The 115,343-nt window shown below is 60.6% G+C and carries 110 protein-coding genes, 6 tRNA genes and 1 pseudogene (2 of these 117 running past the window's edge); 96 read left to right on the top strand and 21 right to left on the bottom strand.

Features of this window, described 5'->3' with window-relative positions; genetic code table 11:
• The 12 genes from ACUIAF_RS07845 to ACUIAF_RS07900 form a co-directional block, all read left to right on the top strand.
• Positions 1–514: the 3' portion of an ABC transporter substrate-binding protein gene (locus tag ACUIAF_RS07845; RefSeq protein ID WP_181415649.1), read on the top strand. Its footprint begins 839 nt before the window's first position; 514 of the gene's 1,353 nt are visible here — the last part of the coding sequence; the start codon falls outside the window, past its left edge; it ends in the stop codon at positions 512–514.
• Between the two features lie 129 nt (positions 515–643).
• Positions 644–1,633, top strand: a complete 990-nt coding sequence (locus tag ACUIAF_RS07850) for a carbohydrate ABC transporter permease (protein WP_015022408.1) — start codon at positions 644–646, stop codon at positions 1,631–1,633.
• A 4-nt stretch (positions 1,634–1,637) separates the two neighbouring features.
• On the top strand, positions 1,638–2,537 hold the full coding sequence (locus ACUIAF_RS07855) for a carbohydrate ABC transporter permease (protein WP_015022407.1): 900 nt from the start codon (positions 1,638–1,640) through the stop codon (positions 2,535–2,537).
• Between the two features lie 3 nt (positions 2,538–2,540).
• A complete protein-coding gene (locus tag ACUIAF_RS07860; RefSeq protein WP_445338493.1) occupies positions 2,541–3,434 on the top strand; it encodes a hypothetical protein in 894 nt (297 codons plus the stop codon).
• A gap of 102 nt (positions 3,435–3,536) precedes the next feature.
• Positions 3,537–6,194, top strand: coding sequence for an alpha-L-rhamnosidase-related protein (locus ACUIAF_RS07865; protein ID WP_445338494.1), 2,658 nt, complete (start codon positions 3,537–3,539; stop codon positions 6,192–6,194).
• 224 nt (positions 6,195–6,418) lie between these two features.
• A complete protein-coding gene (gene rplJ, locus ACUIAF_RS07870) occupies positions 6,419–6,940 on the top strand; it encodes a 50S ribosomal protein L10 (protein ID WP_015022404.1) in 522 nt (173 codons plus the stop codon).
• A gap of 101 nt (positions 6,941–7,041) precedes the next feature.
• Complete coding sequence (gene rplL, locus ACUIAF_RS07875; RefSeq protein ID WP_015022403.1) at positions 7,042–7,422, top strand: 50S ribosomal protein L7/L12; 381 nt, start codon at positions 7,042–7,044, stop codon at positions 7,420–7,422.
• Positions 7,423–7,753: 331 nt separating this feature from the next.
• Positions 7,754–9,295, top strand: a complete 1,542-nt coding sequence (locus tag ACUIAF_RS07880; protein ID WP_445338496.1) for a glycoside hydrolase family 30 protein — start codon at positions 7,754–7,756, stop codon at positions 9,293–9,295.
• 52 nt (positions 9,296–9,347) lie between these two features.
• Positions 9,348–10,883, top strand: a complete 1,536-nt coding sequence (locus ACUIAF_RS07885; protein ID WP_445338498.1) for a glycoside hydrolase family 30 protein — start codon at positions 9,348–9,350, stop codon at positions 10,881–10,883.
• A gap of 248 nt (positions 10,884–11,131) precedes the next feature.
• Positions 11,132–12,736: a variant leucine-rich repeat-containing protein gene (locus tag ACUIAF_RS07890; protein WP_445338500.1), complete on the top strand. Its 1,605-nt coding sequence runs from the start codon at positions 11,132–11,134 to the stop codon at positions 12,734–12,736.
• Between the two features lie 8 nt (positions 12,737–12,744).
• On the top strand, positions 12,745–16,455 hold the full coding sequence (locus ACUIAF_RS07895) for a helicase (RefSeq protein ID WP_445338502.1): 3,711 nt from the start codon (positions 12,745–12,747) through the stop codon (positions 16,453–16,455).
• On the top strand, positions 16,455–16,688 hold the full coding sequence (locus tag ACUIAF_RS07900) for a hypothetical protein (protein WP_445338504.1): 234 nt from the start codon (positions 16,455–16,457) through the stop codon (positions 16,686–16,688). Before ACUIAF_RS07895 ends, ACUIAF_RS07900 begins: the two co-directional genes overlap by 1 nt.
• 9 nt (positions 16,689–16,697) lie before the next feature.
• Here ACUIAF_RS07900 and mscL read toward each other — a convergent pair whose 3' ends face one another.
• The 4 genes and pseudogenes from mscL to ACUIAF_RS07920 all read right to left on the bottom strand — a co-directional run bounded on the left by mscL (position 16,698) and on the right by ACUIAF_RS07920 (position 19,151).
• On the bottom strand, positions 16,698–17,225 hold the full coding sequence (gene mscL / locus ACUIAF_RS07905; protein WP_015022398.1) for a large conductance mechanosensitive channel protein MscL: 528 nt from the start codon (positions 17,223–17,225) through the stop codon (positions 16,698–16,700).
• 568 nt (positions 17,226–17,793) lie between these two features.
• Positions 17,794–18,084 (bottom strand): annotated as a pseudogene (locus ACUIAF_RS07910) (hypothetical protein); the annotation flags it as partial.
• A 72-nt stretch (positions 18,085–18,156) separates the two neighbouring features.
• Entirely contained in the window at positions 18,157–18,372 is a 216-nt protein-coding gene (locus tag ACUIAF_RS07915; protein WP_015022397.1) for an FmdB family zinc ribbon protein, read from the bottom strand.
• A gap of 101 nt (positions 18,373–18,473) precedes the next feature.
• Positions 18,474–19,151, bottom strand: a complete 678-nt coding sequence (locus tag ACUIAF_RS07920) for a 5-formyltetrahydrofolate cyclo-ligase (protein WP_445338506.1) — start codon at positions 19,149–19,151, stop codon at positions 18,474–18,476.
• A 79-nt stretch (positions 19,152–19,230) separates the two neighbouring features.
• Here ACUIAF_RS07920 and ACUIAF_RS07925 point away from each other — a divergent pair, with 79 nt between their 5' ends.
• The 13 genes from ACUIAF_RS07925 to rpmG all read left to right on the top strand — a co-directional run bounded on the left by ACUIAF_RS07925 (position 19,231) and on the right by rpmG (position 29,473).
• Positions 19,231–19,884, top strand: a complete 654-nt coding sequence (locus tag ACUIAF_RS07925) for a GNAT family N-acetyltransferase (protein WP_110417630.1) — start codon at positions 19,231–19,233, stop codon at positions 19,882–19,884.
• Between the two features lie 75 nt (positions 19,885–19,959).
• On the top strand, positions 19,960–21,402 hold the full coding sequence (locus ACUIAF_RS07930; protein WP_445338507.1) for a hypothetical protein: 1,443 nt from the start codon (positions 19,960–19,962) through the stop codon (positions 21,400–21,402).
• 177 nt (positions 21,403–21,579) lie between these two features.
• Entirely contained in the window at positions 21,580–21,873 is a 294-nt protein-coding gene (gene groES / locus ACUIAF_RS07935) for a co-chaperone GroES (protein WP_015022393.1), read from the top strand.
• A gap of 120 nt (positions 21,874–21,993) precedes the next feature.
• Entirely contained in the window at positions 21,994–23,094 is a 1,101-nt protein-coding gene (locus tag ACUIAF_RS07940) for a histidinol-phosphate transaminase (protein ID WP_198216361.1), read from the top strand.
• Between the two features lie 180 nt (positions 23,095–23,274).
• Positions 23,275–23,763: a class Ib ribonucleoside-diphosphate reductase assembly flavoprotein NrdI gene (gene nrdI, locus ACUIAF_RS07945; RefSeq protein ID WP_445338509.1), complete on the top strand. Its 489-nt coding sequence runs from the start codon at positions 23,275–23,277 to the stop codon at positions 23,761–23,763.
• Between the two features lie 65 nt (positions 23,764–23,828).
• A complete protein-coding gene (gene nrdF, locus ACUIAF_RS07950; RefSeq protein ID WP_044091112.1) occupies positions 23,829–24,824 on the top strand; it encodes a class 1b ribonucleoside-diphosphate reductase subunit beta in 996 nt (331 codons plus the stop codon).
• Between the two features lie 175 nt (positions 24,825–24,999).
• Complete coding sequence (gene nrdI / locus ACUIAF_RS07955) at positions 25,000–25,497, top strand: class Ib ribonucleoside-diphosphate reductase assembly flavoprotein NrdI (protein ID WP_015022389.1); 498 nt, start codon at positions 25,000–25,002, stop codon at positions 25,495–25,497.
• A gap of 51 nt (positions 25,498–25,548) precedes the next feature.
• Positions 25,549–27,744 carry a class 1b ribonucleoside-diphosphate reductase subunit alpha gene (nrdE, locus tag ACUIAF_RS07960; RefSeq protein ID WP_445338511.1) on the top strand — a complete coding sequence of 732 codons (2,196 nt, stop codon included), beginning with the start codon at positions 25,549–25,551 and terminating at the stop codon, positions 27,742–27,744.
• Between the two features lie 170 nt (positions 27,745–27,914).
• The gene (gene nrdF, locus ACUIAF_RS07965; protein WP_015022387.1) at positions 27,915–28,910 is read left to right on the top strand and encodes a class 1b ribonucleoside-diphosphate reductase subunit beta; all 996 of its coding nucleotides are present in this window, start codon (positions 27,915–27,917) and stop codon (positions 28,908–28,910) included.
• A gap of 116 nt (positions 28,911–29,026) precedes the next feature.
• Positions 29,027–29,108: transfer RNA gene (locus ACUIAF_RS07970), tRNA-Tyr, on the top strand.
• Between the two features lies 1 nt (position 29,109).
• Positions 29,110–29,181: transfer RNA gene (locus tag ACUIAF_RS07975), tRNA-Thr, on the top strand.
• 4 nt (positions 29,182–29,185) lie between these two features.
• A tRNA-Met gene (locus ACUIAF_RS07980) sits at positions 29,186–29,259 on the top strand.
• A gap of 46 nt (positions 29,260–29,305) precedes the next feature.
• Positions 29,306–29,473, top strand: a complete 168-nt coding sequence (rpmG, locus tag ACUIAF_RS07985) for a 50S ribosomal protein L33 (protein ID WP_015022386.1) — start codon at positions 29,306–29,308, stop codon at positions 29,471–29,473.
• Between the two features lie 58 nt (positions 29,474–29,531).
• Here rpmG and ACUIAF_RS07990 read toward each other — a convergent pair whose 3' ends face one another.
• Entirely contained in the window at positions 29,532–30,863 is a 1,332-nt protein-coding gene (locus tag ACUIAF_RS07990; protein WP_445338513.1) for an O-acetylhomoserine aminocarboxypropyltransferase/cysteine synthase family protein, read from the bottom strand.
• Between the two features lie 360 nt (positions 30,864–31,223).
• Here ACUIAF_RS07990 and ACUIAF_RS07995 point away from each other — a divergent pair, with 360 nt between their 5' ends.
• Positions 31,224–32,456, top strand: coding sequence for an FAD-binding protein (locus ACUIAF_RS07995; RefSeq protein WP_445338515.1), 1,233 nt, complete (start codon positions 31,224–31,226; stop codon positions 32,454–32,456).
• Between the two features lie 62 nt (positions 32,457–32,518).
• On the opposite strand, the gene ACUIAF_RS08000 is transcribed toward ACUIAF_RS07995, so the two are convergent.
• The gene (locus tag ACUIAF_RS08000; RefSeq protein ID WP_445338517.1) at positions 32,519–32,686 is read right to left on the bottom strand and encodes a hypothetical protein; all 168 of its coding nucleotides are present in this window, start codon (positions 32,684–32,686) and stop codon (positions 32,519–32,521) included.
• Between the two features lie 12 nt (positions 32,687–32,698).
• On the opposite strand from ACUIAF_RS08000, the gene ACUIAF_RS08005 reads away from it, so the two are divergent.
• From ACUIAF_RS08005 to ACUIAF_RS08015, 3 genes are all read left to right on the top strand, one after another.
• Positions 32,699–33,703 (top strand): sugar kinase, encoded by a 1,005-nt coding sequence (locus ACUIAF_RS08005; RefSeq protein WP_198216245.1) that lies wholly within the window; start codon positions 32,699–32,701, stop codon positions 33,701–33,703.
• Positions 33,704–33,795: 92 nt separating this feature from the next.
• Complete coding sequence (gene eda / locus ACUIAF_RS08010; RefSeq protein ID WP_110417623.1) at positions 33,796–34,461, top strand: bifunctional 4-hydroxy-2-oxoglutarate aldolase/2-dehydro-3-deoxy-phosphogluconate aldolase; 666 nt, start codon at positions 33,796–33,798, stop codon at positions 34,459–34,461.
• 96 nt (positions 34,462–34,557) lie between these two features.
• Complete coding sequence (locus ACUIAF_RS08015; protein WP_445338519.1) at positions 34,558–36,003, top strand: tagaturonate reductase; 1,446 nt, start codon at positions 34,558–34,560, stop codon at positions 36,001–36,003.
• A 353-nt stretch (positions 36,004–36,356) separates the two neighbouring features.
• Here ACUIAF_RS08015 and ACUIAF_RS08020 read toward each other — a convergent pair whose 3' ends face one another.
• Positions 36,357–37,484, bottom strand: a complete 1,128-nt coding sequence (locus tag ACUIAF_RS08020) for a mannonate dehydratase (protein ID WP_198203299.1) — start codon at positions 37,482–37,484, stop codon at positions 36,357–36,359.
• 75 nt (positions 37,485–37,559) lie between these two features.
• Positions 37,560–39,203: a mannitol dehydrogenase family protein gene (locus ACUIAF_RS08025; RefSeq protein WP_445338520.1), complete on the bottom strand. Its 1,644-nt coding sequence runs from the start codon at positions 39,201–39,203 to the stop codon at positions 37,560–37,562.
• 245 nt (positions 39,204–39,448) lie between these two features.
• Between ACUIAF_RS08025 and ACUIAF_RS08030 the strand changes: the two genes are divergently transcribed.
• The 3 genes from ACUIAF_RS08030 (at position 39,449) to uxaC (ending at position 43,120) form a co-directional block, all read left to right on the top strand.
• Positions 39,449–40,516 (top strand): LacI family DNA-binding transcriptional regulator, encoded by a 1,068-nt coding sequence (locus ACUIAF_RS08030; protein ID WP_198203301.1) that lies wholly within the window; start codon positions 39,449–39,451, stop codon positions 40,514–40,516.
• The gene (locus ACUIAF_RS08035) at positions 40,513–41,523 is read left to right on the top strand and encodes a LacI family DNA-binding transcriptional regulator (protein ID WP_015022377.1); all 1,011 of its coding nucleotides are present in this window, start codon (positions 40,513–40,515) and stop codon (positions 41,521–41,523) included. Before ACUIAF_RS08030 ends, ACUIAF_RS08035 begins: the two co-directional genes overlap by 4 nt.
• A 190-nt stretch (positions 41,524–41,713) precedes the next feature.
• Positions 41,714–43,120, top strand: a complete 1,407-nt coding sequence (gene uxaC, locus ACUIAF_RS08040; RefSeq protein ID WP_110417856.1) for a glucuronate isomerase — start codon at positions 41,714–41,716, stop codon at positions 43,118–43,120.
• A 30-nt stretch (positions 43,121–43,150) separates the two neighbouring features.
• On the opposite strand, the gene ACUIAF_RS08045 is transcribed toward uxaC, so the two are convergent.
• On the bottom strand, positions 43,151–44,122 hold the full coding sequence (locus ACUIAF_RS08045) for a LacI family DNA-binding transcriptional regulator (protein WP_445338521.1): 972 nt from the start codon (positions 44,120–44,122) through the stop codon (positions 43,151–43,153).
• A 473-nt stretch (positions 44,123–44,595) separates the two neighbouring features.
• On the opposite strand from ACUIAF_RS08045, the gene ACUIAF_RS08050 reads away from it, so the two are divergent.
• The 10 genes from ACUIAF_RS08050 to dapC all read left to right on the top strand — a co-directional run bounded on the left by ACUIAF_RS08050 (position 44,596) and on the right by dapC (position 55,470).
• Entirely contained in the window at positions 44,596–45,864 is a 1,269-nt protein-coding gene (locus ACUIAF_RS08050; protein ID WP_157930023.1) for an ABC transporter substrate-binding protein, read from the top strand.
• A gap of 72 nt (positions 45,865–45,936) precedes the next feature.
• Positions 45,937–46,857, top strand: coding sequence for a carbohydrate ABC transporter permease (locus tag ACUIAF_RS08055; protein WP_110417617.1), 921 nt, complete (start codon positions 45,937–45,939; stop codon positions 46,855–46,857).
• A gap of 3 nt (positions 46,858–46,860) precedes the next feature.
• On the top strand, positions 46,861–47,862 hold the full coding sequence (locus ACUIAF_RS08060; RefSeq protein ID WP_015022372.1) for a carbohydrate ABC transporter permease: 1,002 nt from the start codon (positions 46,861–46,863) through the stop codon (positions 47,860–47,862).
• A gap of 8 nt (positions 47,863–47,870) precedes the next feature.
• Complete coding sequence (locus tag ACUIAF_RS08065) at positions 47,871–49,496, top strand: glycoside hydrolase family 43 protein (RefSeq protein WP_110417616.1); 1,626 nt, start codon at positions 47,871–47,873, stop codon at positions 49,494–49,496.
• 180 nt (positions 49,497–49,676) lie between these two features.
• Positions 49,677–49,895, top strand: a complete 219-nt coding sequence (locus ACUIAF_RS08070; RefSeq protein WP_445338524.1) for a hypothetical protein — start codon at positions 49,677–49,679, stop codon at positions 49,893–49,895.
• Positions 49,873–50,394 carry an Ig-like domain-containing protein gene (locus ACUIAF_RS08075; RefSeq protein ID WP_445338526.1) on the top strand — a complete coding sequence of 174 codons (522 nt, stop codon included), beginning with the start codon at positions 49,873–49,875 and terminating at the stop codon, positions 50,392–50,394. The genes ACUIAF_RS08070 and ACUIAF_RS08075 overlap by 23 nt, the downstream gene beginning before the upstream one ends.
• A gap of 110 nt (positions 50,395–50,504) precedes the next feature.
• Positions 50,505–52,121, top strand: coding sequence for a UxaA family hydrolase (locus ACUIAF_RS08080; protein WP_445338528.1), 1,617 nt, complete (start codon positions 50,505–50,507; stop codon positions 52,119–52,121).
• 224 nt (positions 52,122–52,345) lie between these two features.
• Positions 52,346–53,869, top strand: a complete 1,524-nt coding sequence (locus tag ACUIAF_RS08085; protein ID WP_110417613.1) for an amino acid permease — start codon at positions 52,346–52,348, stop codon at positions 53,867–53,869.
• A 57-nt stretch (positions 53,870–53,926) separates the two neighbouring features.
• Entirely contained in the window at positions 53,927–54,244 is a 318-nt protein-coding gene (fdxA, locus tag ACUIAF_RS08090) for a ferredoxin (RefSeq protein ID WP_015022367.1), read from the top strand.
• Between the two features lie 71 nt (positions 54,245–54,315).
• Entirely contained in the window at positions 54,316–55,470 is a 1,155-nt protein-coding gene (dapC, locus tag ACUIAF_RS08095; RefSeq protein ID WP_445338530.1) for a succinyldiaminopimelate transaminase, read from the top strand.
• On the opposite strand, the gene dinB is transcribed toward dapC, so the two are convergent.
• Positions 55,467–56,738: a DNA polymerase IV gene (gene dinB, locus ACUIAF_RS08100; protein ID WP_445338531.1), complete on the bottom strand. Its 1,272-nt coding sequence runs from the start codon at positions 56,736–56,738 to the stop codon at positions 55,467–55,469. The genes dapC and dinB overlap by 4 nt on opposite strands.
• Positions 56,739–56,963: 225 nt before the next feature.
• Between dinB and ACUIAF_RS08105 the strand changes: the two genes are divergently transcribed.
• Positions 56,964–57,050: transfer RNA gene (locus ACUIAF_RS08105), tRNA-Ser, on the top strand.
• A 220-nt stretch (positions 57,051–57,270) separates the two neighbouring features.
• Here the strand turns inward: ACUIAF_RS08105 and ACUIAF_RS08110 are convergent.
• Positions 57,271–57,933, bottom strand: a complete 663-nt coding sequence (locus ACUIAF_RS08110) for an IMPACT family protein (RefSeq protein ID WP_110417610.1) — start codon at positions 57,931–57,933, stop codon at positions 57,271–57,273.
• 108 nt (positions 57,934–58,041) lie between these two features.
• Here ACUIAF_RS08110 and ACUIAF_RS08115 point away from each other — a divergent pair, with 108 nt between their 5' ends.
• From ACUIAF_RS08115 to ACUIAF_RS08265, 31 genes are all read left to right on the top strand, one after another.
• Positions 58,042–58,674 (top strand): AbrB family transcriptional regulator, encoded by a 633-nt coding sequence (locus ACUIAF_RS08115; RefSeq protein WP_015022363.1) that lies wholly within the window; start codon positions 58,042–58,044, stop codon positions 58,672–58,674.
• Between the two features lie 202 nt (positions 58,675–58,876).
• Positions 58,877–59,326 (top strand): 50S ribosomal protein L13, encoded by a 450-nt coding sequence (rplM, locus tag ACUIAF_RS08120; protein ID WP_045935716.1) that lies wholly within the window; start codon positions 58,877–58,879, stop codon positions 59,324–59,326.
• A gap of 20 nt (positions 59,327–59,346) precedes the next feature.
• Positions 59,347–59,838 (top strand): 30S ribosomal protein S9, encoded by a 492-nt coding sequence (gene rpsI / locus ACUIAF_RS08125; protein ID WP_015022361.1) that lies wholly within the window; start codon positions 59,347–59,349, stop codon positions 59,836–59,838.
• A gap of 320 nt (positions 59,839–60,158) precedes the next feature.
• On the top strand, positions 60,159–62,888 hold the full coding sequence (gene adhE, locus ACUIAF_RS08130; RefSeq protein ID WP_445339192.1) for a bifunctional acetaldehyde-CoA/alcohol dehydrogenase: 2,730 nt from the start codon (positions 60,159–60,161) through the stop codon (positions 62,886–62,888).
• A 284-nt stretch (positions 62,889–63,172) separates the two neighbouring features.
• Complete coding sequence (rpsJ, locus tag ACUIAF_RS08135) at positions 63,173–63,481, top strand: 30S ribosomal protein S10 (protein WP_006295278.1); 309 nt, start codon at positions 63,173–63,175, stop codon at positions 63,479–63,481.
• Between the two features lie 16 nt (positions 63,482–63,497).
• Positions 63,498–64,151 (top strand): 50S ribosomal protein L3, encoded by a 654-nt coding sequence (rplC, locus tag ACUIAF_RS08140; RefSeq protein WP_110417607.1) that lies wholly within the window; start codon positions 63,498–63,500, stop codon positions 64,149–64,151.
• Positions 64,152–64,155: 4 nt separating this feature from the next.
• Positions 64,156–64,830 (top strand): 50S ribosomal protein L4, encoded by a 675-nt coding sequence (rplD, locus tag ACUIAF_RS08145; protein WP_015022358.1) that lies wholly within the window; start codon positions 64,156–64,158, stop codon positions 64,828–64,830.
• Positions 64,831–64,835: 5 nt separating this feature from the next.
• On the top strand, positions 64,836–65,138 hold the full coding sequence (gene rplW / locus ACUIAF_RS08150) for a 50S ribosomal protein L23 (protein ID WP_015022357.1): 303 nt from the start codon (positions 64,836–64,838) through the stop codon (positions 65,136–65,138).
• Between the two features lie 35 nt (positions 65,139–65,173).
• Positions 65,174–66,004 carry a 50S ribosomal protein L2 gene (gene rplB / locus ACUIAF_RS08155; protein ID WP_015022356.1) on the top strand — a complete coding sequence of 277 codons (831 nt, stop codon included), beginning with the start codon at positions 65,174–65,176 and terminating at the stop codon, positions 66,002–66,004.
• A gap of 15 nt (positions 66,005–66,019) precedes the next feature.
• Positions 66,020–66,298, top strand: coding sequence for a 30S ribosomal protein S19 (gene rpsS / locus ACUIAF_RS08160; RefSeq protein ID WP_015022355.1), 279 nt, complete (start codon positions 66,020–66,022; stop codon positions 66,296–66,298).
• A 21-nt stretch (positions 66,299–66,319) separates the two neighbouring features.
• On the top strand, positions 66,320–66,679 hold the full coding sequence (gene rplV, locus ACUIAF_RS08165; RefSeq protein ID WP_015022354.1) for a 50S ribosomal protein L22: 360 nt from the start codon (positions 66,320–66,322) through the stop codon (positions 66,677–66,679).
• Complete coding sequence (gene rpsC, locus ACUIAF_RS08170; protein ID WP_445338534.1) at positions 66,679–67,524, top strand: 30S ribosomal protein S3; 846 nt, start codon at positions 66,679–66,681, stop codon at positions 67,522–67,524. The genes rplV and rpsC overlap by 1 nt, the downstream gene beginning before the upstream one ends.
• A 3-nt stretch (positions 67,525–67,527) precedes the next feature.
• A complete protein-coding gene (gene rplP, locus ACUIAF_RS08175) occupies positions 67,528–67,947 on the top strand; it encodes a 50S ribosomal protein L16 (protein ID WP_015022352.1) in 420 nt (139 codons plus the stop codon).
• Positions 67,947–68,210: a 50S ribosomal protein L29 gene (gene rpmC / locus ACUIAF_RS08180; RefSeq protein WP_015022351.1), complete on the top strand. Its 264-nt coding sequence runs from the start codon at positions 67,947–67,949 to the stop codon at positions 68,208–68,210. The genes rplP and rpmC overlap by 1 nt, the downstream gene beginning before the upstream one ends.
• A gap of 2 nt (positions 68,211–68,212) precedes the next feature.
• Positions 68,213–68,479, top strand: coding sequence for a 30S ribosomal protein S17 (gene rpsQ, locus ACUIAF_RS08185; RefSeq protein WP_015022350.1), 267 nt, complete (start codon positions 68,213–68,215; stop codon positions 68,477–68,479).
• Between the two features lie 79 nt (positions 68,480–68,558).
• On the top strand, positions 68,559–68,927 hold the full coding sequence (gene rplN / locus ACUIAF_RS08190) for a 50S ribosomal protein L14 (RefSeq protein WP_015022349.1): 369 nt from the start codon (positions 68,559–68,561) through the stop codon (positions 68,925–68,927).
• 1 nt (position 68,928) lies between these two features.
• Positions 68,929–69,264 carry a 50S ribosomal protein L24 gene (rplX, locus tag ACUIAF_RS08195; RefSeq protein ID WP_015022348.1) on the top strand — a complete coding sequence of 112 codons (336 nt, stop codon included), beginning with the start codon at positions 68,929–68,931 and terminating at the stop codon, positions 69,262–69,264.
• Positions 69,261–69,833: a 50S ribosomal protein L5 gene (gene rplE / locus ACUIAF_RS08200; protein ID WP_015022347.1), complete on the top strand. Its 573-nt coding sequence runs from the start codon at positions 69,261–69,263 to the stop codon at positions 69,831–69,833. The genes rplX and rplE overlap by 4 nt, the downstream gene beginning before the upstream one ends.
• A 1-nt stretch (position 69,834) precedes the next feature.
• Positions 69,835–70,020 carry a type Z 30S ribosomal protein S14 gene (locus ACUIAF_RS08205; RefSeq protein WP_015022346.1) on the top strand — a complete coding sequence of 62 codons (186 nt, stop codon included), beginning with the start codon at positions 69,835–69,837 and terminating at the stop codon, positions 70,018–70,020.
• An 80-nt stretch (positions 70,021–70,100) separates the two neighbouring features.
• Entirely contained in the window at positions 70,101–70,499 is a 399-nt protein-coding gene (gene rpsH / locus ACUIAF_RS08210; protein WP_024626787.1) for a 30S ribosomal protein S8, read from the top strand.
• A gap of 16 nt (positions 70,500–70,515) precedes the next feature.
• Complete coding sequence (gene rplF / locus ACUIAF_RS08215; protein ID WP_015022344.1) at positions 70,516–71,055, top strand: 50S ribosomal protein L6; 540 nt, start codon at positions 70,516–70,518, stop codon at positions 71,053–71,055.
• Position 71,056: 1 nt separating this feature from the next.
• Positions 71,057–71,428, top strand: coding sequence for a 50S ribosomal protein L18 (rplR, locus tag ACUIAF_RS08220; protein ID WP_015022343.1), 372 nt, complete (start codon positions 71,057–71,059; stop codon positions 71,426–71,428).
• On the top strand, positions 71,425–72,186 hold the full coding sequence (rpsE, locus tag ACUIAF_RS08225) for a 30S ribosomal protein S5 (protein WP_015022342.1): 762 nt from the start codon (positions 71,425–71,427) through the stop codon (positions 72,184–72,186). The genes rplR and rpsE overlap by 4 nt, the downstream gene beginning before the upstream one ends.
• On the top strand, positions 72,186–72,371 hold the full coding sequence (gene rpmD, locus ACUIAF_RS08230; RefSeq protein ID WP_015022341.1) for a 50S ribosomal protein L30: 186 nt from the start codon (positions 72,186–72,188) through the stop codon (positions 72,369–72,371). The genes rpsE and rpmD overlap by 1 nt, the downstream gene beginning before the upstream one ends.
• Before the next feature lie 2 nt (positions 72,372–72,373).
• Positions 72,374–72,838: a 50S ribosomal protein L15 gene (rplO, locus tag ACUIAF_RS08235; protein WP_198217147.1), complete on the top strand. Its 465-nt coding sequence runs from the start codon at positions 72,374–72,376 to the stop codon at positions 72,836–72,838.
• Positions 72,839–73,024: 186 nt separating this feature from the next.
• A complete protein-coding gene (secY, locus tag ACUIAF_RS08240; protein WP_015022339.1) occupies positions 73,025–74,353 on the top strand; it encodes a preprotein translocase subunit SecY in 1,329 nt (442 codons plus the stop codon).
• Positions 74,354–74,601: 248 nt separating this feature from the next.
• Positions 74,602–75,174 (top strand): adenylate kinase, encoded by a 573-nt coding sequence (locus ACUIAF_RS08245; protein ID WP_015022338.1) that lies wholly within the window; start codon positions 74,602–74,604, stop codon positions 75,172–75,174.
• 323 nt (positions 75,175–75,497) lie between these two features.
• Complete coding sequence (locus tag ACUIAF_RS08250; protein ID WP_445338539.1) at positions 75,498–77,303, top strand: ABC transporter ATP-binding protein; 1,806 nt, start codon at positions 75,498–75,500, stop codon at positions 77,301–77,303.
• Positions 77,296–79,308, top strand: a complete 2,013-nt coding sequence (locus ACUIAF_RS08255) for an ABC transporter ATP-binding protein (RefSeq protein ID WP_445338541.1) — start codon at positions 77,296–77,298, stop codon at positions 79,306–79,308. The genes ACUIAF_RS08250 and ACUIAF_RS08255 overlap by 8 nt, the downstream gene beginning before the upstream one ends.
• Before the next feature lie 289 nt (positions 79,309–79,597).
• Complete coding sequence (locus ACUIAF_RS08260) at positions 79,598–82,957, top strand: DUF5107 domain-containing protein (protein ID WP_445338542.1); 3,360 nt, start codon at positions 79,598–79,600, stop codon at positions 82,955–82,957.
• Positions 82,954–85,632 carry a hypothetical protein gene (locus ACUIAF_RS08265; protein WP_445338544.1) on the top strand — a complete coding sequence of 893 codons (2,679 nt, stop codon included), beginning with the start codon at positions 82,954–82,956 and terminating at the stop codon, positions 85,630–85,632. Before ACUIAF_RS08260 ends, ACUIAF_RS08265 begins: the two co-directional genes overlap by 4 nt.
• Before the next feature lie 86 nt (positions 85,633–85,718).
• On the opposite strand, the gene gdhA is transcribed toward ACUIAF_RS08265, so the two are convergent.
• Complete coding sequence (gene gdhA, locus ACUIAF_RS08270) at positions 85,719–87,065, bottom strand: NADP-specific glutamate dehydrogenase (RefSeq protein WP_024626778.1); 1,347 nt, start codon at positions 87,063–87,065, stop codon at positions 85,719–85,721.
• A 383-nt stretch (positions 87,066–87,448) separates the two neighbouring features.
• Between gdhA and ACUIAF_RS08275 the strand changes: the two genes are divergently transcribed.
• The 9 genes from ACUIAF_RS08275 (at position 87,449) to ACUIAF_RS08315 (ending at position 92,528) form a co-directional block, all read left to right on the top strand.
• Positions 87,449–87,910, top strand: coding sequence for an Hsp20/alpha crystallin family protein (locus tag ACUIAF_RS08275; protein ID WP_015022332.1), 462 nt, complete (start codon positions 87,449–87,451; stop codon positions 87,908–87,910).
• A 184-nt stretch (positions 87,911–88,094) separates the two neighbouring features.
• Positions 88,095–88,313: a translation initiation factor IF-1 gene (infA, locus tag ACUIAF_RS08280; RefSeq protein WP_015022331.1), complete on the top strand. Its 219-nt coding sequence runs from the start codon at positions 88,095–88,097 to the stop codon at positions 88,311–88,313.
• Between the two features lie 26 nt (positions 88,314–88,339).
• Positions 88,340–88,453: a 50S ribosomal protein L36 gene (rpmJ, locus tag ACUIAF_RS08285; protein WP_015022330.1), complete on the top strand. Its 114-nt coding sequence runs from the start codon at positions 88,340–88,342 to the stop codon at positions 88,451–88,453.
• Between the two features lie 132 nt (positions 88,454–88,585).
• Positions 88,586–88,963: a 30S ribosomal protein S13 gene (rpsM, locus tag ACUIAF_RS08290; protein ID WP_015022329.1), complete on the top strand. Its 378-nt coding sequence runs from the start codon at positions 88,586–88,588 to the stop codon at positions 88,961–88,963.
• An 87-nt stretch (positions 88,964–89,050) separates the two neighbouring features.
• Positions 89,051–89,449, top strand: a complete 399-nt coding sequence (gene rpsK / locus ACUIAF_RS08295; protein ID WP_015022328.1) for a 30S ribosomal protein S11 — start codon at positions 89,051–89,053, stop codon at positions 89,447–89,449.
• 75 nt (positions 89,450–89,524) lie between these two features.
• Entirely contained in the window at positions 89,525–90,520 is a 996-nt protein-coding gene (locus ACUIAF_RS08300) for a DNA-directed RNA polymerase subunit alpha (protein ID WP_015022327.1), read from the top strand.
• Between the two features lie 126 nt (positions 90,521–90,646).
• Positions 90,647–91,291 (top strand): 50S ribosomal protein L17, encoded by a 645-nt coding sequence (gene rplQ, locus ACUIAF_RS08305; RefSeq protein WP_198216228.1) that lies wholly within the window; start codon positions 90,647–90,649, stop codon positions 91,289–91,291.
• 77 nt (positions 91,292–91,368) lie between these two features.
• Complete coding sequence (locus ACUIAF_RS08310) at positions 91,369–92,331, top strand: tRNA pseudouridine synthase A (RefSeq protein ID WP_445338547.1); 963 nt, start codon at positions 91,369–91,371, stop codon at positions 92,329–92,331.
• 108 nt (positions 92,332–92,439) lie between these two features.
• Positions 92,440–92,528: transfer RNA gene (locus ACUIAF_RS08315), tRNA-Ser, on the top strand.
• A 564-nt stretch (positions 92,529–93,092) separates the two neighbouring features.
• Here ACUIAF_RS08315 and ACUIAF_RS08320 read toward each other — a convergent pair.
• Positions 93,093–93,905, bottom strand: coding sequence for a hypothetical protein (locus ACUIAF_RS08320; protein WP_445338548.1), 813 nt, complete (start codon positions 93,903–93,905; stop codon positions 93,093–93,095).
• 140 nt (positions 93,906–94,045) lie between these two features.
• On the opposite strand from ACUIAF_RS08320, the gene nusA reads away from it, so the two are divergent.
• The 5 genes from nusA to ribF all read left to right on the top strand — a co-directional run bounded on the left by nusA (position 94,046) and on the right by ribF (position 101,026).
• Complete coding sequence (nusA, locus tag ACUIAF_RS08325; RefSeq protein WP_198203314.1) at positions 94,046–95,104, top strand: transcription termination factor NusA; 1,059 nt, start codon at positions 94,046–94,048, stop codon at positions 95,102–95,104.
• A gap of 183 nt (positions 95,105–95,287) precedes the next feature.
• Positions 95,288–98,062: a translation initiation factor IF-2 gene (gene infB / locus ACUIAF_RS08330; protein ID WP_445338549.1), complete on the top strand. Its 2,775-nt coding sequence runs from the start codon at positions 95,288–95,290 to the stop codon at positions 98,060–98,062.
• Positions 98,063–98,188: 126 nt separating this feature from the next.
• Entirely contained in the window at positions 98,189–98,695 is a 507-nt protein-coding gene (rbfA, locus tag ACUIAF_RS08335) for a 30S ribosome-binding factor RbfA (protein ID WP_033510894.1), read from the top strand.
• Between the two features lie 40 nt (positions 98,696–98,735).
• Complete coding sequence (truB, locus tag ACUIAF_RS08340; RefSeq protein ID WP_445339193.1) at positions 98,736–99,764, top strand: tRNA pseudouridine(55) synthase TruB; 1,029 nt, start codon at positions 98,736–98,738, stop codon at positions 99,762–99,764.
• Positions 99,765–99,883: 119 nt separating this feature from the next.
• The gene (gene ribF, locus ACUIAF_RS08345; protein WP_445338551.1) at positions 99,884–101,026 is read left to right on the top strand and encodes a bifunctional riboflavin kinase/FMN adenylyltransferase; all 1,143 of its coding nucleotides are present in this window, start codon (positions 99,884–99,886) and stop codon (positions 101,024–101,026) included.
• Between the two features lie 12 nt (positions 101,027–101,038).
• On the opposite strand, the gene ACUIAF_RS08350 is transcribed toward ribF, so the two are convergent.
• The 4 genes from ACUIAF_RS08350 to radA form a co-directional block, all read right to left on the bottom strand.
• Positions 101,039–101,806: an amino acid ABC transporter ATP-binding protein gene (locus ACUIAF_RS08350; RefSeq protein ID WP_445338553.1), complete on the bottom strand. Its 768-nt coding sequence runs from the start codon at positions 101,804–101,806 to the stop codon at positions 101,039–101,041.
• Positions 101,803–102,660, bottom strand: a complete 858-nt coding sequence (locus ACUIAF_RS08355; protein WP_110417588.1) for an amino acid ABC transporter permease — start codon at positions 102,658–102,660, stop codon at positions 101,803–101,805. The genes ACUIAF_RS08350 and ACUIAF_RS08355 overlap by 4 nt, the downstream gene beginning before the upstream one ends.
• 25 nt (positions 102,661–102,685) lie before the next feature.
• Positions 102,686–103,549, bottom strand: coding sequence for an ABC transporter substrate-binding protein (locus ACUIAF_RS08360; RefSeq protein WP_445338555.1), 864 nt, complete (start codon positions 103,547–103,549; stop codon positions 102,686–102,688).
• A gap of 124 nt (positions 103,550–103,673) precedes the next feature.
• On the bottom strand, positions 103,674–105,083 hold the full coding sequence (gene radA, locus ACUIAF_RS08365) for a DNA repair protein RadA (protein WP_015022315.1): 1,410 nt from the start codon (positions 105,081–105,083) through the stop codon (positions 103,674–103,676).
• Positions 105,084–105,173: 90 nt separating this feature from the next.
• On the opposite strand from radA, the gene ACUIAF_RS08370 reads away from it, so the two are divergent.
• Both ACUIAF_RS08370 and ACUIAF_RS08375 read left to right on the top strand, forming a co-directional pair.
• Complete coding sequence (locus tag ACUIAF_RS08370; protein WP_198203319.1) at positions 105,174–105,827, top strand: hypothetical protein; 654 nt, start codon at positions 105,174–105,176, stop codon at positions 105,825–105,827.
• A 67-nt stretch (positions 105,828–105,894) separates the two neighbouring features.
• Positions 105,895–105,984, top strand: a complete 90-nt coding sequence (locus tag ACUIAF_RS08375; protein WP_004268639.1) for a 30S ribosomal protein bS22 — start codon at positions 105,895–105,897, stop codon at positions 105,982–105,984.
• A 135-nt stretch (positions 105,985–106,119) separates the two neighbouring features.
• Here ACUIAF_RS08375 and rpiA read toward each other — a convergent pair whose 3' ends face one another.
• From rpiA to ACUIAF_RS08395, 4 genes are all read right to left on the bottom strand, one after another.
• Positions 106,120–106,818 (bottom strand): ribose-5-phosphate isomerase RpiA, encoded by a 699-nt coding sequence (rpiA, locus tag ACUIAF_RS08380; protein ID WP_015022313.1) that lies wholly within the window; start codon positions 106,816–106,818, stop codon positions 106,120–106,122.
• Positions 106,819–106,924: 106 nt separating this feature from the next.
• On the bottom strand, positions 106,925–107,920 hold the full coding sequence (locus ACUIAF_RS08385) for a ribonuclease H family protein (RefSeq protein WP_445338557.1): 996 nt from the start codon (positions 107,918–107,920) through the stop codon (positions 106,925–106,927).
• Between the two features lie 83 nt (positions 107,921–108,003).
• Complete coding sequence (gene pgm / locus ACUIAF_RS08390; protein ID WP_445338559.1) at positions 108,004–109,677, bottom strand: phosphoglucomutase (alpha-D-glucose-1,6-bisphosphate-dependent); 1,674 nt, start codon at positions 109,675–109,677, stop codon at positions 108,004–108,006.
• A gap of 62 nt (positions 109,678–109,739) precedes the next feature.
• Positions 109,740–110,834 (bottom strand): diacylglycerol/lipid kinase family protein, encoded by a 1,095-nt coding sequence (locus tag ACUIAF_RS08395; protein ID WP_445338560.1) that lies wholly within the window; start codon positions 110,832–110,834, stop codon positions 109,740–109,742.
• 220 nt (positions 110,835–111,054) lie between these two features.
• Here ACUIAF_RS08395 and ACUIAF_RS08400 point away from each other — a divergent pair, with 220 nt between their 5' ends.
• The 6 genes from ACUIAF_RS08400 to ACUIAF_RS08425 form a co-directional block, all read left to right on the top strand.
• Positions 111,055–111,732: a serine dehydratase beta chain gene (locus ACUIAF_RS08400; RefSeq protein ID WP_110417582.1), complete on the top strand. Its 678-nt coding sequence runs from the start codon at positions 111,055–111,057 to the stop codon at positions 111,730–111,732.
• Between the two features lie 12 nt (positions 111,733–111,744).
• Positions 111,745–112,620, top strand: coding sequence for an L-serine ammonia-lyase, iron-sulfur-dependent, subunit alpha (gene sdaAA / locus ACUIAF_RS08405; protein WP_445338562.1), 876 nt, complete (start codon positions 111,745–111,747; stop codon positions 112,618–112,620).
• Between the two features lie 174 nt (positions 112,621–112,794).
• The gene (serS, locus tag ACUIAF_RS08410) at positions 112,795–114,081 is read left to right on the top strand and encodes a serine--tRNA ligase (protein WP_110417580.1); all 1,287 of its coding nucleotides are present in this window, start codon (positions 112,795–112,797) and stop codon (positions 114,079–114,081) included.
• 90 nt (positions 114,082–114,171) lie between these two features.
• Positions 114,172–114,259: transfer RNA gene (locus ACUIAF_RS08415), tRNA-Ser, on the top strand.
• Between the two features lie 166 nt (positions 114,260–114,425).
• Positions 114,426–114,923: a hypothetical protein gene (locus tag ACUIAF_RS08420; protein WP_045935686.1), complete on the top strand. Its 498-nt coding sequence runs from the start codon at positions 114,426–114,428 to the stop codon at positions 114,921–114,923.
• A 115-nt stretch (positions 114,924–115,038) separates the two neighbouring features.
• Positions 115,039–115,343: the 5' portion of a YbaK/EbsC family protein gene (locus tag ACUIAF_RS08425; RefSeq protein WP_445338564.1), read on the top strand. 190 nt of this gene lie beyond the right edge of the window; the window shows 305 of its 495 coding nt (coding positions 1–305); its start codon is at positions 115,039–115,041; its stop codon lies beyond the right edge, outside the window.

The raw sequence follows: 115,343 nt of genomic DNA on the forward strand, positions 1-115,343 counted from the left end.
GATGCCCATGGGCACTTGGTACGCCGCCACCCTTGTCAGCCAGCAACAGTCTGGTGAAGCCGAGAAATTCAGCTGGGGCATGGCTCCGGCTCCCCAGAACCCCGACAAGAAGCTGCCCAAGACCCCGATCACCTTCGGCAGCCCCACCAGCCTGGCAGTCTCTTCCAAGGCCACCGGCCAGAAACTGGCTGCTGCCAAGGAGTTCGTGAAGTGGGCCACCGGGCAAGGCGGCGCTCTTGAGTTGGCCAAGCTCTCCACCACCCCCGCTTACATCGACGACAAGGTGACCGAGATTTTCTTCTCTCCTGAGGGCATGGCCTCCGACCAGGCCTCTAAGGATGCATGGAGCAAGCACGACATGAAGATGGAAGCCCCCGTGGCCACGGCCACGGACACCATCAACTCCCTCCTCAAGGACACCCACTCTTCGATTATGACGGGTGCCAAGTCTCCATCCGATGGGCTCAAGGAAGCAACCCAGAACGTTAAGGATCAAGGCGTACTGGACGAATAGTCCCAGGTGACGCAAGGGAGGCTTCAGGATGCACATGTGTCCTGAAGCCTCCCACTGAGCCAGTTGGAGTAAAAGTGGCGAGGGGCTTCCCAAACCCATGACACGTGATGGCAGTAAGGAGAGGCACAGATGTCAGAAGAAATCGGCGTGATTGACGACCGACAGGCGGCCGCTGATCACAAAACGGGGTCTCATGGGCCCGGCGGCGGGCGGCGGGCCCCGAGGATTAAGCAGGGCAAGTTCAATGCCAAGGCGATTTCACGAAGGAACCTGCGCAATGGTCTGATATTCATATCGCCGAATTTCATAGGTTTTATCTGCCTGACCCTCCTGCCCACCCTGACGCTCTTTTATATAGCTTTTACCAAGTGGTCGGCTTTCGGCAACCCTGTCTTGAACGGCGTGAAGAACTGGGTCAGGCTATCCCACGACAAGATCTTCATGACCTCGGTGTGGAACACCATCTACTATTCGATAGTCCACATCCCCCTGACTCTGGTTCTGGCCTTCGCCCTGGCCGTCCTGCTCAATTCCAAGCTGCGCGGACGTGCCTTCTTCAGAACGGTGGCCTTCTTCCCCTACATCACCTCCATAGTGGCTGCGGCTCAGGTTTGGGGCATGCTCTTCGACCCCAAGTCCGGTCCTATAAACTCCTTCCTGCGGCTTTTCATCAGCAATCCCCCCGGGTGGCTGGGCTCGACGGCCTGGGCCATGCCCGCTGTGATCGTCGTGGGTACCTGGCGTGAGGTCGGCTACTATATGATTCTGCTCCTGGCAGGTCTGCAGACCATCCCCTCCGAGCTCTATGAGGCCGCTGAGCTTGATGGCGCAAACGGATGGCAGCGTTTCTGGCATGTGACCGTACCCATGATGCGCCCCACACTCTTCTTCGTCATGGTCACCCTGACCATCGGATCCTTCAAGATTCTTGATCTGACACTGGTCATGACCGATGGCGGCCCCGGCACCAGCACCCTGGTTCTGGCGCAGTACATCTACCGTGTGGCCTTCGAACGTGGCGACTTCGGCTATGCTTCGACCGTCTCCCTGGTTCTTCTGGCCATCTGCATGGTGGTCACGCTGTTCCAGTTCTGGTACAACAATCTGAAGGAGGACTGAGATCATGTCCACCAACACAGTCTCCGCAGCTGTTCCCTCACCCGCCGGTGAGGAGGTTCCCTGGAACAAGAAGCCAGTCTCTCCGGCCAAGATTGCAGGCACAGTCATCGGGTATCTGGCCATGATCGTCGTCTCCGCCTTCGTGCTCCTGCCCTTCTTCTGGATGTTCCTATCCTCCCTCAAACCCAACAATGAGGTCTACGCCATCCCCATCAAGTGGTTCCCATCGGTCTGGCACTGGGAGAACTATATTGCCATCTGGACCAAGTCCGATATGACGACCTGGTTGCTCAACACCATCTTCTTCGCTGTGATCGTGACACTCCTGCAGGTCTTTACCGGATCCTTCGCAGCCTATGGCTTCTCGAAGATCCCCTTCAGGGGGCGCACCACCCTCTTCCTGATCTATATCGCCACCATGGCCGTGCCCTGGCAGGCCTACATGATTCCGCAGTTCAAGCTGGTCTCCGCCGTCGGTCTATCCGATACGCGATGGTCCATCATCCTTCTGCAAGCCTTTGGAGCCTTTGGCGTCTTTATGATGAAACAGTTCTATGACACCATACCTGAGGATTTGTCTGAGGCGGGCCGATTGGATGGGCTCAGTGAGTTCGGCATCTACTGGCGCATCATGCTTCCCCTGTCGGGACCGTCACTTGCAGCCTTGGCCATCATTACCTTCACTAATACGTGGAACGACTACATGGGTCCGTTGATCTACTTGCGTTCCCAGAAGCTCTACACGATCCAGCTGGGCCTCAAGCTCTTCATTTCCCAGTACAATGCTGATTTTGCCATGATCATGACTGGCTCGGTTCTTTCGGTCCTGCCCATCCTGATCGTCTTCCTCATCGGTCAGAAGCAATTCATCGCCGGCATTGCGACATCCGGTATGAAAGGCTGAGTTTTGGCTGGAAGTGATGGCGACCAGGGGCGTCCCGCCAAGGGCTACGCCATGCGGGCCCTCTTGGGGATCACCAACTCCATTGCTGTGGTGCTGGGTGCTGGGTGTTGCTCCCTGCTGGGGATGCTGCCCTTGGCTGCTGTATTGATTTTTCTGAAAGATCCGCAGTACTTCCCGACCTATCTGCTGGCAGCCGTGCTGTCCGCACCTGGTCTGGCGGCACTCTTTGCCATATATCGCGATCATCCAGGCCTGTCGTCGGCCTCTGCCCGGGCCAGGCGGCAGGCCATGGATTCCATGACAGAGAGTGGGCAGTCTCTGCCGGATTGGATAGCGAAACCCTATGTGAATTCGGGGACGGTCTATGGATTCTTCCGTGCATACTGGCGGGCCTACAAGGTTCTGGCCCTGAGGTCATGGGCGACCTGCCTGCCTCTGGGGCTCATTGCTTTCGCGCTGATTTATGATCTGCAGATCATGTCACAGCTCCCATGGGGCCAGATTATGTTTTTCCCAATCCTGGTATGCCTGCTTCTCCTGGTGCAGACCGCCTTGGTCTCTCTGGTGCTATTGGTGGAATATCCTCGGGCGCGCATCCGCAAGGTCTTGGTCAATGGCCTCCTCCTGTCGGTGCGCCGCTGGTACATGTTGGTTCTGTCGCTGGCGGTCCTGGCCGGGTATGTCTGGGGGCTGATGCGCTCGCCCATCCTGGTGGCCCTTCTGGCCACTGGCCTGATCTGGTATCTGGTCTGGGCAGCTGTGCGGTGGCAGGCTGATCCCTTCTTCCGCCAGATGGCCCGTGAGAGCGAGGATCCAGGCGTACAGGTCATGTATGGACTGCCGGATGCTGGACCCAAGGGCTCTTCCTTCACTGCGATTCAGGACTACCGGCAATAGCGGTTCATGAAGAAAAGTTGTATTTGTGGGCAGGCTCAAGGAGGATTTGCTGGAATGGGCTGTGAGCCTTTGCAGGTGTTGATTGAGGATCGGGATCGTCCTGTGGATATCGAACCGGAAACCAGGCCCACGGTCAGGTGGAGGCTGGATCCCTTGCCGTCCTGGGCGGATAGGGTCCGTTTGGCCAGGGTGCGAGTCTTCGAACAGCCGAAGGGAAGGATACTTGTAGACACCGGCAACCAACCTGTGGACGAGCTCAATGGCAGCCGTCTGCCTGGACCTGATATGGATCCTTCGCGACGGTATTGGCTGACCGTTCTTCTGCTGGACGCACAGGGCCGTCGGTTGATAGGTTCTGAACCCAACACCTTTGGCACGGGTCCTGGCCTGGCCTGGCACGCTCAAGCCATTTGGTCCGCAGAGGATGAAAAGAACCCCTCAGGTTCTCAGGGCAATGCCAAAGGCTGGGCGCTGATGCGTGGTGTGGTTCGGCTGCCCCCTGGGCCGATACTCTGGGCGAGTCTGTATGCGACCGCTGACAGCACTGTGCCCGCGCGTCAATTTGTCTATCGGCTATGGCTCAACGGGCGATTTCTAGGCTGTGGTCCGGTGTTCCCCCTGGATGGAGAGGATCGCTACAGGGGCTATGAGGTCACCGGCCTCTTGCATCCGGGGGCGGAGAATGTTCTGGGCGTGGTGGCCTATGCCATGGAAGGCCGACGCTTCCAGGCACAGTTGGATCTGGGTCGCCCTGATGGCAGGGTGGAGCACTATGGCACGGATGCCGAATGGAAGGCTATCAGCGGCGCTGAGGCCTTTCCTGACAGCGCCTCCATCGGTACAACCTACTATCAGGCTCCGGCCGAGGACATCGATCTGTCCAGATACCCCTGGGGTTTTTCCAACACGGGCTTTGACGACTCTGCCTGGCCCAAGGTACGGATTCGGCCTCCATTCTCCAAGTGCCTGGCAGCTCCTGCAGACGGCACCAGACTAACCCGGGTGGAAGTTCATCGGGTTCTGGAGGCCACCCCTGGCCATCTTCTGCTGGACTTCGGCTCCGTGCGGTTGGGCGGCATCGGTCTGCGGGTGGATCTGTCGCAAAATTTGGACTTGACCGTCCGCTACGGGGAGGTTCTGGACGGCCAGGGAGGCGTTCGTTACCGTCTGGCCACCTCCAACGTCTATGAGGATCACTGGCGGCTGCAGGCTGGCAGCAACCGGGCCCAGACCTGGGGGATTCGGGTCTTTCGATATCTGGAGCTGATATGGCCTGCGGGATCCGACCCCGATGGGCTATTGGCGAGCCTGACTGAAGGAAGCCTGTGGGCGGAGTGCCTTGAGGCTCCCGTATATGACGAGCACGCCAGTTTTCATTGCGACAGGCCTCTGCTCGATGAGGTCTGGCAGCTGGGGCGTAACACCATCAGGGGACTCAACGCTGACATCTACGTCGATTCCTGGACCAGGGAGCGGGCTCCCTATGAGGCTGATGCCTGGATCCAGCAGCGGGCTCATATGGTGCTGGATGATGCGCCCGCCCTGGGCCGTTACAGCCTGGACTATCTGATTGCCAACAGAACCTGGCCCACCGAGTGGCCCCTCTACAGCATTTTGGCCGTGCACGATGCCTGGATGCACACAGGGGATCTGACACAGGCGGCGGCCCAGTACGAACGACTGATGGGACTGCTGCCGGACAGGTACCTGGACCAGGACAGCGGGCTGATCGTCAAGGACCCTGGCGCTTCCAGCCGGATGGATGGAGACCTGGTCGACTGGCCGCCCGTTGAACGCGATGGATATGTCTTCGGTCGTATCAACACGGTCATCAACGCACTGGCCAGTGCCGCCTATAAAGCCATGGCTCGTCTGTCGCGGGCTTTGGGCCATCGTAGCCGAGCCGCCCGTCTGGCAGAGGTGTCCCGAAAAATGCAGGAGGCGCTGGATGAGCGTCTCTACGATCCAGCGGTCGGCGCCTACCGGGATGGTCTGCTAGACGGTCCCGACGGCCCGGCCATCGATCACTGTGCCATGCATGCTTCGGCCTTTGTTTTGGCTTTTGCGCCCCCTTCGGATCCCGCTCGTCTGGACACGGTCGGTGCCTATCTGCGTCGTAGGGGGATGGCCTGCAGCGCCTACGCGGCCGCCGTGCTTTTGGATGGACTTTATCGATCAGGCCTAGGGGCTGATGCTCTGGCTCTGCTCTCGGCAGGGGACGGCATGCGCACCTGGAAGCATATGTTGGATCAGGGTGCCGGAGGCACCATGGAGGCCTGGGACCCATCGATCAAATCCAACACCACCTATTCGCACCCCTGGGGGGCCTCGCCTGTCTGGCTGATTTCCAGCGGGCTGATGGGGTTGCGGCCTTTGAAGCCCGGGTACCGTGAATTTGTAGCCGCTCCTCAGCCTGGAGGTTTGGGCCGGGCCGAGCTGACCATGCCCGTGCCCACGGGGGACATCCATATGTCATATAGGTTCAAGGGGAGTGCGGATGCCAGGCCCGGGTATGTTCTCCTGCCGGACATCGATCTGGAATTGACGGTGCCCCAAGGCTGCCGGGGTCGCTTGGTTCTTCCTCCCCTGCTCGACCTCGGACCAGGGGGTCAGGTCGAGGCCTTACTGGACGGGTCGCCGATCATGCTGAAGGCCTTGGATGCCGAGAGCCGGGTGGCCGGCGTTCGTTGCAGAGCAGGATCCCTGGTTACGGATGCGCTGCCCTGTGGCAATCACCATCTGATGGTGCCGCATCTATAGACTTGACGGTCCTTGTTGATCTGTGTACTATTAGCGCTTGCACACCAAAGACCGTTGGTCGGGACCCTTGGGTCTCCTAAGTTCGGTTGATCGAGCCAGCACAGGTTGAGTTTCAAATCGGTCCTCGTGACCTGTTTTTGCTCTGCCTGTCGGCAGGGCTTTCTTTTTGCCTGTCATGCTCGGTCGTCCGGCTCCCTCCAGAGGTCTGTCTAGGAAGGAACGCCATGAAAAGGCCCGAAAAGGAAGAGGCTGTCGCCAGGCTGACGGACAAGTTCCGTGACGCCGATGCCATCATCCTCACCGAGTACCGCGGGCTCAGTGTTCCGCAGGTCGCCGATCTGCGAAACAAGCTAGGCCGCGATACTTCCTACAACGTGGCGAAGAACACGTTAGCCCGGATTGCGGCCAAAGAGGCTGGAATCGAGGGTCTCGATGAGATGCTTGCCGGCCCCTGCGCCATCACCTTCGTCAAGGGTGATTACGTCAATGCCGCCAAGACGCTACGTGATTTCGCCAAGGACAATCCGGCACTGATCGTCAAGGGCGGCTTCATTGATGGAGCTGTCGCTGACGCGGATGCCATGGAGAAAATCGCGGATCTGGAATCCCGCGATGTACTGCTCTCCCGGATGGCCGGCGCGCTCAAGGGCACCATGTCCAAGGCCGCCAACCTGTTCGTCGCTGTGCCTACCAAGGCCGTGCGTACGTTCGATGCACTGCGCGAGAAGCAGGAAAAGGCCGCCTGAGTCCACGGCCATTGGCCCGGATCCATACGGCAAATACAAGAAGATGTTCGGTGATCGGTCTACCAGTCAATGCCGGTCGCCACAAATGAAAGGAAGCCATTATGGCCAAGCTCTCCGCTGACGAGCTCATCGACGCGTTCAAGGAAATGACTCTGGTCGAGCTGTCCGACTTCGTCAAGAAGTTCGAGGACGAGTTCGACGTCGAGGCCTCCGCCCCTGTGGCCGTGGCCGCTGCCGCCCCCGGCGCCGCTGCTCCTGCTGAGGAGGAGAAGACCGAGTTCGATGTCGTGCTCTCCGCCATCGGCGACAAGAAGATCCAGGTCATCAAGGCCGTCAAGGCCATCACCAACCTGGGCCTGGCCGATGCCAAGGCTCTGGTTGACGGTGCCCCCAAGACCGTCCTGGAAGGCGCCAAGAAGGAAGATGCCGACAAGGCCAAGGCCCAGCTGGAAGAGGCCGGCGCCACCGTCGAGCTCAAGTAGTCATCGGCTCTTCTGAGCCTTTGTATCTTGAAAAGCCCCGCACTGCCACTGATGGTGCGGGGCTTTTCCTGTAACCCAGCCAACCGTGCGCGCAGGGGTGACTATGCTTGCCTGAGCCGATCTGCATAGGTGTAATCGGTATATACAGACAGGTCGGCGCCTGCCGCTGTGTTCGCTACTTCGGCAACTTCGGAGCTGAGGGTTGACCGTTCAATCGTGATGATCGAAGTTGATCGAAACAGTTTGTTCATGATTGTAATCGCTGCTATGCTAAGGCCCTGTCCTATCGACCGTGACGCCGATGCCCAGATATGACAACGAGAGAGTAATCATGACCATCACCTTCACCAACCAGTTCTGGACAGTGACCTCCGGAGACCTGACCGATCGCCGCCGGCCCCTGCAAGCCCCTCCGATGGGGGAGAGGCCCAAGGATGCCAAGCCCATCGTCATCGACCCCTGCCAACGGCATCAGCCCTGGCTCGGGGCTGGAGCCGCCATCACCGATGCCGCGGCTTCGCTGATCTGGGGCAGCCAATCCGCCCAGCAAAGGCATGCCCTGCTGGATGACATGTTCAATCCTGACAAGGGCGGCTTTTCGGTCATCCGCATCCCGCTGGGCTCCTGCGAGCCGTCTTCCCAGCCCTATTACACCTACGACGACATTCCCTATGGCGAGCATGACAAGGATCTGACCAGGTTCTCCCTGGGCGAGGGCGAGCCGGGCGCTCCGGACGCCAGCAAGGACTACAAGTACATCATCCCCGTTGTTCAGGAGATTCTGTCCATCAATCCTGCGGTAAAGATCATCGCCTCGCCTTGGAGCGCCCCGGCTTGGATGAAGAACACCGGCCACCTGTGCATGGGCGGCCACCTGCGCTTCGACGAGTGGACCGGCAACGGCTATGATCCGCTTGAGGATTCCATAGAGGGCGTCTATGCCCGGTACTTCGCCCGCTACATCGACGAGATGGAAGCCATAGGCATCCCTATCTGGGCGGTCACCGTGCAGAACGAACCCTCCAACGCCGCCCCTTGGCCGGCCATGACCTGGACCCTGGCCCAGCAGGCCGACTTCGCCCACCGATTCCTGCGTCCTGCGCTGGACCGTCGGCACCCCCAGGTGCGCATCTTCATCAACGACGACTCGGCACATTGCCTGACCGGACCGGTAGATAAGGATGTCACCGCCGAGCAGGCCCGTTCCATCAGCGGCTTGACCCTGCACACCTATGACAACGACTATCCGCAACTGGACTATGCCAACCGGGTCTATCCGCAGTGGATCTATGGCATGACCGAACGTCGCTGCATGTTGGACCAGACCCCCGAGGATGCCGCTCACATCATGTCCGGGGTCATCGGCAACTGGCTGGTCCGCCATGGCTCTTCCTTTATCACCCTGTGGAACATGGCCCTGGACGAGCGTGGGCTGCCCAACCAGATCGGTGCCGACGGCAGACGCGGTGTGGTCACCATCGATCATGGCAGCGGCAAGGTTCGCAGAAACCTTGAGTATTTCATGCTCCGCAGCTTCGGCCAGGACGTGGAACCCGGTTCGGTAGTGATTGACTCCAGCAACTACACTCCGGACGGCTGGAGCGGCTCTTTGGGATCCGTGGCCTTCCTGGCACCGGACGGATCCATCGCCGCCCATATCTACAACCCCACGGGCGAGCCTATCAAGGCGGCTGTCACCATCAACGGCTGGGGGGACCGCTGGCAGAGTGTGACCGTGCCAGCCTGGGGGACCGTGACCATGCACGCGACGACGGGCGAGCGGATCAATGATTCGGCCGTACCCGAGGATGAGGACTTTGCTTTGCAACTGCCTGCGTACACCGTGGATGACAAGGCTCCCGGACAGGACTAAGGACCGGAATGGCGATGCCGGGAAAGAGCCCGGCGGAAGGAGACATACGAACATGAAGGAGATTTGGACCGCAACGGCAGGGGACCTGTCCCAGCGGCGAGAACCTATAGCGACCCCGGAGACGACAACTGGGCCCGGCGCGGCCGTCCCCATCGTCATTGATCCAACCAGACGCTATCAGTACTGGGAGGGGGCCGGCGCTGCTCTGACGGACTCCAGTGCCTACCTGTTCATGACGGCCATGGATGCTGACCAACGTCATCGGATTCTTACTGAGCTCTTCGATCCGGCTCAGGCGGGCCTATCCACCTTGAGGATCTCCATCGGGTCCTGCGATTTCTCCAGCCAGCGTTACTACTCCTATGATGAGCTGCCCGAGGGCGTGATGTCGGATTCGGATATGACATACTTCTCCATTGGGCAGGGGAAGCCGGGCTCGCCCGAGGCCACCAAGGACATGAAGTACGTGGTCCCCGTCCTTCAGGAGATCATGGCCATCAACCCGGGCGTACGGATTATGGCTTCGCCCTGGAGCGCGCCTGCCTGGATGAAGGACAGCGGTCAGCTGGAGGGTGCTGGGCGTCTACGGTTGGGGCAATACTGTGGCAACGGCTACCGCCCGCGGGATACGGTAGACGCTGCCTATGCCCGCTATTTCATCCGGTTTATCCAGGCCTACCAGGAGCTCGGCATTCCCATTGCGTCCGTCACCATGCAGAACGAGCCCTCCAACAATCCTTCCTGGCCTATGACGACCTGGACCCCCGAAGAGCTGGTGCGCTGGGGGGTGGACTACCTGCGTCCGGCACTCGATCGCAGCTTCCCTGAGGTGGAGATCTTCTTCGGCGATGACGGCCTGAGATTCTTCAGCCGTCCGGTCAGCGACTATATGACCCCTGCCGAGGCCCAGAGCTTCGCCGGGACGGCCATGCATACATATTCCGGCCTGCCCAAATGGGTCGTGAACGCCACCAGGCAGTTCCCCGGATGGCGTTCGGTCATGAGTGAGCGGCGCTGCATGCTGGACGAGCAGGTGGACGAGGCCAGCCATGTCATGTTCGGGGAGATAGGCATCGGACTTGTCCGTCAGGGCGTGGGCATGATCGACCTGTGGAATCTGGCCCTGGATGAGCGGGGTCTGCCCAGCTGGGCGCGAACCATGGGCCGGCGCGGGGTCATCACCGTCGATTCCCAAACTGGCGGAGTCAAGCGCAACCTGGAATATTTCATGCTCCGTAATTTCGGACAGGATGTGCCGGTCGGCGCTCGCAGGGTGGCCTCCACCAGCCATACCGGTGACGGTCGGACCGGTGGTCTGGGATCGGTCGCCTTCATCCGCGACGACGGCGAGCTCAGCGTTATCCTCTATAATCCGACCAAAGAACCCATCCGTGCGGCCCTGACCGTCAATGGCTGGGGTGCAAGCTGGCGACCGGTAAGCGTACCTGCTTTCGGGACGGTCTCCTGCCATATGTCAGGCTCCGATCGCCTCAACTGCAGCACGGTGCCCGAGGATGACCAATTCGTCGTCCATATGACTCCGCACCCAGCTGACGACCATTACGAGGGGGAGGACGACCAGGCCTGATCCGATGACGGCGGCCGCTGATTGACTCTGATGGTTTTCAGGAGCAAGGGCGGCCGCCGTTTTATGTCCTTCACTTCGATGCCAAAGCCCTGCCTGCAGGGAGGGCCCACTGCGCCGGCATGTCTGTGGGTCTTTCATGTGTCCTTTATCAGTTAATTCGGCACGCAATCAATCCTATCTCTGGGTTTCATGACAGAATAGGCGGTAGTACCGAGTGAAGGCGGCTGCAGATTTGGGAGGTCGAAAACGTGAGTGACGATCGGCGACCGGGGCAGGTGTGGATAATCAAGTTCAATGGGGCGGAAGAGACCCGGCTCAAGCCTGGCGAGACCGTAGAGATCGGTCGTAAGCCTCTGCGTCCGCTGCCCGATGACGGTCGGCGTCGTCTGGAGGTGCCCGATCAGACTAAATCCATGTCCAAAAGGCATGCCATTTTCGCCGTCGATCAGGACGGTCTGGCCACCCTGCGCGACATGGGTTCCACCAACGGGTCTTATCTGATCCAGTCCGACGGATCGCTGGTCAGGCTGCCTGTGGATGCCGACTTCCCGCTGTCCAGCAGCTCAGCTCGTTTCCAATTCGGTGATGTTCCCGTCGACTTCGTGCGCATCAGCAATCCCGAAGAGGATAAGACCGATCCTTCGACCCGGGTGCCTGACCTCTTCTCATACTCCACACAGCCCCGGGGCATGGTGGAGCCTGATGCAGCTGAAATGTCGGTCGACGACATTCTGGATATGCGTGCCGGCGAGCCTACTGGCATCTTCAAGGCCGATGGGGTCCGCAACCGGGTCACTGCCCTTCACGATATGGCCCTGGGTGCTGCCAAGACAGCCGATTCTTCCCAAGAGGCCGACAGTGCTTCACGGAATCGTCCCAGGTCTGCCACAGTTGCTCGCAACTCACAGGACAATTCGGTGCAGCCTTTCCCTGATGGAGCCGCGTCCTCGGATTCGCGAGGCTCGCAGGCCCGGTATCCTGAAGATTCCGATTCAGCCGAGCATGGCCGGGCTGATAGGGAGCCGACCGAAGCCGGCTCAGCGGATGGTCAGGAATCGGACCGCCGCAGGATCTATGCCAACCAGTCGGATGACAGGGCATTCGAAGACCGCCAGGGTGACCGGCTTGGAGGTGCTGACTTCCAGGCCCAGGACGCTCGTGGCGAGGCCCGACGGCATCTGCCATGGCAGGAGCACGAATCCGAGCAGGGTCTGCCGCTGGTCGGCACCCAGGAGGAGGAGAGCCAGCCTGTCGACCGTGACCTTTTCGCAGATGCCCGCCGTTCCCGTTCCGCTGAATCCGCTTCTGGTCAGGACCGTTACGACCAGGATGCCCGTGATGCTCATGACGAACGTGGACATCGTGATGATCGTGCGGCTTCCGGCCGCAGTGGCTATGCAAATGGCCAGACTCAGCAAGGTCGGAGGGACGAAGCGAATACGGCCCAGGAGTTCACCCCGCTGGGAGCTGTAGAGCTGGCCCGCCTGTCCAAGAAGGAATCGGATCAGGTCCGGCGTCCCCAGTCAGTGGATAATTCGGATGACGACCAGCGTTATCAGCCCGCCTTTGAGCCCGGATCCGTCTTCGAGCGGGTTTCCAAGGGTGACTATGACCGTGGCCAGGAGGCCATCGTGGTGGACGGGATGAGTTCCGATGATGCCAAACGCACCGGGGACTTCGCCCTTCAGTTCGCCATGGCCAAGCATCGGCAGCTGCTGCCTTTCCTGGCGATGAACCCGGCCCTCTATGATGATTTGTACGCCTGGTTGGAGGCTCAGGGCGACCAGGACATCGACGCGGCCCTGCGCAACAATGACGGGTATCACGAATATCTGAACGCCGTGCGGAAGTGAGTGGACGGATGAGCGAGACGGTAATGAGCACCGGGGGATCGGAAGAGGACAAACGGGCTGAAGATGCACAGGCATCAACGGCTGGCTCCTCCTCCGACCGTGCGGCTGAAGAGGTCAAGGCCCCGTTGACTCCCCTGGAGCGAATTCGGGGATGGCGCCAGGATTACCAGAACCAGGTGGGCTTGACCCCCTTGGAGAATGTGTCGCAACTGGCGGCTCAGATGGACCTGACGCATGCGCATCCTTCAGGCATTGCCCAGCTCTTCGCCAGCGGCCAGGTCCATCTGGATGCGCTCTTCCGGGACCGTGGCATGCTGCGCGCGGCCCACCGGCGCATGGAGCGGGTTCTGGACGATCAGGCCGCCAAGGAGCATGCCAGCGGTTTCGCCCAGCTCTCCATGGTGGTGGGGGTGGCTGCCTGGCAGGGGCGTGACATGCCTGTACTGCTCTATCCCGTGCGTATCGACGAGAGCACGCAGGGAGCATCCAGAGCCTCCATCAGGTTCACTGGCAAGGTGGATCTTAATCCTGCGTTGATTTCGGCCATGCGCGAGCGGGGCATCACCCTGGATCCGGACCGCCTGTTTTCCGCCTCCCACTACCAGGGCGGCACCCCCGAAACTTCTTCGCTGTTCAAGGACATGACGGCCCTGATCACGCCGCATATCAGCGACTTCACTATCGAACGAAAAATCGTTCTGGGATGCTTCATCGAGCCATCGGCCCAGCTGCTGGGCGAAAGCCTTCGGATCCTGGATCGGATGACAGCCGGGTCCACCGGCAACGACCTGCTGGATGTCTTGACTGGCGACCAGGCAGCCTCCGAGCGGCTCAAGGGCGGGCCTGTGCCCGACTACAGCCCCTTCGATGCTGACCCTCACAGCGAGTTTGAGGCCGGGGATGTGGACAACCGGGTCCGTTATGCCGCCCAGCTGGTGGCGACCGGGCACAGCGTGCTTGTGGATGAGCAGACCGGCCGTCACAGCGCCGACGATGCCTTGGCCATTGCTTCGCGCTGCGTCACTGCTGGAAGAACCGTGCTCTATGTGCCCTGCGTAGTGGAGGAGAAGCGGCGCTTCCAGCATCGTCTGGATGCTGCCGGGATGGCTGACATGGCCCTTGACCTGACTGACGATCAGCTGGGTCGGGTCCTGGATCAGCGGTTGATTGATGCGGTGGGGTTCAAACCCGGCAAGGCCAGTGAGCACTTCGACCAGGTGGCTGACGAGCTTGTGGGTGTCCGTTCCCGTCTGACCCGCTACCTGGGCGATCTGCATGGGGTGGACTCCAGCTGGGGGGTTTCGGCCTATCAGACCATTCAGAATCTGGCCAACATTGCCAATATGCCCACGCATCCCGCCACCCGCGTCCGTCTGGGCGCGGCCACGGCCCACAACCTGCAGCCCGAGCTGGATGCCTGGGCGGACAAGCTGGAGAGGGCCGCCGAGCTGGGCGAATTCGTCATCGGCCCCAAGGACACCCCTTGGTACGGCGCAACCCTGGTCAGCGAGAACGAGGCTGTGGATGCATACTCCCGCGTGGTTCGTCTTCTGCAGAGGCTTCTGCCAGATACCCGAGAGCAGGTCAAATCCACTGTAGAGACCTGCGGATTTCCCGTGCCGGCCACCGTCAAGGATTGGGGGCGGCAGGTGGTGGTCCTTAAGAATCTGCGCCGGGTCCTGGATGTCTTCCAGCCTTCCATCTTCGAACGCGACATCCCCGCCATGATTGAGGCCACCAAGTCCAAGGCCGATCGCAAGGCCAATGGAACCAATCTGGGATTCTGGGAACGTCGACGTCTGGTCAAGGAGGCCAAGAGCCTGCTCAGACCCGGCGCCCAGGTCGAGGATTTGCATGAGTCGCTGGTGGTGGTCTCCAAGCAGGCCGAGCAATGGCGGACCTTCGTCCCCCATGGCGGCTGGCCGGTCCTTCCGCCCAAGCTGGACGTCATCATTGACACTCAGGAATCCCTGATTCGTGACATGACAGCTCTGGACACCGTGCTGGACTCGACTCCGGCTGGCGGTGATTTGGAGACCATGGACTTCAACAAGGTGGAGGAGCGGCTCAAGGCCCTCTTTGACGACCATACAGCCCTGGATACCCTGCCTGAGCGATGCGCCCTGGAGGGCGAATTCAGCAAGGCGGGGCTGCAGGACCTGGTTCAGGACCTGCGCAACCGCCAGGTTGAAGGCAAGGCTGTACGGGCCGAACTGCAGCTGGCCTGGTGGACCACGGTCTTTGACGACATCATGCGTTCCTCGCAGATCATCTCCAATCAGGACGGTTCCGCCCTGTCCAATGCAGCCGACCGCTTCAGCCAGGTGGATGCCCAGCATGTGGCCAGCGTAGGGCCCATGGTTGCCCAGGAGAGCGAAAAGCGCCTGTCCGAGCTGCTCTTCTCACGTACCCAGGAGGCCAATCAGCTGCATACCATGCTGGCCGGCAGCCCCGGCGCCTCCCTTACGGTCTTCCAACAGGCTCACCCTGGCATACTGTCAGCGGCCAAGCCCATCATTATCGCAACTCCGGCCACGCTGGCGACCAGGACCAATCCGACACAGCTGGCCGATACGGTCATCATCGATGCCGGGGCCCATATGCCTTCCATCCAGGTGCTTACCGTGCTGGCTCGGGCCCGGCAGGTGGCGGTCATAGCCCACCGGCCTACCATTACCTCGGATGGCCTCTTGCAGCTGGTTGACCATCTGGTACCGGTCTCCGTCAAGGCTCGTCCCTCGCGTCGTTCCATTCGGCTGGACGCCTTCCTGAAAGACCATGGCTACGGGGATCTGTCGGCACCTGTGCCCGACTGCCGGCAGCCTGGAAGAGTGACCCTGACCAGGGTGGAGGGCGCTGGCGTCCCAGTCATGGCCACCGGCCTGGTCGAGTCCAGCCAACAGGAGGTTGCTGCCGTTGTCGACATGCTTAAACGCAAGGCTGGATCCTTCTCCCTGGTGCCGAACAGCTATCTGCTGACTGTGGTCACCTTGTCGGCTACCCACCGCTCCCGGTTGGGTGCAGAACTCAAGTCGGCGGCAGCCAAGGACAGGGTCTTCGCCAAGTTCCTGCGGCATGTACGCATCGTCGGCATTGACGAGGTCTGCGGTGCTCGGGCCACGGACGTGATCCTGACTCTGGGCTTTGCCAAGACCACCCATGGCCGTCTCTTACAGCAATTCGGCGATCTGGAGGGCGAAGGGGGCAAGGGCATGCTGTTGGATGCTCTGGTCCTGCCGGATCGGAATCTGGACATCGTCGCGGCGTTCTCCGCTGATGATCTGGAGGACGACCGCATTCACCAGCCCGGACCGCGTCTGCTCAAGGAGCTGTTGACCTGGGTTGAGCATCCCGACGCGGAACCGGCCCGGCCTGGGCAGGCCGGGCAGTCCACTAATGTGCTCTTCCGGGATCTGGCCCAGCGGCTGCGGACCCGGGGGCTGGATGTAGCTCTGGATTACGGGTACGACCAGGCGCCCCGAATTCCGCTGGTGGTGGGGCTCAAGAACAAGCCCTATGCTTTGGCCGTGCTGACAGATGACGCCGAGTTCATGCACACTCAGTCCACTCGGGAACGTCACCGGTTCACCACCGAGGACCTGCAGTATCTTGGCTGGTCGGTCATGACCGTCTGGAGTGTTTCGGCCTTTGTCAACCCCGACAAGGAAGCCGACAGGATCGTCGCCATCCTGGCCGATATCTACCAACAGGCGCGTTGATGGCGGATAATCAGCTAGATCGGGGAAACCGGGCTGGTGAGTCTGCAGCCCCGCATCGGCGTCGCCATCGGCGGGTTGTTCGTCCAGGCACAGAACGGTTCGATGTTGATGGCACCGAGGAGGATCCCCAGGACCGTGTCTGTGCGCAGGATCGTCTTGATGGGGATGATCGGCGGATCCTGGGCGAGTTGCCGCCTCACTGGGGGCTCTTCCCCAATGAGCGCGGCGATTGACGGCCGGTCCTAGTCCTGGCTCTTGGGCAGTTCGGTTCCAGCCTTTTGACTGTCTGCGCTCGTTGACTGGTGAATGTCGTCGGCGATTTGACGGAGCAGCTGAAGGGTCTGGTCCTGGGGGCTGGGTGCGTTGGGCTGATCCTTGATACCCGAGGCTGCCCGGCTCAGCTGCCGCAGCTTGTTGATGGGCATGATGATGCAGAAGTAGACGGCGATCGCGATCAAGAGGAAGTTGAGCAGGGCCGTCAGAATGGCGCCGAAGGAGATGGTGGCGTTCCGGTAGGTGATGGTCAGGAGCCCTGACAGGTCCGGTTTGCCGAAGATCATGGCGATCAGGGGGCTGATCAGATTGTTGACGATGGCGTTGACCACGCTGGTCACCGCCGAACCCATAACCACACCTACGGCCATATCCACCATGGAACCGCGGGAGATGAACTGCTTGAACTCGCCCAGGACGCCCTTGTTGCTGATTTGCGAGATTTTGTGGACTGCTTCGGCGGTATCCTTGGCCGCCACCTGATTGATTGAGGCCATTGTCCATCCTTCCGTAGCTGATGTGAGGCATAGAGAGCCCATGCCTGCTTCTTACTCCATTATCGCGGGCCCAGGATGGTTTCAGTTTTCCGACATGATTGGAGGGTGTCGGTACAGAGACTCTGTCTGGGCGGATCGCAATGACGGGTGTAGATGGATCCAGCGATAACAAAAGCAGAGCCTGACTGGCATCCAGGGCGAAGACGGCCTGGGACGATTGTCGGACTTGGTCACCCTCCCGACCTTCCAGACCGGATCGATCTTTGGCGATGGTCTGTGCCGGCTGTAGAGCCAGTGCCTGCTCGGCTATCATGCAGCGCCCGCCGCCTGAGGCCTGCCCAGAGGCCGGTGGCAGGGAACCCGTCTGGGCATGATGCGGACCGGCACCAGCTGGGCAGTCTCCGGAAGCAAGCAGGCTCGCCTGGTCGCCGGCCTGCAGGTCTCCCGGGTCGTCGGCCAGGCGGACGGTCACCGGAGTGGTCCCGGGTGGTTGTGCCGGTCTGCTGCTGATCATGGCCGTTGTCAGCGGTTGCCCTGTATGGATGCTTATCATCAGTCGACGCCCACGTACTTGCCCAAATGAGGAGATCAGGCCAGGCAACCGTTCCCTGCCATGCAGAATCCGCGTTTCAACCATGCCAGGCTCGATGGTTGATCCGCGTGCAATAGGCCGCGCTGCGACCAGTACAGACAGGCGGCCCTGGGCCTGGAGCAGGATCTGTAGGGTGCAGAAGACCGCCAGCCCCAATGCCAGGGCGGCCCCTGTGCGCCGCAGCCGGAAAAGCCGACGTCGGCGGGTCAGGAATCCCGCGGTGGCTGAGGGCTTGTCCTTATTGCTGAAGATGGAAAAATCGACCATGCCCCCAGCCTGCCAGAATCCTGGCCGACGTATGGGTCCGCATGGTCGATGTGGTCGAATGTGCCTCTCGGTCTACTTGCTGCTTGTGGAGCTTGAAGAGGAGGAAGATGAGGCTCCGTCGGTCCGGTAGAAACCATGGCCCTTGAACTCGATGGGCACTGCGGAGAAGACCTTGCGGACCTGTTGCTGCCCGCACTTGGGGCAGATGGTGATGGGTTCGTCGCTGAAGGACTGCTCCTTGGTAAAGTCGTATCCACAGTTCTTGCAACGATAATGATAGGTGGGCACCGTTCTTTCCCTCCGCTGATGGTCGGTTCGCGCGACGATTGGTTCAACACCCAATATCCTAGTGGTGGCTTCGACCAGAAGAATCGGCATCGGGCCCCTCGTCAGTCTTGTTCATCACCATTATGGTCCGCTCCGGGCATTCGTGACAGACCTGTGGCTGTGGGCGTGAAACCTTCGGGTGTCAGGACCGCATCCACAGGAAGATCATGGTCCAGATGGGGCAGAGGATCTTCCACGAATTCGCTGGGCCAGCAGATGCCCACTACTGGAGTCTGTTCGGCACGCAGGGCAAGGGTCCGGTCATACCAGCCGCCGCCCCGACCCAGACGAATGCCGTCATGGTCGATGGCCAGCGCCGGCACCATGATCAGATCAGCCTGATTCAAGGCCTGCGCCGGCAAGGCCGACATATCGGGTTCGTCAGGCCGCCAGCCGGGAATCCGCCTCATGCCTTCCAGATCCTGCTCTGATCGTAGGCGCCCCCAACCGACCTGGGTGCCCGTGCCCAGCATGGGAATGAGCACCTGGCAGCCCCGGCCCAGCAGGAGATCCAGGCTGGAATCCATGGCTATCTCCCCCCGAATGGAGGCAAAGGCAGCCACGGTCAGGCTCTGTTCGCTTCGGAAGCGTTCGACCTTGGCAATTACCTGGTCGGCCAGCAGATCAGCCAGCTTGCGGCCCGCATCCTGGCATTGAGCCCGGTCGATACGCCGTCGGGCCTCAAGCAGTAGGCCGCGCCGATTCTGCTTATCCATATCGATGCGATCCTGCTCGTTCATATCCTCAGTTCTACCAGCAGGGGCTCTCCTTGGTGGACGCATGTCTGCCTCGGCTGCCGTTCGGTGAGAATATGGAGTCATGTCGGTTCTGCATACCTTCCGCCAGGTCTGGCAGGGTTCCCGAGCCCGTTCGGACCATGCTCTGAATCTGCCTGATCGTCTGACTCCGCCCCCAGGCCATGGGGACTTTCTACTGAGGCCCATTCGTGAGGGTGACCAGGCAGCCTGGAACGCAGTCCGATGGAGGAATCGTGATTGGCTGGCTCCATGGGAATCAGGCGATCCCCGCCACGGGCCTGGCATGACATATGCCCAGTGGATGCAGGAGTTGGAGCGTTCCCGGCAGGACGGCACTTCAGCGGTCTTCCTGATGGAGTTTCATCAGAGCATCGTGGGGCAGATTTCCCTAGGCGCCATCCGCTACGGGTCCATGTGCACGGCGGTAGCGGGTTACTGGGTGGACCAGGATTGGATCGGCCACGGATTTGCGCCCCTGGCCCTGGCCATGTTGGCGAATTGGGCCTTCAGGGACAGGAGGGGGCCTCATCTGCACCGTCTGGAGGTGGCGATTCTGCCTGAAAACCAGCGGTCCCTGCGTGTCGTCCAAAAGCTGGGCATGGAGCCGGAAGGGCTGCGCCATAGCTACATGTACGTAAACGGACGGTGGCGGGACCACCTGACCTTTGCTTGGGTCAGCGACCAATTCGATCCCAATCTGCTGGCTCGTCTATGAATCCCTGGGTGGATATGGTCGACACGCTGGGTTTGACTTGCCGCTTGGGGCATACCGTCAACTAACGTAGTACTTATGGCTTATGGATCACTCAGCAGCATCGTGGTTTTGGTGATTGCGGTGATTCTGGTGCTGGGTTGGCTGCCGTTTCGCACCATCAAGGGCATGAAGCGGGCCTCGGAGCATCGCCAGGACAGGCTTTCCACCTCCCTGCACATGGTGGGTCGGGAAGACGGGATGAGGTTCTGCGACAGGCAGTCGAGGACGGTGAAAGGGTTGGTCATGCAGCAAGGGCAGCAGGATGGCAACCGGCGGAGTCAGGCCCAGCGCATCAAGCAGATCAGACAGTTGCGTCGCGCGGCCATACGCCGTCGTCGCATTCTGGTCCTTGTCCTCTTGGTCGTCACCCTGCTGGTGGCTGGGCTCTCTTTCGCTTTGGATTATAGCCCATGGTTCACTCTGATTCCTCTGGCCCTGGTGATAGTGGTGCTTGCTGCCGGAGCACATGCTTCAGCCCAGGCTCGGGCCTGGGAGCGCAATTTGGCCCAGCGGCGTGCCCGGCAACGTCGTCAGCAGGCGGCCAGTCTGACCAGGACCAAGACCTCCGGCAAGTCTGGGCAGACCAAGAATGAGGGCCGCTCGGAAACGGCCACGGATGTGCTTGACCAGAGTGAGATTCGTCGAACGCTGGCCCAGGCCAAGGCTGATCAGCAGGCAGCCCTCAAGGCCAGGCAGCACAATTCGATCAAGCCTGTAAAGTCGCCAGCCAGCAGCAAGGCTAAGGGTCCGGCCGGGTCCGTCAAGCCGCCCGAAAAGACCGCTGCGCAGACCGGGCATACGTCCAGCCGTCCGTCCGACGACAGGAAGACCTCTGAAAGGACCCCAGCCAAACAAGCAGCCTCTGGGCCGACGGCTTCCAAACCGGCAACCACCCAATCTTCAAAGGCCCAGAAGACCGCCTCCAAGCCTGCAGCGCCCAAGTCTTCAGTGGACAAGTCCGCGGCCTCCGAATCTGTAGCTCGGTCGACTTCGCCAGGATCGGTGTCTGTCCAATCCGCCGCCCATTCAGGCAAATCCGGATCGGTCTCTGCATCTGTTGGCAAAGATCACCCGTCTTCGTCGTCCCCGGCTAAGGCCCAGGACGACGCCACCAATGAGCTCAAGCGCATCAATCCCTCTCCGGCCTTGGACGCCTTCGGCATGGCGGCGGGCCAGGATCTGATCTCCTTCTCCCTGGGATCGGCCCGTGGCGAGGGCTCAGAGGACGGCAAGAAGAACGAAGACGAGGGTCCCCACAGCCTGGAGATCAAGTCCACACGGCAGGTCTCCGTGGCCCGTCCCCCCGAAAAGAAGCAACCGGATCAGAAGCAGGCTCAGAAGAAGGCTGATGGCCGGCCCGACGACTTTCACAAGCGGGAGATGCGGGCCCAGGTCGAGGTGCCCGATCGCAGCGAGGACTCCCTGTCCATCGGCGTGGAGGCCATTTTGGCCCGGCGTCGTCCGGCGGCCAAGTCCTGAGGACAACTCGGCAATTCATCTTTCACCACCAGCGTTAGCACTCAAGTTGGCAGAGTGCTAATTTCGCGCTACTATGACTTGTAGCGCAAAGGAATGCGTGGTGAGTGTTCGTCAGCCTCTCATCGACGTTCCGGCGTGGGTTCATTGGCTGTTCTCACAAGATGTAGGAGGTCCACAGTGTCGATTTCACTCACACCGTTGGAAGACAAGATCGTCATCAAGCAGGCTGAGGCGGAGACCAAGACCGCTTCCGGGCTGGTCATCCCTGATACCGCCAAGGAGAAGCCCCAGCAGGGCGAGGTGCTGGCGGCAGGCCCCGGCCGTCGTGACGACAAGGGCGAGCGCATCCCCATGGATGTCAAGGTGGGCGACAAGGTTCTGTACTCCAAGTACGGCGGCACCGAGGTCAACTACGGCGGCGAGGACTATCTGATTGTGTCCGCGCGCGACGTTCTGGCCATCCTCAAGTAAAGAGGCGGTGATTAGTGGCCCCTGGTCCTGTGGAAGGACCGGGGGCCACTTTCGTCTTGTCAGGACCGTGCAGCGGAACAGATACCGCAGGGACACATGGCGACCGCTAGCATGGTGCCCATGTACTATCGTCATCGCGCCAGTATTGATTCCCTTCCCGGATACCGACAGGGCAGCCCGGCACCAGCCGTTCCCGGTTTGACCAGCTACAAGATCTCCAGCAACGAGAACCCATACCCGCCCCTGCCGGGCGTGCTTCAAACCGTTTCCGAACAGGCCCTGGGCCATCTGAACCGCTATCCGGACATGCGTGGCACCCGTCTGGTGGAGCGGCTGGCCAGGCTTCACGGCGTGGATCCAGCATGCATTCAGCTGGGATGCGGATCCACTGAGGTCATCACCCAGCTGGTTGACCTGGTGGCCGGTCACGGCGACCAGGTGGTCTACCCCTGGCGCAGTTTCGAGGCCTATCCCATCATCATCACCATGGCCGGCGCCACCGGGGTGCCCGTGCCCCTGGATAGGCGGGGGCGGCATGACATCGAGGCCATGATCGCAGCGGTCAACGAGCACACCAGATTGGTCATTGTCAACAACCCCAACAATCCGACCGCGACCAACGTCGACCGCGATCAGGCCGAACGTCTGCTTCAAGCCCTGCCTTCGGATCTACCGGTGCTCTTTGATGAGGCCTATATACAGTTCAACGACGACCCTGATCGAGCCGACGGATTGTCGTTCATGCGCGAGCATCCCAATGTGATAGTGGCACGGACCTTCTCCAAGGCCTATGGACTTGCTGGTCTGCGAATCGGATACGCTGTGGCTGCCGAACCGATCATTGCCGGCATGAACAAGGTGGCCCTGCCCTTCGGAGTCACCGATGTGGCCCAGAGCGCGGCAATGGCAAGCCTGGACGCACAGGATCGTCTGGCCGAACGGGTCCAGGCACTCAAGCAGGAACGGACCAGAATCCTGGCTGGTTTGAAGGGGCAGGGGTGGAAGATCCCTGAACCTCGGGCCAACTACTACTGGCTTCCTTTGGGACCGGCCGCCGCGCGGGCTGATCGGCGTTTCCGCGACGCAGGCCTGTCGGTCAGAACCTTCCCAGGCGAGGGCATCCGCATCACTGTGGGGGAGCGGGAGGCCAACGACCGGGTCCTGGAAGTTTGCGCTGATCTGCGTCGACAGGGTTTACCGCAGGATTCCATTTCTGACTGAAGGTCGTGCACTGGCGCGAGCGTAAACCTAAATCATTGCCGTCTCCATCCTTGTATGGAATGTCACAGCAAAGGCAATTCTGCTCCTGCGAACTTGTGTCGTCTTGGATAAACCTATATATTGTGGTTGACTAGCCAAGTCTATCCAATATTTAGTGTTTACCAAGGAGCAGCATTCACTATGTCCTCAGCAGATGTGGGTCGGCACGATCCTCCCGATGGTGCCTCCAGGCTGGTGTACTTCTCCAGCGTCTCCAACAACACCCACCGCTTTGTGCAGCGGCTGGGCGTGGAGGAGCCCATCCGCATTCCTCTGTACGAGCGGCGCCAGCCCATGCCCGTTATGGATGCGCCCTACCTTCTGCTGGTGCCCACCTATGGCGGTGGGTCAGCCAAGGGAGCCGTGCCCAAGCAGGTCATCCAATTCCTGAACAATCCGGTCAACCGCGGACTGATCCGCGGAGTCGTCACCTCGGGCAACCGGAACTTCGGCAGCGCATATTGCGCGGCCGGCCCGTTGATAGCCCGCCGATGCGGCGTCCCTGAGCTCTATCGCTTTGAGCTGCTGGGCACCTCGGAGGATGTTCAGGCGGTCAGGGCCATCCTGGCCGGAATGGGAGTTCAGCTCCAGCAGCAGTCGACTGATTCACGAAAGGCGGTTTTGTCATGAGCCAGCAGGAAAACACCGAAGAGAGCATCAAGTCCGAGGCCGGCGTCTATGCCGACGACGAGATGATGCGCAAGTCCATCACCCCACCCCAGTACCGGGTCACCCCTGAGGCCAGGATTCGCCCGGTCAACTGGAACAACATCACCGACGAGAAGGATCTGGAGGTCTGGAACCGCCTGGTCTCCAACTTCTGGCTGCCCGAGAAGGTGCCCCTGTCCAACGACATCCCATCCTGGAACACCCTGACCGACCACGAGCGCCAGACCACGGTCCGTGTCTTCACCGGACTGACCATGCTGGATACCACCCAGGCCACCATTGGCGAGCTGGTGCAGATCGATCACGCTCGCACCGAGCAGGAGCAGGCCATCTACACCAATATCGCTTTCATGCAGTCGGTTCATGCCCGCTCCTACTCCTCGGTCTTCTCCACCCTCTGCTCCAGCGAGGAGATCGACAAGGCCTACCGCTGGGCCGTGGCCAACGACGTCCTCCAGGAGCGCGTCCACACGGTCCTGCACGAGTATGTCAGTGAGGATCCCCTGAAGCGCAAGGTGGCCTCCACCATGCTCTCTTCGCTCATGCTCTATGCCGGCTTCTACCTGCCCCTCTACTTCTCCAGCCATGCCAAGCTGATGAACACGGCCGACATGATCCGGCTGATCCTACGCGACAAGGCCATCCATGGCTATTACTCGGGCTACAAGTATCAGCGTGGTCTGGAGGAGAGGACCAAGGCCGACCAGGCCATGCTGGAGAAGTTCACCAACGATTTGCTGGACAAGCTCTACGACCTTGAGATGGTCTACTCGGGGCAGATCTATGAGGGCTTCCCCTTCGTCGAGGACGTCTTCGCCTTCGTTCGTTACAATGCCAACAAGGCGCTGATGAACCTGGGCTATCCGGCCCGGTTCGCGGCCGACCAGACCGATGTCAGTTCGGAGATCCTGGCGGCCCTGTCGCCATCGGCCAACGAGAACCATGATTTCTTCTCGGGTTCGGGCTCCTCCTACGTCATGGGGCACTCCGAGTCCACGGACGACGACGACTGGGACTTCTAGGAGAGTTGGAACCGGTGTGATATTGGGCACATAAAACCCTATATATGCTCACCGTTTTCAATATCGATAGCACATATAGTAGTTCAGGCTCGCGCTGGGCGGGTTCTGATCGGTCCGTCTTCAGGACGGGCATCACCGTCAAGACAGGCTCTGGATGGCCTGATCAGGAGGAAGCATGGAGCAACAGCAGACCGCCGGAACTGATTCGGAGCTCAGCGCTCCCGAGTTCGCCGCCCAGGGTCAGCGCCTGGGGGCCGTGGTCTACTTCTCGTCGGCCTCGCGCAACACCGCCCGGTTCATCGCCAACTGCCATTTGGATGACGAGGGGATTGACGTCTTCCGCATCCCTCTGAGGCCCAAGGATCCGCCCCTCAACATTCGACAGCCCTACATTCTGATCGTCCCCACCTATGGTGGAGGATCGGCCAAGAAGGCTGTCATGCCGCAGATCAAGCGCTTCCTGAACGACCCGGCCAATCGGGCCGGCATCCGCGGGGTCATCGCCTCGGGCAACACCAACTTTGGGGAGGCCTTCTGCATGGCGGGGGACATCATCTCCCGCAAGTGCAATGTGCCCTTCCTCTATTATTTCGAGCTCATGGGCACCAAGGAGGACCAGGAGAAGGTCCGCCGCGGGGTTGTGGATTTCTTCCGCAACCACCCCGAGTCCTGAGCCAATTTCATTACACACATCATCACCGCAATACTCATGAAAGGACACCCGATGGGAGCAAACGAGGACACGTCCCTGGCCCTGGACAGGACCGCATCCGAGGATGAGGAGACCTTCGATCCGGCTCACGACTACCATGCCCTGAATGCCATGCTGAACCTGTACGACAAGGACGGCAGGATTCAGTTCGACAAGGACCGCGAGGCCGAGCGCCAGTACATGGACCGGCACGTGGGGCCCAACACCATGGCCTTCCCCTCCACCGCCGAGAGGATCACCTACCTCCTGGATCACGAGTACTACGACCGGAAGGTCTTCGAGCGCTACACACCTGAGTTCCTGGACAGGATCTATCAGCATGCGGCCGAGAGCGGCTTCGAATTCGAGACCTTCCTGGGCGCCTTCAAGTTCTACACCTCCTATGCGCTGAAGACCTTCGACGGCAAGCGCTACCTGGAGGACTTCCCCCAGCGCTGTGTGGCCGTGGCCCTGGAGCTGGCCGACGGGGACGAGCAGGCCGCCATGAAGTACACGGACGAGATCATCTCCGGACGCTTCCAGCCGGCCACCCCCACCTTCCTGAACCTGGGCAAGGCTCAGCGCGGCGAACCGGTCTCCTGCTTCCTGGTGCGCATCGAAGACAACATGGAGTCCATCTCCCGCGGCGTCAACGCTGCCCTGCAGCTGTCCAAGAGGGGCGGCGGCGTGGCCCTGCTGCTGAGCAACCTGCGCGAGATGGGCGCGCCCATCAAGCACATCGAGAACCAGTCCAGTGGCGTGGTCCCGGTCATGAAGCTCCTGGAGGATTCCTTCTCCTACGCCAACCAGCTGGGTGCCCGCCAGGGTGCGGGCGCCGTCTACCTGTCGGCCCACCACCCTGACATCATGCGCTTCCTGGACACCAAGCGGGAGAACGCGGATGAGAAGATCCGCATCAAGTCCCTGGCCCTGGGCGTGGTCATCCCCGACATCACCTTCGAGCTGGCCAAGCGCAAGGAGCCCATGGCCCTCTTTTCGCCCTACGACGTGGAGCGGGTCTATGGCAAGCCCTTCGCCGACATCTCCATCACCGAGCACTATGAGGAGATGGTCAAGGACAAGCGGATCCACAAGAAGTACATCGACGCCCGCGACTTCTTTATGACCCTGGCCGAGATCCAGTTCGAGTCCGGCTACCCTTACATCCTCTTCGAGGACACGGTCAACAAGGCCAACCCCATCGACGGCCGGATCACCATGTCCAACCTCTGCTCGGAGATCCTGCAGGTCCAGGAGCCCAGCACCTACTCCGAGAACCTGAACTATGAGCATATCGGTCGGGACATCTCATGCAACCTGGGATCCCTCAACATCGCCAAGGCCATGGACGGCGGCCTGGCCGATACAGTCGAAACCTCGGTCCGTGCCCTGACCTCCGTCTCTGACCACACCAACATCGAGGCCGTCCCCTCCATCAAGCGGGGCAACGACGAGGGCCACGCCATCGGCCTGGGTCAGATGAACCTCCATGGATTCCTGGCCCGCGAGGGCATTCACTACGGATCCGAGGAGGGGCTGGACTTCACCGACATGTACTTCATGACCGTGGCCTACCACGCCTACAGGGCCTCCCATGCCCTGGCCGTGGAGCGGGGGAAGGCCTTCGCCTCCTTCGCCAAGTCCGACTATGCCAAGTCGGCAGGGCAGGGGAACTACTTCGACAAGTACACCGAGGGCAGCCGTTCCCTGGAGCCCAGGACCCAGCGGATCAAGGACCTCTTCGACCAGTACAAGGTCCACATTCCCACAGTGGAGGACTGGAAGGAACTCCAGGCGGCCATCCTCAAGGACGGCATCTACAACCAGAACCTCCAGGCCGTCCCGCCGACCGGGTCCATCTCCTACATCAACCACTCCACCAGCTCCATCCATCCGATCGCCTCCAAAATCGAGATCCGCAAGGAGGGCAAGATCGGGCGCGTCTACTACCCGGCTCCCTACATGACCAACGAGAACCTGGACTACTTCGAGGACGCCTACGAGATCGGCTGGAAGAAGATTGTGGACACCTATGCCGAGGCCACCCAGCATGTGGATCAGGGACTCTCTCTGACCCTCTTCTTCCCCGACACGGCCACCACCCGCGATCTGAACAAGGCTCAGATCTATGCCTGGCGCAAGGGAATCAAGACCCTCTACTACATCAGGATCCGCCAGCAGGCACTGGAGGGCACCGAGGTCGAGGGCTGCGTCAGCTGCATGCTCTGAGACACGTGTCCTAAGGCATATGCAATCCCTGGTCGGTGCCGTCTTCGGGGGCGGCGCCGGCCCTTTGGTATCCACGTCCACAGGCCGGGTCCGCCCATGCGGTAGACTGGCGGTCCGGTCATGATCCGCATCGCAGTGTCGAACACCTATCCAACAAGGAGCAATCAACCATGGTCCCACCCATTTCCATTCCCCGGCAGCCGCTGAAGCTGATCGACCGGGTCTCCGCCATCAACTGGAACCGTCTGGAGGACGAGAAGGACCTGGAGGTCTGGGACCGTCTGACCGGTAACTTCTGGCTGCCCGAGAAGGTTCCCGTCAGCAATGATCTGCCCTCCTGGCAGGCCATGAGCGAGGAGGAGCACACCCTGACCATGCGGGTCTTCACCGGTCTGACCCTTCTGGACACCATCCAGGGGACCGTGGGCGCCGTCAGCCTGATCCCGGATGCGCTGACCCCCCATGAGGAGGCGGTCTATACCAATATCGCCTTCATGGAGTCGGTCCACGCCAAGTCCTACTCCTCCATCTTCTCCACACTGGCCTCCACGCCTCAGATCGACGCCGCCTTTGAGTGGAGCGAGCATAACGAGTTCCTCCAGCGCAAGGCCCAGATCGTCCTGGACTACTATGAGGGCGACAACCCCCTGAAGCGCAAGGTGGCCTCCACCCTGCTGGAGTCCTTCCTTTTCTACTCGGGCTTCTATCTGCCCATGTACTTCTCCAGCCATGCCAAGCTGACCAACACAGCCGACCTGATCCGCCTGATCATCCGGGACGAGGCCGTGCACGGCTACTACATCGGCTACAAGTACCAGAAGGGGTTGGCCAAGGTCTCCGACTCCGAGCGTCAGGCCATGAGCGACTACACCTACGAGCTCCTGGGAGACCTGTACGACAACGAGGTGGAATACACCGAGAGCCTGTACTCCGGGGTGGGCCTGGTTGAGGATGTCACCAAGTTCCTGCGTTACAACGGCAACAAGGCGCTGATGAACCTGGGTTATCCGGCCCTCTTCCCTTCGGACAGCACCGACGTGAATCCCGCCATCATCGCCTCGCTGAGCCCCAATGCCGACGAGAACCACGACTTCTTCTCCGGCTCAGGCTCCTCCTATGTCATGGGAAAGGCCGTGGAGACGGACGACGACGACTGGGATTTCTGAGCTGCCCGTTCCGTTCCGACGCGGAAGACACGACGTTGGAGCGGGACTTGCGGAAAATGGAAAAACATGTCATTATAGGCAAGTTGCCGTACGGAGCTCCGGTTCTAGTGCGGCATGGCGGATTTCCCAAGCGGTCAAAGGGAGCTGACTGTAAATCAGCCGCGTAATGCTTCAGAGGTTCGAATCCTCTATCCGCCACGCCTCGGTAGCTCAGTGGCAGAGCACTTCCTTGGTAAGGAAGAGGTCGTGAGTCCGATTCTCACCCGAGGCTCTCTGGCGGGGTAGCTCAGCTGGCTAGAGCGTACGACTCATAATCGTAAGGTCAAGAGTTCGAGTCTCTTCCTCGCTACTGTGGCCGACATACGTCGGTCGTGCAACGACTATAGAGGTGAACCATGGCAAAAGCCGCAGATATCCGTCCTGGCATTACGCTGGCGTGCACCGTGTGCAAGGAGCGTAATTACATTACGACCAAGAACCGTCGTAACACTCCTGACCGTCTGGAGCTCAAGAAGTTCTGCCCCCGTTGCGGCAAGCATACCCTGCACCGGGAGACCCGCTGATTTCTTCCCGTCTTTTGGCTTCATCGGAACCCGACCGTTCGGCCGGGTTCTTTTTTGTTCAAAGATTGCTCCGGTAGGCGATCGCGAATGCCTGATCCAGGTCGGCGATCAGATCGCCCGGGTTCTCCAGCCCTACGGAGATTCGAATCAGATCGTCGCCTACCCCTGTGCTGAGGCGGTAGGGGCCTGGAACCTCCCTGTGGGTGATTCTGGCCGGATCCACGATCAGGGTGCGGCAGTCGCCGATGTTGGGCATATAGCTCATGAGACGCACCGAGTCCACGATGCGCTTGACCTGCTCGTAGCCTCCCTGGACCTTGAAGGAGAGGATCGTGCCGACTCCCTTGGGCAGCAGGGTCGAGGCCAGGCGGTCCTGCTGGTCTGCATCGCCCTGGTGCCGACCCTCGGGAATGCCCGAATAGTTTACCTGTTCCACCTGGGGGATGGTCAGCAGGTGGCGGGCCAGGGTTGCTGCGGTCTTCACCTCGGTGTCGACCCGCTGGGCCAGGGTCTCAAGGCCGGTCAGCTGCAGGTAGGCTGTAAAGGGGCTCATGACCGCCCCGAAGGTATGCAGGTACTTGGTATGGACCCTGTGAAGGAAGGCCATCCTGCCGAAGGCATCCAGAAAGCTGATCATGGATCCGTGCCGCTCGTCGCTGATGATCAGTTCGGGCTGGCTCATTTGCGGGAAGCGGCCGTTGCCCCAATCAAACCGTCCGGCATCCACGATGACCCCGCCCAGGGCGTTGCCGTGGCCGCTGATCCCCTTGGTGGTCGAATGGACGACGATGTCGGCACCGAAGTCGATCGGGTTGAGCAGGTATGGCGTGGGCACCGTATTGTCGATGATCAGTGCCAGCCCATGCCGGTGGGCCAGATCGGCCAGACCGGGGATGTCGGCGATTGCTGTGGACGGGTTGGCCACGGATTCGGCGAAAATGGCCCTGGTGTTGTCCTGGATCAGGGACTCCACCGCGTCAAGGTCGTTGATGTCATCCACAAAATCCGTTTCTATGCCGAAGTTTGGAAAGAAGGTCTTCATGGCATCCACCGAGGTTCCATAAAGATCGACAGGAGAGATCAGCCGTCCGCCACCTTCGGCTGCACACATGAGGGCTGACGACACGGCTGCCATCCCTGAGGCCATGGCCACGGCCCCCTTGCCACCCTCCAGGCTTGCCAGGCGGTCCTCCAGGACCTTGACCGTGGGGTTGGCCAGGCGGGAGTATGAGAATCCTTGAATTTCGCCGGCGGCCAGGGCGTCTCCCCGGTCTGCGGTGACCATGTCAAAGGCTGCCGACTGGTAAATGGGGACGCTGGCCGCGCCTGGACCCAGGCCTTGACAGTCATAGCCCTCATGGACGGCTTTTGTTGCGAATCCTTCGCTCATGTGGTGTGTTCCTCTGATTGTGGTCTAGACGCTCGCGTGCTTCAGGGATCATCAAACCCGTTTTTAGATACTTCGACAACAGTGCCTCTATAGGCATTCCTTATAGGAGGTTATTCAGCCTCAGCCGTCCTTATGGGTAAGCATCGGTTGACAGGGGGTAAAACCAGAGAGCCGACCAATGTGTGTCCATATTTTGCTTTTGTCTGCCATGCGCAGGCCAAGGACATACGGCGTGCCTGCCTTAATTCACCTGATTGAGCCAATGGATTGAGAAAGCGAATCAGGGCAACAGATCCGATGACAGGCGGAGAAGCGGGGCTCCGGGCCAACCCAGTCACCTGCGATGATACAGTGAAAGACATGCCAGAAGCAGTCACTGTCAACACCTCAACCCCGACCTTTGCCGATATCACCACTGTGGGTGTGGGCGGGAGCATGGCCGCTTTCGTTCAGCCCCGAAGCCGTGTGGGCATGATCGAGGCTGTGGAGGGTGCGGATTCCAAGGGGCTGCCCCTCTGCTTGATCGGTGGGGGTTCCAACCTGCTTGCCTCAGACCAGGACTTTCCTGGCGTGGTTGTCCGTGATACCCGTCAGGACATCAGCGTTCCCGACGAGGTGGCCCCGCCTGAGGGCGGCCTTCCCATCGTTCATATCAACGCCACGGCCGGGACCAACTGGGATGACCTGGTTTCCTACTGCGTGCGCATGCACCTGATCGGGGTGGAGGGTCTATCCGGCATCCCAGGTACTGTCGGGGCCTCGGTGGTCCAGAACATCGGCGCCTACGGCCAGGAGGTCGGACGTCTGGTCGACTCGGTTGAGGTCTGGGATCGCCAGGACAAAGTCACCGCTTATCTGCAGGCCTCGGATTTGGATTTCGGATACAGGACCTCCCTGCTCAAGCAGACCATGTACCAGGCGCCGGCTGTACCCGACGCACGGTTCTTCCCCACCCCGCGCTACGTGGTTCTTTCGGTCACCCTGGTCCTGCGACACGGATCGGAAGCCCGTGTGGGTTCGGTCCAGCTGGCCAAGGCCCTGGGAGTGGAGCCCGGAGCAACCCTCCCCTTGGAGCGGATTCGGCAGGCGGTCCTGACCGTCAGAGCCGGCAAGGGGATGCTGGAGGATCCTTACAGGTACCTGACCGAGTGGATGGGATCATGCCGTCGAACCTCCGACCTGGAAGAGGCTCTGGAGGCGGTCCAGGATGACCTTCACGGCCCCAGGGGCGAACGGGCGCTGCTTGACCGCCACAGCTGCGGGAGTTTCTTCACCAATCCGATCATCAGTCGTGAGACCGCGGATGCCCTCCCGGCGGATGCCCCTCGTTACCCTGTCGGAGACTCGGCCTTGGTCAAGACCTCAGCAGCCTGGCTGATCGATCGTTCAGGTTTCCACAAGGGATTCGCCTTGGAGCAGGGGTCGGCTGCCGCCCTGTCCGACGTGCACACACTGGCCTTGACCAACCGGGGAGGTGCCGGCTCAGACGACATGGTGGCACTGGCCCGTGCCATCCAGAAAGGCGTGGATTCCACCTTCGGCATCCACCTGATTCCCGAACCTGTCACCCCGGGTATTGATTTGGCCTGGTAGCCACTGCTTCACACCCCGTTTCTTCCGACCCTCAGATCGACGCAAGGATCTGAGGGTCTTTTTTAAAAAAACGAGCGTCCACCAAAAATGCCGGGATAAGCAACAGCTGGCAACATATTCCTCCGCCACCGCTCCATCACATAGCTTGAAAACATCAATGGACGAATCGGACCGTCACCTGCGTTGTCGCTGGTTGAGACAGACCTGTCGGATCCATCGGTCCTGGTCATGGAAGGAATGGTATGGCGGTTTCCCACGACATAACGGTCAGCGGCGTCCGTCCCGGCAAGGTCCTCCTGGTCGGCGAGGGTATGGGACTCTTCGCTGCAGGCGAGGAGGGGCCCTGTAGCGAGGTAGGATCTTTCAGCGCCTCGGTGGCAGGTGCGGAGCTCAACGTGGCCATTGGCCTGGAACGATTGGGCCAGCATCCGGTCTATATGACTCGCATAGGCCAGGATCCGATAGGCGAACGGATTCTGTACTTCATGCGGCAGAACGACCTGGACACCTCCTTGGTCGGCAAGGATGCCACTCGTTCCACTGGCTTTATGATGAAGTCCAAGGTAGAGCAGGGAGACCCCAAGACTTATTACTTTCGAAAGGGATCGGCGGCTTCGGCCTTGGGTCCGGCCGATGTCAAGGCCATCGACTGCAGCGGAATCTCGCTGATGCATATGACGGGAATCCTTCCGGCGCTTTCGGAAAGTGCCCTGGAAGCCAGCAAAGCGCTGGTTGAGCTGTCACGGGCCAATCAGATTTTCGTTTCCTTTGATCCCAACGAACGTCCGGCTCTCTGGAAGAGCGACAAGCAAATGAAGCAGACGCTCCTGTCCCTGAGCGCCAAGGCTGATCTGGTCCTTCCAGGTATTTCCGAGGGCAGGCATCTGTTCGGGCTGGACAATGTCCGCGATATCGGTCAGGCCTTCATTGACAATGGCGCCCGTTATGCGGTGGTCAAGGACGGGCCCGATGGAGCCTACGCGACGGACGGTCACGATGGTGTCTACGTTCCTGGTTTCAAGGTTGATGCGGTGGTGGACACAGTCGGTGCCGGCGACGGTTTCGCAGCCGGTGTCTTGTCGGCCCTGCTTGAAGGCCGACGCATGTCCGAAGCGTTGGAGCGCGGGTGTGCCGTTGGCGCCATGCAGACCCAGGTGGTATCCGACAACGAAGGCTTGCCCGACAAGGCCCGGTTAAATGACTTTATTGTCGGGCACCAGCGGGCGACGGTCAGGCAGGTTGGCTGAGCCGGTTTATCCGGGCGACGATCAGAAGCCCTCCATGGACAGGCGATGGATTCGATTCAACAAGTTCAATTCCACAAGAGAAGGAAGCAGGCATGAGCGAGTTTGACAAGAAGGACGTACCGGAGGGCCGGATCGGATTGATCGATCTGATAAGAACAATCAAAGTGGTCCCCCTGGTGACCCTGCATTCACCCGAGGAAGCGGTTCCTCTGGCCAGGGCCCTGGCTTCCGGTGGAGTACCCATTGCAGAGGTCACTTTCCGATCGGCTGCCGCCCTGGACGGGATGCGGGCTATTCACGATCAGGTGCCCGAGGTGACCCTGGTGGCAGGAACCGTGCACACGGTTGACCAGGCACGCCAGGCAGTGGAGGCAGGTTGCAAGGGTATCGTCTCCCCGGCCTTCAGCGATGCTGTGGTCGACTGGTGCCTGGGCTCCCGGATACCGGTCTTGCCCGGAACGGCGACTCCCAGCGACATTGAGAAAGCCTATGATCTTGGCCTGCGTTTCACTAAGTTCTTCCCAGCCGAGGCTTACGGCGGCATCAAGACCTTGAAGGCGCTCTCCGGTCCCTTTGCCGAGATGAACTTCTTGCCCACAGGGGGAGTCGGGTTCGGGAACGCCCGGGAATACATGGACCTGCCCAACGTCTTTGCTGTGGGCGGGAGTTTCCCCGTACCATCCCAGGCCCAGCGCCAAGGCGACTGGAAGGCCGTTGCTGATGCCTGTGCTCAGGCCAGGCAGGTGGTGCAAGGCTGAGTGTCTGGGTTCCGGGCTGGTCATCGGTCGCCAAGTTCGATGGTCTGACCGGATCTCCCGTATGGGCGGGATGCAAGCGGACGGAAAGGAAGCATTGTGGAAAGACTACAGGAAGCAGTGGCCGTGCATCTGGGGCTGACTGGTACACAGGCAGCTCAACGACCCATCAAGATCATCCAGTTCGGTGAGGGAAATTTCCTCAGAGCATTCGTTGATTGGATAGTCCAGCAGCTCAACAACAAGGGCTTGTTCGGGGGGAACGTAGCAGTTGTCCAACCCCTTGAAAACGGCAGGGTCCATTTCTTGGAGGACCAGGAGCGGCTCTATACAGTCATTCTGGAAGGTCTCAAGGATGGTAAGCCCGTCCGCAGCCATGAGCTGATTGACTCTATCGGCAAGACGGTCGACCCCTACCGGGACTGGGATGGGTTTCTGGCTCTGGCCGATGATCCTGATACGAAGATCATCATCTCCAATACCACCGAAGCAGGCATTGCCGTCAACGATGGGGATAAGGTCACGGACCAGCCACCAGCGGGATATCCGGCGAAGTTGGCTCATCTGCTCAAGCGTCGGTTCGACAGGTCCATGCCAGGCTACCTGATTATGCCCTGCGAGCTCATCGCTGACAATGGTCCGGCCCTGCATCGTGCTCTGATAAATGTCGCTGAACGGTTCGGGTGGGGTAAGGACTTCATCGAGTGGCTTGATCGGGAGAACACTTTCGTATCCACTCTCGTGGATCGGATAGTCCCCGGCTACCCGCGTGAAGATGCCCAGGAGCTTTGGGAGATGCTGGGCTACGAGGATCAGAACATGGTCAAGGCCGAACCCTTCCTGCTTTGGGTCGTAGCCGGTGACCAGACCGCCCAGCGCAAGGTTGATGAGCTGCTTCCCGCGCGGAAGGCAGGAATCGACCTGGTGACCTGCGATGCTGTACAGCCCTACCGTGAGCGCAAGGTTTATCTGCTCAACGGTCCTCATACCACCATGGCCCAGGTGGCTCGGCTGGCCGGATTCAAGACCGTAGGGCAGGTCATGGGCGATAAGACCATGCGCTCTTTCATTACCCGCGAGATGGAGGAGGAGATCATTCCCGTCCAGACCCTGCCCAAGGAGGAGCTGGAGAACTTCGCTGCTGCAGTTCGCGAGCGGTTCGACAACCCCTTTGTCCAGCATTCTTTGGACTCCATAGGGTTGAACTCGGTCTCCAAATTCGTCTCCCGCCTTCTCCCGCTGGTCACGGCCAACGTAGAGCAGGGGCGTGGGCTTCCCGAACGCATCATCCTGGCGCTGTCCTGCCTCTTGTGGACTTATGGCGGCAAGGCCGGTGATGCTGTGAAGATTCAGGATGATCAAAAGGTCATTGATGCCTTCCACGAGGCTGCCGGTCAGGAGGATTTTGTCAGTCGGATTCTTTCCGATGCTTCCATTTGGGGCCATGACCTGACCAGGATTGCTGGACTAGTGGAAGCTGTACAGAAGAACCTGGACGATTTGGCCGACCAGGGTGTCCAGCCCCTGATTGACCGATTGGCATGAGCCAACGGTGCAAACGAGGGGTCAGTTGCTTCGAGGCAATTTGATTCCCGCGTTTGCAGGTATGTCGGCTTTCCCAGGTTGAAGGAAACTTCCCACAGGGCGTGGTCCTGACGGGAACACTGAACAAGTGTCTGATGCCGGCTCGGGTTTGCGATTGACCCGGACTGGCATCAGACACTTCCTTATTGTTAAGGGTTTCTTCTGCTCCACATTCAGGTCTGCTTCGCCGTCGGGCCAGACATGTCTTGACGGATGAGACCAAGCAATAAGTTACTGGAATGGTGGCAGTGAGAAAATAAGGGGCCCCCTTGCCGAACAGCATGACAAGGGGGCCCTTGCTTGATTTTGCCCCATCAACGGTTGTAGCGGTAAGCGTCCCAGACTCCAAGCAGATACTGGATGCCCATGGCGCGGTCATAAAGGCCGTAGCCTGGCCGCGGTCTACCGGCCTCCGTGTTCTCGCTCCACAAATGCCGTCCGTGGTCGGGGCGGATGTAGCCCTGGTAATCGGCCTCGGCGTAAGCCTTCATGATGCCGACGGTGTCCACGTTCCCCTCGCTGGCCCGGTGACCCACCTCGTAGAAAGAGCCCTGCTCGTCGGTGAACCGGATGTTGCGCACGTGGCTGAAGTAGATCCTGTCCATGAAGGTCTTGACTGCATCCACGGCATCGTTACCCCGTCTGGATGAGAAGGATCCCAGGCACAGGCACAGTCCGTTGCAGGGGCTGGGATTCAGATCCAGCACTCGTTGGATCCCCTCCTTGCTGGAGACCACGCGCGGCCAGCCGAACAGGTCGAAGGCAGGGTCGTCGGGGTGGACGGCCAGCTTGACCCCGTAGCGCTCGCAGGTGGGGATCACAGCATCCAGGAAGTACTTGTAGTTGGCGTACATCTGCTCGTGGTCCATTCCCTGGTAGGCCTCCATCAGTTCAGGCAGATGGGCGAGCCGTTCAGGTTCCCAGCCGGGAACAGTCAGGGATCCGGCCCCCTTCAGGGTTTCGTCGATGATGCCTTGTGGGCTGAGCTGATCCACCTGGTGCTGGTTGTAGTAGAGGGCGGTGGACCCGTCTGGGCAAGGGTGGAACATCTCCGTGCGCAGCCAGTCGAAGACCGGCATGAAGTTGTAGGTGACGACTTTGACCCCGGCCTTGCCCAGGTTGGCTACAGTCTCGATGTAGGCGTCGATGGCCTGGTCCCGGCTGATTCCGAGGACCGTCGAACCGGTCTTGATGGACTCATGAACGTTGACAGACTCAACCACGTCGGCGTTGAAGGTCTTGGTTATGCCTGCCGCCCGATCCCTGGCGGACAACTCGGTGATTGTGGCCATGGCATCTTCAATTTCGTCCGGCTGCCAAACCTCTCCCGCCTGTTTATGGTGCAGGGACCAGACGATGGTCTCCACCCCAGGAATCTGACGAATATCGTCCAGGCTGATGGTGTCGTTGCCCTGGCCATACCAGCGGAATCCCATGTGCATGATGTTTTTCTCCTTACATCCGGATCGGGCGGACCCGGTCATTGTGTGCCTTGTTCAGTCAGCGGACTGCCGATGTCACCAGGCGCTTGCAGCCTTGTGAAGGGTGCTCGCTACAGCGCCATTGCCCTGGCACATGGCGGTCAGGAAGGTCTCGATTTTGTCGGCCAGCGGGGTGGCGTTCAGATCGGTTCCGAAGATGGAGGTATCGGCCAGGATGGACTTGATGGTCGTCGCCATAGTCTCCTTCCTGGCTGACCCATCGAGTGGGATGTCGACCAGAATACTTTGAAGCTCCTCCAGGCGCGGGTCCGGGCTCAGCTTGACCGGCCGTCCGGCATCGTCGGTTCCGTTGCCTTCCGAACCGATCAGCAGCCGCAGCCAGGCGGCGATGATCAGCGGGATGGCTTCCAGATCGGCTGTGTCAAGGTCCTTGGCTCGGATGTACTTGCTGATGGTGATTCCGTATCTGACCGGAATCTTCTGGGAGGTGTCGGCGCAGATGCGTGCCGGTGTATCGGGCAGGCCGGGATTGGGGACCCTGATCTCGATGACTTGGCGGAGGAATTCCTTGGGGGAGAAGATACCCGGATCCTCGACCACAGGCAGTCCTTCCACATACCCCAGGCGGGTGACCAAGGCCTTGAGGTCCGGGTCGGCGATGGTCTTTGACATGGTCGGATACCCCAGAAGCATCCCGAAGACGGCCAGGGCCGTGTGCAGGGGGTTCAGGCAGGTGGTGACCTTCATTTGATCGGCGGCGTTGACCGTATCCTTGTCGGCCATGTAGACCCCTGCTTTCTCCAGAGGCGGGCGGCCTGCGGGGAAGTCGTCCTCAACTACCCAATACCAGGTTTCCTCGGTGTTGGTATAGGGGGCCATGGCGGTTCCGCCCCTGGTCCGGAAGGGTTCCGCGTCGGCGATGCCCAGAGCCTTGAGGCGACGACCCACCTCCTTGTCGGGGTTGGGAGTGATTCTGTCGATCATGGTCAGCGGGAAGGTGATCTTGTTCTTGTCTCTGAGGTAGTCGCCGAAGCCTTTTTCGGCCAGGCCCCTTCCTATCCACTCGTCAGCCATCTGTCTGACGGCTTGGCCGAACCGCTCCCCGTTTCGTGAGAAGTTGTCGGTGCTGACCAGGGCCAGTGGAAGGGCACCGGCCTGGTAGCGCTCCAGCAGGAGGGCCGTGATGACTGCGATGGCGCTCTTGGCTTTATCAGGTCCGCCCTCGAATTCCGGAGCGATCCACGGCAGCGGCCGACCTTGGGAGTCGACCAGGGCATAGCCTTTTTCGGTGATGGTCGTGGTGACCATCTGCAGGCTGGGATTGCGGAAGACAAGCCTCAGATCACGTAAGGGCTTCGGATCCTCGCCCAGCGGGTAGGCGCCCGCAACGGAGGCGACCAGGGAGGTTTTCATGGAGCCGTCCGCTTTCAGGATGACCTGAAGATAGCGGTCGTCGAAGGGGGTGTAGGCCTGATCGACAATGGCGGGGTCGAAGGATTCGGCCACCAATATGCCTCGGTCGGTGGCGCCTGAATCCAGAAGTTTTTGGGTAATGGGGGCGTGAACCGCCCTGAAGAGATTGCCGGCCCCGAAGTGGACCCAGGTAGGCGAGCGCTTGGTGGCCTGGCGCATGGCTTCGATGTCGTAGGTTGGCAAAGTCACGCCGGCCTTCTGCCAGGCTGCGGACTCATTATGTATATCGTCACTAAGGTGAAGCATCAGTGCCTTCCTTTATCAAAAAAACATATCGCGGAGACCAGGCGTAAACGCTTGCCCATCCTGCTTCCGAACCTATCAAGTTGGTGCCTGTCTGCTTTCGTAGTTGCAGTTTGTTTCTCATCAGACTGCTGTCGGCTGCCATAGAACCGGGAAGTCACTTATACTTGGATGCCAGGAAGTGCTCGGCGCCGTTGGCGTGTATTTCATGCGATATGGGGCAGACGAAGGAAGGCTGATACGTATAAATGAAGACCGGAGCAGATTCGGGTAGCGATTCCTCCACGGACAACCGCCGTATCACCATATATGATGTGGCTCGCCAGGCCGGAGTGTCCCCCTCAACGGTCTCGCGTACCTTCTCGCGCCCGGATCGGGTCAGTATTTCGACGGCTCGAATGGTTCAGAAGGTCGCTGATGCACTGGGCTATCACAGCGATATCGTCGACAGCCGGTCAGGTTCGCAGGGCAGGGGGCTGGTTGCGGTCGTTGTGCCCGACTTGGGCAATCAGTTTTTCACCGGCGTCATTCGCAGCATTCAGGACGAGTGTGAGCGCTTCCGCTTTGAAACCCTGATTCTTGATACCCGGGAGTCCATCACCCGGGAGCGCAGGATCGTCGATACGGTCGCTCCCGTGGTCTCGGGAATCATCCTGGTCTCCCCAAGGATGCCCGATGCCATGATCCGAAAGTGCGCCCAGCTGCGTCCCTTGGTCAGCGTCAACCGTGACGTTCGCGGTGTATCCAGCATTAGCATCGACGTGGCCAAGGGGGCCTGCCAAGCGGTCGACTACCTGTACTCATTGGGTTACCGGAGTCTCACCTATTTGGATGGTCCCGCGGCCTCATGGTCAGGAGGTATCCGGTGGCGGCATATCTTCAATGAATGCGACACCAAGGGGATGAGCGTCAAGCGTTCGCTGCCTTGCGCCCCTACCTTTTACGGAGGCTATTCCTTCGCAGAGAAGTATATGGACGACCCTACAGGTGCGGTCATCGCCCATAATGATCTGATGGCAATCGGCCTGATTGTGGCCCTCAGAAGGCTTGGTTGCGAGTGCCCTCGTGATATCTCTGTCATCGGGTTCGACAACGACACCATGTCCATGGTGAGCAGTCCGCCTCTGACCACCATTCATATGTCCCTTTCAGTCCTTGGGCGGGGGGCTGCCGACCTCCTTATGCAGCGCCTTTCCGGAGCCAACCTGTCTGTAGCCCCGACGGTTCCGGCCCGTCTGGTCATCAGGCAGAGCACGGGTGCCAGGTCGAGCAAGCCTTTGGGCCGGAACGGGGCAGAGAAGGAATCCCGGTCATGAGCGGTCATAACCGTTCCAGGCGTGTCACGATCAGAGAGGTGGCTGACAAGGCAGGAGTCTCCCCCTCCACGGTATCAAGAGCATTCGCTCGGCCTGATAGGGTCAGTGCGGCCACAACCAAGCGGATATTCGCTGCAGCCGACGCACTGGGGTACTATACGGAGCCGGTCGATACGGTTCCGTCCAGGACGCTGCGGGGCATGATCGCCATCATCGTTCCTGACATCGCCAACCAGTTCTTCTCCGACATCATCCGTTCTGTACAACACGAGTTCAATCTGGCTGGATTTGCCCTTATCGTCGCTGAATCCGAGGAAAGTGCCAGCAGAGAGCGGCAGGCCTTCAACAGGATTGCCGCCTATGTGGACGGGGTAATTCTGACCTCATCGAGAATGCCTGATGCCATGATCCGCAAGTGCGCCCAGACCAGGCCCATCGTCGTGGTCAACCGGACTGTGCGTGGGGTGCCCAGTGTGGCCATAGATATCGGCACTGGTATCCGTCAGGCCGCGCAACTGCTGGTTTCCATGGGTTTTTCGCGGGTGACCTATCTCGATGGACCTTCCGCATCATGGTCTGTGGGAGTCAGGTGGAATCACACTTACGAAGAATTCCACAAGCGTGGAGTGGCTGTTCGACGAATTTGGCCGGGTCTTCCCACCTTCGTCGGGGGTTATGCCTTGGCGAAGCAGTATCTGAATGATCCCACAGGTGCCGTCATTGCCCACAATGACTTGATGGCCTTGGGTTTCATGGCTGCCATGCGTCGTCAGGGTATTCGCTGTCCGGACGACTATGTGATCATCGGATTCGACAACGACACTATGGCACAGGTAAGTGATCCGCCATTGTCCAGCGTGGGTAACACGCCTCCGAAACTGGGAAAGACAGCAGCAGGCATCCTTCTGGATCGGCTGAATGGCCGAACTAATCCGGCGCAGAGCATCACGATTCCCTCCCGCCTGATCGTCAGGGAGAGCACGGGTAAGGCTACGTCGGATTCCTGACCAGGAAAGGTTCCGGCAAATCATGGCAACATCAAGACCGTCCCTTTTCAGGCGTGCATAGGCTGACTAATAGCATATGTGAGTTCCGATCGTGTGACTGTTCCGCCTGTCCGTTGGTCTGTACAGGAGGATTTTGAGCATCGCGGAAATTCGAATGCCGAACTTGCTGTTTTCGACTAAGGAGTTTGTAGTGGCTTTTCTGGATGACGATTTTCTTCTCGGGACGCAGTTGTCTCGGGAGTTGTTCCATGATGTGGCTGAGAATCTTCCTCTGGTGGATTATCATTGCCATCTGCACGCCAAGGAGATTTATGAGGATCCCAACTTCGATAATATTGTCGATGCCTGGCTGACGGATGGCCACAATTATGGAGACCATTATAAATGGCGGCTGGAGAGGGCCAATGGCGTTCCGGAGCGGCTGATCACCGGGGACGGTGACCCTTGGGACAAATTTATGGCTTATGCCCAGACCATGGAACAGGCTGTGGGTAGCCCGGTCTATCTGTGGACGCACATGGAGCTGCAGAGGTACTTCGGCATCTCCGAACCCCTGACCACCAAGACCGCAAAGTCCATCTTTGACCAGACGAATGAAGAGCTGGCCACCCCGGACTTCTCGAGAAGAGCGCTTCTGCGTCGCATGAACGTCAAGATCGTCTGCACCACGGATTCCCCTGAGGATAATCTGGAGTATCACGATCGATTCGCCAAGGAGGGGGAGCCCTTTAGGATGGTTCCCGCCTTCCGTCCGGATGCGGCCCTGAATCCGACCGCCAAAGGGTATGGCGATTGGATCGGCACAATGGAGTCGGTTTGCGGCAAGCCGATCAATGACTTCAGCGGACTGGTCGACGCTCTGCGTGATCGGGTGGATTACTTCCACCGGCATGGTTCCAGACTCTCCGACCATGCTGTCGATGTGGTGGAGTTCGCTCCGGCGACTGCTGAGGACCTGGATGCCATTTTCAGCAAGGCCAAGGCCGGACTAGGCCTGGACAGGCATGAACAGGCCCAATATCGTGCGGCCATCCTTCTTGAGCTGATGCGAATCTACAAGGATAAGGGCTGGACCATGCAGCTGCACCTTCAGGCCAGCCGCAACAACAACTCGACGGCTTTCCAGAAGCTTGGAGCCGACACGGGTTACGATTCCATGGCTGACAACTCGGTTGCCGCCCCCCTTGCCGCCCTTCTTGACCAGGCGCAGAGTTCGAACATCTTGCCCAGAACCATCGTCTATTCCCTCAATCCCAACGACTACATGGCCATAGCCACTGATTTGGGCTGCTTCGGAGGCGATGACAGGGGCCAGCTTCAGTTGGGCAACGCCTGGTGGTTCAACGACACCGTCACCGGGATGCGTCGGCAGCTCGAAGTTCTGGCTGAAACCTCGCTCCTGGGCAATGCGGTAGGGATGACCACGGACTCCCGCAGCTTCCTGTCCTTCCCCAGGCATGAGCTCTTCCGCAGGGTGCTCTGCGGGCTCTTGGGCGACTGGGCCGCCCAGGGCATCATACCTGATGACAAGGAGTATCTGGCGCCTCTGGTGCGTGCGGTCTCCTATGAGAACGCTCTGGCCCTCTTCGAGGGCTAAGGCCCGAGCAGCCGGCAGGGTAGTCTTGCGCTATACGATTCCTGTCCGTCCCTGGTTCATGCGATTTGGTGGCGGACAGGTCGATTCGCGGACAACCAGCGTGTTGGGCAGGATGGCTCTCGGATCTACGGCCTTGCCTGACCTGGTATCCAGGATCATCTTCGCCGCCCTGGCTGCCATCTCGGTCAAAGGCTGATGGATGGTGGTCAGAGCGGGGCCCATGAACGCCGCAGTCTGTATGTCGTCAAAGCCGACGACTGAGAGTTCATCGGGGATGCTGATCCCCAGGTGCTTGGCTGCCTTGTAGACTCCCATGGCCAGGAAGTCGCTTTGGGCGAAGATGGCGGTGGGACGATCGTCGAGGTTCAATAGCTCCATGGCGAATCGTTCACCGTCGGCCACGCTGAATTGGCCCTGGCGTATCAATCTTGGATCGGATTCCAAACCAGCCTCGTGCAGGGCGGTTCGGTAGCCGTCAAGGCGTGCTATGGAGCACATGACCCCATCTGGTCCTGTGATGGTGCCAATGCGTTGATGACCCAGCTCGATCAAATGGCGTGTGGCGAACAGACCGCCCGACCAGTTGTCTGATTGAACTGACATGGTCCCCAGGACGGGGTTTCCCCATGGGTCGACGAAGACCGCCGGTATGCGGCGGGATGCGAATCGTCTGGACAGGTCAGCTGATGGATTGGAAAAGATCAGGATGGCTCCCAGAGGCCTGCGGGCCAGGACCTCGTCCAGCCAGGTTGTGGACAGAAGGCGAGGATCGCCTATCTCGCTCAGAACCAGCCGAATTCCGCGGCTGGAGGTTACCTCGGCAGCCCCGTCCAGGAGGTTCAGGGTCCATGGATTGTCTAGATGCTGCAGGGCCAATTCAATTAGGTTGGAAGAGGTCCCGATTCTGTCAGACTTGAAGTACCCGAGCTGATCAATGGCTTCCTCAACCCGTTCGCGAGTCTTGTCGGCCACATCGCTCTTCCCGTTTATCACCTTGGACACAGTGGCGATAGAGACTCCGGCCAGACCTGCGACATCGGCTAAGGTTGGATTCTTGCCATTTTGGGACGACGATTTCGGGCTCACAGTTCCCCCTAGCATCATGGATTGAACAGAAACAGTATAACGAAAAGTTTCGGTCATTTGCGGACTAGAATGTGATGAAAATATGAATTTATCGGTAATGATTTTTTGTGCTTAACCTGGGAATAAAGACGATAAAGCTGTCATTGCAGGCATTGTCCTCATAGTTAGACGATTTGACTGTGAGAGATGTCACAACTACTATCGAAAATAGCGAAAATGATATTCGCAAAATCAATGAAGATTATCGAAAGGCAGCTGGTATGAGCTGGAGAACAAAAGGGAAGCAAGCCTTGAGCGTTTGTGCCGGGCTGGCTATGATCATCGGTCTATCGGCTTGCGGAGGCGGCGGTAATTCCTCCTCGTCAAAAGTCGCCAAGGAAAACAGTGGCATGACGATGAGCGATGTGAACAAGGCGCTCAAGTCCGACAAGAAGGTGACACTGAACTTCTGGACATGGCGTTACGACATCGAGCAGGCCAATATCGACGCCTTTCAGGCTAAGTACCCTAATATCAAGATCAACGTGACGCAAACCGGTGCTTCGTCAGATCACTACACGAAGTTTCAGAACATATTGAAGTCAGGCAAGGATGTTCCTGACATCGTCCAGCTGGAGTATGACTACCTGCCCCAGTTCGCAGTGACGAATTCCCTCCTGAACTTCGCGGACAAGAGCATTGAGTCCGACATGGGCAAACTTTACAATGACGCAGCCTGGAAAAATGTCCATGTAGCCGACGGACTGTATGGCACCCCGTTGGATCAGGGGCCCGAGGTCATGTTTGTTCGTCATGACGTTCTGGATCAGTTCGGTCTGAAGGTGCCTACCACCTGGAAGGAATTCGAGGAAGAAGGCATCGCCCTGCATAAGGCCGATCCCAACAGGTACATGAGCTTCATAGACACCACCGATGTTCGCTACATGGCTTCCATCATCCGTCAGTCCGGCGCCAAGCCATGGACCGTCAAGGGCGTTCAGGATGTGACGCTTGACATGACCAATTCCAAGGTCAAGGAGGCCGTCGATTTCATTCAAAAGCTGATCGATGAGGATGTGCTTGAGCCGGTGGCCAATAAGAGCGACCAGTACAACCGCGGATTCGCCCAGGGCCGATGGGGCATCCAGTTCGATGGTTGCTGGAAGGGCACCTCCTTCGTCCAGCAGCAGCCCTCCCTCAAGGGGAAGTTTGAAGTGGCCCTCCCGCCGGCATGGGGCGATGGATCCACTGGTCTGAAGACCGGCGAAATAGGCGGATCGCTGCTTTCCGTAACCTCAAAGTGCGCCAAGGAGAAGCAGGCCGCAGCCGTCGCCTTCATCAACTGGATGGGTTCGGATAAGCAGTCCATCGATCTTTTCCAGAAGACGGGAAGCTTCTTCAACGCGGCCAAATCCTTCCAGACGGACAAGGATGCCGCCAATGTGCCCAACGACTACTTTGGCGGTCAGAAGGTCAATGCGGTCTACTTCAAGTCGGCTGATGCCCTCAATGCCGACTGGTCGGTTCTTCCCTTCAACTCACAGTACGCCACGGACTTCAAGGATATTGTCGTGCCGCAAATGAAGAAGGGCGGAGACCTGTTCGGCTCCTTCTCCAAGTGGCAGTCTTCCCTGAAGACCTATGCCGATGGGCAGGGCTTCAAGATCACCGCCAAGTAGCAGTGGATATAGCCCCGCAGGCCGGCTTGGCCTCGGGGCTTCCATTTTGAACTTTCAAGAAAGGAAAGCGCCATGAGCGCAGCGAGTGTATCCGCGGGACCCGGGTCTCGGGTGAAATCGCGCAAGGAACGGCTCCAGCACATTGGAATGTTGTGGTGCCTGCCTTACGTGATCGTCTTCCTCGGCGGAACGATAATCCCGATGGTCTATGCCTTTTATCTGGGTCTGTTCAAGCAGCAGATGATAGGCGGCGAGCAGTTCACAGGCTTCGCCAATTACATCAGGGCCCTGAAGGACCCCCTGCTTTGGGACGGTTTCAAGCGGGTTGCCGTATTTGCGATCATTGAAGTGCCGCTCATGACCTTCCTTGCCCTCCTGGCGGCCTTGATGCTGGATTCCCAGAGGATTCGGCATGTGGCCATCCCGCGCATCCTGCTCTTCCTGCCCTATGCGGTTCCCAATGTCATCGCCGCTCTGATGTGGAGCTACATTTACGGCACCGACTATGGCCTGATTGGACAGTTCTTCAGACTCTTCAACGGGCACGCGCCCAATATGATGTCCAAGGAGCTGATGATCTTCGCCATGATCAACATCAGCATCTGGGTATCCATGGGGTACAACACCTTGATTTATTATTCGTCCTTGAAGGCTCTGCCCGAGGAGCTCTACGAATCGGCCAGAGTGGACGGAGCCTCCGAGTTCAGAATCGCCTGGTCCGTCAAGATTCCGCAGATCCGTTCCTCGGTGGTCATGACCCTGCTCTTCAACATCATCTATGCGCTGCAGCTGTTCAACACGCCCAGCATGATGCAGACCATTGCGCCTGAGGTCGTGACCAGCTACTACACGCCCAACCTGTACACCTATTCCCTGGCTTTCAGCGGCAATGATCTGAATTACGCGGCTGCCGTCTCTCTGGTCGTCGGTCTGTTCACCATGATCATCATCACCGTTGTCAAGACCCTGGGCAACCGCTGGGAGGAGAGGTAAACCATGTCCAGTACACAAACCGAATCCCGACCCAGGCCCGCCCAAAGGCGGTCTGCATCACTGAGCAGGCGGGATGCTAAATTAGCGCGGAAGGATCATGCCATAAGGCTGCGGAAGGCCTCCGGTGGCAATGGCGTCCCGGTCCGTCTGACCCCAGCGCAAAAGGTCATGGATATCCTCCTGCACCTGATCATGCTGATCATGGTCATTTACTGTCTGATCCCCTTGATCTGGCTGGTCTTCTCCTCGACCAAGACCAATGAGGGACTCTACAGCTCCCCCGGGCTTTGGTTCTCTGACCAAAACGCCTTCTTCCAGAATATCCATGACGTGTTCGTTTTCCAGGATGGAACTTACGGCCGTTGGCTGATCAACACCCTGGTCTATGCAATCGTAGCCGGCTTGGGAGCCACGCTCTTCGCCACTTTCGCCGGGTATGCCATTGCCACCATGAAGTTCCACGGCCGTAAAGCCCTGCTTTGGGTCACGCTGATTTTCATGTCGATACCTTCTACGGTCATCACGGTTCCCCTCTTCCTCCTGTACTCGAAGATAGGCATGACCAATACACCGTGGGCCGTCATCATTCCTCAGCTGTCCAACCCCTTTGGTCTGTACTTGATGATCATCTATGCTCAGACTTCCATCCCCATATCCCTGGTGGAGGCCGCGAGGATCGATGGCGCCAACACCTGGACCATATTCTGGAAGATTGCCATGCCTCTGCTTGCCCCCGGTTTTGTTACCACACTCCTCTTCGCCCTGGTCAGTGTCTGGAACAACTATTTCCTGCCTCTGATCATGCTCTCCGATGTCAAGGACTACCCACTGACTGTGGGCCTGAACGTCTGGATGAAGATGGGGGGCGACGCCACCTACCATGTGGTGCCCAACAATATGATTCTGACAGGGTCACTGATAGCCATCGTGCCGTTGATCATCGCCTTCCTCTTCCTGCAGCGGTACTGGCAATCCGGTCTTTCGGCCGGCGCGGTCAAGCAGTGAGGAATGTTATGAGCAGTCTGACCAATCCCATCATCCCGGGATTCCATCCCGACCCATCCGCCCTCCAAGTGGGGAAGGACTATTACATAGCCAATTCCACCTTCGAATGGTGGCCAGGGGTCGACATATATCACTCGACAGACTTGGTGAACTGGCAGTGGGTGTGCTCGCCCCTGACCCGGACCAGCCAGGTCGACCTGATGGGGGATCCGAATGCGGGGGCTATCTGGGCGCCTCATCTCTCCTATGCCAAGGGATTGTACTGGCTGGTCTTCACCGATGTGAAGACCGGGACCATATATAAGGACACGCTGAACTACATTGTCACTGCCCCTTCCATTACCGGACCCTGGTCCGATCCGGTCTTTGTAACGGCTTCCGGCTTCGACCCCTCCCTCTTCCATGATGAGGATGGGCGTTCGTGGTTCGTCAATATGCTCTATGACTGGCGAATGGACCATGAGCGTTTCGCCGGCGTGGTCATTCAGGAGTTTGATACCGACGCCAAGCGTCTGGTCGGACCTCGCCGCCACATCTTTCGGGGCACGAGTCTGGGGGTCTGTGAGGGACCGCAGATCTATCGTCGACACGGCTACTACTATCTGGTATGCGCAGCTGGTGGAACCGAGTGGAATCATGCAGCCACAGTGGTGCGTTCACGCAAACTGACAGGACCTTGGGAGGAATCCCCCCATACGCCTCTGATCACTTCCAGGGACGATCCGGACGGGCCCATCCAGAAGGCAGGGCACTGCAGTCTTTTGGAATACAAGGGTCAATGGTACATAGCCTATCTCTGCTCGCGTCCTCTGGGCCGCAGGGGTGATTGCGTTCTGGGCAGGGAGACCAGCCTGGATCCCATCGTCTGGGATGAGGACGACTGGCCGCTCCTTGCGAATGGCGGTCATAATCCTTCTCTTCATGTGGAAGTCAAGGGGAGCACGGCCAAACAGGTTGTGGATTATTCCGAATCCGTCCGATTTACGCCGACCAGCGGCCTGCCTGCCTCCTTCAAGACCCTTCGTGGCCCTCTGCGCCCTGAGCTCGATTATTCCCTTAAGGAGCGTCCGGGTTGGCTGCGGCTCCATGGCGGTCAGAGCCTGTCCAGCCTGCACAGGCAGACCCTGCTGGCCCGTCGCTGGCAGACCTTCGACTTTGATGCCTTTACCTGGATGGAGTTCGAACCTGCCAACTTCCAGCAGACCGCCGGCCTGGTCCTCTTTTACGACACTGCCAACTGGATGTACGCTTACGTCACTGCACAGGAGGAGGAGCGTGACTGCCCGGTGGTCCGTGTCCTCATCAACGAAGGGAATCACTTTGGGTTCGGGAGCGACTTGCTGCCTCTTCAGCCTGGTGTGGGTGTGGGCCTTGCAGTGAAAGTCCGGGGATCGAGGGCCCGCTTCTATTTCGGTCAGGACCCGGACGACTTCCAGGGTGAACGCAAGAAGCTCCAGCCTTTGGGGGACACCCTGCCAGCCAACCATCTCAGTGATGACCACGTAGGAGCGCTCCGTGGGAAGACCGTCTTCTCCGGAGCCATGGTCGGCATCTGTGCCCAGGATATGGATGCCCATTGTTCATATGCCGACTTCAAAGGTTTTGGCTATAAGGAGGTGTCAAGGGATCGATAAGAGCTGCAGCATTCAATAGGCCCACCTGGGCGCAAGGGGATCCATGCCGCAAGACTTTTCGAGCTGAATGGCGGACCAGGTCTGCCGGAAATGCATGTTCACAACGTTTGTGGGCCTTTGTGCTTCTCGTGCAGTGACAGCGCCCAAGGGGCCAATAACGGTTTTCAAGGAGGAAAACTGATGATTCGAAGACGATATTCCGCCGTCTGGGCTGCTATAGCTGCAGTGACCATGTTGGCGGGTATGGGCTCCATGGGAGTCACCGGCGTTCAAACCGCTTGGGCGGACGACACTGGTCCCATCGCGGTTTTCCACCATTGCGATTTGCATCCCGTTCTGAACGGATACGTGACTGCCGCCGGCCACGCCGATCACTGTGGATGCTCAGGGTTCCACTGACCAAGGCGTTACGCTGAATGCGACCCTGGTGCCTTATGCACAGAGCGAGGATGGGGCCAGGCTCTCCTTCAAGGCCAAGGATCAGCCTCGGCACGGTCTGCTTACCATGCGTGGGGACGGTACCTTCTCCTATACTCCTCAGCCAGGATTCAGCGGGGGCGATCAGTTTACCTTCCAGGCCTTCAACAGGGACGTTGCTTCCAACGTATCCACCTTTGTGATCACGGTCAGGCCGGGTTCGGATTCCGGTTCTGCGGGAATGAGTGGTGGAGACAATGCCGGCGGGACAGGGACGGTCAAGCCCGGGCCCGCCCATCCGGTCGGGAAGACGGACAAGGGAGGAAAGAACCGATTCTCAACAGGGTCGAAGGATCCAGGTTCGGCTCTTTCCCGGACCGGTACGGATGTGACCCGGCTCGTCCTGGCTTCTGTTGCAGGAATCCTCATGGGGCTGGCCGCCCTGATTGGGATTAACCGGCATCCAAGGTCGGAACGCTAGTCGAATATGGCCCCGGACCCCGCCTCGGAGGAGGGGGACCGGGGCCTTTTTCTGCGCAAAGGTTGGCAACAAAGTGACCGGTATCTTAGAAGGTTCGTTAGTTTGAGAGCATGAGTGAGGCAAAGAGGCAATGCATGATTCCAGAGGGCGGCTCCACAGGATTCGTCTCCACATGCGGCGACGGCAAAGCCACTGGTTTGAAGCATGACTATATCAAGGATATACCGGCGCGGACCGGTCAGGACACAATCCTGCTTAATCCTACGGATATGGTGGCTGTCGCTGCCAGGAATCTGGAGCCCGGCGAAAGGGTCCTGGTCGAGGGGCATGGCGAGGTGACGGTGCTTGACCAAATTCCCCGTGGACACAAACTAGCGCTTCAGGACATTGCCAAGGGTGAGGACGTCATCAAGTATGGCTATGCCATAGGCCATGCCAAGGAGGCTATCAGAACGGGGCAATGGGTCCATACACACAATCTGGCCACCAACCTGGGCGCCGACCTGACCTACCGTTATCAGCCGGTTACCGACACGGTCAAACCGGGCAGTCCGACCGGGACTTTCCAAGGATACCGGCGCGCGACGGGCAAGGTAGGCATCCGCAACGACCTCTATATCGTCCCAACCGTAGGTTGCATCAACAGTCTGTGCAACGCCATGGCACGGTCTTTCTCAGCCCGCCATCCCGGCAACGGATTCTTTGACTCGGTGATCGTGGCGCGTCATCCTTATGGATGCTCCCAACTCGGCGGCGATCTGGTCTACACCAGGCGTTGTCTTCAGGACATCGCCACACATCCCAACGCCGGGGGTGTGCTCCTCGTCGGTCTGGGGTGTGAGAACAATCAGATGGAGGACATGCTGAGCACCTTGGGGGAGTATGACGCGAACCGGGTTCGTTGGATCATATGCCAGGAGGTGGAGGACGAGCTGGATGAGGCCGATGCCCTCCTGGACAAGATTAACGAGGCGGCCAAAGATGATCACCGTGAAGAGGTGCCCCTGTCCGAACTCAAGGTCAGCGTCAAGTGCGGCGGGTCCGATGGAATGTCAGGCATCACCGCCAACCCGCTGGTCGGTCGGTTCGCTGAATGGGTGGTTACCCAGGGCGGTTCCGTGGTCCTGGCCGAGGTTCCTGAAATGTTCGGGGCCGAGCAGGTCCTGATGAGCCAGGCACGCGACGAGCAGGTCTTCCATGATGTCGTCGACCTTATCAACAATTTCAAGGGATTCTTCCGCAAATACGGCGAAGTCATATCCGACAACCCCTCTCCAGGCAACAAGGAGGGTGGAATAACCACTCTGGAGGATAAATCCTTGGGATGCATCCGCAAAGGCGGTCGTTGCGAGGTCGAGGATGTGCTCAACTATGGCGACCATATCTCCAGACCCGGGCTCTCACTGTTGCAGACGCCAGGCAACGACCTTGTCTCCAGTACGGGAATGGCTGCGGCCGGAGCGCAGGTGGTCCTCTTCACTACTGGACGGGGCACTCCCTTCGGAACCTTCGTGCCTACTGTGAAAGTAGCCACCAACACGCCTTTGGCCACCAAGAAGCATCGTTGGATTGACTTCGATGCCGGCCGTCTTCTGGATGAGCCAGGTGATCGGGTTTTCAATGATTTCCGCGAGAAGGTCATTGCAGTGGTCAACGGTGAGCAGACCTGCAATGAGCGTAACGGCATGCAGGATATCGCCATATTCAAGGATGGCCCGACTGAATAAAGTACGGGTTGTATCCAGTGGACACCCCGGTCGGAACGGCTGGGGTGCCTTGTTGTCTACTTGTCTATTGGCGGATTGCTGCGCCTGGATCGAGTCGTCGATTCCGGAAGGCCTGCCAGCGGGTAATATCCCGAAATGAGCAAAATCCGGAGTTGTGCGCCCCCATCTCCTATAGTGATGGGCCGGAGGAGTTTGCGGCACAATAAGTCACGATTGGGAGCAGGATGGAATTATTCAGGAAGAAATCCGTTGAACAGACCCTGGCGGAGACCGGGGAGGAAGGCAGGTCGCTCAAGCGGACGCTGACCACCTGGGATCTGGCCATCATGGCCGTCGCAGTGGCCGTGGGCGCTGGCATCTTCTCGGTGGGGGCCCAGGCGGCGGCCTTCCATGCGGGTCCGGCCGTCATCATCTCCTTCGTCATCGCAGGCATCGTCTGCGCGGCAGCCGTCATGTGCTACGCGGAGTTCGCCTCCATGATCCCGGTTTCAGGCTCGGCCTACACCTTCACCTACAACACCATGGGCGAACTGGTGGCTTGGATCATCGGCTGGGACCTGATTCTGGAGATGCTCATGGCCGCTTCGGTCATCTCCAAGTACTGGGGCGTCTACCTGAACGACTTCATCCATCTAATGGGGGGCACCTCGTTCAGCTCCAGCTTCCATGTGGGCGGCATGGATGTGGACCTGGCCCCGCTGGTGGTCGTCACCCTCTTCACGGTCCTTCTGGTCCTGGGCACCAAGCTCTCGGCCCGGTTCGACGGTGCCTTGACCGTCCTCAAAATCGGCATCGTGGTCTTCGTCATTGTGGTGGGCTTCTTCTACGTCAAGGTGGACAACTATCGGCCCTTCATCCCGCCTTCTGAGCCGGCCTCGGCCGTTCCGGGGGCCAGCGTGCCAGGAATCATGGGTCAGCCCCTCTGGCAGTGGGTTTCCGGCATGCAGCCCACAATCTACGGTGTCCCCGGCATCCTCTCAGGCGCCGCCTTGGTCTTCTTCGCCTTTGTGGGCTTTGATATCGTCGCCACCACCTCCGAGGAGGCCAAGGAGCCCCATAAGACCATTCCCCGTGGAATCGGCCTGGGCATGCTGATCGTCATCACCCTGTACATCCTGGTCGCCATCGTCACCACCGGCATGGTCTCCTACAAGGATCTGGCCAAGGCCAAGAACCCTTCCCTGGCAACCGGCTTCGAGATGGTGGGCGCTCCCTGGGCTGCCAAGATCATCTCCTTCGGCATTGTGGTGGGGCTGACCACCGTGGTCATGGTGCTCCTGCTGGGGCTGACCCGCATCGTCTTCGCCATGAGCCGCGACGGGCTTCTTCCCCGTGCCCTCTCCCGCACTGGCCGCCATGGCACGCCTGCACGCATCCAGATCCTGGGCGGCATCGTGGTGGCCGTGGTGGCCTCCTGCTTCCCCATCGACGTCTTGTCCGACATGGTCAACATCGGCACGCTCTCGGCCTTCCTGTTGGTGGCCATCTCCCTGCCCATCATGCGCAAGCGTCGGCCTGACCTGCCCCGGTCATTCAAGATGCCCGGCAACCCCTGGGTGCCCATTCTGATCGCTCTGGCCTGCCTCTGGCTCATGCTCAACCTGACCGTGCTGACCTGGATCCGGTTCGTGGTCTGGTTGGCTGCGGGCCTGGCCATCTACTTCGGCTACTCCTATCGGCACTCCCTGCTCGGCCGCCATCAGCTCAGCGGGAAGATATCCAAGGCCACCCAGGCCGGTCTTCACTGACCTGGAGCGTCGGCGCTGGAGTGTAGAGTGAATATTCGCATACTCAGGAGGTAACCTATGACCTACGTCATCGCTCAGCCCTGCGTGGATGTCAAGGACAAGGCCTGCGTGGACGAATGCCCGGTGGACTGCATCTATGAGGGCGTCCGTTCGCTCTACATCAACCCCAACGAGTGCGTGGACTGCGGCGCCTGCGAGCCGGTCTGCCCGGTGGAGGCCATCTTCTACGAGGACGACCTGCCCGAGGAGTGGACCTGGTATAAGGATGCGGCGACTGATTTCTTCGCCCAGGTGGGGGATGCCGGCGGTGCTGCTGCGGTCGGTCCCTACGATCACGATCCGGAGGGTGTGGCAGCCCTGCCACCCAACAAGTAGTTGAAATGAGGCTGACGAGCCGCGGATGGGAGTCATCCCGCCGCGGCTTATTTATACGAGGAAGGCGGGCCATGGGTTTTCACTCTTTTGAATCCCCCTATGACTGGTCAAGGATTGACCCCTACCGTCGGCGTGCGGAGCAATGCACCGGTGGTCTGGTGGACCTGTCGGTGGGTTCGCCGGTGGATCCTGTGCCCAGGTCGGTCAAGGAGGCCTTGGCGGCGGCTGCGGATGACGGCCAGGCACGGGGATATCCAAAAACCGCCGGTGACGCCCCCCTGAGGCAGGCCGCGGCCGACTGGTTCCGACGTCGCCGCAGAGTCGATCTGGATGCCCTGGGGGCGGATCTGGTGCCCACGGTCGGGTCCAAGGAGGCGGTGGCGCTCATGGCCTCACTCCTGCATCTGGGACCGGGGGACCGGGTGGTGCAGCCGACGGTATCCTATCCCACCTATGCCATCGGAACCCAGCTGGCCGGGGCCCGGGTGACGACCGTGGACGATCCTGTTGATACGGATTCATGGGTGAATCTGCCCGGCGTTCGAGCAATATGGATCAATTCTCCGGGCAACCCCAGTGGTCGAATCATCGGCCGAGCCGGGTTGGCTAAGATCGTACGGGCGGCCCGTTCTATAGGGGTCACGGTCCTGAGTGACGAGTGCTATGCCCTGCTGGATTGGTCAGGGCCCGCCCAGGCTGGGCAGGATGCGCAGATTCCTGCCTCGCCCTGCATACTGGAGTCTGAAGTCTGTGGCGGCGATGCCAGTGGGATACTCTGTCTGTACTCGATGAGCAAGCAGTCCAACATGGCCGGATACAGGGCGGCTCTGGTGGCCGGCGATGCTCGTCTGGTGGAGGCCATGACCGCCTACCGCAAGCAGATGGGGCTGATTGTGACAGGTCCGGTGCAGCGGGCCATGCGGGCCGCCTTGGAGGACGGTGAGGCTGTGATGGCCCAGCGTGGCGTCTACGCCAGTCGTCTGCATGCCCTGGCTGAAGCTCTCAGATCTTACGGATACGATGCCGTCATGCCTCAGGGAGGCCTGTATATCTGGGTGCAAGCCCGTTCGGGCGACTGTTGGGCCGATATGGCGGACCTGTCCCGTCTTGGTATTCTGGCCAGTCCAGGGGAGTTCTATGGGGACGGCCACTATCTGCGATTCTCGTCAACCATCACTGACGAGCAGCTGGAGCTGGCCTTAGGACGTCTGCGTAGCGCCGCTTAGAGGCCCATGCTGACTGAGCCCTTGCCATAGCGGCTTCTGATGGAGTCCATGGTGGCCTCTGCCTGATCCAGGCGCTGAGACTCGCTGCCGGTGTGACGTTTGCCCTCGTGGATGATGTCGTCCAGGGATGGCTGGATGGGGGTGTCCTCCACCCGGCTCAGACCGGATGCGCTGACACCGGCCAGACGAATCAGCCTGGGCAGGGGGGTATCCATGGGCACGCCATCGGGCAGCCCCAACATGGCCTTGAGCAGACCGACCGCTTGCGGATAGATCCGGTTGGCTGAGTTGACCGGGGTTTCCAGGGTGTGGGCCTTGGTCATATAGCGCAGATCATCGAAGCGCAGTTTGACGGTGATGGTCCGGGCGATCAGGTCGTGTGATCGCAGTCCGGTGGCCACCTCGTTGCTGCAGACGCGCAGGAGGTCGCAGACCTGTTTCATGCTGGTGGTGTCGTGCAGAAAGGTGCGTTCCGCGCCCAGGGACTTCTCTGGCGCTCGCGGCTGGACCGGATCGTCGTCCAATCCGTGGGAGGCCTGTGCCAGCTTCCGGGCTGTAACTGTTGAACCTGTGGCCCGGGTCAGATCCCGTTCGCTCATGGTGGCCAGGTCGGCTACATCCTTGATGGCCCAGGCGTTCAGCCGCTTCTCCAGGGCCGGTCCTATGCCGGGAATGCCGCGCAGGGGCATCAGCTGGACGAACTCGGCCTGGCGGGCCTTGGGAATCAGCAGCATGCCATCGGGTTTGGCGTTGGTGGAGGCCATCTTGGCCACAAGCTTGTTGGTGGCGATGCCCACCGAGCAGGTCACGTGGAATTGGCGGGCCACGCTGGCTCGGATCCACCTGGCGATGGCTGTGGGCATGCCCCAGCGCATGAGCGCCCCGGACACGTCCATGTAGCACTCGTCTACCGAGACCTGCTCGATCTGATCGGTGATTCGTGAGAAAACCGTATCAAATATCCGTCTTGAGATGCTCTGGTAATAGGTCATGTCAACCGGAAGGAAGACCCCTTGGGGGCACAGTCGCCTGGCACGCGCCAGGGGCATGGCCGAGTTGATGCCGAAGGCCCTGGCCTCGTAGCTGGCCGCGGAGACCACCGAACGCTGCCCGGTGCCGATGATGACCGGCCGGCCTTGCAATTGCGGGTGTCGAGCGACTTCGCAGGAGGCATAGAAGGCATCCATATCGATGTGCAGTACCGTGCAGCCGGTCTCGTCATGTCCCCAGTCCTTCTTGGCGGCTGCAAGCCTTGGTGCGGTACTCATAGCTCCATGATAGGAGGAGGTCCCGGAGGAACATGCGATAAATTATTCTCATACGTAAATTCTTGGAAAAGATTCACTTTTATGGTTTTAATCCATGAAAATAAACGAATCCGTTCCCTGCTCGCCGCTTTCAGCCGCCCCGGCGAGTCAGGTCGGTAAATCATGGTATTCTATTGTTCTGTTCTCGAAACTCTGGGGCTAAGGTCCTGGCTCGGGAGCCTACATGGAGACGTGCCTGAGTGGCCGAAAGGGGCACCCTGCTAAGGTGTTGACTGCGCAAGCGGTCCAGGAGTTCGAATCTCCTCGTCTCCGCCTGATGACCGGTGATCGCTTATTATGCACGATTGCCGGTCTTAGTCCTTCTCAAAGGTCTTTCTTGTTCTGTGCTCTTTTCTGTAATTTCTATATCTTTGCCCGGGTCACGGTCTGGCAAGGTCATAGTCCGCACGGCGGAGGACCGGCGATACTTGGCATGAGCCTGTCTGGCAGGTAGACCGCAGCCGGGCAACGGCTGTATGGCTCGTCTTGGCCATCATGAAGCAGATGAAGCCCTGTCCTCAGACAGAGGAATCAGCCTGCGGCCTTCACCGAGGGCACTGGGCTGGGCCCGGCCCTGCAGAAGGTCGGCCAACCGTCCATCAAAGGACGGCACCGCTGCGGGTTCCAGGTCGTAGGTCAAGCGCACCCGGTCAGTGAAGTCTTCGGTCTCCACGTGGCCCCCGGAGTTGCGGATCAGACGGCAGAGGGAGTCGTACTCCGGGTAGTCCACAGTGATCGTGAACCGTTGCGTCGGGAGCACGCGTGCCGATCTCGCCGCCTCGAGCGCCAGGGAGGCTGCTGAGGAATAGGCTCGGATCAACCCCCCTGACCCTAGAAGGATCCCCCCGAAGTATCGGGTAACGGTCAGGACGCAGTCGGTCAGCCCCTGCCGACGCATGACCTCAAGCATGGGCTTGCCGGCCGTTCCGGAGGGCTCTCCGTCATCGCTCATGCGCTCGCTGGTGCGGCCCTCGGGCCCCCAGATTGCGCAGTGGCAGACGTGTCGGGCCTTGGGGTGCTGTAAGCGCACCTCCTGGACGAATGCCATGGCCGCCTCCTGGTCCTCTATATGGCAGGCCTGGCCAATGAACTCGGACTTCCGCTCGGTCAGAGAGCCTGTGGCCGGTTTCTGCGGCCTATCCAGTATGGTGAGCAAATCGGCTTGCCTCCTATGCCTATCGTCTCCTCGGTTCCTGCGCTATCTCCATGCTAGAGGGGGTTCCGGGCCGAGTCTGTTATCAGGGAGACGACCTAAGCTGGCCGCATGACCAATCCCCAGGACCAACCGGAAACCGAATCCCCGTCAGCCGGCAAGCCCCACGAGGCCCTGACCGTTTTCTATGAAAGGCTCAGGCACTCCACCGATACGGACGAACTGCACGAATTCGCCCGGAGCCCTCTGCCCGACAGGTCCGACCAGGCCGCCTTCTCCCGCTTCACGGCACTGCTGGAGGCCGTGGCCGGCAACGAGCACACGCCGGTGGAGGACAGGATCTACCTGGCGCAAACCATGCCCTTCCCCAACATTCTGGTCAAGCTCTCCCAGGATTCCAGCCCGGAGGTCCGTCGGGCCGTGGCCGCCAACAAGGATGACAAGAACTGGCTGGCCGGTCTGCTCACCAAGGACGAGGATGCAGGAGTCAGGGCTGCTGCGTTGACCAATCCCATGACCTCCTGGAAGATGCGCCTGGAGGGTGCCCAGGACGAGCGCACTGATGCTGATACTTTGGACTTTCTGGGAGCCCTCGGCACTCGCGATGAGCAGAATGCCCCCCATGTGCTGGCCGCCATGGTCCGCCGGGCCGTGGCTCTGAATCCCAACACCAGGCAGGCCACCCTCGACGCCCTTCGCCAGGACCCGGACGGGCAGGTGGCACGGGCGGCAGCCACCCGCTGAGACCGGGACGACGCGAATTTTGACGAACGGCACTCAGGCGTTACAATAATGGATTGTTGTGTTTCCCTAAGGGGTCCTCAAAGCGCTTTTCCCACTCGCCGTCTAGGACTTTAAGGGAGCCCACGGAATACATGGCTTTCGGCCAGCATGGCAGCATGCGGCGCAGAGAGCCCGAAACACAATGCAAGGAAAAGGTTGAATCGTGAAGACTTTCACCCCGAAACCAGCCGATCTGACACATGACTGGTATATCGTCGACGCCTCCGGTGTGGTGCTGGGGCGTCTGGCAGCCCAGGTGGCCGATCTGCTGCGCGGCAAGAACAAGCCCACCTATGCGCCCTACGCCGACTCCGGCAACAACGTCATCGTCATCAACGCGTCCAAGATGGTACTGACGGGCAACAAGAGCGACAAGGTGCTCTACACCCACTCCGGCCGTCCCGGCGGTCTGCGTCGCGACTCCTATGGGCAGTTGATGGAGCACAACCCCGAGCGCATCATCATGACGGCGGTCAAGGGAATGCTGCCCAAGAACAAGCTGGCCAAGGTCCAGCTGACCAGGCTGCGGGTCTTCGCAGGCGAGGAGCATCCTCACACCTCGCAGCAGCCCATTGAGTACAAGATCCATCAGGTCGCCCAGCAGGCCAAGTAGGACCAGAGGAGATAATCACCATGGCTGACAACAACAACAGCTCCGCGGTTCTCGAGGCCGAGGAGACCAGCGCTTCCTACACTTCCGAGACCAACGCCGGCGCAGGCACCGGCACCTCCGCAATCGAGCCGGGCTACGGCACCGGCCGCCGCAAGGAGGCAGTCGCCCGCGTCCGTCTGATTCCGGGCTCCGGCAAGTGGAGCATCAACGGGCACACCCTGGAGGAGTACTTCCCCAGCAAGCTGCATCAGCGCGAGGTCAACTCGCCTATCGTGCTGCTCAAGCTCGAGAACAAGTTCGACGTGGTTGTGCGCGTAGAGGGCGGCGGCGTGACCGGCCAGGCCGGCGCAGTTCGTCTGGGCGTCGCACGCGCCCTGAACGCCATCGACCGGGACGCCAATCGCCCTGCCCTGAAGAAGGCCGGGTTCCTGACCCGCGACGCCCGCGTGGTGGAGCGCAAGAAGGCCGGTCTGCACAAGGCCCGTCGAGCTCCGCAGTTCTCCAAGCGCTGACGTTCGCAGTTTCTTCCATCCCCGAGGTTCTCACGGACCTTGGGGATTTTTCTTGCCTGGATTCACGCCTGGACGGCCCAGTCTGAAGCGAACGCTAAAGCGCACGTTGCAGTGTGGAAAATGACCAGAAAAACAACGGATTCCCACACGACACGCTTCAAGCGAACGTTCGCTCATCCTGGGGCTCAATGGTGCCCCCTCCGGTCTATATTGTGACTTTCGTCACGTTATGACGGATGCCTTTCGTGGACCGGCATCCGCGGAACATGAGGAGGGCCAATACCTTGGCTGGAACGCAGAAGCAGAAGCATGAGCAACAAATGAAGGATCCGGCAGCAGGCAGGGATGGTGGCCGGGTCGACAGCAGTGAGCTGGCCAGCAGGGAGGTGGATGCTCTGGTCGTCCGCGCGCAGTCGGCTTTACGCGCCTTTGAGGAGCTCAACCAGGAACAGGTGGATCGGATTGTGGCCAAGGCCTCGATCGCGGCCCTGAACAAGCATCTGTCCCTGGCACAGATGGCCGTGGAGGAGACCGGGCGCGGTCTGGTGGAGGACAAGGCCACCAAGAACATCTTCGCCTGCGAGCATGTGACCAACTACCTGGCCAGGCAACGCACCGTGGGCATCATCGGCGAAAACGACGTGGACGGCATCATCGAGGTGGCCGAGCCGGTGGGTGTAGTGGCTGGCGTGACTCCGGTTACCAACCCCACCTCGACTGCCATTTTCAAGTCGTTGCTGGCCCTGAAGACCCGCTGCCCCATCATCTTCGGATTCCACCCCTACGCCCAGTGCTGTTCGGTGGAGGCGGCCCGGATCGTCCGCGATGCCGCTATCGAGGCAGGCGCTCCTCAGAATTGCATCCAGTGGATCGAGCATCCCTCAGTCGAGGCCACCGGCGCGCTCATGCGGCATCCCGGCGTGGCCACCATTCTGGCCACCGGAGGCACCGGCATGGTCAAGGCCGCCTACTCTTCGGGCAAGCCTGCCCTGGGCGTAGGAGCCGGCAATGCCCCTGCCTATGTGGACCGCAGGGTCAACGTCCCCAGGGCCGTCAACGACCTGATTCTGTCCAAGCATTTTGACTATGGCATGATCTGCGCCACAGAGCAGGCCATCATCGCCCATCAGGATGTGTATGACCGGGTGATCCAGGAGATGAAGCGGCGCAAGGCCTACTTCGTCAACCCTGAGGAGAAGGCCATGCTGGAGGAGTACATGTTCGGCGTGCGGGCCCATGCCGGTGCCGATGCGTCTGCTCCCAGGCTCAACTCCGAGGTTCCGGGCAAGTCCCCCCAGTTCATCGCCCGTCAGGCCGGCTTCGAGATACCCGAGGATGCGACCATCCTGGCTGCCCAATGCGACCAGGTCGGCCCCGTGGAGCCCCTGACCTTGGAGAAGCTGGCTCCGGTTCAGGCTGTACTCAAGGCCAGCAACAAAGAGGAGGGCTTCACCCTCTGCGAGCAGATGCTGCGCTACGGCGCCGGGCACACGGCAGCCATTCACACCGATGACGAGAGGCTGGTGCGTGAGTACGGTCAGCGCATGCACGCCTGCCGGATCGTCTGGAACCAGCCCAGCTCCCTGGGTGGCATCGGCGACATCTACAATGCCATCGCCCCCTCCTTGACCCTGGGCTGCGGCTCCTATGGCGGCAACTCGGTCTCGGGCAACGTCCAGGCGGTCAATCTGATCAACATCAAGCGGATTGCGCGGAGGAACAACAACATGCAGTGGTTCAAGGTGCCCCCCAAGACCTACTTCGAGCCCAACTCCGTCCGCTATTTGCGCGACATGTTCGGCATCCGACGTGCCGTCATCGTCTGTGACAAGGTCATGGAGCAGCTGGGGATCGTGGACAAGATCATCGATCAGCTGCGGGCCCGGTCCGAGCCGGTCACCTTCCGGATCATTGACTACGTAGAGCCGGAGCCCAGCGTCGAGACGGTGGAGCGCGGTGCGGCCATGATGCGCGATGAGTTCCGTCCCGACACGATTATCGCCGTGGGCGGTGGCAGTCCCATGGACGCGGCCAAGATCATGTGGCTGCTCTATGAGCACCCGGAGATCTCCTTTGCCGATGTCCGGGAGAAGTTCTTCGACATCCGCAAGCGGGCCTTCAAAATTCCGCCCCTGGGCACCAAAGCCAGGTTGGTCTGCATTCCCACCTCCTCGGGCACGGGTTCGGAGGTCACCCCATTCGCGGTCATCACCGACCATAAGACCGGATACAAGTACCCCGTCACCGACTACGCCCTGACTCCCAGCGTGGCCATCGTGGATCCGGTTCTGGCCCGTACCCAGCCCAAGAGCCTGGCCTGCGACTCGGGCTTCGATGCCCTGACCCACTGCATGGAGGCCTTCGTCTCGGTCTATGCCAATGACTACACCGACGCCATGGCCCTGCATGCGGCCAAGCTGATCTGGGACAACCTGGAGCCTGCCGTAGGCACCGCCGGCGGCGAGGCCAAGGTGCGCGCCCAGGAGAAGATGCATAATGCGGCGACCATGGCTGGCATGGCCTTCGGTTCGGCCTTCCTGGGCATGTGCCACGGCATGGCGCATACCATCGGAGCCCTCTGCCATGTGGCCCATGGGCGCGCCAACTCCATCCTCCTGCCCTATGTGATCCGTTACAACGGACGGATCCCGGACGAGCCGACCAGCTGGCCCAAGTACAGCGAGTATGTGGCCCCGGAGCGCTACAGGCAGATGGCACACGTACTGGGCATCGAATCCGCAACTACCGAGGAAGGCGTGGAGCTCTTGGCCCGTGCTGTGGAATCCTACCGGGACGAGCGCCTGGGCATGGATGCCTCCTTCCAGGCTGCCGGAGTGGACGAGGACTTCTACTGGAAGTCCCTGGATCAGATCGGCATGCGCGCCTATGAGGATCAGTGCACGCCCGCCAACCCCCGTATTCCGTTGATTGAGGACATGAAGGACATCGCTGTGGCCGCCTACTATGGGGTCAGCCAGGAGGAGGGCCACCGGATGAGGGTCGCCCGCCAAGGTGAGGATATGGTCCAGGAGGCCTCCCAGCGGGCTTGACAGTCCATAATTGAGCCGGGAGTTCTCCTGGAAGAGGCGCGACACGCCCGGATTCTTCTAGGGGAACCCTCGTGCTTTAATAAGAAAGTTGCCTGTTTTGGGCTCGCATTTTGTCAATCACAATAGCGGGTGCAGCGAGGACTCCCATCCCCACGGGATTCTCCACGGCTGCGCATGGATCCGGCTGAGGCCTGTCGGGAGGAATGTCTCCTGTGACCGTCGTTCCGTGCCCTTGAAACAGACTGGGTAATCAGTTCATAGATCGCTAGAAAGGGCGGACGGCAATGGCGGGACAGAAAATCCGCATCAGGCTAAAGTCCTATGACCATGAGGTCATCGACCAATCGGCGAAGAAGATCGTCGAGACGGTGACGAACGCGGGCGCAACTGTGGTTGGCCCCGTTCCGCTGCCGACTGAGAAGAACGTGTATGTCGTCATCCGTTCTCCTCATAAGTACAAGGACTCCCGCGAGCACTTCGAGATGCGCACCCACAAGCGCCTGATCGACATCGTGGATCCCACGCCCAAGGCTGTGGATTCGCTGATGCACATCGATCTGCCGGCGGACGTCAACATTGAAATCAAGCTGTAGGGGAGGAGGAAACCGCATGGCTGAAGAGCAGAGGAACCGCAAGGCTCTCCTGGGCCGCAAGCTGGGCATGTCCCAGGTCTGGGACGAGAACGGCTTCTTCGTCCCGGTGACCCTGGTGGACGTGTCCACCAACGTGGTGACCGCGGTCAAGAACCAGGAGAAGGACGGCTACCAGGCCATCCAGATCGGCTACGGGCAGATTGATCCCACCAAGGTGACCAAGCCGCTGGCCGGTCACTTCGCCAAGGCCGGAGTGACCCCGCGTCGTCACCTGGTTGAAGTCCGCACCGCCGATGCCGGCAGCTATCAGCCCGGCCAGGAACTGGGCCTGGATCTGTTGCCCGAGGGCAGCGAGGTCGATGTGACCGGCACCACCAAGGGCAAGGGCTTTGCCGGCACCATCAAGCGCTGGGGCTTCAAGTCCTACCGCCGTACCCATGGCTCGCACAAGAACGAGCGTCGTCCGGGTTCAGTGGGCGCCTGCGCCACGCCCAGCCGCATCCTCAAGGGCAAGCGCATGGCCGGCCGCATGGGTCATGACACCTCGACCGTCCAGAATCTGACCATCGTCTCCGCAGATGCCGAGAAGGGCGTCATCGCCATCAAGGGTGCCCTGCCCGGGCCCCGCGGTGCCATCGTCCTGGTTCGTTCGGCAGTGAAGGGAGCCTGAAACCATGGCTAAGTTGACTCTGAACATCACCGACGCCCAGGGCAAGAACACCGGGACCGTGGACGCACCCGAGCAGATCTTCGGCATTGCCGAGGAGGACGTCCGCTCGCACGTGCCGCTGATTCACCAGGTGGTCGTCGCCCAGCTGGCTGCTGCCCGCCAGGGCACGCATTCGGTCAAGACCCGGTCCACCGTCTCCGGCGGCGGCCGCAAGCCTTGGAAGCAGAAGGGCACTGGTCGTGCTCGTCAGGGCTCCATCCGCGCTCCCCAGTGGACCGGTGGCGCCATTGTCCACGGCCCGCAGCCGCGTGACTACTCCCAGCGCACCCCCAAGAAGATGAAGGCCGCAGCCCTGCGCTATGTCCTGTCCGACCGGGTCAACGCAGGACGTGTGCATGTAGTCGACTTCGGCATTGGTGAGACCCCGTCCACCAAGGCCGCCAAGGCAGCCTTGCTGCCCCTGGTCGACAACAGATTCACCACCGTCGTGCTGTCCCGTGAGAACATCAACGAGTGGCTCTCCGTCAGGAACCTGCCCACCGTCCATGTCCTCTTCGCCGATCAGCTCAACACCTACGATGTGGTCACGGCGGAGGATGTCGTCTTCAGCAAGGATGGCTTCGATGCCTTCCTGGCCGTCAAGGGCGGCGCCAAGTCCGAGACCGTCAAGGAGGCCTGATTTTCATGGCAGCTATTCACAAGCCAGCGCACGACATCATTCTGCGCCCGGTCGTCTCCGAGAAGAGCTACGCCAACTCGGATCGCGGCCAGTACACATTCGTGGTGGACCCTGATGCCAACAAGGTCGCCATCAAGCAGGCCATCGAGCAGATCTTCAACGTGAAGGTCACATCGGTCAACACCCTCAATCGGCAGGGCAAGCGGACCCGAACCCGTACGGGCTGGGGTCGTCGCGCCGCCGAGAAGCGCGCCATCGTCAAGGTGGCCGAGGGCCAGTCGATCGATGTCTTCGGTACCAACAACTGAAGGCTAGCCGAGAAAAGTTAAGGAAGAACTAGATTATGGCTATCCGTACATACAAGCCGACGACCGCGGGCCGTCGCAACGCCTCGGTTTCGGACTTTGCCGAAATCACGCGCTCCAAGCCCGAGAAGTCGCTGGTTCGCAAGCTGAGCAAGACAGGCGGACGCAACTCCTATGGTCGCGTCACCAGCCGCCACCGCGGCGGTGGGCACAAGCGCCAGTACCGCCTCATCGACTTCCGTCGCTGGGACAAGGACGGCGTACCCGCCAAGGTTGCTGAGATCGAATACGATCCCAACCGCTCGGCCCGCATTGCCCTTCTGCACTTTGCGGATGGAGAGAAGCGCTACATCATCGCACCGCAGGGAATCAAGCAGGGTGACGTCATCGAGACCGGTCCACAGGCCGACATCAAGCCCGGTAATAACCTGCCTCTGCGCAATATCCCAACCGGCACCATCGTTCATGCCATCGAGCTGCGGCCACTGGGCGGCGCCAAGATCGCCCGCTCGGCCGGTGCCGCGGTCCAGCTGGTGGCCAAGGACGGAGCCTACGCCCAGCTGCGTATGCCCTCCGGCGAAATTCGTAACGTCGACTCCCGTTGCCGCGCAACCGTGGGCGAGGTCGGAAACAACGACCATGCCAATGTCCAGCTCGGCAAGGCAGGACGTGCCCGCTGGATGGGCCGCAGGCCCATCACCCGTGGTGAATCCATGAACCCGGTCGACCACCCGCATGGTGGACGCACTCGTGGCGGCAAGCCGCCGGTGTCTCCCTGGGGCAAGGGCGAGGTCCGCACCCGCAGGCCCAAGAAGGCCTCCAACAAGATGATCGTGCGTCGTCGTCCAAATGGTAAGAACCGCAAGTAAGGGAGTGTCGGAAAGATGACTCGTAGCATCAAGAAGGGCCCATTCGTCGACGCCCACTTGCAGAAGAAAGTCGACGAGCAGAACGAAAAGGGCACCAAGAACGTCATCAAGACCTGGTCCCGTCGTTCCATGATCACCCCGGACTTCATCGGGCACACTTTCGCTGTGCACGATGGTCGCAAGCATGTCCCGGTCTTCGTCACCGAGGCCATGGTCGGCCACAAGCTCGGCGAGTTCGCCCCCACCCGGACCTTCAGGGGTCACGTGAAGGACGACAAGAAAGCACGCCGCTGAGGCGAGGGAGAGTAGAGACACATGGAAGCTAAGGCAATTGCACGTCACGTTCGCGTGACGCCTCGCAAGGCTCGCCGCGTCGTCGACCTCATCCGAGGCAAGCAGGCGACCGAGGCCGTGACCATTCTGAAGTTCGCCCCCCAGGACGCGGCCGTTCCGGTCCGCAAGTGCCTGGAGAGCGCCATCGCCAACGCGCGTGTCAAGGCGGACAAGGCCAACCAGCCCTTCCGCGAGAACGAGTTGGTGGTTCGGGAGACCTACGTGGACGAGGGCACCACCCTGAAGCGGTTCCGCGCCCGCGCCCAGGGTCGTGCGGCCCGCATCAACAAGCGGACCAGCCACATCACCGTCGTGGTGGCCGACAAGGAAGGAGCCCGATAATGGGGCAAAAGATCAACCCGTTTGGGTACCGACTCGGCATCACCGAGGAGCACCGCAGCAAGTGGTACTCCGACTCCAACAAGGCGGGGGAGCGTTACAGCGACTTCGTTCTTGAGGATGACAAGATCCGCAAGGAGATGAACAAGGACCTGGAGCGCGCAGGCGTCTCCAAGATCGTTATCGAGCGGACCCGCGACCGTGTGCGCGTCGACATCCACACCGCCCGGCCGGGTATCGTCATCGGCCGTCGTGGGGCCGAGGCCGAGCGCGTGCGTGCCAAGCTGGAGAAAATCACCGGCAAGCAGGTCCAGCTGAACATCTTCGAGGTCAAGAACGCCTCCATCGATGCCCAGCTGGTGGCTCAGGGCATCGCCGAGCAGCTGACCAACCGCGTCACCTTCCGCCGGGCCATGCGCAAGGCTCAGCAGGATGCCATGAGAGCCGGTGCCAAGGGCATCAGGATCAAGCTGTCCGGCCGTCTGGGCGGAGCCGAGATGAGCCGTTCGGAGTTCTATCGCGAGGGCCGTGTGCCCCTGCAGACTCTGCGCGCCCTGATCGATTACGGCTTCTTCGAGGCCAGGACCACCTACGGCCGCATCGGCGTCAAGGTCTGGATTTACAAGGGCGATATGACCGAGCGTCAGTTCGATGAGCAGCAGGCTCAGCAGAACAACCGTCCCGGTCGGCGCGGCGATCGTCGTCCCCGTCGTGGCGTCCGTCCCTCCGAGGGGCGTATCCGTCGCGAGCAGGATGCAGCCAAGCAGAACAGCGGTGTGGCCGTGCCGCCGGCGGCGGCTCAGGAAGAGACCGCCTCGGCACCCGTCGCAACCGAAGCAAAGGAGTGAGCCGTGCTTATCCCAAAGAGGACTAAATACCGCAAGCAGCATCGTCCGGGTCGTTCGGGCATGTCCAAGGGCGGCAACGAGATCGCTTTTGGCGATTACGGCATCCAGGCCCTGGCTCCGGCTTACCTGACCAACAGGCAGATCGAGGCGGCCCGTATCGCCATGACCCGGTACATCAAGCGCGGCGGCCGCGTCTGGATCACGGTCTTCCCGGATCGCCCCCTGACCAAGCACGCCCTGGGATCCCGAATGGGTTCCGGCAAGGGTGCGCCCGAGTTCTGGGTGGCCAATGTCCGTCCAGGCCGGGTGCTCTTCGAGATTGGCGGCGTGAGCGAGGATGTGGCCCGTGAGGCCCTTCGCCGCGCTACTGACAAGCTTCCCATGAAGTGCCGGATTATTGCACGTGAAGGCGGTGACATCTGATGTCAGTCGGAACAGCCGAGTATTCCATCAAGAATCTGAATGAAAAGACCAATGCGGAGATCGAGGATTTCCTGAAGAAGTCCAAGGAAGAGCTGTTCAACCTGCGCTTCCAGTCGGCCACCGGTCAGCTGGAGAACACCTCCCGCCTCAAGGCCGTCAAGCACGACATCGCCAGGATGTACACAGTCCTGCGTGAGCGCGAGCTGGGCATCAGCCAGGAGCCCGCCGAAGCAAAGGCCGAAAGCAAAGCTGAGGAGAAGTAAGCATGGCTGACAAGCAGGAGCGCAACTTCCGCAAGGTTCGCAGCGGCTACGTCGTGTCCGACAAGATGGACAAGACCATCACCGTAGAGCTGGAGCAGCGTTCGACCCACCCCCTGTACGGCAAGGTCGTCCGTAGCAACCGCAAGGTCAAGGCCCATGATGAGAAGAACGAGGCCCATGTGGGCGACTTCGTGAGTATCATGGAGACCCGTCCTCTGAGCAAGACCAAGCGCTGGCGTCTCGACTCCATCGTCGAGCGCGCCAAGTAACAAGTTCGGCCAGGCTCCGCATTTCATCCCGCCCCTGTGCGGGGTATCTGCGGAGAACCAGCGCGGCTAAGGAGAATCAATGATTCAGCAGGAATCGCGGCTTCAGGTCGCCGACAACACGGGTGCCAAGGAGATCCTGGCCATCCGCGTGCTCGGCGGGTCGAAGCGACGCTATGCCGGCATTGGCGACGTGATTGTCGCCACCGTCAAGGATGCCATTCCCGGCGGGTCGGTCAAGAAGGGCGAGGTCGTCAAGGCGGTCGTCGTCCGTACGGTCAAGGAGCATCGTCGTCATGACGGCTCCTACATCAAGTTCGACGAGAACGCGGCGGTCATCCTCGGCACCGGTCGTGAGCCCCGTGGCACTCGTATCTTCGGACCGGTCGGTCGTGAGTTGCGCGACAAGCGCTTCATGAAGATCGTGTCCCTGGCACCGGAGGTGATCTGAAGTGGTAGCCAAGATCAAGACAGGCGACCAGGTCAAGGTCATCCGCGGCAAGGATCGCGGCAAGGAGGGCAAGGTTCTGCGGATTCTGCCCAATGACCGCCTGATCGTCGAGGGTATTCAGATCGTCAAGAAGCATGTCCGGGCCACCCAACAGGGTCAGGAGTCGGGCATCGTCCCGACCGAGGCGCCCATCCATCGCTCCAACGTGATGGTCATCGACCCGGAGACCAAGAAGCCGACTCGCATCGGCGTGAACATCAAGGAGGAGGCGCGTGACGGCAAGGTCAAGGTCGTGCGCACCCGCTTCGCCAAGAAGTCAGGCAAGGAGCTGTCATGAGCGATACCACCGTTGAAGCACCGGCAGTCCCTCGTTTGCTGCAGCAGTACCGTGACAGCATTGTGCCCGAGCTGGAGAAGGAGTTCAAGTTCTCCAACCCCATGCAGGTGCCCAGGATCGAGAAGGTCGTGGTCTCCATGGGCGTGGGTGCCGCGGCACGCGACTCCAAGCTGATCGAGGGCGCAGTCAAGGATCTGACGGCCATCACCGGCCAGAAGCCCAAGATCACCAAGGCCAAGAAGTCCGTGGCGCAGTTCCACCTGCGTGAGGGACAGGCCATCGGCGCCTTCGCCACCTTGCGCGGCGTGCGCATGTGGGAGTTCCTGGATCGTCTCCTGACCCTGGCCCTGCCCCGCATCCGCGACTTCCGCGGCATCAGCGACCGCCAGTTCGACGGCCAGGGCAACTACAACTTCGGTCTCACGGAGCAGTCCATGTTCCACGAGATCGATCCTGATCAGATCGATCACCAGCGTGGTATGGATATCACCGTGGTGACCTCCACCAAGAACGATCAGGAGGCCCGGGCACTGCTCAAGCAGCTGGGCTTCCCCTTCAAGGAGAACTGATATGGCAAAAACCGCTCTGAGAAACAAGGCGGCACGCAAGCCGAAGTTCAAGGTGCGTGGCTACACGCGCTGCCAGGTCTGCGGTCGTCCTCATTCCGTCTATCGCAAGTTCGGCCTGTGCCGCATCTGCCTTCGCGAGAAGGCCCATCGCGGCGAGCTGCCGGGTGTGACGAAGTCCAGTTGGTAAAGATCGACGCTGAAGGTCCGCGGCCGCGGCAGATTGCTGCCCGGCGGCGGAAACCACGGCGAGGAAGGGCATAAGCCCACATGACAATGACAGATCCCATCGCAGACATGCTGACACGTCTGCGTAATGCGAGTGCGGCCAAGCATGAAACAGTCGACATGCCGTACTCCAAGTTCAAGGCGAACATCGCGCAGATCCTCAAGCGCGAAGGCTTCATCGCCGATTACCGCGCCAAGGAGGCCCGCGTCGGGCAGGATCTGGAGATCACGCTCAAGTACGGTCCCGATGGACGTCAGTCCATTCAGGGAATCAAGCGCGTCTCCAAGCCCGGTCTGCGCCGGTACGCCAAGTCGGATTCCCTGCCCATGCCCCTGGGCGGGCTGGGAATCGCCATCATCTCGACCAGCTCGGGACTGATGACCCAGAAGGAATGCCTCGACAGGGGCATCGGCGGCGAAATCGTCGCCTACGTATGGTGAGAAAGGAGAGCTGAACATGGCATCGCATATTGGTAAGCTCCCCATCGCCGTTCCGGCAGGTGTGGAGGTGGCCTTCAAGGGCCAGGAATTCACCGCCAAGGGTCCCAAGGGCTCCGACGGATACACGCTGCCCGAGGGCATCACCGGCAAGGTCGAGGGCAATGAGATCATCATGACCCCCGCCGACGAGGACCGCACCACCAAGGCCAAGCACGGACTTAGCCGCTCCATCGTGGCTTCCATGGTCGAAGGCGTCTCCAAGGGCTACAGCAAGCACCTGCAGATCGTCGGCACCGGCTACCGCGTGGTCGCCAAGGGCAAGTCCCTGGAGTTCTCGCTGGGCTACTCGCACACCATCACCGTCGACCCCCCGGAGGGCATCACCTTCGAGACGCCGAACGCCAACGAAGTGGTCGTCTCCGGCATCGACAAGCAGGCTGTCGGCCAGGCTGCGGCCAACATCCGCGCCCTGCGTGCTCCCGAGCCTTACAAGGGCAAGGGCATCAAGTACGCCGACGAGCACATCCTGCGCAAGGCTGGAAAGGCTGGTAAGTGATATGACGGTCTCGATACTAGGCAAAGGCAAGAAGATCGCCCGTCTGCGCCGCCATGCCCGTCTGCGCAAGCACGTCTCCGGCACGGCAGAGCGTCCCCGTCTGGTGGTCACTCGAACCAACCGCAACATGATCGCCCAGATTGTCGACGACACCAGGGGTGTCACCCTGGTCAGCGAGTCGACCATGGCTTCGGACTACGGCTCCTTCAAGGGCACCAAGACCGAGGCCGCCCGCAAGGTGGGCGAGCAGATTGCGGCCAAGGCCAAGAAGGCCGGCATCACCACCGTGGTCTTCGACCGTGGTGGCAACAAGTACCACGGAAGGGTCGCAGCGGTTGCGGAAGGCGCCCGTGAGGGAGGTTTGGCACTGTGAGCGACAACGAAACGACAAAGGAAACAACCCAGGTGACTGAAGATTCCACAAATGCTCAGTCCAGCCAGGGTGGCAGAAGGGACCGGAACGACCGGAACGATGATCGCCGCGGCGGTCGTCGGGGCGGTTCCCGTGATGGTCGCAGGGATGGCCGTCGGGGCCGTCGCGATCACGATGACCGTGACGACATGCTCGACAGGGTCGTGACCATCAACCGCGTCTCCAAGGTCCACAAGGGAGGCCGAACCTTCAGCTTCGCGGCACTGGTGGTCGTGGGCGACGGCAAGGGCACCGTGGGTGTTGGCTACGGCAAGTCCCGCGAGGTCCCCGCAGCCATCTCCAAGGGTCAGCTGGATGCCAAGAAGCACATGTTCACCGTCCCCCGCATTCGCGGCACAGTCACCCACCCGGTGATCGGCCACGATGCGGCCGGCACTGTTCTCCTGCGGCCTGCAGCCCCCGGAACCGGCGTTATCGCCGGTGGTCCGGTTCGCGCCGTCCTGGAGTGCGCCGGCATCACCGACATCCTGAGCAAGTCCATGGGATCGGCCACGGCCGTCAACATGGTGCGGGCCACTGTAGCTGCCCTGAAGCAGCTGGAGGAGCCCGAGGAGATCGCGGCACGCCGTGGTCTGCCCCTGGAGGAGGTCGCCCCCGACTCCCTCCTGCGCGCACGTGCCGCCGGTATCGCCGACGAGCGCAAGGAGCGCGAAGAAGCCAAGGCCAAGGCTGACGAGCAGTCGAAGGCAGGTGAGTGATGACCAAGCAGATCAAGATCACCCTGGTCAAGGGCGTGGCTCATGCCACCGACCGCCAGAAGGAGAACGTCAGGTCTCTGGGCCTTCACAAGATCGGCCAGTCTGTCCTGCGTGAGGACACCCCCGTCTACCGGGGGATGGCCGACAAGGTCCGCCACCTGGTGAACGTAGAGGAGGCAGACTGATTATGGCCAGCGAGAAGCAAGAGCCCACGATCCTGCAGATGCATGACCTGCGTCCGGCTCCGGGCGCCAAGCGCGACCGCATCCGTGTGGGTCGCGGCGAGGGATCCAAGGGCAAGACCTCCGGTCGGGGCACCAAGGGCACCAAGGCCCGCTACCAGGTCCGTCCGGGCTTTGAAGGCGGCCAGCTGCCCCTGTACATGCGGCTGCCCAAGCTGCGCGGGTTCAGGAGCCCGTTCAAGAAGGAGTACCAGGTGGTCAACCTGGGTGCTCTGGAAGGACTCTTCCCCAAGGGCGGTGAGGTTACCGTCGAGGATCTGGTCAACAAGGGAGCGGTCCGCAAGGGCCACCCTGTCAAGGTCCTGGGTGATGGTGACGTCAAGGAAGCTTTCACCCTCAAGGGCGTCAAGGCCTCGGCCTCGGCCAGAAGCAAGATTGAAGCCGCAGGCGGGTCCGTCTCCGAGGACTGATACTCAATAGGGGGACAGACCGCAAGGTAGACGATTCCGGCCCTCCCCGCTCCAAGCGGGCGGGGGCCGGAACTCGTTTCCGGCCTGGATGCCGTCGGGTTTGACGGAGCCATCGGCTAAGCTGGTCGGAGCAAGAAGGTGCGATGCACCGGGACCAACGCGTGGGCGCGTAGGGAGGGAACTTAGGTGAGGACGTTAATCCAGGCCTTCAGGACCAAGGAGTTGAGGAAGAAAATCTTCTTCGTTCTTGGCATCATCATCATCTATCGCATCGGGTCGTTCATACCTACCCCAGGCGTGGATTATCCCGCCGTGCAGAAGTGCATAACCACGGCCGGCAATGAGGACTTCATCGGCCTGGTGAACCTGTTTTCGGGCGGGGCTCTGCTGCAGCTGTCCATCTTCGCACTGGGCATCATGCCCTACATCACTGCATCAATCGTGGTGCAGTTGCTGCGCGTGGTCATTCCTCGTTTCGAGGCTCTGCACAAGGAAGGCCAGTCAGGCGAGGCCAAACTGACCGAGTACACCAGGTATCTGACCATCGGCCTGGCGGTGCTGCAGTCCACGACCATTCTGGTTACGGCCAACAAGGGTGCGCTCTTCGGCGGTGCCTGTCAACAGCAGGTCATCCCTGACAGTTCCTGGTGGAATATGGGGGTCATGGTTCTGATTATGACCGGCGGCACTGGTCTGATCATGTGGATGGCCGAGCTGATTACCGACAAGGGGATTGGTAACGGCATGTCCGTCCTGATCTTCATCTCCATCTGCTCCGGCTTCCTGCCACAGCTCTGGAACATCGGTTGGGGAACCAACGGCAAGGACGGCGACTGGGTCAAGTTTGGCATTGTCGTGACTGTCCTGCTGGTTATTCTGATTCTGGTCGACTACGTGGAACTGGCTCAGCGTCGTATTCCCGTCCAGTACACCCGCAGGATGATTGGCCGCAAGATGTACGGCGGCTCTTCCACCTACCTGCCGCTCAAGATCAACATGTCAGGCGTGATTCCTCCCATCTTCGCCTCGTCTATTCTGGCCATTCCCACCCTTATCGCTCAGTTCGGCAATTCCGATCAGAACTGGGTGAAGTGGATTGATGCCAACATGGCCAACACGACCTCGGTCTGGTACATCGTGCTCTACTCGGTCATGATTGTCTTCTTCTGCTTCTTCTACACTTCCATCACCTTCAATCCCGATGAGACGGCCGACAACATGAAGGAGTATGGCGGCTTCATCCCGGGTATCAGGGCCGGACGGGCCACCAGCCGGTACCTGTCATACGTGATGAATCGACTGAACACGGTGGGTGCCATCTACCTGCTCTTTGTGGCTCTTATTCCTACGGTGCTGATCATGTTGCTGAAGATCAACTCCAAGCTGCCCTTCGGCGGCACCACCATTCTGATCATCGCCGGCGTCGGCCTGGACACCCTGCGCCAGGCCAGGGCTCAGACCGAGCAGTTCCAGTACACCGGCTTCCTGCTGGAGGGTGAACACAAGGAGGGCTGACCTTTCGGTCAGAAACCTGCAAGCGGTGTCAAACCATAACAGATGAAGGTCCGACCCCGGCCCTTGGTGGCATGGGGCCGGACCCTGTCATATTCGGAAGAGCGTTTGCATGGGTTTGGTGGGTGGAACCTGTATTGGGTCAGGCAGCCGCTAGCATACGTAAATGAGGGTTCTGCACGGCCAAGACAGTTACGGCCGTCCGTGGCCGGAGAGCTAAGAACAATGGAATATCGAACAAAGGATAGGGAATGGTACAGCGACTGTTGATCATGGGACCTCAAGGTGTTGGCAAGGGCACTCAGGCGGCTTTGCTCAGCAGGCATTACGGGATTCCTGCCATCTCCACCGGCGACATTTTCCGCTACAACCTGAAGAACGGAACCGAGTTGGGCAGGCAGGCCAAGGCTTACACCGACAAGGGTGAACTGGTTCCAGACGAGCTGACCAACAAGATCGTCAAGGACCGCCTTGGCATGGACGACGCCGCCCAGGGCTGGATTCTGGACGGCTACCCCCGTTCGGCCTCCCAGGTCGAGGCGCTGGACAAGATGCTCCAGGAGCTTGGCACTCCGCTGACGGCAGTGGTGGCCCTGGATGCCGACCATGACGTGCTCATGCAGCGCATCGCCAAGCGGGCCAGGGAGGAGGGGCGGGCCGACGATACCCCCGAGGCCATCGCAAAGCGTTTGGATATCTACGCCAAGGAGACTGCCCCCCTGCTGGACACCTATAAGTCCCGTGGCCTTCTGGTCGCAGTGGATGGCCAGGGCGAGGTCGACCAGATCTCCAAAGAGATCATCACCAAGTTGGACGAACGCTGATTCATAGCCTGTCAGGCGAGAGGCCTTCGCCGATTCAATCAACCGTAAGTATGCCTTGTTCAGAACCCGCAGGCAAGACTCGCTGGTAAGACTGACTGAAGCATGGAAGCTGCATGACCCCAAGGGATTCCAAGGGGCGTGACAGCTTCTTTTTGTGGAGGGCGGAAATCACCGCGCGTCCGCCCAACCCTGGCGCACAGGATGATAGCCTAGGTTAATTCAGCCCCTCTTACGAGGGTATTGCATGTCGGTGATTGGCCGTGAAAGATAGAGAAACCAGTACAGAAACAGAAGAGGTCCATTTGAAGGGGTCTACGGCATCCGTGGTCAGATCGGATAAACAGGAACCAGCGCGCCCGAAGCACACCATCCGTACCATTCTGCGCTCACTGCGCGAATACCGGAAGGCCAGCTTTCTGGCTCCGGCCTACGTCTTTCTTGAGAGTGTTCTTGAGATTGTGATCCCGACCATCATGGCCTCCCTGATCGACCAGGGGGTCTCGGGGAGATCCATGCCGTCCATCTTCAAGTTCGGTTTGATACTGTTGGCCTGCTCGGCCGTCTCCCTGTTCTCCGGGTTCATGTCCGGGCGGTATGCGGCCATCGCCTCTTCCGGCTTGGCCAGGAATGTCCGCAGCGATCTGTTCGCCAAGGTGCAATCCTTCAGCTTCACCAACATCGACCGCTTCTCCACAGGATCCATCATCACCAGGCTGACCACCGATGTGACCAATCTGCAGAACGCCTATCAGATGGTCATCAGGGTCGGGGTCAGGGCGCCGATCATGGTCATCGTGGCCTGGCTTTTTTCTTACAAGATCTCCAGGCCCATATCTCTGGTCTTCCTGATCGCCATTCCCATCCTGGGCTTCGGGCTGATCGGCCTGTCCCTGCTGGTTCACCCCATCTTCGAGCGGGTCTTCCACACCTACGACCACCTCAACAACGTGGTGGACGAGAACCTTCAGGGCATCAGAGTGGTCAAGTCATACAACCGTGAGGATTACGAGGAGCGCAAATTCAACGGTATTTCTTTGGCCATCTACCGGGCCTTCTGCAAGGCCGAGCGGATCATGAGTCTGAACCCGGCACTCTTGAACTTCTGCATCTATGCCTCTCTGTTGGTCATATCCTGGATGGGAGCCTCCCAGATCGTGGCCTCCGGGAACAATGCTGCCCTGGGGTTGACCACGGGCGATCTGACTGCACTGGTCACCTATGCCATCCAGATCATGATGGCCATGAACATGGTCTCCATGATCGTGGTCATGGTCGTCATCTCCCAGGCTTCGGCGGAGCGCATATGCCAGGTGTTGGACGAGGTCAGCACCGTGCATGATCCCGCCGAGCCGGTCACGAAAGTGGCCGACGGATCCATCAGCTTCCAGGATGTGACCTTCCGCTACTCGGACCGGTCCGAACGTCCTGTTCTGAGCCACATCAATCTGGACGTTCCCTCGGGCTCCACACTGGGCATCGTGGGCGGCACCGGTTCCTCCAAATCCAGCCTGGTCCAGCTCATTCCCCGCCTCTATGACGTGACCGAGGGGTCCCTCCAGGTGGGTGGGGTGGACGTGCGCCATTACGACCTGACGGTCCTGCGCGACCAGGTGGCCATGGTGCTCCAGAAGAATGTCCTCTTCACCGGGACCATCGCCGAGAACCTACGCTGGGGCAATCCTGATGCTTCGGACGAAGAGCTGGTGCGCGCCTGCACCCTGGCCCAGGCTGACGGTTTCGTGCGGGAGTTTCCCGATGGCTATCAGACCTACCTGGACGAGGGTGGCACCAACCTCTCTGGTGGCCAGCGACAGCGTCTGTGCATCGCACGGGCCCTTCTGAAGAAGCCCGACATCCTGATCCTGGATGACTCAACCAGCGCCGTGGACACCAAGACCGATCAGCTGATCCGTCACGCCTTCAGCCAGGAGATTCCCGACACCACCAAGATCATCATCTCCCAGCGCCTGGCCTCTGTGGAGGACGCTGACATGATCGTGGTCCTTGAGGAGGGCAAAATCCTGGACAAGGGCACCCACCAGGAGCTCCTGCGAACATGTCAGGAGTACCGCTCCATCTACGAATCACAGACCAGGAACCAGAGCGAGGGGGACAAGGACCATGAGTGACGGATCATTCAAGAATCGCAAGCCCCGCTTGGACAAGGCCGCGCCGGGAACGACCCGTCGCATTCTGAGCTACCTGTTGTCCTACCGCTGGCAGCTGGCGGTGATCGTGGTATGCATCATCATCAGCGCCGGGGCCCAGGCGGCATCGGCCTTCTTCCTCCAGCCGCTGATCGACCACTACATCCTGCCGCTGGTGGGGGCCGCCGACCCTGATTGGGGACCGCTGATGAGGACCCTGATCCTGATGGGCTGCCTCTATGCGGTGGGAACCTTCTGCTCCTGGTTCTGGAATTGGCTGATCGTCAAGGTGGAACAGGGAACCTTGAAGACCATCCGCGACCAGATGTTCGCCCACCAGCAGGAGTTGCCCATTGGTTTCTTCGACACCCATGAGCACGGCGACACCATGAGCCGCTACACCAACGACACGGATACCCTTCGTCAGGCCATCTCCCAGTCCTTCCCGCAGATGGTCTCCTCGGTCCTGTCCGCCCTGGCAGCCCTGATCTCCATGCTCTGGCTCTCCATTCCCTTCACCGTCCTGACCCTGGTCTTCGCGGCGGTCCTGATTGTGGTGGTCCGGGTTCTGGTCACCCGAAGCGGCCGTTACTTCGTTCACCAGCAGCGCTATCTGGGCCAGGTGAACGCCTTCGTTGAAGAGGCCGTCAACGGGCAGAAGGTCATCAAGGTCTTCAACCACGAGGATGCCACCGCCAGGGTGTTCGAGGCCCGGAATGAGGAGCTCTTCCAGGCCTCGGCCAAGGCCAACACCTACGGCAACGTCACCATGCCGGTCGTAGGCAACATGGGCTACCTGCTCTATGTCATCCTGGCCATCGTCGGCGGGCTGGCCGGCATTGCGGGCATGGGCAACGTAGGACTGACCGGGGCAGGGCCGCTGACCCTGGGAACCATCGTCTCCCTCCTGACCCTTTCCCGCTCCTTCATCAACCCAATCGGGCAGGTCTCCATGCAATTCAACATGGTCATGATGGCCCTGGCAGGTGCATCCCGGATCTTCGACCTGATGGACCAGCCCGTCGAGTCCGACCAGGGTACGGTCAGATTGGTCAGCGTCGAACTGGCCTCGGACGGCCGGACCATGACCCCTGTCGACCACGAAACCGGGCACTGGGCCTGGAAGCGCGAGGCCGATGACGACGGCAGGCGCTCGCTGGAGGCCGCCATGAAGCTTCCAGGCGACGCCCGGGACGTGGCCCTGAAGGCTAAGGATCAGGCAATCACCTCTCCCGACGGGCGATACACCCTCCTCCAGGGGGATGTGCGATTCACCGACGTCAGCTTCGGGTATGACCCGAGCAAGCCCGTCCTGCACGACATCACCTGGTTCGCCAAGCCCGCGCAGAAGGTGGCGCTGGTCGGTGCCACTGGTGCCGGCAAGACCACGATCACCAACCTGATCAACCGCTTCTACGACATCCAGCAGGGCCAGATCCTCTATGACGGGATCGACGTGAGGAACATCCGCAAGCCTGACCTCCGCCGCTCCCTGGGCATCGTCCTTCAGGACGTCAACCTCTTCACAGGCACCGTCCTGGACAACATCCGCTACGGGCGCCTGGATGCCACTGACGAGGAGTGCATCGAAGCAGCGAAGATGACCAACGCCGACAGCTTTATCCGCATGCTTCCCCAGGGCTACCAGACCGTTCTTGAGGGGGATGGAAGCGGACTGTCCCAGGGTCAGCGTCAGCTGATCTCCATTGCCAGGGCGGCGGTGGCGGATCCTCCGGCCATGATCCTGGATGAAGCCACTTCCTCAATCGACACCAGGACCGAGGAGGTGGTCCAGCAGGGCATGGACGCACTGATGCGCGGCCGGACGGTCTTCGTCATCGCCCACCGGCTCTCTACGGTTCGCAACTCCGATGTGATTATGGTCCTGGACCACGGGAGGATCATCGAGCGCGGCAATCACGATGAGCTGATAGCCAGGCATGGCGAGTACTACCAGCTCTACACCGGAGCCCTGGAACTGGAGTAGGGCTCTCCGGGATTGTCGAAGGTCGAAGGAAGATGCTGAAAGGTATGATCCGGGATTAAGTGAACGTCAGCCTAGGAGGTCGGCCCTTGATGGGCCGACCTCCTTTCATGTGTATGCATCCGCCTATTTCGGCATTCGCCCCGAGCCAGAGGTCACTGGTCAGTTATATCAATTTAGTAGCAATTTTTTAATACTTTCAAACAATTTATGCGGTTCCAAGGGCCGATTCCAATTCTAGACTGAGAGCAAATATATACAGTTTTGCTGAGCAGACAAGGGGCTGATGACCATGGGCGTCACAGTGAAGGTCACAGAGCTTGCGATTCCCACCTACGGGATTGGAAAACCGGACAAGAATCCGCAATTTATTGAAAACCGAGTCTACCAGGGCTCTTCGGGACGGGTCTATCCCTACCCGGTCATCGAGACCATCTCGGACGAATGCAAGGATCAGGACTACAAGGCGGTCATCCTGGAGAATGAATACCTCGAGGTGACCGTCCTGCCCGAACTGGGCGGACGCATCCAGTATGCCCGGGACAAGACCAACGACTATGACTTCGTCTACCGCAACCGGGTCATCAAACCTGCCCTGGTAGGCCTGACCGGTCCCTGGATCTCGGGGGGCATCGAGTTCAACTGGCCGCAGCATCACCGGCCCAGCACCTTCCTTCCGGTGGACTGTACGCTGAAGGACCTGCCGGACGGTGGCAAGGCGGTGGTCTGCCACGATACCGACCGCATTTACGGCACCCAGGTCACCACCACCATCGCCCTGCATCCCGGGGTCAGCGTCATCGAAATCTCCGCCCGGCTCTACAACGGCACGCCCCTGCCTCAATCCTTCCTCTGGTGGGCCAATCCGGCAGTGGCGGTCAACGAACATACCAGGACCGTCATGCCACCCGATGTCACTGCGGTCATGGACCACGGCAAGCGCGACGTCTCCCGCTATCCCATCGCCACAGGTACCTACTACAAACACGACTACTCCCAGGGAGTGGATATCAGCCGCTACAAGAACGTGCCGGTGCCGACCTCATATATGGCGGCTCATTCGGACTATGACTTCGTCGGCGGCTACGATTTCTCCCGGCAGGCGGGCATTCTGCATGTGGCTGACCATCACATCTCCCCGGGCAAGAAGCAGTGGACCTGGGGCTGCGGGGACTTCGGCCACGCCTGGGACCGCAATCTGACCGATGCCGACGGCCCCTACGTGGAGCTGATGACCGGGGTCTTCACCGACAACCAGCCTGACTTCACCTGGCTCAAGCCCTACGAGGGCAAGACCTTCACCCAGTACTTCATGCCCTACAAGCAGGTGGGGCTGGTCAAGAATGCCAGTGTGGATGCGGCCCTCAACCTGGAAGTTGGCCCCGAGCAGACCTTCGGGGCTGCCGGCGAGCGTGAGGGGATCGAGGCTCAGGGGCTGAAGGCTGGGCAAGGGCGAATCACCGTCTACGCCACACGGCTTCAAAAGGAAGCGCGGATCCGGGTCTGTGCCGATGACGGGGCCATCCTTTACCAGTGGCAGGGCACCCTTGGCCCAGACAATCAGGTCAGGGCCGAATTCGAGACCGCTGATCGTCCGGCCACTGCACTGACAGCCCGAGTGGAGGACGCGCAAGGGCGGCTCCTGGTCAGCTATCGTCCGCAGCCACCCGCCGGAGGCAAGATTCCCGAGCCGGCACAGGCTGCCGATCGGCCTGAGCGTATAGGCACCAACGAGGAACTGTTGCTGACCGGTCTGCACCTGGAGCAGTACCGCCATGCCACCTACCGGCCTGATCCTTACTACCTGGAGGGGCTCAAGCGTGACCCGGGCGATGCGCGCATCAACAACGCCTACGGCCGACTTCTGCTTCGACGCGGCGACTTCGCCGGAGCCGAGCAGCACTTCCGCAGAGCCATCAAGCGGTTGACCTGGCGCAACAGCCAACCCTATGATTCCGAGGCTCATTACAATCTGGGTCTCGCCTTGAGCTATCAAGGACGAATGGATCAGGCCTATGACGCCTTCTACAAGGCCACCTGGGACGATGCCCAAAAGGAACGGGGCTTCTTCTGCCTGGCCTGCATCGCGGCCTGTCGCGGCCAGCTGGAACAGGCATTGGACTTTGTCCAGCGCGCTTTGACCCGCAACACCGACAACATCCGGGCTCGCGGACTCAAGGCCTATCTGCTGCGCCGGCTGGGCAGGCAGGATCAGGCGGACCAAGTGGTCAGCGAGAACCTGGTTCTGGATCGGTTCGACTTCGTATCCGGCTACGAGCGGGTCTTGGCAGGCGGTGATCCGGACGAGCTGTCCGGACTGATGCGTGGGGATTACCTCAATCTGCTGCGGACTGCCCGTGACTACGCTGCCTTCGGCGCCTATGAGGAGGCGCTGCAACTACTGGGCCAAGCCGATCAGCACCAGCCCATGATCCGGTATTATCAAGGCTGGTATCTGTACCTGCTGGGTCGAGAAGATCAGGCCCTTCAGGCCTTCCAGGCAGCCGAGGCTGCGCCTTCGGACTACTGCTTCCCCAATTCCCTGGATGATATAGCCCCCCTGCGCATGGCCATGACTCTGGTCGATGGTCCCAAGGCAGCCTATTATCTGGGCTGCCTCTACTACGACAAGTCTCTGACGGACCGGGCCATCGAGCTTTGGGAGCATTCCAGGCGATTGGATCCCGACTTCGCCACTGTTCACCGCAACCTGGCCATCGCCTACGGCAACAAGCGACACGATTGGCAAGCCGCCGATCAGGAGATCGAGACCGCCTGCCGGTTGGATCCCGAAGATGCCAGGGTCTTTCTGGAGCGGGATCAGCTTCATCGGCTGATGGGCTGGAGCTTTGCCCGTCGACTGACTGAATTTGAGAAGCATCCAGAGGTTGTGTCATGCAGGGACGATCTCTATATCGAATACCTGAGCCTGCTGAACCAGACCGGCAGCTACGAACAGGCCTATCGGCTGATGAGCAGCCGACGCTTCCACCCTTGGGAGGGCGGCGAGGGCAAGATCACCGCCCAATACCGAATCTCCCTGAAGCTGATGGCCAAGGATGCCATGGCGGCCCAGGACTGGGGCCGTGCCGCAGATCTGCTGGAGCGAGCCATGAGCTATCCGGAGAACCTGGGCGAAGGCAAGCTGGAAGGTCAGAAGGACAATGATCTTCACTACTACCTTGGGCTGGTCAGACGAGCGGCAGGTGACAAGGAGTCTGCGGATCAGGAGTTCCGTCTGGCCTGCCTGGGCTCCGGGCAGGTGGGAGAGTCGCTCTACTACAACGACCAACCCGCCGAGATGGTCCTCTTCCAGGGACTGGCCCATCAGGCCCTTGGCGAGCAGGGTCCGGCCAATGCCTGCTTCTACCGGCTGCTGGACTTCGGCGAGCAGCATTTGGATGACCATGCGGAAAAAGATTACTTCGCAGTCTCCCGGCCTGACTTCCTGACCTTCGATGCGGACTATACCCGCATGAACCGGGTTCACTGCCTCTACCTGATGGCTCTGGCACGCATCGGCACAGGGCAGATCGCCCAGGCTCGGGAGTGCCTGAAACAGGTGTTGGAACTGGATGCCGGCCATATTCAGGCCGGGTTGTTCACTGACGAGTTGGACCACAGAACACTTCTTACCGGGAGGAAAGCATGATTGAGGTTGCATTGACTGGAGCCTGGCGGGTTCAGTCCCCGTCCGAGCTGCAGGGAACCGTCCTGTTGCCAGGTACGCTGGACACCAACGGACTAGGACATGATGATCAGGAGCTGTCCGCTACCTATGGCAGCGGCAAGCCCGGCCCAATCGGCTCTCGGCTGACCAGGCGGCATACCTTTGAAGGAACGGTCAGGCTATCCCGACGGATTAGATGGTCTCCGCAGCCTGGGCAGAGGGTCTTCCTCGAGGTGGAGCGCGCTCGCCGCCTGGAGGTCAGGGTCGGTGAACGTCTGGCTGAACCCTACCGTCCTCAGACCTTGAACACCCCGCATGTCTTCGAGCTGACTGGACTACTGACGGGCGATGACCTGTTGCAGGTGGATTCCGACAACGCCTACCAAGGCATGCCCCACGACGCAATCCTGGATTCCTCGACCGCCACTGATCACACCCAGACCAACTGGAACGGGCTTCTGGGAAACATCGGCCTGCGTGTGGAGGAGGACACCTTCCTGGATGGCATTCGTGCCTACCCCCATGGCGATGTGCTGATCGTAAAGGCTGACGTGGATTCGCGCCAAGGATTCCATGGTCGCTTGAGGGTTTCTTCAGACGCGCTGGTCCAACCTCTGGAGGTCGCTGCAGATCTGGAACCTGGGCGGCGAACACTGACCTGGCCAGATCTGCCGCTTGATGCCCATGCGGATCGCTGGGACGAATACCAGGGCTGTCTGCACGAAATAACAGTTGAACTCCTGACACCGGACGGATCCAGGGTGCTCTCTCGGGTCAGCACGGATTTCGGCATCCGCGACTTCGCAGCCGATGAGCAGGGGAGACTGACTCTGAACGGCAGGGCCTTCTTCCTGCGTGGCGAGGCCAATTGCGCTGAGTTTCCGCAGACCGGTTTCCCGCCCATGGACGTGGGCTCCTGGATTCGCATTCTGGAGGCCTACCGGTCATACGGAGTGAATGTGGTCCGTTTCCATTCGCACTGCCCGCCCGAGGCGGCCTTCATCGCAGCAGACCGGATGGGGATGATGATGCAGCCCGAGCTCTCCCACTGGGACTGCCATCATGCCTTCCAGGAGGATGTCAGTTATCGCTACTATCGCACCGAACTTGAGCAGACACTGCTCTTCCTGGCCAACCATCCCTCCTTCGTCATGCTTACCCTGGGCAACGAGCTGTGGGCGGATGCGACCGGCCACGAGCGCATGGCTCAGCTGATTGAGGATGCACGAGGCATTGACGACACCCGGCTCTATGCCAACTCCTCCAACCCGCACTATGGTCAGCTTGGCAGCGACGACTGCAACGAGATTTATACCTCCGAGTTCTACAAGGGCCACGACCTGCGCTGCTGCTTCGCCGACATGCGTGGGTCCACCAACGCAGTTCATCCGGGCACTGCCCACAATTTCGAGGATTCCATGCAGGCAGTGCGCAAAGAGTGCAAGGTGCCGGTCTACGGCTTCGAGGTCGGCCAGTATGAGGTGCTGCCGGACTTCCGAGAGATCGAGGAGTTCACCGGGATCACCCGTCCTGACAATTACGCAATGATCCGTGACAGGGTCCGTGAATCTGGCCTGGATCAGAGCACCTGGCTGGACTGGGTGGCCGCCACAGGAGAACTGTCGCGGATCTGCTACCGGGAGGAGGTGGAGTCCGTCCTGCGGACACCCTCCATGTCGGGGCTTTCGTTGCTGGGTCTTCAGGATTTTCCCGGACAGGGCACGGCTCTGGTGGGCATGATGGATGCCCATCTGCACCCCAAGCGTTTTCCTTTCGCCCGCCCTGAACGCTTCCGGTCCTTCTTCACGGACCAGTTGCCGTTGGCTGTCATGGGCCGCTATGCCTATACCAGCCGGGAGAAGCTCTCAGGGGCGGTCAAGGTGGCCAACTACGGCCGGCGCGCGCTGCAGGGTGATCTACGGCTGCGGTTGCAGGGCCAGGGGGTTGATCTGGAGCATGTCTTCCCCAAGGTCACCTGCCCGGTGGGCAAGCTGACTGATCTGGGAGCCTTCGAACTGTCCCTGAATGGCATTCGAGGCAGCCAACGCTGCCGTCTGAGTCTGGAGATTGACGGCGTGACCAACGTCTATCCGATCTGGGTCTACCAGGACAGCCAGCCTGGCCGACCGGACGGCTTGTACGAGACCAGGAGGTTCGACCAGCAGGCACGTCGGGTCCTTGATCAGGGGGGCACGGTATATCTGAGTCCCGACTCCACGGCCCAGTCCCTGCCCAGATCCGTTCAGGCCCACTTCTCCACGGACTTCTGGTCAGTAGGGACGTTCAAGGACCAGAGCGGTACCATGGGGCAGTTCATCCAGGCTGATCACCCTATTTTCGCTGATTTCCCGACAGAATCGCACACTGACTGGCAGTGGTGGCCCATGGCCACCCAGCGGGCCATCATCCTGCCTGAGCGCTACCAGTCCATCATCACCGAGATGGACAGCTACGCCTACCTGCGACCCATGACACAGCTGCTGGAATGCCGCTGCGGGAAAGGCCGGCTTCTGCTCTCCTCCATGGGCTTGCAGAATCTGACCGAATATCCGGAGGCTCGGGCCCTTCAGGCCAGCATCTACCGGTATCTGGGCTCCGAGGATTTCAACCCGGGCCAGAGGATTGAGCCCGAGGTCATCGGACAGCTGGTCGCCTGAGTCCTGTTGTCTGCTGAAGCGCAATAAGGGGTCCGACCTGCAGAGGATGCAGGTCGGACCCCTTATTTATCTATCTAGAGCCTATTTCAGAGGATGCCCTGGGCCACCATGGCATCGGCCACCTTGGTGAATCCGGCCACGTTGGCGCCCAGCATCAGGTCGCCCTCATGCCCGTATTCCTTGGAGGCCTGGTAGGACTTCTGGAAGATCCCGGTCATAATGTCCTTGAGTCGCTGGTCCACCTCGTCGAAGGTCCACTGCAGGCGCAGCGAGTTCTGGCTCATCTCCAGACCGGAGACCGCCACGCCGCCGGCATTGGCGGCTTTGGCGGGCCCGTAGAGCACCTTGTTGTCCTGGTAGACCTGGATGGCCTCGGGGGTGGAGGGCATGTTGGCGCCCTCGCAGACCACGGTGCATCCGTTGGCGACCAGGGTCTTTGCGGATTCCTCATCGATTTCGTTCTGCGTTGCGCAGGGCAGGGCGATGTCGCAGGGCACAGTCCAGACGCCCTTGCAGCCCTCGTGGTACTCAGCGGAATCCACACGGTCCGCATACTCGCGAATTCTGCCGCGGTGACCCAGCTTGATGTCCTTGACGACGTCCAGGTCAATTCCGTTGGGATCGTAGACGTATCCGTTGGAGTCGGATGCCGTTACCACCTTGGCACCCAGCTGTTGGGCCTTTTCGGTGGCGAAGATGGCCACATTGCCTGAACCGGAGATGACGACGGTCTTGCCCTGGAAGGAGTCCTTGCGCAGCGTCTGCAGGGCCTCCTGGGTGTAGTAGCACAGTCCGTAGCCTGTGGCCTCGGTCCTGGCCAGGGAGCCGCCGAAGGTCAGGTCCTTGCCTGTCAGCACGCCCGAGTACTCGTCGCGAATTCTCTTGTACTGGCCGAACAGGTAGCCGATTTCGCGCGATCCAACATTGATGTCGCCGGCAGGCACGTCGGTGAACTGTCCGATGTGGCGCTGCAACTCAGTCATGAAGGCCTGGCAGAAGCGCATGACCTCGGCATCCGAACGGCCCTTGGGGTCGAAGTCGGATCCTCCCTTGGCACCCCCCATGGGCAGTCCGGTCAGCGAATTCTTCAGGATCTGCTCGAAGCCCAGGAACTTGATGACCGACTCGGTCACGGTCGGGTGGAAGCGCAGGCCGCCCTTGTAGGGGCCGATGGCTGAATTGAATTGGATCCTGTAGCCGCGGTTGACCTGAACATGGCCTTGGTCGTCGGTCCAGGCCACTCGGAACTTGACTGCACGCTCGGGCTCGACCAGGCGCTCCAGCACGCCGTTGGCCTCATACTCGGGATGCCGCTCCACCACGGGCTCCAGGCTGGAGAAAACCTCGCGAACAGCCTGCAGAAATTCCGGCTGGTCGCCGTCGCGCTTCTCAACCTGCTGGTAGACGCGCTTGATGTATTCGTTGGTGAGCATCTGAGCTCCTTTGACTAGGAATGGCCGGTCCGTCCGGTCCACATGGGATTGGGTCCGCCCTCAAGAGCCTACGGGGGCTGGCGGAATCTTATCCTATGGTAAATGCCTCAAAGTCGCGTCACAAGAATTTTGGCCCGTAATGTCTGACATGTGGTCATTCAAGGCCCGAAGAGTGAGAGGACAAGGACGAAAAAACAGGACTATTTACCAAAGTTGAGTCACCCAGACTCAACTTTTATTCCTTGGGTGAACATCGGGCATGGAAACCGGGGTCCTCGGTTTGGACAAAGTGAAGGGCAGGGAGCCCGGGAGGACAGGTCAGGATGTCCACCTGGGGTTTCGGTCCGCAGAAACTATGACTTAGAGAATCAGGAGATGTGATTATGGCTATGTTTCCCGCATTGATGAACAATTCGATCTTCGGCGACTTCTTCGATGATCCCTTCTTCAACAACTGGCGTGACGGGCGTCGGCAGGGCCAGGGCCCCAAGAACGCGCTGAACAGCCCCTTGATGAATACGGATGTGCGTGAGAAGGACGGGCAGTACCAGCTCTCCATCGACATGCCCGGCTTCGACAAGCAGGACATCGGCCTGCGTCTGGAGGACGGCTACCTGATTGTCTCTGCCCAGAAGAACAGTGACCAGGGCGACAAGGACGATCAGGGACGGTGGATTCGGCGTGAGCGCTACACCGGATCCTGCTCCCGCAGCTTCTATGTGGGCGACAAGGTCCGCCAGGAGGACATACATGCCCACTATGCCAACGGCACCCTGGAGGTGACCCTGCCCAAGACCAGCATCGAACCGGCTGACAATACGCAGAACATCGCCATCGAGGACTGAGGGATTCGGATTCTAACCGGACCGCCTGAACGACTGCTATACTGATTGAGCGACAGCCGTTCAGACGGCCCTTTTGTCGTGTCAACACGCTATTGCCCAATTTTGGGTCCATCAATGCTATACTTGCCATTTGGCGTGTCTTTCGACGCGCTGTGTAACCGGCCGAGGATCGGATAGAAGGCTTATGGCAAAAGATGGTGTGATCGAGGTGGAAGGGCGTGTGGTCGAGGCCCTCCCGAATGCGATGTTCCGCGTCGAGCTCGAGAACAAGCACCTGGTGCTGGCCACCATTTCCGGCAAGATGCGCAAGAACTACATCCGCATTCTGCCCCAGGATCGGGTGGTGCTCGAAATGAGTCCCTATGATCTGAACCGCGGACGGATTACGTACCGGTACAAGTAACTAAGGTACACAAGCAAAGGAAAACCATGAAGGTCAGCCCTAGTGTGAAGAGAATCTGCGAGAACTGCCGCGTGATTCGTCGTCACGGCCGCGTCATGGTGATCTGCAAAAACCCACGCCACAAGCAGCGCCAGGGCTGAGCGGATTCCCAGCGGCAACGAACACCAAAGGCGCTGAGTCACAGCCGATAGGCTGAACCCCGGGTGCGCAGGCCCGGGCCGGGAGACCGGAAGACTCGGTGCACGACCTGCGTAGAGCAAAAAGGAATCGCAATGGCACGTCTTGCCGGAGTCGACATCCCCAACGAGAAGCGCATAGAGATAGCCCTCACCTACATCTTCGGTGTGGGGCGTACTCGCGCCAAGGAAACACTTGCCGCGACCGGAGTGAATCCGGACACCCGCGTCAAGGATCTTACGGACGAGCAGCTCATTACGCTGCGTGATTACCTCGAGGGAAACTACAAGATCGAGGGTGATCTGCGTCGTGAGATCGACGCTGATATTCGCCGTAAGATCCAAATCAATTGCTATCAGGGCCAGCGCCACCGCCGGGGCCTGCCCGTGCGCGGCCAGCGGACCAAGACCAACGCCCGCACCCGCAAGGGACCAAAGCGCACCGTCGCCGGAAAGAAGAAGGCGACCAAGTAAGGCCGAATGCGAAGCGGGGATGAGGGTCCCCGATGGTTCGCACTAGCAATCAGTTATTCGTTATTCGTGACAAGGAAACGAGGATCAATGGCAGCAGCAAAGCAGGCCGCGCGCAAGCCTCGTCGTCGGGATCGCAAGTCGGTTCCGGTCGGGCAGGCGCATATCAAGTCAACATTCAACAACACCATCATCTCCATCACCGATCCTTCCGGTGCTGTAGTGGCCTGGGCTTCGGGCGGCGATGTGGGCTTCAAGGGCTCCCGCAAGTCCACCCCCTACGCAGCGGGCATGGCTGCCGAATCCGCCGCCCGCAAGGCCATGGAGCATGGGGTCAAGAAGGTGGATGTCTTCGTCAAGGGCCCGGGTTCGGGCCGTGAGACCGCCATCCGCTCCCTGCAGTCCGCAGGCCTGGAGGTCGGTTCCATCTCCGATGTGACCCCACAGGCACACAATGGCGTTCGTCCTCCCAAGCGCCGTCGCGTCTGAGCACTAGAAAACCCATGAATCCACCCGCGAAGACCGGTGAGTGCACCACCGGTCGGAGCTGAAAGGATAGCAACAGTGCTTATTGCACAGCGTCCGACTCTTACTGAAGAAGTCGTCAATGCCCAGCGCTCCCGTTTCACCATCGAGCCCTTGGAGCCCGGATTTGGGTACACCCTGGGTAACTCCCTGCGTCGTACCCTGCTGAGCTCCATACCCGGTGCGGCTGTGACCTCGGTCCGCATCTCGGGTGCCCTGCACGAGTTCACCACGCTGCCAGGTGTGGAGGAGGACGTCACTGAGATCCTGCTCAACATCAAAGGCATCGTGCTGACCAGTGAATACGACGAGCCTGTGGTCATGTATTTGCGCAAGAGCGGCAAGGGCGAGGCCACCGCCGGAGATATCACTCCGCCGGCCGGCGTCACCGTGGCCAATCCTGATCTGCATATCGCGACCCTTGCCGAGGATGGTGAGCTGGAGATCGAGTTTACGGTGGAGCGTGGGCGTGGATACGTCCAGGCCCAGCTCAACAAGCAGGACAACGATGAGATCGGCCGCATCCCGGTCGATTCCATCTACTCTCCTGTGCTCAAGGTCAGCTACAAGGTCGAGGCTACCCGTGTCGAGCAGCGCACGGATTTCGACAAGCTGATCCTGGACGTGGAGACCAAGCCCGCCATCTCGCCGCGTGACGCGGTGGCGTCCGCCGGGTCGACCCTGGTCGAGCTCTTCGGCCTCTGCCGCGAGCTCAACACCCAGGCCGAGGGCGTGGAGGTCGGGCCCGAGCCTGTGGTGGAAGAAGCCGATCCCCAGATGTCCGTGCCGATTGAGGACCTGAACCTGACGCAGCGTTCCTACAACTGCCTCAAGCGCGAGGGAATCCATACCATCGGTGAGCTGGTCTCGCATACCGAGCAGGATCTGCTGGACATCCGAAACTTCGGCATGAAGTCCATCGACGAGGTCAAGGAGAAGCTTGAGGGCATGGGGCTGTCGCTGAAGGCCTCCCCACTGGGCTTCGACACCAATAATCTCGAGGGGGGCACCTTCTTCTCGCCTGACGACGAGTGAAGGATTGCAGCCTTCGTATGAGCGGGCGAGGGGGAAGGGTTCCGTCGCCTGCTGACAGCAATTCCGGGAAGTCGGATGTTCGGGCGTATGCCCACCTGTCCTCCCGGGCCGTAAGGAGATAATCCAATGCCAAAACCTAGCAAGGGCCCACGTCTGGCCTCCAGCCCGGCGCACGAGCGGCTGATGCTGGCCAACATGGCCACTAGCCTCTTTGCAAACGGCCGTATTACGACCACCCTGCCCAAGGCCAAGCGCCTGCGTCCGCTGGCCGAGCGGCTGATCACCTTCGCCAAGCGCGGGGATCTGTCCGCCCGCCGTCGCGTCATGCGCGTCATCCGTGACAAGTCCGTGGTCCACATCCTGTTCACGCAGATCGCCGAACAGATGCAGCAGCGTGAGGGCGGCTACACCCGCATCACCAAGATTGCTCCCCGCCGAGGGGACAACTCCCCGCAGGCGGTGATCGAGCTGGTCACCGAGCCCCTGTCGGCCAAGAAGGCCGTCGTCAAGGAGGCCGAATCCGCAGCCAAGGTGGCCGCCAAGGATGACAACGCCGAGGTGGCTGCAGCCACCGATGCCGCTGTCGCAGAAGGCGCTGCCAAGGATGCCGTCGATCAGGCCGTGGAGGCCAATGAGTCCGATCAGGACGTGGCCCAGGCTGACGAGGCCGCTGAGGATCTGGAGCAGACAGCTGACAAGGCGGATCAGGCGGAAGCCCAGGCAGAGGAAAATGCCGATGTGGCTGAAGATGCCGAGAAGGCCGCTGAGTAATCGGTCTTTGTTCTGGTGACGGGGTCGGGGAGCATGGCTCTCCGGCCCCGTTTGTCATTGGTGCCAGGGAGGTCTTGATGGAGGATCAGGAAGGGGAAATGCCCCTTGTCAGGCTGCGCATGGATCTGGCCTACGACGGTGGCGGCTTCCATGGCTGGGCCCGGCAGCCTGGGCTTCGTACAGTCCAGGGCTGCGTCGAACAGGCCCTGTCTGTGATCACTGGAGCCCGCAGACCGGATGGCCAGGTTTCCCACAGCTGCGTCGCTTGGGAGCCCAGGCTGGTCGTGGCTGGCAGGACCGACACTGGGGTCCACGCATCTCACCAGGTAGCACACTTGGACATTCCCGTTGCTGTACTCGAGTCCTGCAGGGGGCATATGGGTGTCGATGGTGTATCTGCCCTTGAACGCCGTCTTCGACACCTGCTGCCCGCTGACATCGTGTTGCTCGGGCTCAGATCCGCTCCGTCGGGTTTCGATGCCCGTTTCTCTGCCTTGGAACGCACCTACCTGTATCGGGTCAGCCAGGGGGATAAGCCAGGGGATCCGCGTATGCGGGGCTATGTGTTGGACCTGGAGGGAAGCCTGGATTTGGAAGCTATGAACGAGGCTGCAGCGGAATGCGTCGGTCTGCATGACTTCGGATCCTTTGCCAGGCCAAATCCTGGTGGCACGACCATCCGCAAGGTCCTGGCAGCACATTGGGACCTGGTTCCCAACGTGAATCTGTACGAGACTGCCCAGGGGCAGGCTGCCGTCGGATGCCTTCCGACCTTCATGGAGTCCGGGTTGACCGTTTTTCGGATTGTAGCCGATGCATTTGCCCATAACATGGTCCGCTCGTTGGTCGCGGCCTGCATTCAGGTGGGCCAGGGACGCCGGTCCGTCCAATGGTTTGCCGACAAGGTTGCCCACCCCCTGCGCGAAGGCTCCACCGGTCCCATAGATGCTCGGGGCCTGACCCTGGAGCATGTGGCCTACCCGCCTGATGACCAGCTTGCTGAACGGGCGCAGGCCATCCGAGCCCGCCGTACACTGTGACCGCCTGGTTGTTCACGGCGACCGCTGACTGCGCCACGCCGTTTGCCAGGTAGGGACTCTGTGGCATAATAGAAAAGTTGTTGTTCGGCAATGTCGGGCAACGACCATGGTTGAGTGTCCGAGCGGTCTAAGGAGCACGCCTCGAAAGCGTGTGAGGGCAACTCCCTCCGCGAGTTCGAATCTCGCCTCAACCGCCACTTATTGGCCCCGGCCCGACGGTTGGGGCCTTCTGTATTTAAGTACTATTGCCGGATTGCCAAGTTGCAGTGGCTCACTCGTGGAGTCGGGTTTCCTGATTGCTGCTGATATACAGTCCATAGGGAATCAGTTTTGCTGGATAACTGCGAGAATGGCACTCGATCAATTTGATGATTGTCAGGCAGGACCGGTCTTCCGTGTGCCTTCATTGGCTGTTCGTCTCAGTTCTCGATGCTGAGTAGATAAATACCGTCCAATGCAGAAGGCGATGCGATGACCAGCACCGGGTCGCCTCCTACATTGCACGGGTTCATACCCCCCTGCGTTCCTGTGGAATACACCTGTGGAACACGTTCTATATTAGCACCGCCTGAACCCCTGACGCCACCTGCCAGGTTTCGTGAAATCTGAAGTAAGTAATAACTAATTCGTTTGCTTGATAATCATTTTGACCCTTGGCCAGGTTTTCAGGCGTGCACGGGCAGGGATAGCCCACATATAAGAATGGGAAAACTGACGAGTGCGATCAGTGTAACCTGCTGGCGGCTGGTCCGTATTGGAAATCAGCGTTTTGGTGCCTGCAGCAGGGCTGACGATGTGGCCGGGTAGCCGAGGTTCATGGCCATGGACAAGTGGGCCACAATCATGTCGACCAGGGCAGATGTCGCCTCCTGGCGACTTTTTCCGTTCTGACTGGCATCAGTTCGTATCGTGCCTGAGAACCCGTTCAGTTTTCTTCCGACGGACAAAAGGGTCCGCGCCGTATCGATCTCGATCAGGGCAGGGGTAGAGGTCTGTATTCCATTGGCGGGGTCCGTGCACTCATCCGGGTGCGCCAGCAGATCAGTGGTGGGATAGACCCCCTGCCGGGGATCATGTTTGGCGTGACCGACCAGAATCTGCGCGGCTGCAGTGTGCGCATCGGCTAGGGTCAGCATCCACGCGGCATCCGTTGTACGGGCTGCGAGGACCGAGAGTTCGAATCCGGAACGGTCTTCACCTATGATGGCTTGATCGGCCAATTCAACCGGCAGTGCCTTCGCCAGCGGGTCCAACCGCTGTGCTGTCTGGACCAGCCTTAGCGTGGCTGTTTGACGATTGGTCTGCCCGCCTTGGGAAGCCGTCAAAGCCTGGGCCGCGTGTACCGTGGCTTCATCCAGTCTGGCAGGGCATTCGCGGGCCGCTTGGATCCAGTCCTGAGCCCGGCTGTCTGCTTGATCCTTTCGAAGCCCTTCCGAGTGCTGGGCTTGCGTCCATGCCTGTTCGCAGGCGGTAGGCCGAAGATCGTCAGGGTCGTGCTGGCTGACGTGCACGGCAGAGGGTGCGCATCCTGAAATGGTTGCGGCCAGCAGAAGTACCGCGATACCGGCTCTCATCAGTCGGGCCGGGATCGTCGGCCGACGACTCGCCCACCCGTGGTATTCAGGAACCGGCTGTGTCTGCATGAAAGGCTAGAATAGTAGGCATTGCAGACTAAAAGAAGCGCAGTCTGAATAACTTCATAGGAGGTCTTGACATGGAACTGGACCTGGCTGAGATTCATCAGCTGGCACACGAACAAGGGATTGATGCCGAGACCTTGGATCAAGCACTGAGCGAGGCCCTTCTCCTGGCTTACCAGAAGTCGCCTCACGCAGCCAAGCACGCACGGGTGGAGCTGGACGAACGTGCGGGGACTTTTACCATCTGGGCACAGGACGAGATCGCTCGCGAGCCCACGCCTGAAGAGCCTGAACCGGGATATGATCTGGGCGAGGAATACGACGACACGCCAAAGGACTTCGATCGGCTGGCGGCTTCCACGGCACGCCAGGTCATTCGCCAGCTCTTCCGTCAGGCCGATGACGAGCGTGTCTTTGGGGCTTTCTCAGGTCAGAAGGGCCATCTGATCACTGGGGTCGTGCAGCAGGATGCCAGCGATCCTGGCAATGTGCATGTGGCAGTAGATAATGTCGAGGCCATTCTGCCCCGCCGCGAGCAGGTGCCTGGAGAGCATTACCGGCATGGCCAGCGGATCCGGGTCTACGTGGTCAATGTCTCCCGTGGACTCAAGGGGCCGGAAATTATTGTGTCGCGTTCCCATCCCGAGCTGGTTCGCCGCCTTTTTGAGCGTGAGGTACCGGAGCTGGTCTCCGGCGCGGTCTCCATCATGGCCATTGCTCGTGAGGCAGGTGCCAGAACCAAGATTGCGGTCCGTGCCAACACCAAGGGGGTCAATCCCAAGGGTGCGCTGATTGGGCCGGCAGGCGCTCGCGTGCGTGCTGTCATGGAGAATCTGGGGCCTGAGAAGATCGACATTGTGGATTGGTCCAAGGATCCTGCCGAATTCGTAGCTGCGGCCCTGTCCCCGGCTGTGGTTCGTCAGGTGCAAATCGTCAGCGAGCCCAACCGTACGGCCATTGCCTTCATCAAGGACGCACAGCTCTCCCTGGCCATTGGCAAAGAGGGTCAGAACGCCCGTCTGGCCGCCAAGCTGACAGGCTGGAAGATTGGCATTGAGTCAGAGGAGGCTCACCAGCAAAAATTGCGCGAGCTGCAGGCACAATCTGCTTCGGCTGCTGGTGAAGACGCCTGAGAGCAAACATCCGACGACGCGAGTATGCTAGACGCGGTATCCCGAGTCCGGTGGTTCACGCCGTCGGCCCCGGCACAGAGACGAGGTAACACGATCATGGTCGCACGATGAGACAGGATATGTTCGCCGTCATAAAAGAGTGATCGCGCCGGTCATACGCGCGGTCCGGTAAGGAGAAAGTAAGTGCCCAAAGCACGCGTGTATGAGCTGGCCAAGGAATTTGGCGTAGACAGCAAGACTGTTCTGGCGAAGTTGAAGGACATGGGCGAATTCGTCAAGTCCGCATCCTCCACTGTGGAGGCCCCTGTGGTTCGTCGACTCAAGGACGCTTTCCCTCAGAAGGGACAGGGCGACGCAGGCCAGGCCGCTGCGCGAAATGCCCGCCCCGGCGGCCCTAATCATGGAAGCGGCCAGGGTCAGCATGGCCGCTCGCAGTCCAGTGGCACCCAGCAGCAATCCACACCTGGGCCAAAGCCCGGACAGAACCGTCGGCCCTCGGCTGGTGGTGACGCCTCACGGAGCCAGCAGCGTCCCAGCGGACACTTCCCCAAGCCCGGTGCCCCCCAGGGCAACCGCAACGAGCATGAGCAGCGCAACCAGTCCCGTGGGCCCAAGCCTTCAGCCATGGGCAGGCCCGGCCCCCAGGGCTCGCGCAACAGCGGTCGTCCCGGTGGCTCCAACGCTGCAGCAGCACGTCATGGAGCGCGGCCGGGAGCATCCACGCCTCGTCCGGGTAACAATCCTTTCAGCCGCAAGCAGGGGATGAAGGCCCCTATGCCTTCAGACATTCCCAGGCCGCATCCCATGGCCAGACCTACCGTCAACGACTCACGCAGGGGCCGGGGCGGATTCCGCAATGGCCGTGGCGGACGCACCGGACAGGGCGCACGTCCAGGGCAGTGGGGCCATAGTCGTCCAGGTCAGCAGACACATCAGGGCGGCGGCAGTCGTTTCGGAGCCGCTTCGTCGGCACCTTCAGGCGGCTTCCGCGGCGGTTCAGGTCGCGGTGGTCGCGGTCGCGGCGGTGCAGCTGGAGCTTTCGGTCGCCAGGGAGGCAAGTCCTCCAAGGCCCGCAAGAATCGGATGGCCAAGAGGCATGAATTCCAGGAGATGAAGGCACCTGTCATCGGCGGTGTGCGCATCCCCGCGGGCAATGGACGTACCGTCAAGCTCCGTCAGGGCGCCACCCTGGCCGACCTGGCCGACAAGATCAACGTCAACCCCGCTGCCTTGGTCACGGTGCTCTTCCACCTGGGCGAGATGGCCACGGCCACTCAGTCCCTGGATGAGGCAACGTTCCAAATCCTGGGCGACGAGATTGGGTGGAAGATCAGCATCGTCTCCGCTGAGGAGGAGGACAAGGAGCTCCTTCAGCAGTTCGACATCAACCTGGACGAAGAACGTGAGGACCAGGATGATGAGAACCTGCAGCCCAGGCCTCCGGTGGTCACCGTCATGGGCCACGTCGATCACGGCAAGACCCGTCTGTTGGACACCATCCGCAAGACCAACACGACCACCCAGGAGGCCGGCGGCATCACCCAGCGCATCGGGGCCTACCAGGCCACGGTCACCCTGGACGGGGAGGATCGCAAGATTACCTTCCTGGACACCCCTGGTCATGAGGCCTTTACGGCCATGCGTGCGCGTGGTGCCGAGCTGACTGATGTGGCCATCCTGGTGGTGGCCGCGGACGACGGCGTCATGCCGCAGACCGTGGAGGCCATCAACCACGCCCAGGCTGCCCATGTGCCCATCGTGGTGGCTGTCAACAAGATCGATGTCGAGGGAGCCAATCCCCAGAAGGTACGCGGTCAGTTGACCGAGTTCGGTCTGGTATCCGAAGAGTACGGCGGCGACACCATGTTCGTCGACATCTCCGCCAAGCTGGGCACCAACGTGGACAAGCTCCTGGAGGCCGTCCTGCTGACTGCCGATGCCGACCTTGACCTTCGGGCCAACCCCGACATGGACGCTCGTGGCGCGACGGTCGAGGCCCGTCTCGACAAGGGTCGCGGAGCCGTGGCCACTGTGCTGGTCCAGCAGGGGACACTGCATGTAGGCGATGCCATCGTGGCCGGATCGGCCTATGGCCGTGTGCGCGCCATGCTGGACGAGAACGGTCGGCAGATGGATGCTGCGGGTCCTTCCACACCCGTCCAGGTGCTTGGTCTTACCTCAGTGCCTACCGCCGGCGACCTCTTCCTGGTTGCGCCCGACGACCGCACCGCTCGTCAGATTGCCGAGAAGCGTGAGGCCTCGGCCCGCGCCGCACAGCTGGCCAAGCGCCGCAAGGTTGTCTCTCTGGAGAGCCTGAAGGAGCAGTTCGCCAAGTCCGAGGTGGACATGCTCAACATCGTCATCAAGGGCGACTCCTCCGGTTCGGTGGAGGCTCTGGAAGACTCCCTGATGAAGATCGAGGTCTCCGACGAGGTCGGGATCCAGGTCATCCACCGGGGCGTGGGCGCCATCACCCAGAACGACGTCAACCTGGCCACGGTCGACAAGGCCGTCATCATCGGCTTCAACGTCCGGCCCAACCGGCAGGTCCAGGATCTGGCGGACCGCGAGGGGGTGGAGATCAAGTACTACTCGGTCATCTACAACGCCATCGAGGACATCGAGGCGGCGCTCAAGGGCATGCTCAAGCCGGAGTACGAAGAGGTCACCACCTCCCACTCCGAGATTCGTGAGATCTTCCGCTCCTCCAAGTTCGGCAACATCGCGGGCGTCATGGTCCAGGACGGCACCGTCAAGCGGGGCACCAAGGCTCGCATCGCCCGCAACGGGGTGGTCACCATCAACGATCTGGAGATCTCGTCCCTGCGCCGGTTCAAGGACGATGTCAACGAGGTGTCCGAAGGCTACGAGGCTGGCATCAACCTGGGCTCCTTCAACGACATCGAGGTGGGCGACATCATCGAGACCTACGAGATGCAGGAAGTGGAACGCAAGTAGAGCCTGTCGACCTGCCGACCGTATGTCGGAAGGCCCGTGGCGATCCGCCCCGGTCTGGGTACTCCCTGGCCGGGGCGGATCGCCATGAATGCGACGATTAGTCATAGACGGTTCGAGAAAGGAATCATGATGGGTGAAAATCCCCGCGCTGTACGCATAGCAGCCCTGATACAGCGGGTTGTGGCCTCTGCGCTGGAGTCCCAGATGCACGACAAGCGCTTGGCAGGGGTCACCGTCACTGAGGTTCGGGTCACCAACGACCTACAGATAGCCAAGATCTACTGGACCCAGTTGGGGCGGTCCGGTCACGAGGCCGGGGAGCGCAAACGTGCCCAGCAAGCCCTGCGGCAGGCCTCTGGCCGACTGCGCACCCTGGTCGGTGCTCGGGCTGGTCTGCGACTGACGCCTACCTTGCGCTTCATCTACGATGAGGTGCCTGCCGAGGCGACCGAGATTGAGGATGTGCTGACCGCGGCCCGTCATCGGGACGAGGCCATGGCCAAAGCCCGGGTCAATGCCAGCTACGCCGGCGACCCCGACCCGTACAGGCATGACGACGAAAAAGAGACCGATGGGTCGGACTCCGTCCCTGGCGAACCTGCGGCAGAGGATGCGGATGAAGCCGACCGCTGAAGGCATTGGCAGGGCAGGGGCTTCCGAGTCGCTGGATGGTATGGAGTTTGGCACCGGTGAACCAATCTCGGGCATCATCCTTGTCGACAAGCCGAGCGGTGTGACCAGCCATGACGTGGTGGCTGCCGTCCGCTCTGTCCTCGGCATGCGTCGCGTGGGCCATGCCGGGACCCTGGATCCCATGGCCACTGGCCTGCTGGTCGTAGGGTTCGGCCAAGCCACGCGGTTGTTGACGGTCATCGTCGGCCATGACAAGGCCTACCGGGCCACCATACGTCTGGGACTGGGTACCACCACGGACGATGCTGACGGGGATATGCTGCCGGTGCGTCCTGGAGCCGCGCAGAATGTGGACAATCTGACAGCCCAGGGTCTGCAGGATTTGATTGATCGCTGCTTCACCGGCTGGATAGACCAGGTGCCTGATGCCTTCTCCGCCATCAAGGTCCAGGGCAGACGGGCCTATGACCTGGCTCGCGCAGGTCATGAGGTCAAGCTGGAACCCAGACGTATTCGAATTGCATCCTTCCGTCTGCTCGATTTTCGTCGTGTGGAATTGCCCGACCAAGGCACCAGGGTGGTCGATGTGGATGTGGAAGTGATCTGCTCCAGCGGCACCTACATCCGGGCCCTGGCTCGCGACCTGGGCGAGCGGCTGGACCTGGGCGGCCACCTGACCGCCCTGAGAAGAATCCGGGTAGGTCCATTCGACCTGGAGGATTCCGCCCTCAAGTCTAAGGTTGTGGGCGGTCAGGTGGTCCCCCACACCTACCGGGACCGACAAGGTCGGACGGTTATTCGCAGCCGTATGGTCCCGGACCATGACCGGCAGGGGATGTTGGATGGCTCTCTGAGTCTTGAGCAGGCGGCACGCATGAGCATGCCTGTCCTCAACCTGGATACCGACCAGGCCGCCAGAGTGGCCAATGGCGGATTCTTGCATCAGCCTGTCGCCGGACCCACGGCAGCACTGGCCGGACCTGTGGGCAAGCAGCGTCTGGCTGCTATCCTGGTGCCCGGTTCACGAGGTGGGGCCAAGCCGGATGTGGTCTTCCACACCGAGACATGAGGGCACAGGTTCATGTTTACCCCAGGGTCTTGCCAGGGGTGCGATGGTGGGAATACAGTGCTTAAGGAATTTTCGGCGCCCGAGTCCGGGGGCCGCCATGACTAAGTGATGGGAATCGGATGAAGGTCAGCCAGGTCAGCCCGGATGAGTCGGGCATTGTCAGGTGGCCGGGAACCATGGGGGCCCGGTCTAGCGAGGTCACCATCGGGGTTTTCGATGGCATACATCGGGGTCATCAGGCCCTCCTGCGCCGGGTGGTCGATCTCGCGGCCAAGGCACAGGACCGGCCCATGGCTCTGGTTTTCGATCCCAGCCCCAAACTAGTCCATAGCTATGCCGACAGCCATGACTTGACTGAACCGTCCCCGGACCTGATTCGTCACGACCCAGATCAGATCATGCCTCTGGAGGAGCGCCTGCGGCTCATGGCCCAGCTGGGGCTGGATCAGGTTGTGGTGGTGCGATACACGCTGGCATTTGCAGCCAAGTCCTATCGGTTCTTCCTCAAGCAGCTTACCGAACAGCTGGCCATGCGAACGCTGGTCCTGGGCCGTGATGCGCAGATGGGCGCAGGGCGAATCGGCGATATTACAGCCATTGCCGATTTGGCGGACACAGGACTATTCAACTTGGAAGTCGTGGACGACCAGGGACCCGGCGACTGCACTCTGCCTGATGCCGACGGCCTGGAGCGACGCCGGGTACGTGCTTGGAGCAGCTCCCACCTTCGTCAGTTGATCCTGGATGGCGATGTGGATGCGGCAATGGATATTCTGGGTCGGCCGCACATGGTTCAAGGCACAGTGGTCCATGGGGAGCAGCGGGGTCGCCGCTTGGGATTTCCGACTGCCAATCTTGCTCCTGACAGCCAGGGGATGATGCCTGCGGATGGAGTCTATGCAGGCTGGCTGGTTGACCTGGGTCTGCCTACGGATCCTATGGCGACGCAGGAGGGCCGGGAGGGCCGGTTGGTCCAGGGTTCGCCCTGGCGGATGCCTGCCGCCATCTCCATCGGCACCAAGGAGACTTTCCTGGCTCCGGGACAACAGACTCCAAGAATCCTGGAGGCCAATGCCGTCCGGCCGGACTGGGTGGATCTGTACGGTCACAGGGTCCGCGTGGAGTTTCTCAGCCGTCTGCGCGGTCAGAAGCGGTATGCGGGCGAGGAGCCCCTCAAACGACAGCTGGCCCTGGATGCCGATCGCACCCTGGAACTGACCAAGGCCGCAGGAAGAGTATTTTCCACCAACCGGAGACCGTAGGAACTTGGGAACTTACAGCCCTCGGAAGTGGCTGAAGAACTCCCTGGTGCGCGGATTCTCAGACTCGTCCATGACTTCTTGCGGCGTTCCGTTCTCGGCGATGACACCGTCCAGAAGCAGGACAACCCGATCGGCTGCATGATGGGCGAAACCCATCTCGTGGGTGGCCATGAGAATGGTGGTTCCACCGGCGGTCAGCTCCGAGACCATGGCCAGGACCTCGCCCACCAGCATGGGGTCCAGGGCTGAGGTGATCTCATCCAGCAGGAGCAGTTCCGGGTCGGTCATCAGGGCTCGGACGATGGCCACCCGCTGCTGCTGGCCGCCGGAGAGCTGGTCCGGGTAGGCTCCGGCTTTCTTCCTCATGCCGATTCGATCCAGCAGTTCCAGGGCACGCTCCCTGGCCTGGTCCTTGGGCATGCCGTGGACCTTGATGGCTCCCAGTGTCACGTTTTTCAGGACGTTCATATGGGGGAAGAGGTTGAACTGCTGGAATACCACGCCGATTCTGGCCCGGCAGGCATCCTGGTTGATCCTGGGATCGGTGATGTCGGTGCCGCCCAGCCAGATCCTGCCGTCGTTGACGGTCTCCAGAAGGTTGATGCACTTCATCAGGGTGGACTTGCCCGATCCTGAGGGACCCAGCAGGGCCACGGTCTCATGAGGCATGATGGTCATGGAGATGCCGCGTAGGACCTTGTTGCCCCCAGGGTAGGTCTTTCGCACATCCTCCAGACGGAGCACCGGCTGGTCCTTATCGGTGCCTGCCTGTTCGCTCATACCATGCCTCCGCTCTGTTCGCGCTTGCGCAGACGGTTGGAATACCAGTCGTTGAGAAGAATGAAGGGGACCGAGGTGGCGATGAAGAGCACCGAGGCCACCACGTACGGGGTGAAGTTGTAGGAGGTGGCCACGATGATCTGGGCCGCCCTGACCGCGTCGACGGCTCCCAGGACCGAGATCAGCCCCACGTCCTTCTGCATGGAGATGAAGTCATTCATCAATGCCGGAGCCACCTTGCGCAGGGCCTGGGGGATGACCACCAGACGCATGGTCTGCCCCGAGGTCAGGCCCAGTGAGCGTGCCGACGCCCTCTGGGAGGGGCCGACGTCCTGAAAGCCGGCCCTCAGCACCTCGGCGATGTAGGCCGAATAGGAGAGGATGACCGCCACGGTGCCCAGCAGGGCTGCCGGAATCCGGTTGAAGATGGCCAGCCCGGGAATGCCGAAGCCGATCAGGTAGAGGACCACGATCATGGGGATGCCCCTCATGATCGTGGTGTAGACCTGGGCCAGCACCCGCAGGGGAAAGAGCAGCGGGTTTCGGCTGGTGCGGATCATAGCCAACAGGGTGCCCAGGATGGCCACGCCGATGACCGCGAAGAAGAGGACCTCCAGATTGAGCCAGAGCCCCTGGAGGACCTTGGGAAAGGCTTGGGCGAAGTAGGCGCCGGAGAAAAACGACTGCTTGACTCGGGGCCAGCCAGGTGAGGCGTGCAGCCCCAGGGCGATCAGCAGGGCCAGTACGAGCGTACTGGCGATGCTGACCGCCACGGAGCGCAGATTCTGTCGACGGCCGTAGCGTTCCCGTTCCCGTTGGATATCGCTGACCGCGTCCTGTGCCGAGGTGGCCATGAACGACAAGGTTTCCTTTCTTCTCTCAGCCCAGGGTGGGCAGGGAGGTGTAGACGTGCAGCCACTGCTTCTGCAGCTTATCCAAGGTCCCATCCTTCTTCAGGGCGGTGACAGCCTTGGAGGCGGCCGGTGTCAACTTGGAACCCTTGGGCAGGACTATGCCCATGCCCTCCGGGTCCTGCGAGCCCTTGATCTGCCCGAGGATTTTGGCGTTCTTGACCTGCCCGGAATCGACCATGGTCACGGCCGAGGGGGTGTCCACGACAAGCGCGTCGATCTGATTGGCATCCAAGGCCTGGGATGAGGCCACGTCGTCGTTGAAGGTGTCGATGTCAGGCTTGACCAGCTTGTGGGCCATCTCGTATGAGGTGGAGCCGACCATGGCTCCTATCTTGGCATCCTTGATCTGAGCAAGGGAGGTGGCGGAGGCGTATGGAGAGTTGTTCCTGACCACCAGCGACTGGGTGGAGTTGTAGTAGCTGGGTGTGAAGTCCACAGCCTGACGGCGTTCCGGGGTGATGGAGAACTGCTGGATGTTCAGGTCGTAGTCCTTGCTGCCCGGCGCGATGGCGGCGTCAAAGGTGGTCCGGGTCCAGGTGACGTGCGCCTTGTCGAATCCCATTTTCTCTGCTACTGCATATGCTACGGCTGCCTCGTAGCCCTTGCCGGATTCGGGCTTGTTATCCTGCATGTAGGGGGCGTAGGCCGGGTCTCCGGTGGCAATGGTCAGGGTGCCAGGTTTGATGGTCTGCTGGGTGATGTCCTGCTTGTCTGCCGACTGCCCGCTGTTGCTCGATGAGGAGCCGCAGGCCGCGCCGGCCATGAGCGTGACTGTCGTGAGTGCGGCCGCCGTCAGCCTGCGGATGGTTTTCCTGGTGAAGATGGTCATGCTGATCTGCTCCTCGCGATGATAATGGGTGTCGGTCTTCCGGCGACTCCATCCTAGTCCGGTAGGTTAACGAGTCGGCAGGTGAACGCCATATTGTGCATTAGGTGACGGGCAGCCAATGGGCTTAAACCAGTCCCAGAGCCTCCAGGGCCTCGGCAAGATAGGCTACTTCAACCACTTCCAGGCCCGGAATGGGCTTTCGTCCTCCTGAATGTCGGTCGGGTGGGACCAGCGCCCGGGTGAATCCCAGGCGGGCGGCCTCCTGCAACCGGTGGTTGAGCTGAGGCACCGGCCTGACCTGCCCGGTCAGCGATATCTCGCCCATGGCACAGGTTGTGCGCAGGATGGGCCGGGACTTGGCTGCACTGGCCAGGGCGGCCACGATGGCCAGATCGCATCCGGGCTCCTTGGCCAACCCGCCGGCGATAGTGGACACGTACAGGTCCCTTGTCAGCAAATTGACCCGGCCGTGGCGGTAGAGCACTGCAGCCAGCATGGCCAGGCGGTTGGCGTCGATCCCGTTGGTGTTGCGTCTGGGCGTGGGCAGGACTGAGGAGGTGACCAAAGCTTGGATCTCGATGGGCAGACTGCGGTGGCCGTCCAAGGTGAAGGTCACGCAGGTGCCCTCCACCTCCTGCCCGGCCGTGGACAGGAAGAGCCCTGTGGGATCGCTGACCTCTTCGATGCCCTGCTCGCCCATGTCGAAGCAGCCCACCTCGTCGGTGGGGCCGAACCGGTTCTTGACCGCTCTCAGCAGACGCAGGGCGGTCTGGGAGTCGCCTTCGAACTGGCAGACCACATCGACCAGATGCTCCAGGGTCCGCGGCCCGGCGATGGAGCCGTCCTTGGTTACATGGCCAACCAGGAGGATGGGGATGTCGTGTGACTTGGCCATGTCGATCAGGCTGATGGCCACCTCGCGCACCTGCGTTGAGCCCCCGGCGATGCCGTCGACCTGGCTGGAGACGATGGTCTGAGCCGAGTCCACAATGGCCAGTGTCGGCTTCTCGCGCTCAATCAGCCCCAGCACCGTAGCCAGATCGGTCGTGGAAGCCAGCAGCAGTGAATCCTTGAGCGCTCCCACCCGACTGGCCCGCATCCGCACCTGGGCCTGGGACTCCTCGCCGGATATGTAGAGCACTTTGCCCCTCTCATCGCCCCGGTCGGCCACACGGCCAGCGGTCTCCAGCAGGAGGGTGGACTTGCCGATGCCCGGCTCACCGGCCAAGAGAATGACCGACCCGGGTACGATACCCCCGCCCAGAACTCGGTCGAACTCCTCGAATCCCGTGGGAATCCGCTTTACCTGGTCCGTGTCTACCCGGGTAATGGGTCGGGCCAGGCCGGTCCTCGGAGGAGCCGGTGCTGTATGGCTGCCGCCAGAGGAGGACAGACCACCGCCTGCACCTACGACACGGGCTTCGTGAAATTCCTCGATGGTTCCCCACTGGCCGCATTCCGGGCAGCGTCCGAACCACTTGCCGCCGGTCCAGCCGCACTCCGTGCACACGTATTGCGTCGTCGTCTTGGCCATACCTGCACGCTATCGGGATTCAGGGACGAGAAGCTGGGCTTTTACGTCATCTTCGCAGTGCCGACACCCTGCCCATGAGAGAATGGAGGCATGGCTGACAATCCTACTGCACCACTGTCCTCTTCCCCTGGCCCTTCCGCGCGCGCCAAGCAGCGCAGTCGACGGATCGGTCTGGTTATCGCACTGGCGGCGGTGGTGGTCCTGGTGCTCCTATCGGCCTTCGTCTGGCCTCACTGGGCCGTGCGCAGCCAAGAGCCCGTCACTCAGGCTTCGGCCTCCGCCTCCTCACAGCCCTCGCAAGCCAGCAGCCCCAAGGCCACGGCGGTGCCCCTGCCTGGTTCGGCTTCCGAGCTGCTCAAGGCCATGCCCGATACGGTTGGCGAGTTCGCCCGTGTCAAAGCGGATTCTGACAGCGAGTGGAGCACCCGTACACCTATTGAGGAGTACAACCTGATCTACTCATCCGGCAAGTCCGGCGGCGATGTGTCACTCCACCTGGCTCAATGGTCCAGGAGCGAGGATGCCAAGGCGCTCTATGACAGCCAGTCCACGGGCATGTCCGGCAAGGAGCTGGCCTCTGGCAATGTTCGCAGCGGCGGCACGGTGACCGGATCCTACCTGGAGAAGAAGGATGGCGACGACGAGCACAAGGCTATTGTCATCTGGCAGAATGATACGGTGGTCTTCCGCGCCCAGGGCCAACGGACTGCGCTGGAGGCTTTTTACAAGGCCTTTCCGCTCTAGTCGTCCCGCAAGCGGTGTAAGATAAGCAAGTTGGACACTTCCAGGTAACTAAGGATCGGAGGCTCGGATGGGTTCTGTCATCAAGAAGCGCCGCAAGCGGATGAGCAAGAAGAAGCACCGCAAACTGCTGCGCAAGACTCGTCACCAGCGCAAGTAGCTTTATGACTTATGGCCCTTAAGGGTCAACGAAGCCCCCCGCGTCGAATGGACGCGGGGGGCTTCATGTATATCATCGCCGGTCATCGTGGCCAGCCGGATGCTTCCAACCAGCATGGGGGATGGTTGCTGACGCTCACTTGTTGGCGTTGGTCATGACCCGGGGTCCGTTGGGGTCGCCCACGATGACTGTGTCGACCATGTTGAGGAAGAGGCCGTGCTCCACGACACCCACGGTGGTGATCAGGTCCTGGGCCAGATCCTGCGGGTGCTCGATCCGATCCAGATGCAGATCGATGATGTGGTTGTGCTCGTCGGTCAGAACCGGCTGCCCCTGGCCGTCCAGCCGCAGTACTGGGTTGTAGCCGCGCTCCTTGAAGCGATCCAGGACGTGGCGCTCGCCGAAGGGGATGACTTCCACTGGCAGGGGGAAGCGGCCGATGGTGTCGACCACCTTTGACTCGTCCACAATCCAGACGATCTTTCGAGAATTGACGGCCACGATCTTCTCCCAGAGCAGGGCTGCGCCGCCGCCCTTGATGCCGTTGAAGTCCTTGTCGACCTCGTCGGCCCCGTCGATGGTGACATCAATGTGATCCACCTGGTCGATGTCGACGATGTGGATTCCGTAGCCTTCAGCCTGCTCCTTGGTCCGCCGGGAGGTGGTCACGCCGGTGAACTCCAGGCCCTCCTCCTTGACGCGCCGTCCCAGTTCATCCACGAAGAACCGGACCGTGGATCCGGTGCCCAGTCCAGCGGTCATGCCGTTCTCGACCAGCTTGGCTGCTTCGATGCCGGCGGCCTTCTTCAGTCTGTCCTGCTCGGTCTTGTCCATACACGCTCCTTCATGCCCGCATGCACTCAACGACTGATGTCTGCGGGTCTTGTTGATTCAGGTTCACTCCAGTGTAGACGATGGCCCCTGACGGTCCATGAGGCGTTCAGTCTCTTACCTCGATGGCGTGCAGACGGAAAGGTGCTTCATGGATGGTCACGTAGCCGTCAGGGTCGATGTCAGCGTCCAGATCGATGCTGCCGACGATATGCAGGTCCTGTCCAGTGAACATGCTGCTGCCGGACGGAGGTGGCATGATACGGATGCGGCCGCTGGCTCTCAGCCCCCGAGTGCCGGAATCCTTGGTCTCGAGGTCAGGCGTATCGGCGTCCGTGGTGTCCTTGGAATCCGGTGAGAGTTCGTCTTCCTGACCATCGGCTACGTCAGGATCGGGTATGCCATCGTCTGCGTCGGCTGTTGCTTCCACAGATTTGGCCTGCTCGGCATCCACCGCTTCGGACTCGACGGCGGTTTCGGCCAGCTCTTTCTGCTCTTCCTGATCCAGGCGTACCTTCTTGCGGCCCAGCTCGTCCAGGACTTGGGGTCCTCCGTCCAGCTCATCCTCGACTGTGGGCGGAACCTGGGTGCCCTTGGCATAGGGTGAGGCCAGCAGCGAGCGCCAGCCCTCGATGGGCAGACAGCCTTCCCGGTCGCCCTTGCCTGCAGCTGTGGCATAGCCGCGGGCCAGAGTGTCAACTTTCTCATTGAAGGTGTCGCCGGCATGGCCCTTGACCCATACAAACCTGACCGATCCCTGCCGCGCCTGGATCTCCTGGTCGATGGCTTCGATCAGGGGGCGGTTCTTGACCGGCTTGCCCTGGGAGTTCTTCCAACCTTTCTTCTTCCATCCGGGCACCCAGGTTGTGGAGCAGTTGATGGCGTATTGGGAGTCGGTTTCGATGACCAGCGGGCGCTCGCCTGGGTGGGCGCGCAGGGCCTGCAGCACAGCGCATAGTTCGCCGATTTGATTGGTACCGTTGCTTGCGCCGCCTGCATCCGCGTCACCGCCCTGATGGTCGGCCCAGGCCCAGCCCATGGGACCGTTAGGATTGCTCAGTGCGCTGCCGTCGGTGGAGACGACCAGATTCTTGTCATTGGTCATGGTTCCAGTTTAAGCAAGAAAATTGAGAACCCCCGCGCCAGTTATGACTGGTGCAGGGGTGGGGATGCGACCCTGTCTGCAGTTCAGCCCAGGGCCTTGGCGACTACATGGTCGGCGTCGTCCAGAACCTGGTCCAGGGCTTCAGGGGAAACGAAGGATTCCGCATAGACCTTGTAAATGTTCTCAGTGCCGGAGGGGCGGGCGGCAAACCAGTTGTTCTTGGTGGTCACCTTGATGCCTCCGATTTTGGCCGCATTGCCCGGGGCCTCGGTCAGCTTGGCAGTGATGGGCTCGCCTGCCAGGGTGGAAGCCGTCACATCGTCGCCGTTCAGCCGGGTGAACTTCTGTTTCTGCTCCAACGTTGTGGGGGTGTCCACCCGCTTGTACCAGCTTTGGCCAAAGCGCTCCACTTGCTCCTGGTGGAGCTGGGCCGGATTCTTTCCCGTCCTGGCGGTGATTTCGGCAGCCAGGAGGTCAGGGATCAGCCCGTCTTTGTCAGTTGTCCAGACACGGCCGTCCCGGCGCAGGAAGCTCATCCCGGAGCTCTCCTCGCCACCGAAGGCCACCTCGCCCTTGAAGAGGGGGTCGACGAACCACTTGAAGCCCACAGGCACCTCGATCAGCCTGGCGCCGATGGAGGCAGCCACGCGGTCGATCAGGGAGGAGGAGACCAGGGTTTTGCCGATGCCGGCGCCTTCGGGCCATCCGGGGCGGTTGCCGGAGAAGAGGTATTCCACGCATACGGCGATGTAGTGGTTGGGGTTCATGACACCGGTCCCTGGGCAGACGATGCCATGCCTGTCAGCATCCGGATCGGTGCCGCCTACCAGGTCGTAGGAGTCCCAGGCTCCGGCGTTGAGGCGATCCACCAGACCCTTCATGGCATAGGGGGAGCTGGGGTCCATTCGGATCTTCCCATCGTGGTCGATGGTCATGAACCGCCAGGTCGGATCCACCTCCGGGTTGACGACGCCAATGTTCAGACCGTACTTTTCATTGATCAGCGGCCAGTAGTTGACCGAGGCCCCGCCCAGCGGGTCGATGCCCAGGCGGACCCCTGAGGATCTGATCAGATCGAAGTCGATGACATTGCCCAGGTCGGCCACGTAGTGTTCCCGGTAGTCGAAGCGCTCAACCAGGTCGGATTTGATGGCATCCTCGAAGGGAATCCGCTTGACCCGCCTGTAGTCGCCCAGAAGCTCGTTGGCCCGTTGTGCTATGGCGTTGGTGGTTTCGGCCGGAGCAGGACCGCCTGTGGGCGGGTCATACTTGAATCCACCGTCTGTGGGCGGATTGTGGGAGGGAGTGACCACGATTCCGTCGGCCAGGTCCTTGCCGGAGAAGCGCTGGGTGCCGTCGGCCGCCCGGTTGTGTGTCAGGATGGCCTGGGAGACGGTGGGGGTGGGGGTGTAGTCATCATTGGCATCGATGCGCACCCGGACCCCGTTTGCGGTCAGGACCTCGATGGCCGTCTTCCAGGCGGGCAGGGAGAGGGCGTGGGTGTCGCGGCCCAGGTAGAGCGGTCCGGTGACCCCGTCCTTGGCCCGCTGTTCGGCTATGGCCTGGCTGATGGCCACGATGTGGGCCTCGTTGAAGGATGTGGTCAGGGCGGAGCCGCGATGCCCGGAGGTACCGAAGGACACCCGCTGGGAGGGAATGGAAGGGTCGGGGACGAGATCGTAGTACCTGCCGATCAGATCGTCGACGTTGATCAGATCTTCTGGGCTGGCAGGCTTGCCCGCATTCTGTGCTGTCATGGCTTCCATCATGCCACCCCGGCCTGAGAAAGCGGACAGAGGAGCAACAGGCTCTTTCAGTCTCAGTCGGACTGGGGCACCCGCACGTCCAGGGCCCGGCGCTCCACGCTGAGTGCGATGTGGCGGGTCTCGCCCAGAATGTCGCCGTCCACCTGGGCCAGGGCGGGCTTCTCCAGGCGGATCTCCGCCTTTGTCCCCTGCAGCTGGACGATGGTGGAGTTGGTCGACAGGGGGCTCTGGCTGGACTTGCGGGTGATGGTCTGATGCATGACATCCCCGAAGAGGTTGGCCCAGCCGATCAGGCCGGCGGAGGTGTCGATGATCTCGAAGTCCAGGATGCCGTCATCGTAGGAGGCGTCGGGCATCAGGGAGAACCCCGGAATCTCCCCGCAGTTGCCGGCCATGAAAGTACGGAAGGTCACTGAGGTGTTGGTCTGCGTGACCTGGTCGGGCCGGGTTATGGCGATGTCGGCGGTGTACTTGGGTGCGAACAGATGCTTGGCGCCGCTGATGAAATAAGCCAGCCAGCTGACGGTCTTCTTCAGGTTGGGGTCGGTGTCGTCAATCATCAGAGCATCGAAGCCAATGCCGGCGATGATCAGGAAGGCGTGACCATGGCCTTGGTCCTGATCGTCTGCGTCAAGCAAGGCCATGCGGCCCACATCCACCTGGGTGGATCCGTGCGAGGTGGCCACGGCCAGGGCAGCGTCCAGATCGCCTACGGGAATGCCCATGTTCCGCGCGAAGAGGTTTCCGGTCCCGATGGGGATGATGCCCATGACATGGTCGCTGGAAGCCATGGCGCTGGCTACGGTGCGCACTGTCCCATCCCCGCCCACGGCAACGACTACGTTGGCTCCACGCTCCAGTGCCATGCGGGCACAGGCCCTCCCGTCCCGATCCAGCTGGGTTTCGATGAAGCTGAACTCGCGAATGCCCTTATCCCGGCAGTATTGCTGGATGCGCTCGCGGGCGGCGGCTGCCTGGGGCTTGGAGGGGTTGATGACGAAAGCGTAGCTGAGCTGGTCGTCGTCCCGGGCCAGGATCTGCATGGCGAACCTATGCCGTCTTTGGGCTCGGACGATCAGCACCACCGCAGTGACGACAATGGCCGCCGCTGCCAGGATGGTGAGGATGACGACCGCTGGAATTGGCATGACTCTATTTTGCGCGCCGTGCCGACCCGCAGCCCTTGGGCGTGTCCGACGTGAACGAACCCTCTACAGCAATCACGCTGACAGTATGAGCGGATTGAGTAGTGAAAACCGTAAAGTTAAGATGGCACTCGGTCCATGTGGTCCCTTCGGTCTGGAGTTGCAACGGCTTCGTGCGCTGGAAGTCCGGGAAAACCCGGGGGTATGGGAAGAGGAGGCGGGCATGGATAAGTACAAGAGTGTGTTCGACATCATAGGCCCCATCATGATTGGCCCCTCCAGCTCGCACACGGCCGGGGCGGTGGCCATTGGACGGGTTGGCCACATCCTTGCAGGAGGTGTTCCGAGCCGTGCTGATATCCATTATTATGATTCTTTCGCTCGCACGCACAGCGGCCACGGTACCGACTATGCCATCATCAGCGGCCTGCTGGGTTTTGCGCCTGATGACCCCCGAGTGCCTGATGCCATCGGCATCGCCCGTAGGCAGGGTATGGATTTGACCTTCCACGAGGAGGACGAACCAAGTCCCATCGACCACCCGAACACCGCCATCCTGGACTTGCAGGGCCCAGCCGGTCGGGTGATTTACGCGGCTTGTTCCATCGGGGGCGGGACCATTGAAGTGCGGCGTATCAACTTGGATGGCTGCCTGATCACTCCTCCAGGGCTTCTGCCCATCCTATTGGTGGAACTGGATGAATCCGAAAACGACGCCGGTCGGCGATTGGAGCGCATACGCGATCTGCTTCGGGAGGAGGGCGTGACCAAGCAGACCAGGTATGAACCCGAGGGTCCGGCCGGCATGGCGGTGTACGAGTTCGATCTGGACAATCCGCTTTCCGCGCAGCGGCAGAAGCAGATTGCGGGTCACTCGTCCCGGATGATTTATATCGACTAGGAGGCATGGCGCATGTTCACTTCGATCGCTGAACTCGTGAGTATGGCCGAAGGGCGCGGCTCGTCGATATCCGAAGTGGCCATTGACGAGGAGGTGCGACGTTCGCACCAGACCCGCGAACAGGTCTGGGAGAGAATGGCCAGGAACCTGCAGGTCATGCAGGCTGCCGTGGCCAGGGGGTCCCAGGGCGATGGCGTATTTTCCAAGACTGGGCTGAGCGGTGGTCAGGCGGCTCTGCTGGAGCATTACCGGAAGACACGAACCAGCCTGAGCGGCGATGCCATCCTGCAGGCCGTCGAGGCCGCCATGGCTACCAATGAGGTCAACGCGGCCATGGGCATCATCTGTGCTACCCCTACGGCCGGCTCCTCCGGGACCCTGCCCGGAGTGCTCACCGTGCTCAGGAACCGACTGGGGCTGGATGACGATGGGCTGATCCGTTGCCTGTTCACGGCAGGGGCTTTCGGACTGGTTACGGCTAATAAGGCGATGATCTCCGGAGCCACAGGTGGCTGTCAGGCCGAGGTTGGCAGCGCATCCGGCATGGCCGCTGCTGCAGCGGTTGAGGGTGCAGGGGGCGATCCCAATGCCAGTGCTCAGGCCTTCGCCATAGCCATGAGCAACCTGCTGGGCCTCGTCTGTGATCCTGTGGCTGGGCTGGTGGAGGTGCCTTGCGTCAACCGCAACGCCATCGGCACTGCCAACGCTTTGATCGCTGCTGATATCGCCTTATCGGGTGGCGTCAGCAGGATCCCGCCCGATGAGGTCATTGCAGCCATGAAGTCCATCGGCGAGAGCATGCCCTCATCACTGAGGGAGACCGGCATCGGCGGGCTCGCGGGCACCCCCACCGGCAAACGGTTCCGTAAGACTGTATTCGGCAAGTGATGCGGGGTAGGCGCATATGCATATCAGGGACGATCGGTTCCCGTCCGTCTTCCCGTCCTTCTTGCTCTTTTCGGCTGGGTCGGCGGCCGGACCGGTTGCAGCAGAGGTCATAAGGCCCGGAATGAGGTGTGCGGGGCCGGTTTTCGTGTCCCCTGAAAGTCATAGAATTCAGATATGTTAGATATCAGGTTCATTCAGGAACATCCGGATGTTGTCCGTGAATCACAGCGCAAACGTGGCGAATCGGTCGAACTCGTCGACGAAGTGCTGAAGGCGGACAGCGAGCGCAGGGCTGCGCTCCAGGATTACGAAAGCCGCAGGGCCGAGCAGAAGACCCTCGGCAAGCGTATGGGTTCGGCCTCTCCTGATGAGAAAGCCGACCTTCTGGCCCGGACCAAGAGCATGTCGGACAAGGTGAACGCCTGCAAGGCAGCCTCCGACGAGGCCAACGCCAGGTACACCGATTTGATGTGGAAGTTCAGCAACGTAGTGGAGCCCGAGGCACCCGAGGGCGGCGAGGACGACTACGTGGTGGTCAAGAAGATCGGCACTCCGCGCGACTTCGCCAAGGAGGGCTTCGAACCCAAGAACCACCTGGACCTGGGCGTGGGCGTGGCCGGCATCGATATGCGCAGGGGCGTCAAGGTCTCCGGATCCCGCTTCTACTTCCTGCGCGGGGATGTGGCCCGGCTGGAGATTGCCATGCTGACCATGGCCGTGGACCAGGCCATGGAGCATGGATTCATTCCTACGATCACCCCCACCTTGGTCCGGCCTGAGGTCATGGCCGGCACCGGCTTCCTCAATGCCCATGCCGACGAGATCTATCGCCTGCGTGAGCCCGACGACCAGTATCTGGTGGGCACCTCCGAGGTCTCCCTTGCAGGCATGCACGAGGACGAGATTCTGGATCTGAGCAAGGGTCCGTTGCGCTACTGTGGCTGGTCCAGCTGCTACCGGCGCGAGGCTGGCTCCGCCGGCAAGGACACCATGGGCATCATCCGCGTCCACCAGTTCGACAAGGTGGAGATGTTCGTCTACTGCAAGCAGGAGGACTCCCGCGACCAACACCAGCAGCTGCTGGCCATGGAACAGGAGATGCTGGCCAAGGTGGACGTGCCCTACCGGATCATCGACACCGCCGCAGGAGACCTGGGATCCTCGGCTGCGCGCAAGTTCGACTGCGAGGCCTGGGTGCCCACCCAGGGTCGCTACCGCGAGCTGACGTCAACCTCCAACTGTACCGAGTACCAGGCCCGCCGCCTCAACGAGCGCGAGCGGCTGGAGGACGGCTCCACCCGTCCTGTCAGCACCCTGAACGGGACCCTGGCCACCACCCGTTGGCTGGTCGCCATCCTGGAGAACCACCAGAATGCCGACGGCTCCATCGTCATCCCTGAGGCCATGCGCTCCTATGTGGGCGGCAAGGAGGTCATCGAGCCCAAGACCTGGGAGGCCTGAGCCGCCTCTGCCGAGATTGGTCGACATTCCGCTGCTGGTTGGACGGACCTTGTCGTAAGATGAGTGGCGTGCCTGATCGGCACGTCTTATGGACAGGTGTCTGAGCGGCCGAAAGAGACGGTCTTGAAAACCGTTGTGGCGCAAGCCACCGCGGGTTCGAATCCCGCCCTGTCCGCCAGGTGGATGCCCCGGAGCTCATTCCGGGGCATTCCTGTATTCGCTGAAATCCCCTGTTTGCAGAGCGGTTTGGGCTGGAACCTGGTGCCTACAATGATGGATGGTAGCCATGAGTAATCACGCGAGCCGACCCTTGGGCGCCGACTCTGCAAGGGAAAGGTCGGGTCGTGGATCAATTCATCGCCATTGTCTCTCTGATCGGGGATTGGCTGCTCTTTACATTCCCGCTCTTCCAGGGGCTGATGGAGCTGCAGGAATATCAGGAACTCCTGGACGACTTTGATCAGCTGAGCAAGAACTGGGATGAGGTCTCGCCTTGGTGGTGGCTGGTGCCCATCGTCAAGATTCAGCTGGAGCGCAAACGCGGACATGAGATTCTCCGTCAGGCTACCAGGACCAGATCGGAACGTCGACGGGCGCTGAGCTTCCTCGACCAGGCGACCGCCTGGTACTTCGTGTCGGTTGCAGGCTGGCTGAAGATGGTTTCCTCCTCATATGAGCTGCTCGAGACATACGAAGCCAAAGAGAACATATGGCTGTTGGTTCTTCTGATTGTTCTGCTGACCTCCGGCGGTCTCTTCAATGCCTACTACCGCATAGACAGGAAGCGGATAGGCCAGAAGGAGAAGGAGCTGAAGCCCGACTCGGAAGTGGCCAACGACTGACGAGACGCCCATGAATTCAGGAGACAGCGGCACTCAACCTGCGGCCAGAGCAGACCGTGGCGTTACAGGCGATATGGGCCAGAAGTCAATAGGCTCAGGGGACAGGATGGTGCCTGTGTCTGTGCAAGAGCTGCTGGACGGTTTGAGAATCGATTGGCGCGTCGTTCAGCATCCGCCCTTGGATACCATCGATCAGGGTATGGAGCTCGGCATTGCTGATCTGCTGGGGCTCTCTGTGGAAAACTTGTCCAAATTCCTGCTTCTGGAGGATGCTGGAGGTCTGCTGATACTCCTGGTAGTCAGGGGTATCAGGCGGCCGGATCTGCGCCAGGTGCGGGAAGTGGTCGGATGCCGGAGGCTGCACATGGCCTCGGCCGCCACCCTGCGCCAGTGCCTGGACACGGTGCCGGGGCGGGTCTC

This window comes from Bifidobacterium sp. ESL0822, assembly GCF_052606675.1.

Coding starts and splice junctions, on each gene's coding strand:
- nrdF (WP_015022387.1), top strand. CDS start 27,915: ATGGTCCCACCCATTTCCATTCCCCGGCAGCCGCTGAAGCTGATCGAC.
- ACUIAF_RS08255 (WP_445338541.1), top strand. CDS start 77,296: ATGAGTGACGGATCATTCAAGAATCGCAAGCCCCGCTTGGACAAGGCC.
- ACUIAF_RS08035 (WP_015022377.1), top strand. CDS start 40,513: ATGAGCGGTCATAACCGTTCCAGGCGTGTCACGATCAGAGAGGTGGCT.
- ACUIAF_RS07855 (WP_015022407.1), top strand. CDS start 1,638: ATGTCCACCAACACAGTCTCCGCAGCTGTTCCCTCACCCGCCGGTGAG.
- ACUIAF_RS08370 (WP_198203319.1), top strand. CDS start 105,174: ATGGCTGACAATCCTACTGCACCACTGTCCTCTTCCCCTGGCCCTTCC.
- rpmJ (WP_015022330.1), top strand. CDS start 88,340: ATGAAGGTCAGCCCTAGTGTGAAGAGAATCTGCGAGAACTGCCGCGTG.
- ACUIAF_RS07850 (WP_015022408.1), top strand. CDS start 644: ATGTCAGAAGAAATCGGCGTGATTGACGACCGACAGGCGGCCGCTGAT.
- ACUIAF_RS07920 (WP_445338506.1), bottom strand. CDS start 19,151: ATGAACGAGCAGGATCGCATCGATATGGATAAGCAGAATCGGCGCGGC.
- fdxA (WP_015022367.1), top strand. CDS start 53,927: ATGACCTACGTCATCGCTCAGCCCTGCGTGGATGTCAAGGACAAGGCC.
- ACUIAF_RS08080 (WP_445338528.1), top strand. CDS start 50,505: ATGAGTGAGGCAAAGAGGCAATGCATGATTCCAGAGGGCGGCTCCACA.
- rplO (WP_198217147.1), top strand. CDS start 72,374: ATGGCCAGCGAGAAGCAAGAGCCCACGATCCTGCAGATGCATGACCTG.
- ACUIAF_RS08060 (WP_015022372.1), top strand. CDS start 46,861: ATGTCCAGTACACAAACCGAATCCCGACCCAGGCCCGCCCAAAGGCGG.
- ACUIAF_RS08395 (WP_445338560.1), bottom strand. CDS start 110,834: ATGCCAATTCCAGCGGTCGTCATCCTCACCATCCTGGCAGCGGCGGCC.
- ACUIAF_RS08115 (WP_015022363.1), top strand. CDS start 58,042: ATGACCAATCCCCAGGACCAACCGGAAACCGAATCCCCGTCAGCCGGC.
- ACUIAF_RS08350 (WP_445338553.1), bottom strand. CDS start 101,806: ATGAGCGAACAGGCAGGCACCGATAAGGACCAGCCGGTGCTCCGTCTG.
- ACUIAF_RS08085 (WP_110417613.1), top strand. CDS start 52,346: ATGGAATTATTCAGGAAGAAATCCGTTGAACAGACCCTGGCGGAGACC.
- ACUIAF_RS08065 (WP_110417616.1), top strand. CDS start 47,871: ATGAGCAGTCTGACCAATCCCATCATCCCGGGATTCCATCCCGACCCA.
- ACUIAF_RS08360 (WP_445338555.1), bottom strand. CDS start 103,549: ATGACCATCTTCACCAGGAAAACCATCCGCAGGCTGACGGCGGCCGCA.
- ribF (WP_445338551.1), top strand. CDS start 99,884: ATGAAGGTCAGCCAGGTCAGCCCGGATGAGTCGGGCATTGTCAGGTGG.
- rplL (WP_015022403.1), top strand. CDS start 7,042: ATGGCCAAGCTCTCCGCTGACGAGCTCATCGACGCGTTCAAGGAAATG.
- rpiA (WP_015022313.1), bottom strand. CDS start 106,818: ATGGACAAGACCGAGCAGGACAGACTGAAGAAGGCCGCCGGCATCGAA.
- rplC (WP_110417607.1), top strand. CDS start 63,498: ATGGCTGAAGAGCAGAGGAACCGCAAGGCTCTCCTGGGCCGCAAGCTG.
- ACUIAF_RS08310 (WP_445338547.1), top strand. CDS start 91,369: ATGGAGGATCAGGAAGGGGAAATGCCCCTTGTCAGGCTGCGCATGGAT.
- ACUIAF_RS08260 (WP_445338542.1), top strand. CDS start 79,598: ATGGGCGTCACAGTGAAGGTCACAGAGCTTGCGATTCCCACCTACGGG.
- ACUIAF_RS07880 (WP_445338496.1), top strand. CDS start 7,754: ATGACCATCACCTTCACCAACCAGTTCTGGACAGTGACCTCCGGAGAC.
- truB (WP_445339193.1), top strand. CDS start 98,736: ATGGAGTTTGGCACCGGTGAACCAATCTCGGGCATCATCCTTGTCGAC.
- rpsC (WP_445338534.1), top strand. CDS start 66,679: ATGGGGCAAAAGATCAACCCGTTTGGGTACCGACTCGGCATCACCGAG.
- ACUIAF_RS08320 (WP_445338548.1), bottom strand. CDS start 93,905: ATGAGAGCCGGTATCGCGGTACTTCTGCTGGCCGCAACCATTTCAGGA.
- rplF (WP_015022344.1), top strand. CDS start 70,516: ATGGCATCGCATATTGGTAAGCTCCCCATCGCCGTTCCGGCAGGTGTG.
- rbfA (WP_033510894.1), top strand. CDS start 98,189: ATGATGGGTGAAAATCCCCGCGCTGTACGCATAGCAGCCCTGATACAG.
- ACUIAF_RS08400 (WP_110417582.1), top strand. CDS start 111,055: ATGGATAAGTACAAGAGTGTGTTCGACATCATAGGCCCCATCATGATT.
- ACUIAF_RS07900 (WP_445338504.1), top strand. CDS start 16,455: ATGGCGGATAATCAGCTAGATCGGGGAAACCGGGCTGGTGAGTCTGCA.
- rplV (WP_015022354.1), top strand. CDS start 66,320: ATGGAAGCTAAGGCAATTGCACGTCACGTTCGCGTGACGCCTCGCAAG.
- rpsJ (WP_006295278.1), top strand. CDS start 63,173: ATGGCGGGACAGAAAATCCGCATCAGGCTAAAGTCCTATGACCATGAG.
- ACUIAF_RS08000 (WP_445338517.1), bottom strand. CDS start 32,686: ATGACCAGGACCGATGGATCCGACAGGTCTGTCTCAACCAGCGACAAC.
- radA (WP_015022315.1), bottom strand. CDS start 105,083: ATGGCCAAGACGACGACGCAATACGTGTGCACGGAGTGCGGCTGGACC.
- nrdF (WP_044091112.1), top strand. CDS start 23,829: ATGCGCAAGTCCATCACCCCACCCCAGTACCGGGTCACCCCTGAGGCC.
- rplE (WP_015022347.1), top strand. CDS start 69,261: ATGAGCGATACCACCGTTGAAGCACCGGCAGTCCCTCGTTTGCTGCAG.
- rpsQ (WP_015022350.1), top strand. CDS start 68,213: ATGGCTGACAAGCAGGAGCGCAACTTCCGCAAGGTTCGCAGCGGCTAC.
- rpsK (WP_015022328.1), top strand. CDS start 89,051: ATGGCAGCAGCAAAGCAGGCCGCGCGCAAGCCTCGTCGTCGGGATCGC.
- rpsI (WP_015022361.1), top strand. CDS start 59,347: ATGGCTGACAACAACAACAGCTCCGCGGTTCTCGAGGCCGAGGAGACC.
- ACUIAF_RS08375 (WP_004268639.1), top strand. CDS start 105,895: ATGGGTTCTGTCATCAAGAAGCGCCGCAAGCGGATGAGCAAGAAGAAG.
- rpsH (WP_024626787.1), top strand. CDS start 70,101: ATGACAATGACAGATCCCATCGCAGACATGCTGACACGTCTGCGTAAT.
- ACUIAF_RS08385 (WP_445338557.1), bottom strand. CDS start 107,920: ATGACCAATGACAAGAATCTGGTCGTCTCCACCGACGGCAGCGCACTG.
- ACUIAF_RS08275 (WP_015022332.1), top strand. CDS start 87,449: ATGGCTATGTTTCCCGCATTGATGAACAATTCGATCTTCGGCGACTTC.
- nrdI (WP_015022389.1), top strand. CDS start 25,000: ATGGAGCAACAGCAGACCGCCGGAACTGATTCGGAGCTCAGCGCTCCC.
- pgm (WP_445338559.1), bottom strand. CDS start 109,677: ATGACAGCACAGAATGCGGGCAAGCCTGCCAGCCCAGAAGATCTGATC.
- ACUIAF_RS07990 (WP_445338513.1), bottom strand. CDS start 30,863: ATGAGCGAAGGATTCGCAACAAAAGCCGTCCATGAGGGCTATGACTGT.
- gdhA (WP_024626778.1), bottom strand. CDS start 87,065: ATGCTCACCAACGAATACATCAAGCGCGTCTACCAGCAGGTTGAGAAG.
- rpmC (WP_015022351.1), top strand. CDS start 67,947: ATGTCAGTCGGAACAGCCGAGTATTCCATCAAGAATCTGAATGAAAAG.
- ACUIAF_RS08205 (WP_015022346.1), top strand. CDS start 69,835: ATGGCAAAAACCGCTCTGAGAAACAAGGCGGCACGCAAGCCGAAGTTC.
- ACUIAF_RS07895 (WP_445338502.1), top strand. CDS start 12,745: ATGAGCGAGACGGTAATGAGCACCGGGGGATCGGAAGAGGACAAACGG.
- rplJ (WP_015022404.1), top strand. CDS start 6,419: ATGAAAAGGCCCGAAAAGGAAGAGGCTGTCGCCAGGCTGACGGACAAG.
- infA (WP_015022331.1), top strand. CDS start 88,095: ATGGCAAAAGATGGTGTGATCGAGGTGGAAGGGCGTGTGGTCGAGGCC.
- rplR (WP_015022343.1), top strand. CDS start 71,057: ATGACGGTCTCGATACTAGGCAAAGGCAAGAAGATCGCCCGTCTGCGC.
- rplQ (WP_198216228.1), top strand. CDS start 90,647: ATGCCAAAACCTAGCAAGGGCCCACGTCTGGCCTCCAGCCCGGCGCAC.
- nrdI (WP_445338509.1), top strand. CDS start 23,275: ATGTCCTCAGCAGATGTGGGTCGGCACGATCCTCCCGATGGTGCCTCC.
- ACUIAF_RS08020 (WP_198203299.1), bottom strand. CDS start 37,484: ATGCACATGGGATTCCGCTGGTATGGCCAGGGCAACGACACCATCAGC.
- nrdE (WP_445338511.1), top strand. CDS start 25,549: ATGGGAGCAAACGAGGACACGTCCCTGGCCCTGGACAGGACCGCATCC.
- sdaAA (WP_445338562.1), top strand. CDS start 111,745: ATGTTCACTTCGATCGCTGAACTCGTGAGTATGGCCGAAGGGCGCGGC.
- ACUIAF_RS07995 (WP_445338515.1), top strand. CDS start 31,224: ATGCCAGAAGCAGTCACTGTCAACACCTCAACCCCGACCTTTGCCGAT.
- rplW (WP_015022357.1), top strand. CDS start 64,836: ATGGCAGCTATTCACAAGCCAGCGCACGACATCATTCTGCGCCCGGTC.
- ACUIAF_RS07925 (WP_110417630.1), top strand. CDS start 19,231: ATGTCGGTTCTGCATACCTTCCGCCAGGTCTGGCAGGGTTCCCGAGCC.
- rplD (WP_015022358.1), top strand. CDS start 64,156: ATGGCTAAGTTGACTCTGAACATCACCGACGCCCAGGGCAAGAACACC.
- ACUIAF_RS07940 (WP_198216361.1), top strand. CDS start 21,994: ATGTACTATCGTCATCGCGCCAGTATTGATTCCCTTCCCGGATACCGA.
- adhE (WP_445339192.1), top strand. CDS start 60,159: ATGAAGGATCCGGCAGCAGGCAGGGATGGTGGCCGGGTCGACAGCAGT.
- ACUIAF_RS08055 (WP_110417617.1), top strand. CDS start 45,937: ATGAGCGCAGCGAGTGTATCCGCGGGACCCGGGTCTCGGGTGAAATCG.
- ACUIAF_RS07930 (WP_445338507.1), top strand. CDS start 19,960: ATGGCTTATGGATCACTCAGCAGCATCGTGGTTTTGGTGATTGCGGTG.
- rplN (WP_015022349.1), top strand. CDS start 68,559: ATGATTCAGCAGGAATCGCGGCTTCAGGTCGCCGACAACACGGGTGCC.
- rpmD (WP_015022341.1), top strand. CDS start 72,186: ATGACCAAGCAGATCAAGATCACCCTGGTCAAGGGCGTGGCTCATGCC.
- ACUIAF_RS07885 (WP_445338498.1), top strand. CDS start 9,348: ATGAAGGAGATTTGGACCGCAACGGCAGGGGACCTGTCCCAGCGGCGA.
- ACUIAF_RS08355 (WP_110417588.1), bottom strand. CDS start 102,660: ATGGCCACCTCGGCACAGGACGCGGTCAGCGATATCCAACGGGAACGG.
- dinB (WP_445338531.1), bottom strand. CDS start 56,738: ATGAGTACCGCACCAAGGCTTGCAGCCGCCAAGAAGGACTGGGGACAT.
- ACUIAF_RS08245 (WP_015022338.1), top strand. CDS start 74,602: ATGGTACAGCGACTGTTGATCATGGGACCTCAAGGTGTTGGCAAGGGC.
- rpsM (WP_015022329.1), top strand. CDS start 88,586: ATGGCACGTCTTGCCGGAGTCGACATCCCCAACGAGAAGCGCATAGAG.
- rpsS (WP_015022355.1), top strand. CDS start 66,020: ATGACTCGTAGCATCAAGAAGGGCCCATTCGTCGACGCCCACTTGCAG.
- ACUIAF_RS08005 (WP_198216245.1), top strand. CDS start 32,699: ATGGCGGTTTCCCACGACATAACGGTCAGCGGCGTCCGTCCCGGCAAG.
- dapC (WP_445338530.1), top strand. CDS start 54,316: ATGGGTTTTCACTCTTTTGAATCCCCCTATGACTGGTCAAGGATTGAC.
- nusA (WP_198203314.1), top strand. CDS start 94,046: ATGGAACTGGACCTGGCTGAGATTCATCAGCTGGCACACGAACAAGGG.
- ACUIAF_RS08050 (WP_157930023.1), top strand. CDS start 44,596: ATGACGATGAGCGATGTGAACAAGGCGCTCAAGTCCGACAAGAAGGTG.
- ACUIAF_RS08030 (WP_198203301.1), top strand. CDS start 39,449: ATGAAGACCGGAGCAGATTCGGGTAGCGATTCCTCCACGGACAACCGC.
- mscL (WP_015022398.1), bottom strand. CDS start 17,225: ATGGCCTCAATCAATCAGGTGGCGGCCAAGGATACCGCCGAAGCAGTC.
- ACUIAF_RS08070 (WP_445338524.1), top strand. CDS start 49,677: ATGATTCGAAGACGATATTCCGCCGTCTGGGCTGCTATAGCTGCAGTG.
- eda (WP_110417623.1), top strand. CDS start 33,796: ATGAGCGAGTTTGACAAGAAGGACGTACCGGAGGGCCGGATCGGATTG.
- rpmG (WP_015022386.1), top strand. CDS start 29,306: ATGGCAAAAGCCGCAGATATCCGTCCTGGCATTACGCTGGCGTGCACC.
- ACUIAF_RS08265 (WP_445338544.1), top strand. CDS start 82,954: ATGATTGAGGTTGCATTGACTGGAGCCTGGCGGGTTCAGTCCCCGTCC.
- serS (WP_110417580.1), top strand. CDS start 112,795: ATGTTAGATATCAGGTTCATTCAGGAACATCCGGATGTTGTCCGTGAA.
- ACUIAF_RS08025 (WP_445338520.1), bottom strand. CDS start 39,203: ATGCTTCACCTTAGTGACGATATACATAATGAGTCCGCAGCCTGGCAG.
- rplB (WP_015022356.1), top strand. CDS start 65,174: ATGGCTATCCGTACATACAAGCCGACGACCGCGGGCCGTCGCAACGCC.